The 113,369-nt window shown below is 65.4% G+C and carries 99 protein-coding genes (2 of these 99 running past the window's edge); 45 read left to right on the top strand and 54 right to left on the bottom strand.

The window, feature by feature from the left end; all coding sequences use genetic code 11:
• From CXZ05_RS02495 to CXZ05_RS02515, 5 genes are all read right to left on the bottom strand, one after another.
• On the bottom strand, nt 1-1,662 hold the 5' portion of the coding sequence (locus tag CXZ05_RS02495; protein WP_102971047.1) for a glycosyltransferase. Its footprint begins 192 nt before the window's first position; 1,662 of the gene's 1,854 nt are visible here — the first part of the coding sequence; it begins with the start codon at nt 1,660-1,662; its stop codon lies beyond the left edge, outside the window.
• On the bottom strand, nt 1,659-2,942 hold the full coding sequence (locus tag CXZ05_RS02500; RefSeq protein WP_102971048.1) for a lipopolysaccharide biosynthesis protein: 1,284 nt from the start codon (nt 2,940-2,942) through the stop codon (nt 1,659-1,661). Before CXZ05_RS02500 ends, CXZ05_RS02495 begins: the two co-directional genes overlap by 4 nt.
• On the bottom strand, nt 2,939-3,751 hold the full coding sequence (locus CXZ05_RS02505; protein WP_102971049.1) for a glycosyltransferase: 813 nt from the start codon (nt 3,749-3,751) through the stop codon (nt 2,939-2,941). Before CXZ05_RS02505 ends, CXZ05_RS02500 begins: the two co-directional genes overlap by 4 nt.
• A gap of 10 nt (nt 3,752-3,761) precedes the next feature.
• On the bottom strand, nt 3,762-4,853 hold the full coding sequence (locus CXZ05_RS02510) for a hypothetical protein (protein ID WP_102971050.1): 1,092 nt from the start codon (nt 4,851-4,853) through the stop codon (nt 3,762-3,764).
• Between the two features lie 94 nt (nt 4,854-4,947).
• Nucleotides 4,948-7,140: an Ig-like domain-containing protein gene (locus tag CXZ05_RS02515; RefSeq protein ID WP_258006412.1), complete on the bottom strand. Its 2,193-nt coding sequence runs from the start codon at nt 7,138-7,140 to the stop codon at nt 4,948-4,950.
• A gap of 253 nt (nt 7,141-7,393) precedes the next feature.
• Here CXZ05_RS02515 and CXZ05_RS23640 point away from each other — a divergent pair, with 253 nt between their 5' ends.
• Nucleotides 7,394-7,645: a transposase gene (locus tag CXZ05_RS23640; RefSeq protein WP_102971051.1), complete on the top strand. Its 252-nt coding sequence runs from the start codon at nt 7,394-7,396 to the stop codon at nt 7,643-7,645.
• Nucleotides 7,646-7,994: 349 nt separating this feature from the next.
• On the opposite strand, the gene CXZ05_RS02525 is transcribed toward CXZ05_RS23640, so the two are convergent.
• Entirely contained in the window at nt 7,995-8,855 is an 861-nt protein-coding gene (locus tag CXZ05_RS02525) for an NAD-dependent epimerase/dehydratase family protein (protein ID WP_102971052.1), read from the bottom strand.
• Between the two features lie 10 nt (nt 8,856-8,865).
• Complete coding sequence (locus tag CXZ05_RS02530) at nt 8,866-9,837, bottom strand: MSMEG_6728 family protein (protein ID WP_102971053.1); 972 nt, start codon at nt 9,835-9,837, stop codon at nt 8,866-8,868.
• A 166-nt stretch (nt 9,838-10,003) separates the two neighbouring features.
• On the opposite strand from CXZ05_RS02530, the gene CXZ05_RS02535 reads away from it, so the two are divergent.
• Nucleotides 10,004-10,630 carry a hypothetical protein gene (locus CXZ05_RS02535; protein WP_102971054.1) on the top strand — a complete coding sequence of 209 codons (627 nt, stop codon included), beginning with the start codon at nt 10,004-10,006 and terminating at the stop codon, nt 10,628-10,630.
• Nucleotides 10,631-10,819: 189 nt separating this feature from the next.
• Here CXZ05_RS02535 and CXZ05_RS02540 read toward each other — a convergent pair whose 3' ends face one another.
• Nucleotides 10,820-11,515 (bottom strand): transglycosylase family protein, encoded by a 696-nt coding sequence (locus CXZ05_RS02540; protein WP_102971055.1) that lies wholly within the window; start codon nt 11,513-11,515, stop codon nt 10,820-10,822.
• Nucleotides 11,516-11,816: 301 nt separating this feature from the next.
• Entirely contained in the window at nt 11,817-14,435 is a 2,619-nt protein-coding gene (locus CXZ05_RS02545) for an excinuclease ABC subunit UvrA (RefSeq protein ID WP_102971056.1), read from the bottom strand.
• 149 nt (nt 14,436-14,584) lie between these two features.
• On the opposite strand from CXZ05_RS02545, the gene CXZ05_RS02550 reads away from it, so the two are divergent.
• Nucleotides 14,585-15,553 carry an adenosine deaminase gene (locus CXZ05_RS02550; RefSeq protein ID WP_102971255.1) on the top strand — a complete coding sequence of 323 codons (969 nt, stop codon included), beginning with the start codon at nt 14,585-14,587 and terminating at the stop codon, nt 15,551-15,553.
• Here the strand turns inward: CXZ05_RS02550 and CXZ05_RS02555 are convergent.
• Together CXZ05_RS02555 and CXZ05_RS02560 are read right to left on the bottom strand one after the other, a co-directional pair.
• Nucleotides 15,550-16,212 carry a hypothetical protein gene (locus CXZ05_RS02555; RefSeq protein WP_102971057.1) on the bottom strand — a complete coding sequence of 221 codons (663 nt, stop codon included), beginning with the start codon at nt 16,210-16,212 and terminating at the stop codon, nt 15,550-15,552. The genes CXZ05_RS02550 and CXZ05_RS02555 overlap by 4 nt on opposite strands.
• A gap of 86 nt (nt 16,213-16,298) precedes the next feature.
• Nucleotides 16,299-17,120 carry a CPBP family intramembrane glutamic endopeptidase gene (locus CXZ05_RS02560; protein ID WP_102971058.1) on the bottom strand — a complete coding sequence of 274 codons (822 nt, stop codon included), beginning with the start codon at nt 17,118-17,120 and terminating at the stop codon, nt 16,299-16,301.
• 207 nt (nt 17,121-17,327) lie between these two features.
• Here CXZ05_RS02560 and CXZ05_RS02565 point away from each other — a divergent pair, with 207 nt between their 5' ends.
• Nucleotides 17,328-19,631: an FdhF/YdeP family oxidoreductase gene (locus CXZ05_RS02565; RefSeq protein WP_102971059.1), complete on the top strand. Its 2,304-nt coding sequence runs from the start codon at nt 17,328-17,330 to the stop codon at nt 19,629-19,631.
• Between the two features lie 83 nt (nt 19,632-19,714).
• Here the strand turns inward: CXZ05_RS02565 and CXZ05_RS02570 are convergent, their stop codons facing one another.
• The 3 genes from CXZ05_RS02570 to CXZ05_RS02580 form a co-directional block, all read right to left on the bottom strand.
• The gene (locus CXZ05_RS02570; protein ID WP_102971060.1) at nt 19,715-20,056 is read right to left on the bottom strand and encodes a DUF6457 domain-containing protein; all 342 of its coding nucleotides are present in this window, start codon (nt 20,054-20,056) and stop codon (nt 19,715-19,717) included.
• A 60-nt stretch (nt 20,057-20,116) separates the two neighbouring features.
• Complete coding sequence (locus CXZ05_RS02575; protein ID WP_102971061.1) at nt 20,117-21,091, bottom strand: aldo/keto reductase; 975 nt, start codon at nt 21,089-21,091, stop codon at nt 20,117-20,119.
• 226 nt (nt 21,092-21,317) lie between these two features.
• Nucleotides 21,318-22,211, bottom strand: coding sequence for a glucose 1-dehydrogenase (locus CXZ05_RS02580; RefSeq protein WP_102971062.1), 894 nt, complete (start codon nt 22,209-22,211; stop codon nt 21,318-21,320).
• Between the two features lie 313 nt (nt 22,212-22,524).
• Between CXZ05_RS02580 and CXZ05_RS02585 the strand changes: the two genes are divergently transcribed.
• A complete protein-coding gene (locus tag CXZ05_RS02585) occupies nt 22,525-22,824 on the top strand; it encodes a DUF2630 family protein (RefSeq protein ID WP_102971063.1) in 300 nt (99 codons plus the stop codon).
• Nucleotides 22,825-22,955: 131 nt separating this feature from the next.
• On the opposite strand, the gene CXZ05_RS02590 is transcribed toward CXZ05_RS02585, so the two are convergent.
• Nucleotides 22,956-23,255 carry a hypothetical protein gene (locus tag CXZ05_RS02590; protein WP_102971064.1) on the bottom strand — a complete coding sequence of 100 codons (300 nt, stop codon included), beginning with the start codon at nt 23,253-23,255 and terminating at the stop codon, nt 22,956-22,958.
• 233 nt (nt 23,256-23,488) lie between these two features.
• Between CXZ05_RS02590 and CXZ05_RS02595 the strand changes: the two genes are divergently transcribed.
• The 3 genes from CXZ05_RS02595 to CXZ05_RS02605 all read left to right on the top strand — a co-directional run bounded on the left by CXZ05_RS02595 (nt 23,489) and on the right by CXZ05_RS02605 (nt 25,779).
• Nucleotides 23,489-24,352, top strand: a complete 864-nt coding sequence (locus CXZ05_RS02595) for a glycosidase (protein ID WP_102971065.1) — start codon at nt 23,489-23,491, stop codon at nt 24,350-24,352.
• A gap of 408 nt (nt 24,353-24,760) precedes the next feature.
• The gene (locus CXZ05_RS02600; RefSeq protein WP_258006413.1) at nt 24,761-25,351 is read left to right on the top strand and encodes a hypothetical protein; all 591 of its coding nucleotides are present in this window, start codon (nt 24,761-24,763) and stop codon (nt 25,349-25,351) included.
• Between the two features lie 125 nt (nt 25,352-25,476).
• Nucleotides 25,477-25,779, top strand: coding sequence for an acylphosphatase (locus CXZ05_RS02605; RefSeq protein ID WP_102971066.1), 303 nt, complete (start codon nt 25,477-25,479; stop codon nt 25,777-25,779).
• Here CXZ05_RS02605 and CXZ05_RS02610 read toward each other — a convergent pair.
• Both CXZ05_RS02610 and CXZ05_RS02615 read right to left on the bottom strand, forming a co-directional pair.
• Nucleotides 25,772-29,602: a TM0106 family RecB-like putative nuclease gene (locus CXZ05_RS02610; RefSeq protein ID WP_180987235.1), complete on the bottom strand. Its 3,831-nt coding sequence runs from the start codon at nt 29,600-29,602 to the stop codon at nt 25,772-25,774. The two genes, CXZ05_RS02605 and CXZ05_RS02610, sit on opposite strands and share 8 nt — an antisense overlap.
• 133 nt (nt 29,603-29,735) lie before the next feature.
• A complete protein-coding gene (locus CXZ05_RS02615) occupies nt 29,736-30,038 on the bottom strand; it encodes a DUF1540 domain-containing protein (protein ID WP_102971067.1) in 303 nt (100 codons plus the stop codon).
• Nucleotides 30,039-30,337: 299 nt separating this feature from the next.
• On the opposite strand from CXZ05_RS02615, the gene fdhA reads away from it, so the two are divergent.
• Together fdhA and CXZ05_RS02625 are read left to right on the top strand one after the other, a co-directional pair.
• Nucleotides 30,338-31,549 carry a formaldehyde dehydrogenase, glutathione-independent gene (gene fdhA / locus CXZ05_RS02620; RefSeq protein WP_102971068.1) on the top strand — a complete coding sequence of 404 codons (1,212 nt, stop codon included), beginning with the start codon at nt 30,338-30,340 and terminating at the stop codon, nt 31,547-31,549.
• Between the two features lie 131 nt (nt 31,550-31,680).
• Complete coding sequence (locus CXZ05_RS02625) at nt 31,681-31,977, top strand: hypothetical protein (protein WP_102971069.1); 297 nt, start codon at nt 31,681-31,683, stop codon at nt 31,975-31,977.
• 43 nt (nt 31,978-32,020) lie between these two features.
• Here the strand turns inward: CXZ05_RS02625 and CXZ05_RS02630 are convergent, their stop codons facing one another.
• Nucleotides 32,021-32,794: an HNH endonuclease family protein gene (locus CXZ05_RS02630; RefSeq protein WP_258006414.1), complete on the bottom strand. Its 774-nt coding sequence runs from the start codon at nt 32,792-32,794 to the stop codon at nt 32,021-32,023.
• A 326-nt stretch (nt 32,795-33,120) separates the two neighbouring features.
• Between CXZ05_RS02630 and CXZ05_RS02635 the strand changes: the two genes are divergently transcribed.
• Nucleotides 33,121-33,666, top strand: a complete 546-nt coding sequence (locus CXZ05_RS02635) for a YceI family protein (RefSeq protein ID WP_102971071.1) — start codon at nt 33,121-33,123, stop codon at nt 33,664-33,666.
• 137 nt (nt 33,667-33,803) lie between these two features.
• On the opposite strand, the gene CXZ05_RS02640 is transcribed toward CXZ05_RS02635, so the two are convergent.
• Nucleotides 33,804-34,535: a GntR family transcriptional regulator gene (locus CXZ05_RS02640; protein WP_102971072.1), complete on the bottom strand. Its 732-nt coding sequence runs from the start codon at nt 34,533-34,535 to the stop codon at nt 33,804-33,806.
• Nucleotides 34,536-34,692: 157 nt separating this feature from the next.
• Here CXZ05_RS02640 and CXZ05_RS02645 point away from each other — a divergent pair, with 157 nt between their 5' ends.
• The 8 genes from CXZ05_RS02645 (at nt 34,693) to CXZ05_RS02680 (ending at nt 42,876) form a co-directional block, all read left to right on the top strand.
• Nucleotides 34,693-36,111 carry an MFS transporter gene (locus tag CXZ05_RS02645; RefSeq protein WP_102971073.1) on the top strand — a complete coding sequence of 473 codons (1,419 nt, stop codon included), beginning with the start codon at nt 34,693-34,695 and terminating at the stop codon, nt 36,109-36,111.
• Complete coding sequence (locus tag CXZ05_RS02650) at nt 36,108-37,133, top strand: L-idonate 5-dehydrogenase (RefSeq protein ID WP_102971074.1); 1,026 nt, start codon at nt 36,108-36,110, stop codon at nt 37,131-37,133. Before CXZ05_RS02645 ends, CXZ05_RS02650 begins: the two co-directional genes overlap by 4 nt.
• 93 nt (nt 37,134-37,226) lie before the next feature.
• Nucleotides 37,227-38,438 (top strand): D-mannonate dehydratase ManD, encoded by a 1,212-nt coding sequence (gene manD / locus CXZ05_RS02655; RefSeq protein WP_102971075.1) that lies wholly within the window; start codon nt 37,227-37,229, stop codon nt 38,436-38,438.
• A gap of 38 nt (nt 38,439-38,476) precedes the next feature.
• A complete protein-coding gene (locus CXZ05_RS02660; protein ID WP_102971076.1) occupies nt 38,477-39,433 on the top strand; it encodes a PfkB family carbohydrate kinase in 957 nt (318 codons plus the stop codon).
• Between the two features lie 101 nt (nt 39,434-39,534).
• On the top strand, nt 39,535-40,920 hold the full coding sequence (locus CXZ05_RS02665) for a mannitol dehydrogenase family protein (RefSeq protein WP_102971258.1): 1,386 nt from the start codon (nt 39,535-39,537) through the stop codon (nt 40,918-40,920).
• Entirely contained in the window at nt 40,913-41,536 is a 624-nt protein-coding gene (eda, locus tag CXZ05_RS02670) for a bifunctional 4-hydroxy-2-oxoglutarate aldolase/2-dehydro-3-deoxy-phosphogluconate aldolase (protein WP_102971077.1), read from the top strand. The genes CXZ05_RS02665 and eda overlap by 8 nt, the downstream gene beginning before the upstream one ends.
• Before the next feature lie 132 nt (nt 41,537-41,668).
• Nucleotides 41,669-41,854, top strand: a complete 186-nt coding sequence (locus CXZ05_RS02675) for a hypothetical protein (protein ID WP_102971078.1) — start codon at nt 41,669-41,671, stop codon at nt 41,852-41,854.
• Between the two features lie 92 nt (nt 41,855-41,946).
• A complete protein-coding gene (locus tag CXZ05_RS02680; RefSeq protein ID WP_258006416.1) occupies nt 41,947-42,876 on the top strand; it encodes a serine hydrolase in 930 nt (309 codons plus the stop codon).
• An 84-nt stretch (nt 42,877-42,960) separates the two neighbouring features.
• On the opposite strand, the gene CXZ05_RS02685 is transcribed toward CXZ05_RS02680, so the two are convergent.
• From CXZ05_RS02685 to CXZ05_RS02705, 5 genes are all read right to left on the bottom strand, one after another.
• Nucleotides 42,961-44,160, bottom strand: a complete 1,200-nt coding sequence (locus tag CXZ05_RS02685; RefSeq protein ID WP_102971080.1) for a TerC family protein — start codon at nt 44,158-44,160, stop codon at nt 42,961-42,963.
• An 86-nt stretch (nt 44,161-44,246) separates the two neighbouring features.
• Nucleotides 44,247-45,002, bottom strand: a complete 756-nt coding sequence (locus tag CXZ05_RS02690; protein WP_102971259.1) for an SRPBCC domain-containing protein — start codon at nt 45,000-45,002, stop codon at nt 44,247-44,249.
• A gap of 107 nt (nt 45,003-45,109) precedes the next feature.
• A complete protein-coding gene (locus CXZ05_RS02695; protein WP_102971081.1) occupies nt 45,110-46,846 on the bottom strand; it encodes an ATP-dependent DNA helicase RecQ in 1,737 nt (578 codons plus the stop codon).
• A 144-nt stretch (nt 46,847-46,990) separates the two neighbouring features.
• A complete protein-coding gene (locus CXZ05_RS02700; protein ID WP_102971082.1) occupies nt 46,991-47,281 on the bottom strand; it encodes a YegP family protein in 291 nt (96 codons plus the stop codon).
• A gap of 220 nt (nt 47,282-47,501) precedes the next feature.
• Nucleotides 47,502-49,064 carry an amino acid permease gene (locus CXZ05_RS02705; protein ID WP_102971083.1) on the bottom strand — a complete coding sequence of 521 codons (1,563 nt, stop codon included), beginning with the start codon at nt 49,062-49,064 and terminating at the stop codon, nt 47,502-47,504.
• 721 nt (nt 49,065-49,785) lie between these two features.
• Here CXZ05_RS02705 and CXZ05_RS02710 point away from each other — a divergent pair.
• From CXZ05_RS02710 to CXZ05_RS02730, 5 genes are all read left to right on the top strand, one after another.
• Nucleotides 49,786-51,189 carry a DUF6421 family protein gene (locus CXZ05_RS02710; RefSeq protein WP_102971084.1) on the top strand — a complete coding sequence of 468 codons (1,404 nt, stop codon included), beginning with the start codon at nt 49,786-49,788 and terminating at the stop codon, nt 51,187-51,189.
• Nucleotides 51,186-51,944 carry an SDR family NAD(P)-dependent oxidoreductase gene (locus CXZ05_RS02715; protein WP_102971085.1) on the top strand — a complete coding sequence of 253 codons (759 nt, stop codon included), beginning with the start codon at nt 51,186-51,188 and terminating at the stop codon, nt 51,942-51,944. The genes CXZ05_RS02710 and CXZ05_RS02715 overlap by 4 nt, the downstream gene beginning before the upstream one ends.
• A complete protein-coding gene (locus CXZ05_RS02720) occupies nt 51,941-53,056 on the top strand; it encodes a low specificity L-threonine aldolase (protein WP_102971086.1) in 1,116 nt (371 codons plus the stop codon). The genes CXZ05_RS02715 and CXZ05_RS02720 overlap by 4 nt, the downstream gene beginning before the upstream one ends.
• Nucleotides 53,057-53,187: 131 nt before the next feature.
• A complete protein-coding gene (locus CXZ05_RS02725; RefSeq protein ID WP_180987236.1) occupies nt 53,188-53,604 on the top strand; it encodes an ester cyclase in 417 nt (138 codons plus the stop codon).
• A gap of 416 nt (nt 53,605-54,020) precedes the next feature.
• Nucleotides 54,021-55,103 (top strand): TM2 domain-containing protein, encoded by a 1,083-nt coding sequence (locus tag CXZ05_RS02730; protein WP_102971088.1) that lies wholly within the window; start codon nt 54,021-54,023, stop codon nt 55,101-55,103.
• Between the two features lie 150 nt (nt 55,104-55,253).
• Here the strand turns inward: CXZ05_RS02730 and CXZ05_RS02735 are convergent, their stop codons facing one another.
• The gene (locus tag CXZ05_RS02735; RefSeq protein WP_102971089.1) at nt 55,254-56,129 is read right to left on the bottom strand and encodes a potassium channel family protein; all 876 of its coding nucleotides are present in this window, start codon (nt 56,127-56,129) and stop codon (nt 55,254-55,256) included.
• A gap of 142 nt (nt 56,130-56,271) precedes the next feature.
• Here CXZ05_RS02735 and CXZ05_RS02740 point away from each other — a divergent pair, with 142 nt between their 5' ends.
• Nucleotides 56,272-59,379 carry an FAD-binding and (Fe-S)-binding domain-containing protein gene (locus CXZ05_RS02740; protein WP_102971090.1) on the top strand — a complete coding sequence of 1,036 codons (3,108 nt, stop codon included), beginning with the start codon at nt 56,272-56,274 and terminating at the stop codon, nt 59,377-59,379.
• 87 nt (nt 59,380-59,466) lie between these two features.
• Nucleotides 59,467-60,054 (top strand): GNAT family N-acetyltransferase, encoded by a 588-nt coding sequence (locus CXZ05_RS02745; protein WP_180987237.1) that lies wholly within the window; start codon nt 59,467-59,469, stop codon nt 60,052-60,054.
• Nucleotides 60,055-60,130: 76 nt separating this feature from the next.
• Here CXZ05_RS02745 and CXZ05_RS02750 read toward each other — a convergent pair whose 3' ends face one another.
• On the bottom strand, nt 60,131-61,219 hold the full coding sequence (locus CXZ05_RS02750) for a glycerophosphodiester phosphodiesterase family protein (RefSeq protein WP_102971091.1): 1,089 nt from the start codon (nt 61,217-61,219) through the stop codon (nt 60,131-60,133).
• Between the two features lie 189 nt (nt 61,220-61,408).
• Between CXZ05_RS02750 and CXZ05_RS02755 the strand changes: the two genes are divergently transcribed.
• Entirely contained in the window at nt 61,409-61,954 is a 546-nt protein-coding gene (locus tag CXZ05_RS02755) for a flavodoxin domain-containing protein (RefSeq protein ID WP_102971092.1), read from the top strand.
• A gap of 48 nt (nt 61,955-62,002) precedes the next feature.
• On the opposite strand, the gene CXZ05_RS02760 is transcribed toward CXZ05_RS02755, so the two are convergent.
• The 3 genes from CXZ05_RS02760 to CXZ05_RS02765 form a co-directional block, all read right to left on the bottom strand.
• Nucleotides 62,003-62,950, bottom strand: coding sequence for an SAM-dependent methyltransferase (locus CXZ05_RS02760; protein ID WP_102971093.1), 948 nt, complete (start codon nt 62,948-62,950; stop codon nt 62,003-62,005).
• 57 nt (nt 62,951-63,007) lie between these two features.
• Entirely contained in the window at nt 63,008-63,157 is a 150-nt protein-coding gene (locus tag CXZ05_RS22950; protein WP_180987238.1) for a hypothetical protein, read from the bottom strand.
• A gap of 112 nt (nt 63,158-63,269) precedes the next feature.
• Nucleotides 63,270-64,001, bottom strand: coding sequence for an HAD hydrolase-like protein (locus CXZ05_RS02765; protein ID WP_180987239.1), 732 nt, complete (start codon nt 63,999-64,001; stop codon nt 63,270-63,272).
• Nucleotides 64,002-64,076: 75 nt separating this feature from the next.
• Between CXZ05_RS02765 and CXZ05_RS02770 the strand changes: the two genes are divergently transcribed.
• Nucleotides 64,077-64,544: an Lrp/AsnC family transcriptional regulator gene (locus CXZ05_RS02770; protein WP_056635630.1), complete on the top strand. Its 468-nt coding sequence runs from the start codon at nt 64,077-64,079 to the stop codon at nt 64,542-64,544.
• Between the two features lie 5 nt (nt 64,545-64,549).
• Here the strand turns inward: CXZ05_RS02770 and CXZ05_RS02775 are convergent, their stop codons facing one another.
• Together CXZ05_RS02775 and CXZ05_RS02780 are read right to left on the bottom strand one after the other, a co-directional pair.
• On the bottom strand, nt 64,550-65,962 hold the full coding sequence (locus CXZ05_RS02775) for an aldehyde dehydrogenase family protein (RefSeq protein ID WP_102971094.1): 1,413 nt from the start codon (nt 65,960-65,962) through the stop codon (nt 64,550-64,552).
• Nucleotides 65,955-67,007 carry a homoserine dehydrogenase gene (locus CXZ05_RS02780; protein WP_102971095.1) on the bottom strand — a complete coding sequence of 351 codons (1,053 nt, stop codon included), beginning with the start codon at nt 67,005-67,007 and terminating at the stop codon, nt 65,955-65,957. The genes CXZ05_RS02775 and CXZ05_RS02780 overlap by 8 nt, the downstream gene beginning before the upstream one ends.
• 297 nt (nt 67,008-67,304) lie before the next feature.
• Between CXZ05_RS02780 and CXZ05_RS02785 the strand changes: the two genes are divergently transcribed.
• Nucleotides 67,305-68,744 carry an amino acid permease gene (locus CXZ05_RS02785; RefSeq protein ID WP_102971096.1) on the top strand — a complete coding sequence of 480 codons (1,440 nt, stop codon included), beginning with the start codon at nt 67,305-67,307 and terminating at the stop codon, nt 68,742-68,744.
• A 125-nt stretch (nt 68,745-68,869) separates the two neighbouring features.
• Nucleotides 68,870-69,670: an IclR family transcriptional regulator gene (locus CXZ05_RS02790; RefSeq protein WP_102971097.1), complete on the top strand. Its 801-nt coding sequence runs from the start codon at nt 68,870-68,872 to the stop codon at nt 69,668-69,670.
• Here the strand turns inward: CXZ05_RS02790 and CXZ05_RS02795 are convergent.
• The 3 genes from CXZ05_RS02795 to CXZ05_RS02805 are packed head-to-tail and all read right to left on the bottom strand — an operon-like array spanning nt 69,667 to nt 71,674.
• Entirely contained in the window at nt 69,667-70,443 is a 777-nt protein-coding gene (locus CXZ05_RS02795) for an IclR family transcriptional regulator (RefSeq protein ID WP_102971098.1), read from the bottom strand. The two genes, CXZ05_RS02790 and CXZ05_RS02795, sit on opposite strands and share 4 nt — an antisense overlap.
• Before the next feature lie 32 nt (nt 70,444-70,475).
• Nucleotides 70,476-71,228 (bottom strand): cyclase family protein, encoded by a 753-nt coding sequence (locus CXZ05_RS02800; RefSeq protein WP_102971099.1) that lies wholly within the window; start codon nt 71,226-71,228, stop codon nt 70,476-70,478.
• Entirely contained in the window at nt 71,225-71,674 is a 450-nt protein-coding gene (locus CXZ05_RS02805) for a hypothetical protein (RefSeq protein ID WP_102971100.1), read from the bottom strand. The genes CXZ05_RS02800 and CXZ05_RS02805 overlap by 4 nt, the downstream gene beginning before the upstream one ends.
• Before the next feature lie 170 nt (nt 71,675-71,844).
• On the opposite strand from CXZ05_RS02805, the gene mmuM reads away from it, so the two are divergent.
• Nucleotides 71,845-72,804, top strand: a complete 960-nt coding sequence (gene mmuM, locus CXZ05_RS02810) for a homocysteine S-methyltransferase (RefSeq protein WP_102971261.1) — start codon at nt 71,845-71,847, stop codon at nt 72,802-72,804.
• A 92-nt stretch (nt 72,805-72,896) separates the two neighbouring features.
• Here mmuM and CXZ05_RS02815 read toward each other — a convergent pair whose 3' ends face one another.
• Together CXZ05_RS02815 and CXZ05_RS02820 are read right to left on the bottom strand one after the other, a co-directional pair.
• Nucleotides 72,897-75,758 (bottom strand): FAD-binding and (Fe-S)-binding domain-containing protein, encoded by a 2,862-nt coding sequence (locus CXZ05_RS02815; RefSeq protein WP_102971101.1) that lies wholly within the window; start codon nt 75,756-75,758, stop codon nt 72,897-72,899.
• Nucleotides 75,758-77,497, bottom strand: a complete 1,740-nt coding sequence (locus tag CXZ05_RS02820; protein ID WP_102971102.1) for an L-lactate permease — start codon at nt 77,495-77,497, stop codon at nt 75,758-75,760. Before CXZ05_RS02820 ends, CXZ05_RS02815 begins: the two co-directional genes overlap by 1 nt.
• 158 nt (nt 77,498-77,655) lie before the next feature.
• Here CXZ05_RS02820 and CXZ05_RS02825 point away from each other — a divergent pair, with 158 nt between their 5' ends.
• Entirely contained in the window at nt 77,656-78,342 is a 687-nt protein-coding gene (locus CXZ05_RS02825) for a GntR family transcriptional regulator (protein ID WP_102971103.1), read from the top strand.
• A gap of 898 nt (nt 78,343-79,240) precedes the next feature.
• Here the strand turns inward: CXZ05_RS02825 and CXZ05_RS02835 are convergent.
• Nucleotides 79,241-80,320, bottom strand: coding sequence for a DUF1524 domain-containing protein (locus tag CXZ05_RS02835; protein ID WP_180987240.1), 1,080 nt, complete (start codon nt 80,318-80,320; stop codon nt 79,241-79,243).
• 289 nt (nt 80,321-80,609) lie between these two features.
• Here CXZ05_RS02835 and CXZ05_RS02840 point away from each other — a divergent pair, with 289 nt between their 5' ends.
• Entirely contained in the window at nt 80,610-80,930 is a 321-nt protein-coding gene (locus tag CXZ05_RS02840; RefSeq protein ID WP_102971105.1) for a GYD domain-containing protein, read from the top strand.
• 94 nt (nt 80,931-81,024) lie between these two features.
• Here the strand turns inward: CXZ05_RS02840 and CXZ05_RS02845 are convergent, their stop codons facing one another.
• The 3 genes from CXZ05_RS02845 to CXZ05_RS02855 all read right to left on the bottom strand — a co-directional run bounded on the left by CXZ05_RS02845 (nt 81,025) and on the right by CXZ05_RS02855 (nt 84,590).
• Nucleotides 81,025-81,522 (bottom strand): DinB family protein, encoded by a 498-nt coding sequence (locus CXZ05_RS02845; RefSeq protein ID WP_102971106.1) that lies wholly within the window; start codon nt 81,520-81,522, stop codon nt 81,025-81,027.
• Nucleotides 81,523-81,996: 474 nt separating this feature from the next.
• On the bottom strand, nt 81,997-83,442 hold the full coding sequence (locus CXZ05_RS02850; protein ID WP_102971107.1) for an SLC13 family permease: 1,446 nt from the start codon (nt 83,440-83,442) through the stop codon (nt 81,997-81,999).
• A 29-nt stretch (nt 83,443-83,471) separates the two neighbouring features.
• A complete protein-coding gene (locus CXZ05_RS02855) occupies nt 83,472-84,590 on the bottom strand; it encodes a PrpF domain-containing protein (protein WP_102971108.1) in 1,119 nt (372 codons plus the stop codon).
• Between the two features lie 221 nt (nt 84,591-84,811).
• Here CXZ05_RS02855 and CXZ05_RS02860 point away from each other — a divergent pair, with 221 nt between their 5' ends.
• Nucleotides 84,812-85,771, top strand: a complete 960-nt coding sequence (locus CXZ05_RS02860; RefSeq protein WP_374754616.1) for a LysR substrate-binding domain-containing protein — start codon at nt 84,812-84,814, stop codon at nt 85,769-85,771.
• 12 nt (nt 85,772-85,783) lie between these two features.
• Here CXZ05_RS02860 and CXZ05_RS02865 read toward each other — a convergent pair whose 3' ends face one another.
• Nucleotides 85,784-86,290 carry a hypothetical protein gene (locus tag CXZ05_RS02865; RefSeq protein ID WP_258006417.1) on the bottom strand — a complete coding sequence of 169 codons (507 nt, stop codon included), beginning with the start codon at nt 86,288-86,290 and terminating at the stop codon, nt 85,784-85,786.
• Nucleotides 86,291-86,490: 200 nt separating this feature from the next.
• On the bottom strand, nt 86,491-86,967 hold the full coding sequence (locus CXZ05_RS02870; RefSeq protein ID WP_102971110.1) for a DUF4383 domain-containing protein: 477 nt from the start codon (nt 86,965-86,967) through the stop codon (nt 86,491-86,493).
• Between the two features lie 396 nt (nt 86,968-87,363).
• Here CXZ05_RS02870 and CXZ05_RS02875 point away from each other — a divergent pair, with 396 nt between their 5' ends.
• The gene (locus CXZ05_RS02875) at nt 87,364-89,646 is read left to right on the top strand and encodes a phytase (RefSeq protein ID WP_180987241.1); all 2,283 of its coding nucleotides are present in this window, start codon (nt 87,364-87,366) and stop codon (nt 89,644-89,646) included.
• A gap of 10 nt (nt 89,647-89,656) precedes the next feature.
• Here the strand turns inward: CXZ05_RS02875 and CXZ05_RS02880 are convergent, their stop codons facing one another.
• Nucleotides 89,657-90,439: a FadR/GntR family transcriptional regulator gene (locus CXZ05_RS02880; protein ID WP_102971112.1), complete on the bottom strand. Its 783-nt coding sequence runs from the start codon at nt 90,437-90,439 to the stop codon at nt 89,657-89,659.
• Between the two features lie 96 nt (nt 90,440-90,535).
• Here CXZ05_RS02880 and CXZ05_RS02885 point away from each other — a divergent pair, with 96 nt between their 5' ends.
• The 3 genes from CXZ05_RS02885 to CXZ05_RS02895 are packed head-to-tail and all read left to right on the top strand — an operon-like array spanning nt 90,536 to nt 93,595.
• Entirely contained in the window at nt 90,536-91,414 is an 879-nt protein-coding gene (locus tag CXZ05_RS02885) for a carbon-nitrogen hydrolase family protein (RefSeq protein ID WP_102971113.1), read from the top strand.
• Between the two features lie 10 nt (nt 91,415-91,424).
• On the top strand, nt 91,425-92,777 hold the full coding sequence (locus CXZ05_RS02890) for an APC family permease (RefSeq protein WP_102971114.1): 1,353 nt from the start codon (nt 91,425-91,427) through the stop codon (nt 92,775-92,777).
• A gap of 35 nt (nt 92,778-92,812) precedes the next feature.
• Nucleotides 92,813-93,595 carry a carbon-nitrogen hydrolase family protein gene (locus CXZ05_RS02895; protein WP_102971115.1) on the top strand — a complete coding sequence of 261 codons (783 nt, stop codon included), beginning with the start codon at nt 92,813-92,815 and terminating at the stop codon, nt 93,593-93,595.
• Between the two features lie 126 nt (nt 93,596-93,721).
• Here CXZ05_RS02895 and CXZ05_RS02900 read toward each other — a convergent pair whose 3' ends face one another.
• The 3 genes from CXZ05_RS02900 to CXZ05_RS02910 are packed head-to-tail and all read right to left on the bottom strand — an operon-like array spanning nt 93,722 to nt 96,854.
• The gene (locus tag CXZ05_RS02900; RefSeq protein ID WP_102971116.1) at nt 93,722-95,230 is read right to left on the bottom strand and encodes a tripartite tricarboxylate transporter permease; all 1,509 of its coding nucleotides are present in this window, start codon (nt 95,228-95,230) and stop codon (nt 93,722-93,724) included.
• Complete coding sequence (locus CXZ05_RS02905; protein WP_102971117.1) at nt 95,230-95,877, bottom strand: tripartite tricarboxylate transporter TctB family protein; 648 nt, start codon at nt 95,875-95,877, stop codon at nt 95,230-95,232. Before CXZ05_RS02905 ends, CXZ05_RS02900 begins: the two co-directional genes overlap by 1 nt.
• The gene (locus tag CXZ05_RS02910) at nt 95,874-96,854 is read right to left on the bottom strand and encodes a tripartite tricarboxylate transporter substrate binding protein (RefSeq protein WP_102971118.1); all 981 of its coding nucleotides are present in this window, start codon (nt 96,852-96,854) and stop codon (nt 95,874-95,876) included. The genes CXZ05_RS02905 and CXZ05_RS02910 overlap by 4 nt, the downstream gene beginning before the upstream one ends.
• A 241-nt stretch (nt 96,855-97,095) precedes the next feature.
• Between CXZ05_RS02910 and tcuA the strand changes: the two genes are divergently transcribed.
• Both tcuA and CXZ05_RS02920 read left to right on the top strand, forming a co-directional pair.
• A complete protein-coding gene (tcuA, locus tag CXZ05_RS02915) occupies nt 97,096-98,589 on the top strand; it encodes an FAD-dependent tricarballylate dehydrogenase TcuA (RefSeq protein WP_102971119.1) in 1,494 nt (497 codons plus the stop codon).
• A gap of 38 nt (nt 98,590-98,627) precedes the next feature.
• On the top strand, nt 98,628-99,353 hold the full coding sequence (locus CXZ05_RS02920) for a GntR family transcriptional regulator (protein WP_180987242.1): 726 nt from the start codon (nt 98,628-98,630) through the stop codon (nt 99,351-99,353).
• 352 nt (nt 99,354-99,705) lie between these two features.
• Here the strand turns inward: CXZ05_RS02920 and CXZ05_RS02925 are convergent, their stop codons facing one another.
• The 3 genes from CXZ05_RS02925 to CXZ05_RS02940 all read right to left on the bottom strand — a co-directional run bounded on the left by CXZ05_RS02925 (nt 99,706) and on the right by CXZ05_RS02940 (nt 102,872).
• Nucleotides 99,706-100,521 (bottom strand): slipin family protein, encoded by an 816-nt coding sequence (locus tag CXZ05_RS02925; protein ID WP_102971121.1) that lies wholly within the window; start codon nt 100,519-100,521, stop codon nt 99,706-99,708.
• An 881-nt stretch (nt 100,522-101,402) separates the two neighbouring features.
• The gene (locus CXZ05_RS02935) at nt 101,403-101,963 is read right to left on the bottom strand and encodes a hypothetical protein (protein ID WP_102971123.1); all 561 of its coding nucleotides are present in this window, start codon (nt 101,961-101,963) and stop codon (nt 101,403-101,405) included.
• Nucleotides 101,964-102,200: 237 nt separating this feature from the next.
• Nucleotides 102,201-102,872, bottom strand: a complete 672-nt coding sequence (locus tag CXZ05_RS02940) for a hypothetical protein (protein ID WP_102971124.1) — start codon at nt 102,870-102,872, stop codon at nt 102,201-102,203.
• Between the two features lie 95 nt (nt 102,873-102,967).
• Between CXZ05_RS02940 and CXZ05_RS02945 the strand changes: the two genes are divergently transcribed.
• Nucleotides 102,968-104,353, top strand: a complete 1,386-nt coding sequence (locus CXZ05_RS02945) for an MFS transporter (protein WP_102971263.1) — start codon at nt 102,968-102,970, stop codon at nt 104,351-104,353.
• 19 nt (nt 104,354-104,372) lie between these two features.
• Here CXZ05_RS02945 and CXZ05_RS02950 read toward each other — a convergent pair whose 3' ends face one another.
• From CXZ05_RS02950 to CXZ05_RS02960, 3 genes are all read right to left on the bottom strand, one after another.
• Entirely contained in the window at nt 104,373-105,011 is a 639-nt protein-coding gene (locus tag CXZ05_RS02950) for a hypothetical protein (protein ID WP_146033033.1), read from the bottom strand.
• Nucleotides 105,012-105,645: 634 nt separating this feature from the next.
• Nucleotides 105,646-106,638, bottom strand: coding sequence for a PASTA domain-containing protein (locus CXZ05_RS22955; protein WP_180987243.1), 993 nt, complete (start codon nt 106,636-106,638; stop codon nt 105,646-105,648).
• Between the two features lie 363 nt (nt 106,639-107,001).
• Complete coding sequence (locus CXZ05_RS02960; RefSeq protein ID WP_102971126.1) at nt 107,002-107,547, bottom strand: hypothetical protein; 546 nt, start codon at nt 107,545-107,547, stop codon at nt 107,002-107,004.
• Nucleotides 107,548-107,843: 296 nt separating this feature from the next.
• Between CXZ05_RS02960 and CXZ05_RS02965 the strand changes: the two genes are divergently transcribed.
• From CXZ05_RS02965 to CXZ05_RS02980, 4 genes are all read left to right on the top strand, one after another.
• Nucleotides 107,844-108,266, top strand: a complete 423-nt coding sequence (locus tag CXZ05_RS02965) for a hypothetical protein (RefSeq protein WP_146033034.1) — start codon at nt 107,844-107,846, stop codon at nt 108,264-108,266.
• A gap of 213 nt (nt 108,267-108,479) precedes the next feature.
• Nucleotides 108,480-109,046: a hypothetical protein gene (locus CXZ05_RS02970; RefSeq protein WP_146033035.1), complete on the top strand. Its 567-nt coding sequence runs from the start codon at nt 108,480-108,482 to the stop codon at nt 109,044-109,046.
• A 776-nt stretch (nt 109,047-109,822) separates the two neighbouring features.
• The gene (locus tag CXZ05_RS02975; protein ID WP_374754617.1) at nt 109,823-111,115 is read left to right on the top strand and encodes a DUF1524 domain-containing protein; all 1,293 of its coding nucleotides are present in this window, start codon (nt 109,823-109,825) and stop codon (nt 111,113-111,115) included.
• Nucleotides 111,116-111,160: 45 nt separating this feature from the next.
• Complete coding sequence (locus CXZ05_RS02980) at nt 111,161-111,880, top strand: excalibur calcium-binding domain-containing protein (RefSeq protein WP_102971129.1); 720 nt, start codon at nt 111,161-111,163, stop codon at nt 111,878-111,880.
• Nucleotides 111,881-112,008: 128 nt separating this feature from the next.
• Here CXZ05_RS02980 and CXZ05_RS02985 read toward each other — a convergent pair whose 3' ends face one another.
• Both CXZ05_RS02985 and CXZ05_RS02990 read right to left on the bottom strand, forming a co-directional pair.
• Nucleotides 112,009-113,010, bottom strand: coding sequence for a TDT family transporter (locus CXZ05_RS02985; RefSeq protein WP_258006418.1), 1,002 nt, complete (start codon nt 113,008-113,010; stop codon nt 112,009-112,011).
• Nucleotides 113,007-113,369, bottom strand: the 3' portion of a protein-coding gene (locus CXZ05_RS02990; protein ID WP_102971130.1) for a PaaI family thioesterase. Its footprint extends 162 nt past the window's final position; the window shows 363 of its 525 coding nt (coding positions 163-525); the start codon falls outside the window, past its right edge; its stop codon occupies nt 113,007-113,009. The genes CXZ05_RS02985 and CXZ05_RS02990 overlap by 4 nt, the downstream gene beginning before the upstream one ends.

The raw sequence follows: 113,369 nt of genomic DNA on the forward strand, positions 1-113,369 counted from the left end.
AACGAGTGGGCCGCATCTCGCCGTCGACAAGTCGGACCGGCACAGGTCGTCAATCGTCCGGGACCGGTGATCGAGGTAGTTCTCACTCCGCCACGGGGTCGGGTGGGCAGCCGAGATGATCGCCGAGCCGGGGGGTGCGAGACGCTGCATGGCGGCGACGGCGTCGATCTCATCATGAGTGAACACGTCATACCGGGCGTTTCCGAACCGGCCCGTCACAGTCATCGCGGCCAGCAGGACGCAGGTGAGCGCGAGGCCTCCCGCGGCAAGGTAGGAGCGGCGTTTGCTGCCGACGGCGGGAAGGTAGGAGCGGCGTTTGCTGCCGGCGGCGGGAAGTCTGCTGCCGTCCGTAGAAAGTTTGCTGCCGTCCGTGGGAAGCAGGATCGAGCACGCCTGCAGCGCGATGAAGGGCAGCGCGAACAGTGAGACGCGGATGAGCATCTCCCCGCCGTACACCTGGGCGGGGAAGAGCAGCAGTGGGGAGACGGCGAGCAGTACTACCCGGATATCGAGACGCCCTCTGCGCCAGTCGCGCCAGGCACCGGCGGCGGCGAGCCCCCAGAGCACAAGGGTGAGAACGGCCCGGATCTGCACCACGAGCACGTGCCCGTCGGTCCCGCGCACGCGGTCGAGGACGTTCGCCTCGGTCGCCGCCTCCAGCCCAGCGTCGGCCAGGGGTGGGTGCCCGGAAAGGTATGCACTCGCGGGGTAGGCGAGCCACAGCGACAGGATGACTATGGTGATCAGAGGCAGCCTGCTGGGCCACACACGTCCGCTCAGGGTGAGAGCGGTGACACCGATGAGCAGCATGAACGGCGTCAGCTGATGGCTCGCGCCGATGACAATGATGAGCAAGAGGGCTATCACGAGGGCGCCCACCCGGTACCCCGGCCGGGGTTCGGCGGGCGACCGGCCTCGCCACCACGCCGCCAGGTCCGCGCGCCGGAAGCCGCGGAATTGGGGGGCCCGCGCGGCCAACGGGCCGAGGAGCAGCGCGATCACGACGAGGTGCAGGAAGAAGCCGAAGGCCTGGGGAGACAGGTAGTCCTGGTCCTGCCAGTTGCCGAGGCAGAAGAGCCAGAGCGCGAGCCAGCGCCGTCGCGGATCCCGCGTCAGGTAGCCCGTCAGCACGGCCAGGGCAGCGAGCCACAGACCCATGTTGAGCACCGGCGCCCACAGGGCAAGGGCCACGGGGTCGAGACCGGTCGCCTGGAGCACCGTGGCCAGGAGGGCGAAGAAACCCGGCCAGTTGAAGTACCCGTCGATGTCCGGGTCGATCCCCTGGGTGTGCGAGAGGGCGTCGGCGATGCCGAGATGACGGAACGCGATCTCACCCCGCGGCACATCCGTCGCGAAGGCGGCGGTCCCGAAGAGCACCAGCACGAGCACAACGGTGAGCCAAATCATGACCGGGCGGCGCGCCGGGCCTGCGGCATCCCCCCGCAGCGCCACGACGAAGGCGACGTTCAGAAGCACGACCCCAACCCAGAACGGAAAGGGCAGCACGGCGACGAGCCCCAGGTCGCTGTTCACGGGCACGGCCACCGTGGAGGCGGCCCCCGCGGCAAGCGCCAGCGACACGGCACCTGCCAGACCGCACCACACGTCACGGGACTTCCAGCGTTCCTTGGTACGGGTGGTCGCTTCGAGTGTGCCAGTCATCGTATGTCCTTCCTAATGTGCCGGAGCACGGCGAGCAGCCGGAGGCCGACGGCCGCGGCCCCAATGGAGAGCACCACCAGCCACGCAAGGGCCATGGCGCTGGCGCCTCTCTCAGCGGCCGAGAGCGCTGAAACGCAAAGAGCGATTCCCAGCGTCATGCCGACCACGATCGCCTCCGCGTAGCGGCCACGGGCCCGGCAAACGGCGTTATAGGCCTGCAGAACCGCATAGGGCACCAGGCCGGCGGCCAACCACCGCAGAGCGCCCGCGGACGACTCGGCGTACCGCTCCCCCAGAAGGCTGAGCAGCGGGTGGGCGAAGACGACGAGGACGACGGCAGCCAGACCTCCTACGGCGAGCGACAAGCGGAGACTCGCCCACGTCGTCGACTTAAGGCGGTCCGCGTCGCGGACGCTCTCGGAGAACTGCACGATGCCCATCAGCATCGGAGCGGAGTAGGCGGCCCAGGCCATCATCCATGCGGGATACCAGTAGGCGGCGGCCTCCGGCGCCACCATGTGTGCGAGCAGGAGCGGCAGCACCAGTCCCGGAGTGCGTTCGGTGAGAGTGAGGAGCTGGTTCGGAAAGCCCAGCGCCAGCAGCGACCGGCCCCGCGCCAGGCGGAGGGAAGGCCGCGGCCGGTAGCCGACCAGTTTTCGCAGCTGGACCGCCCCGACGACGCACGCCACAGCAGACCCCAGGGTCCAGCAGGCCAGCAGCACGTCGTCGGGGGCGCCGTGCGCCCACAGGGCCACTGTCCCTGCGGCCGCGAGTGAGACCGTTCCGCCCAGAACGTACCTTGAGGTCGCGCTGGCACCGCGTCCCAACGCTACGAGTGCCTGGTCCAGCACAATGACCAGGGTGCCGGTGACGGCAGCCACGATGAAGGTGAGCCAGAAGAGAACCGATACGGATGCGGTGTCCGGCGCCACGGCCGACTGCAGTGCGAGGTAGCCGATGGACAGAATGGTGCCGGCTACCCCCACGATGGCGAACGCGGCATCCAGAACCCGCGCCGGAGCCTCCCCTCGGCCTACCGCGACGATCACGGCCGACCCGGCGCCCAGCACCGCGAGCTGCGTGCAGATCATCACGGCCGAGACCGCGGCAGTAGTCAGCCCGACTTCACGGTCGGACGTCGCGCGCGCGGCCACGATCCAGAAGGCGAAGCCCGCTCCGGTCTGGGCGGCCTTGCCCGCGACGAGACCGAGCGAGCTGCGCAGGGCGGAGTGCCGGACGGGCGTGGCATCCGTGACAGCGGCCCCCGCCTTGGCCCTCACGACGAGAGACCTCTCGCCAGGCCCACATAGTTGCACCAGCAGAAGGCAGCGTAATAGCGCAGCCACCGGGGCTGGCCCTTGGCGAGGCTCAAGGCGCTTCCCCGCACTGCCGCGGCGGCGGGCAGCAGCGCCAACCTCGCACCGCGCCAGCCGTGCTTGCGGATCATCCGTCCCAGTCCCGTTCCATCCATGAGGAACTGGTCTAGCGCGAAATCAAAGTCGTCGGCGGCGAAACGATGTTCGACGACGACCCGGCGTGAGACCGCCGTACGCATTCCTGACTGGCGCATCCGCCAGCGCAGCTCGATGTCCTCACCCGATTTGAACGAGTCGTCGAAACCCACGCCCAGCATCAGGTCCCGGTCGACGACAGTCGCCACGAGCCCGAACCAGTTGCGGCTGCGGCCCGTGCGATGGTGATGCGCCAGCGCCTGCCCCCAGTAGCCTGGTCCACCGACACTCTCCAGACCGGCCTGAAGGGCGTCATAGCCGTCTTCGACCAGCTCCGTGAGCAGGTCGGCGACCCCCGTGGGCCCGAACACGACGTCGGTGTCGACGAGCAGGACCCAGCGGGTGCTGCTGTTCCGTACACCGAGCGTTCGAGCCCATGGCAGACCGCGGCCCTCGTCACTCAGGACCCGGGCACCGAACTCGTGGGCGAGGGCGACGGTGCGGTCGGTGGAGCAGCCGTCCACCACGATGATTTCGGCAACACCCGATTGGCGCAGGGCCTCCAGACAGCGCGGGAGCATGCGCTCCGCATTGCGGGCCGGAACGACAGCGGTGACATCGGCAGTGCTGTGATCCACGGTGCCCTCCTCAGGCTAGCTCGTCGAGGACCGACGGCAGCAGCTCCTCGAGATGCCGCACGATGTCGTCCGATGCCTCATCTGCCGAGTACGCGGCGGGTACCTGCAGCAGGTGGCAGGGCCGTCCGTCGAGCGCCTTGCTCAGCACCAGCCCCTTCGCCGCGAAGTGCTCGCGCCACGGCACGACGGACGTGGCTGCCAGGCCGGTTACGACCTGTTGCGAGAAGCCAGCCATCTCGATGTGGAAGTTGCCGAGCATGCGGTCGACCATCCACTCGCTCGTCCGCTCGACGATCCGAGACCGGGCGCCCTCGAAGCGCTCGACGTAGATGGCGGCCGCGAGCGGGGCCGAGGTGGTCACTTGTCGCCCCGGGAACGCGGTCGCCGGCTTGACCATGCGGTGCTCCGGCGACCATCGCCGGGCGAAGTCCGCGAGGCGCGGATAGCGGATCACGTATGGGTGCACCACCGTGGTCAGCCGGCCGACGCTCTTCGAGAGCCGCGACGGGATAAGGGGTTTCCGGACACCTTCGAACAGGTGCGGGTAGATTGTCCGATGATGCGGCTTGATGAACATGGGCTTCGCGTAGCCGAGCAGAGTGGCGTCCTCGGCGAGGAAGGCCCAGTCGTCGCCCATGAACGACCACCCCTCGCGCCGCATCAGCTTGGCGACGGTGCTCGTCTTACCGGTCCCTCCGGCCGCGGGAAGCGCGATCGCATGACCCCGGTACGCCATCGTTGCCGCGTGGATCATGCCGGCTCCTCGACCGACCATGGCGGCATCGAGAACTGGGACCACAGACGTCAACAGCTCGCCCGGCCCATGAATGCGCCACTGCTCTCCGTCCCTCACAACCTGGACCCCATCGTCTTGAAAACGCACGCTGCTCTCGGTGTACGCGAGCTCGTGCTCAAGCAGACCTGCATCCGGCATCGGCTCCAGCCGGTCATTGACGATTATGTCGGCCGGCCGTTCGGTGTCGCTGGCGAAACAGGCCAACATGCTCTGGAGCTGGGCCGCTGCCGGGGCCTTTGCGTCGACGCGGATCGTGACGCGGCCGTGGATGTCGAAGTGCAGTGCCTTGCTCTGCAAGGTGCGCATGATCGTCCCCTGTCTGGGTGGTGTCGGGCGGGTGATGTCGAGCGGATGGTGTTGCTGGTGCGGACGGTGCCGGCCGTGCCGACACCGTCCCCTGCTAGCCCAGGGTGAGCACCAGCTTGGGTGCCGCAGTGGTGCTGACCTCCTTTGAATTGAGGTCCAGGCCGTCGCTGCTGCTGGAGTTGATGCCCAGAGAGAGCTGTTGTCCGAGGTCGCCGGCCACGGCGGTGGCCGTCAGCGGAATGTTGTAGTTGGTGTTGGTCGTTGTCGGGCCGAGTGTCCCTATGCTGGTGGTGCCGAGCGCCGGCTTGTTGCCGTTCGTGATCCCGGTTTCGCTCCAGGTGTCATTGGCGACGACTCTCACGTTCTGCGTCCCCGTCGACCCGCTTCCCGCGCTGCGCAGCTGCAGCGTCGCACTCTGCAGCGTCCTGCCCGCATACGGGGTTAGGTCGAACTTCAAGTACGTGGCCTCCACCGGACTGTTGTCCACGCCCAGCAGGGTGCTCGTGCCGAAGTTCGCCGTCGGCGACGCGCTGGTCACATAGCTGTCAGCAGTGGCGGTCAGCGTGACGGTCTGCGGCGTCGTGCCGCCGCCCGCGGCAGCCGTGGTGAACTGCCAGGTCTTGTCCGCCGCCATCGCGTTACCGGCAGCATCCTTCACCCCGCTGGCACCGCCCTTGATCGTCGCCGTGTACGTCGTATTCGCAGCCAGATCCGCAGTGGGGTCCAACGTCGCAACCCCGCCGCTGTACGTCACAGCGGCCCCCACCGTCGTCGCACCCGACGTCAACGTGAACGTGGACGGCGTGACCGTCGACGAAGTCATCGCCTCCGAGAACGTTCCCGTCACATTCGTCGTCACCGCCGCACCAGTAGCCGGGGACGTAGCCGTCACCGTCGGGGCCGTCGTATCCGCAGTACCGCCACCGCCGCCGGTGGAGTCGTAGTAGTGCCAGTACCGGCTTGTTGCGTTCACATCGGCGAGCACCAGGAGGCCGCTGTTGGCCGTGCCCGAGGCGTTGCTGTTGAGGTTCTGCTTCGTCGACGTTACGTTGTGGACATACTGGTCGTCGTCCACGATACGGGCCGTCTTCGTGGTGGTGAAGTTGATGGTGCTCAGCGACGTGGACTTCTCGTAGACCGCACCTCCCGAGCTGGTGCAAACACCGGCGTTCGTCGTGCCACTCGGCTTCGGATAGGTAGCGAAGGTACGCAGCTTCTGCGCAAACTCGTCGATCATGACGATCACCCGGTTCGGGCACTCCGACACGGTCGCAATCGTGTGCGCCGACCATGTTGATGTCGTGTTACTCAGAACCAACAGCTGGATCAGCGGCAGGGACGCCGACGTGTTCGAGGTCTTAGTTGCGGCGAAGACCCGGCCACCCGATGAGTCCAGCCACTTCAGGTTCATATGGTCATCACCGCTGCGCAGCCCCTTCACCGCCGCCACAGGAGTGGTCCAGGTGGTTTTCGACGCCCCATCAACGTGGTGGCTCCAGTACATGCCGTCGGTGGCGTCACCGACCTGCCGGCTCCACATCACACCCACCTTGTTTGATCCGAACGCGATCACAGCCGACGTGTCATCCACAGACACGTTGCTCAACGACGCAGGATGCGCGAACGGCGTCCCCCACGTTATGCCATCCGTGCCAGTGACGTTCAGATAAATCCGGTTCCCCTGCTGCCAGGTGGCCCACACCCGACCAGTCGAGTCCTTGTCGATGGACATGGTCTCAACCTTGTTGTTGTGGATTCTTTCAGAACTCAGCAGCGTGTACGTCTTCGTACTCGAGTTGTAGCTGTAACGCCGCATCGTCGACGGGAAGTTCGGCTCAAACGGCAGGCCGTCATTGACGAACCGATAGCTCGCCACAAACAACGTCTTCCCGTCCCACAACACGTCATGATGAGTGTTCGCCCGCGTCTCCGTCGCCACACCCGTATTGACCCACGAGCTCGTCGCGGCATTGAACCGGAAGATATGGAAATCCGAGCTGGCAGTGTCCCACAGGTTCCCCCACCAGACCCCGTCGTTGAACCACAACGCATTCGTCTGCCGCTTCGTGCCCGTTGGCGTCCCCGTCCCCGTATGCGAGGGACCCTCAACCCCAACATCACCCACAGCAGCGGTCGCCGAAATCGGCACCACGAGGGCACCCAGCGCAAGCAACAGCGCTGTCAGCAGTGCGCTGAGGCCCAGATTCCGCGACCCACGTCGATAAAATGCATAGTCCAGCAACGTTGCTTCCCGGAGTTGAACGTCGGCCTGTATAGGGATGGTCATTAGCCTCACCACTCATCGAAGTTGTCTGCCTATGCCAGTCCCGAGAAACCTTCCCGGCTGGATACGAGAAACCGAAGCGCCTGCTGCACCGGTCCTGACGACTCGCGTGCATTCCCCCTCGAAACATGTTCGCCCGAGCAACTTGTAAGAAGCTTGGGATTTTCTTGAACCGGCCCCAGTTTAAGAATTCGGCCCGGCGGGGGACAAACACATCTAATTCGCGACGTTCACTAGAAACCGCCGCGTCTACCCCGTGGTGTTCATCGACGCCATCCAGGTCAAGGTCCGCGACGGGCAGGTGCGCAACAAGCCCTTCTACGTCGTCCTGGGCGTCACCGTGAGTAGCGCCAGGGACGCCCTCAGATCACAAGTTGCCAGGCTCGGGACGCCAGCTCAGCGGGTGCCGTGCCAGCTGACCCCGGGCCGTTCGTTTCCGGACGCGGAGTTAGAGCCAGAGCCAGCTGCAGAGCCGGCGGCAGCATCGCCGTCGGACGTGCCCTTATAGGGGATCTGGGCAAGTCAGGAAGGGGAGCCGTGGGTTCGCTGTGAAGCCCGCGGCCGCGCAACAGAGCAGCCGCGCTGAAGCCGGCGACGTCTGTCCTGGCTGAGCTATCCGCTCCGTGCTCTCCAAGTAATGATGGAATTGGCTTGTGCCGCCGGTGTGGCTCTGGTTCCGACTGACGCCTTGCGAAGGGTTGTCGCGAAAATGATCTGTCTACCGCCAGCACGGGCTGCAGTAAACGCGGCGGCCAGGTGGACATACCTCATAGGAGCCTGCTCGAAGAATCCCAGTACTGTCTTGTCTGTTGGACCCCGCCCATACCGGCCACGCCTCACCACGGCGATGCATTAAATCAGGGGTGGCGCACGCCCACCCCGGCGAGAATGTCGCGGTAGCCCTCACGGAAAGTTGGGTACTTGAACGAGAACCCTGTTTCCCGAAGCAGCGCATTGCTGCACCGCTTGTTGCCACCGCGTGCGTCACCCGCGTCACCCGTCGGCGGAACGTCCAACCTCAGCTCAGCCGCCAGAAAACGCAGGACGTCGCCCAAGTCGGCCGGGTCGTTGTCCACGCCGAGATAGACCGGCGACGGCACAGCACTCATGGTGCACAACTGCACGATGGCACCGGCCGCGTCGTCCCGGTGGATGCGGTTAGTGAAGCGCGGCTGGTCCGGGATGATGGCCGAGCCTGTTCGGACCTGGTCGATGAGCCTGGTGCGGCCCGGACCATAGATGCCGCCCAGCCTGAGCACGACAGCTGAGGTTCCGGTTCCATCGAGCCGTTTCAGCAGGAGCTGCTCTGCCTCACGCATGATGCGGCCGGAGAATCCCCCAGGGTTCGGCGTCGTGTTTTCATCGATCCAGGCGCCTCCAGCGTCGCCATGCACGGCCGTGGACGAGACGAAAAGGACGCGTTCGGGCGTCACACGGTCGCGCTTAAGAGCGTCGAGCACATGCGCCACGCCGTCCACGTACGCACTTCCGTATGCCTCTTCCGTAGGCGCGTTCGCTGCCACCGCAATGACGACGGCGGCGGTGTCCGCCGGGACAGGCGGCAGTTCGGCGGTGCTTAGGTTGGCAGCGGCGCCCTCGATCTCAGCCGGCAGCTTGTCCGGTGAACGGCGCCAGCCCACCACCCGGTGGCCAGCCGAGGCGAACCGCAGGCCCGCCTCGGTGCCGAGGTCGCCGCAGCCGGCGAGGAGGATAGTCATAGCCGGACGCTCAGAGGGCCGGAACGGGGAAGAAGACGCGCGGGTCCTGCAGCAGCGCCGGGTAGTCGAACTCCGAGCGGTCGATGATGTCGGTGACCTGGAAATTGCGGCCGAAGCGCCCGTCGTCGAGCGTGATCGGCCGGCCTACGACCATTCCGACGGCGAACCTGCTGCCGCCGTCGAACGGGACGGCCACCGGCGATTTTCCGGGAAGCGTCGAGAAGGCTGCCTCCTGGCGCTGCCGCTTACGGGACGGCTTCTTGACCAGCGGCTTGGCCGGAGCCTTCTTGGCCACCTTGGCTGGCCGGCGCGAAGTCTCATCCGCATAGACGAACTGGTAGTCGTCGTCGGACTCCCCGGTAGCGCCCGAACCAGCGCCGGAAGCATCGGAACCATCACCGGAGGCCGAAGCGGCGCCAGCAGCGGAAGCCGCCCGTCCGACGGCAGGTAGCCCAACCTTGGTTAGCCGCTCAGGGTCGCCGTGGCCGACGTGCTCGCGAAGGATCCAGAGAACGTCGCCCTCGGGATCTTCCGGCAGGAACTCGTGCCTGGGTTCCGGCCAGACGTACTCCAGGCCGTGCTCGGTGCCGGGGAAGACCTCTTCGTAGAACCGCGGATCCTTGCGGATCAGGTTGGAACGGTGGCTCATGTGCAACTCAGGGTCGCCGAGCCACGGCGGAAGCAGAATCTTGGCGGCGTAGTCCGGGTGCGCAGCCTGCGGGGCGAATTCGCGGATGTTGTCCCGGGTGTTGTCGGCGAAACCGCGCTTGGTCCACTCGTCCACCATGGCCAGGCCATACATAGTGAGCGCGGGAACGTGCCCCATCCACATCCGAATGGCGGGGTGTGACTGCCATCCGTATTCCGGGATGACCAGCGCGCGGAGTGTCTGCAGCGCTTCTACGCGCTGTTTGCCCAGCCGGGGGGTGTCCAGCGCGGCCGCGCTTTGCCGGAAATCGGGATAGGGAAGGAAGGTTTGCATCCCTTCAGTCTGCCGTCCTTGGGGCCCTGTGCCAATTGAAGTGCCGGACGGCACATCAAGCCGTCAAAATGGACAGACAGGTGTTCACATTGTGGACCCATGCATACGGAAGGTTGATTTATCCACTAAGATATCCGAAACCTCACCAGCGTCTGGAAGCCAACTCATGACTCTTACCTCCCCCGCGCCCCTGTCCTCCGCCCCCGCGGAAGCGAATTCACATGCGTCACAGGAGCCTCAGCTGTTCGTTCCGAAGTATGGCCAAATGCTGGGCGCCGACGCGAACGGGATCCTCGTTCTTGACGAGTTTACGCTGGACCCGGCTGCTGCGCGCAAGGACCAGCACCGTTTCCGCGCGGCGCTTGCTTCCGTTGCATTGACCCTGCGCCGGCTCGTCGCCCTGCGCGTTTTCATCGCGGTGGTGGCCGTCGCCAACCTGCCGCTCTTCCTGATGTCGACGGGTTGGTGGATCTACGCCGTCTCGCTGGCTCTGGTAATCGGTGTTCATGCCGCCGTGAACTGGCTGAACAAGCACGAGCCGCGCCTCAAGCAGCGCCATGAGCTCGAGCTGCACCTGCACCGCGAACGCAGCGACAACTACCGCAAGGTGCGCGACGCCGTGAAATTCGTCGTCGACAGCCCTGCCCGCGTCAACGAGCATCTCTACCTTGAGCTGCTGCACGCCAAGCGGGTTGCCCTGCACCTCGCGTCGGGTACTGTCGCCCTCCTCGACACCAGCGACGATGCCGCCTGGAAGGTGCGCATCGTCCGGGAACTCCCCGCCGCGGCCTAAGGCGGCGCGCGGACGGCGTCCAGCCGTCACGCTGTAGGCAATTAATTACGACGCCGGGCGTCCCCACTCGGGGGAGCGCCCGGCGTCGTCGTTGGTGGAACCGTGCAAAACGAAAACGGGCGGCCCCTGGAAAGGGGCCGCCCGGCGTCGAGCTACATGCAGTGCCGCTGCGCGGCCTGACCAGCCAGATTAGGCAGGCAGTTGCAGGACCTGGCCCACAAACACCAGGTTCGGGTCGCTGATGGTGTCGGTGTTGGCGTCAGCGAGCTGCTGCCAGCCGCCCTGGATGCCGAGCTTCTGGGCGATCTTGCTCAGAGTGTCGCCTTCCTGGACCGTGTAGGTCTGGCCGCTCACGGCGATGGCGGCAGCATGGCGGGCCTCGGCCGGTGCCTGGACCGGAACTTCGGCGGCCACCGGGGCCTGTGCCACGGGAGCCGTCTGAACGGAAGCCGTCTGAACCGGAGCCTGGACAGGTGCGGCCTGCACCGGCGCGCTCTGGGGCAGGATCTGCGGTGCAGGAGCGCCACCGCCGCCGTTCAGGCCCAGCTTGGCGGAGCAGGCGGGCCATGCGCCCCAGCCCTGGCTGGCCTGAACCTTTTCGGCCACGGCGATCTGCTGCGCGCGGGAGGCGCCCTGGGGGGAGCCGGTTCCGCCGAAGGCAGCCCAGGTCTGCGGGGTGAACTGCAGGCCGCCGGAGAAGCCGTTGCCGGTGTTGGTGGACCAGTTGCCGCCACTCTCACACTGGGCGAGGGCGTCCCAGGTGGAGGCGCTGGCGGTAGGCGTGGCCGCGTTGGCGGCCGTGGCGGAGAGTGCCAGGGTTGCTGCGGAAACGGCGGCCAGGGTGACTCCACGGCGCGCGGCAGTACTGAATGTCGACTTTTTCATTATTGGGATGCTCCTGAGGCCACCCGCGCTCGGTCCGTCCCCGGACGTTGTCGCGCTACTGCCCGCCCCCTGACGAACTAGAGGTCATTTCGGTATCCGCCGGCCGGGCAGTAACTGGTGGTGGCGGCACCGGGCATTCATGGGCCCGCGTCGCGCGGGCATGTGTCCCACCCTAAAGGTGTTGCGCGTCGTTATCAAATCGAGATCTTTATTGACAGTCAAGCAGTTTAAGGGCACGCCAACCCGGCAGCGCGGAGGGCCCAGGCCCATTGGAACCGGGGAGGCGGAAGCAGCCGCGCTGTTAGCTCGCGGACAGGGAATTCAGGGCGGAAGCCAGGTACGGCGCCGTCCGGCTGTCCGGTGAACCGGCGACGGCGTCGGGCGTTCCCGAGGCAACGATCTCTCCGCCGGCGTCCCCGCCGGCCGGCCCGAGGTCGATCACCCAGTCCGCTTCAGACACCACGTCCATGTCGTGCTCCACCACGACCACCGTGTTGCCCGCGTCCACAAGGCGCTGCAGCTGGGCAATGAGGAGCCGGACGTCCGCCGGATGCAACCCGGTGGTGGGCTCATCCAGCAGGTACAGCGTGTGGCCGCGGCGTGCGCGCTGCAGTTCGGTGGCGAGTTTGATGCGCTGGGCCTCTCCGCCGGACAGTTCGGTGGCAGGCTGCCCGAGCCGAAGGTAGCCCAACCCGACTTCCCGGAGCGTCTTCAAGCTGCGGGCCGCCGAGGGAACGTCCTGCAGGAATTCGGCGGCGGCGTCCACGGTCATGCCCAGGACGTCGGCCACGTTCTTGCCGCGGTAGGTGATTTCAAGGGTTTCGGGGTTGTAGCGTGAGCCGTCGCATTCGGGGCAGGGGCCGTAGCTGCCGGGCAGGAAGAGCAGTTCGACGGCGACGAATCCCTCGCCCTGGCAGGTCTCGCACCGCCCGCCCGCCACGTTGAAGGAGAATCGTCCGGCCCCGTAGCCGCGCACCCGGGCTTCGTCCGTGGCTGCGAACTCCTTGCGCACCGCGTCGAAGAGCCCGGTGTAGGTGGCCAGGTTGGACCGGGGCGTGCGGCCGATCGGTTTCTGGTCGACCGTCACCAGCCGGTCCACGTGGTGCAGGCCGGTCACGGTTCCGACGCTCAGCGGGGCGCCGGGGTCGCCGTCCACCCTGGGCTGGTCGTCCGTGGTGTCCCCGGAATCCGTGCCGCCCGAGCCCTCATCACCGTGCAGTTCGGACCCGGCCACTCCGGCCAGGACGTGGCTGACCAGCGTCGACTTGCCCGACCCGGAGACTCCTGTGACGGCGGTCAGGACCTGCAGCGGGAACGCTGCGTCGAGGCCGCGGAGGTTGTGGCGGGAGATGTCGTTCAGTTCCAGCCAAGCAGCAGGCTCCCGACGGCGGCCGGTACGGACGCTGCTGTCAGGCGTGCCACCGTCGTCGGCACCGCCCCTGGAACCGTCCGGAACGAGGAACGGGCGCGTTACGGAAGCCTCGACGGCCGCGAGGCCGGCCACCGGGCCGCTGTACAGAACTTCGCCGCCGCCCTCTCCTGCCCTCGGACCAACGTCCACGAGCCAGTCGGCGCGGCGCACAATGTCCATGTTGTGCTCCACGACGAACACGGAATTTCCCGACGACTTGAGCTGCTCCAGCACAGCGAGCAGGGGCTCGGCGTCGGCGGGGTGCAGCCCGGCAGACGGTTCGTCCAGCACATAGACGACGCCGAACAGCCCGGAGCGGAGCTGCGTGGCGATCCGGAGTCGCTGCATCTCGCCCGGGGAAAGGGTGGGCGTCGACCGGCCCAGGGCGAGGTAGCCGAGCCCCAGATCCAGCAGGACCGTGATCCGCTGCAGGAGGTCGCGCGTGATGGCCACGGCCACCTCGTTGCCTTCGCCTGAGGACAGCTTGCGGGAGGCGGTTCCGGCGTCCTTCAGCTCGGTGGTCGGGCGGATGATGTCCGCCAGTTCCGCCATCGGGACCGCGTTGAGTTCGGCGATGGTCCTGCCGGCGAAGGTCACGGCCAGGGCCTCGGGTGTGAGTCCGCTGCCGCTGCACCGCCGGCAGGGGCCGGTTTCCATGAAACGGAGCACCCGATCCCGCATTGTGCTGCTCTTGGAGTCAGCCAGGGTATGCAGCACGTGGCTCTTGGCGCTCCAGAACTTGCCCTTGTAAGGCTTGGCCACCCGGTCGCGCTGCGGCGTGATTTCCACGACCGGCTGCTCCTCGGTGAAAAGGATCCAGTCGCGGTCCTTTCTGGGCAGGTCCCGCCAGGGGGTGTCGACGTCGTAGCCCAGGTGGGTGAGGATGTCGCGCAGGTTCTTGCCTTGCCACGCAGTCGGCCACGCGGCGATGGCTCCCTCCCGGATGCTCAGCGACGGGTCCGGGACCATGGAGGCTTCGGTGACGGTGTGCGCCACGCCGAGGCCGTGGCACTCGGGGCATGCCCCCGCGGCCGTGTTGGGCGAGAAGGCGTCCGAGTCCAGCGTGCTGGCTCCGGCCGGATAACTGCCGGCACGCGAGAAAAGCATGCGGAGTGAGTTGGACAGTGTGGTCACCGTCCCCACCGTGGAACGGCTGCTGGGAGTGCCGCGGCGCTGTTGGAGCGCGACGGCGGGAGGCAGCCCGGTGATCATTTCCACCTTGGGATTGTGGCCCTGCTGGATGAGGCGGCGGGCGTACGGCGCCACGGACTCAAAGTACCGGCGCTGGGCTTCGGCGTAGATCGTGCCGAACGCCAGCGAGGACTTGCCCGACCCCGAGACGCCGGTGAAGGCGACGATCGCGTCGCGCGGGACGGCCACGTCCACGTTGCGAAGGTTGTTCTCACGGGCTCCACGCACCCGGACAAAGCCGTCCGCAGAATGATGGGCACCGGTCTCCGGGCTCCAGTCCAGATCGGCCAAGGGGTCAGCATACTCTTCAGTCCGCATCTGTTCGACTCTACGGGCACAGCCGGTCCGGGGACTATTCTGTCGGGGTGAACACTTACGACGCCGCCGCCGAACCGGTCGATCCCACTGCTCTTTCAGATCAAACTGCCCTTTCAGGTGAAGAGGAGCTGGTGGCGGCCCCGCCGCAGATGCCTTTGGCGGAGCTCCACCTGCACATCGAGGGGACGCTCGAGCCGGAACTGATCTTTGCGCTCGCGGAGCGGAACGGGATCGAGCTGCCGTATGCGGACCTGGACGAGCTGCGGAGCCGGTATGAGTTCACGGACCTGCAGTCGTTCCTCGACCTGTACTACGCCAACATGGCCGTGCTGCGGACCGAGCAGGACTTCGCGGACATGACGCGGGGCTACCTTGAGCGGGCTGCGGCGGCAGGGGTGCGGCACGCGGAAATCATGATGGATCCGCAGGCGCACCTCTCACGCGGTGTGTCCCTGGAGACGTGCGTCAACGGCGTGACCTCCGTGCTCGCCACATCGGAGGAGGAGTTCGGCATCTCGACGCTGCTGATTGCCGCCTTCCTGCGGGACCTGTCCGAGGACTCGGCGCTCGAGGTCCTGGAGGGGCTTCTGGCGATGAACGCGCCGATCGCCGGCATCGGCCTGGATTCCGCAGAGGTGGGCAACCCGCCGTCGAAATTCACGCGGCTGTTTGCCCGGGCCGGCGAAGCAGGCCTGCGGAAGATTGCGCACGCGGGGGAGGAGGGCCCGCCGTCGTACATTGTGGAGGCGCTGGACGTCCTGGCCGTGGAGCGGATCGACCACGGGATCCGGTGCATGGAGGATCCCGAGCTCGTAGAGCGGCTGGTCAATGACCGCGTGCCGCTGACGGTCTGTCCGCTGTCGAACGTCCGGCTCCGCGCCGTGGACATGCTGGCTGCGCATCCGCTGCCCGCGATGCTCGCCGCCGGGCTCAACGTCAGCGTGAACTCGGACGATCCGGCGTACTTCGGCGGTTACGTGGACAGCAACTTCGCCCAGCTGGAATCGGTCCTGGGCCTGTCCGAATTCGACCGGGTCAGGCTTGCCGCGAACTCGATCAGGTCGTCCTTCGCCAGTGAGGAGCGGAAGCACGAGCTGCTGGCGGAGCTGTCGGGCTAGGAATCGGGCGGGGATGCCTCGGGCGGGGCACTCGCCGTCTGGCCGTCGATTGCCGGGTCACTGGCAGCCGCTGCCGGGGCGCCCGTCCGAATGATCCACCAGCCCAGCGCCGCCATGACCAGCCCGATGGGGATTCCGTAAGGCGGCAGCCCCGCGTTGTAACCGAGGAAACCGGCGACCACGAATGCCACGCCGATCCACATGGGGAACATGCCTGAGCGCCAGCCGGCGATGCCAAAAAACATCCAGCCCAGTGCGAAGAGTATGTAGCTGGACAGCGCGCCGACAGCCAGCATCCCGGACCCTCCGGCGAGGATCGCGCCCGGGGCGACGTCGGTAATCCAGGGGCCGGCGAAGCCGTCGAACCACATGTTGCCGGCCATGTCCAGGGTGCCCGCCAGTGCGAAGCAGAAGCCGACGGCGCCCAGTCCGCCGGCCCGGTCAGCGAACCTGAAGTAGACGGATACCAGCGCGAGGGTGAGCCCGATGAAGACCAGCCAGTACAGGGCGTTCGTGACCTGGAAGGGCGTCTGCCTCATCATCTCGATCCGCTCGAGGCTCCTGTCGGCAGCGAGCAGGCGGGCCACGTCAACAGCCGCGAAGACGAGGCCGGACACGAGGGCGATGGGTCCCGCGGCTCTTGCTAGCGGTGAGGACATTATTTCCTCCTGATGCGGGTGGGAATGGCGGGTCCTAATTTGGGGCACCACGGCGCCGTTCGCCGGTGCCGGCCACCCGCCGTCGTTCACATGGGACGCATGCCAAGCGGGAAACGCCCGACGGCGGCGGCCGAGCGGGGTGCCTTTCGCCAGGCCCGGCGGTCCAGCATCACGGTGGCCAGCACCGCGAGTACGACGACGAGGAAGTAGATCAACTCGGCGCGGCCGGCGTCGGCGGCGGTGAAGCCGAAGGAACCCACGGTGAAAGTGCCCTGGCTGTTGTGGAACAGAAGTGTCAGGAGGACGCTGCCGCCGGTGCGGTTGAAAAGCCACACGTAGAGAAATGTGATGGCGAAAGTCGTCGGCAGGCCGATGGGGTTCAAACCATTGAAGAGGACCAGCGGCAGGTGCCACAGCGTCACGAGCAAGCCGAGGATCGCCGCGGACAGCAGCGGCGGACGGGATGCCTGGAGCAGGGGAAGGGCGTAGCCGCGGAAGCCGGGCTCCTCGCCGAGTGCCCCGTCCAGCGGATTCACCAGCCGCACGGCGAACACGGCAAGCAGGCCGGTCCACGTCAGCTGCGCGAGGCCCGGGGCCGCGGCGCCGAGCGCCATGGTGATGAATCCCGTGACGAGGACGAGGACCACAGGGAGCAGAAGAGCGACGGCATACCAGACCCACCCGACGCGCCACCGGATCAGCCGTCGGCCCCACGCACGGAAGCCAGGGCTTCCCTCGGCCAGTGCGATGACGATGACTGCCGCGGCAAGCGGACCCACCGAGAGGAACTCCATGCGTGGCATCAGCCCGGCCGCGTAGACAGGCCACGAGGACCAGGAGATTGCGTAGGCCAGGACAAAGAATGCCAGAAGCCTGTGGTGTTTTAGCCAGCCCATCCGACGGCGCATGTCGGCTCCAAACAGTTCTGCAGGTGCACCAATTGTCCGCCCCTTCTGCGCTGGCGCGCTAGCCGGCGTTGCATCGCTGCTGCGCGCAGCGGGCCGAATGCTTGCAGGCACCTTCCATAACTGCTAGTCCTGTGAGGGAGGCAAGACCGCGGCGATGGCGCCGGGGTCAGCAGTACCGGGACGATGCAGAGTCAAGGAGTGTGCAGCATGCCGCGCAAGAACCCAGACGTGGAAGAGACAGACGACAAGGACCTGGAAGTCGGCAAGCCGAAGGAGTGGGCCGCCGGCATCCCCGGCGTCCTCCACTCCATGCAGCCAGCCATCAAGCACATGGGCCTGAGCAGGACGGAGAAGACGCTGCTGGCCCTGAACCAGAAGCACGGCTTCGACTGCATGAGCTGCGCCTGGCCGGACCCGGACCACCGCAAGACGTTTGAGTTCTGCGAGAACGGAGCCAAGGCCGTCACCTGGGAAGCCACGCCCGTGGTCATCGAATCGGAGTTCTGGGCGGAGCATCCCGTCAGCGAACTGCGCCAGAGGACTGAGTACTGGCTCGGGATGCAGGGCCGCCTTACGGAGCCGGTCTACAAGCCGGCGGGCGAGGACCACTACCGGCCCGTGAGCTGGGATGAAGCCTTCGGGATTCTGGGGCGGAAGCTCAACGGCCTGGCAAGTCCCGACGAGGCCGCCTTCTACACCAGCGGCCGGACGTCGAACGAGGCCGCCTTCATCTACCAGCTGTTCGTGCGGGCCTTCGGCACCAACAACCTGCCGGACTGTTCAAACATGTGCCACGAATCGTCCGGCTGGGCGATGGGCCAGACCATTGGCATCGGCAAGGCCACCATCAGCTACGACGACTTCGCCAAGTCGCAGCTCATCGTCATCCTGGGCCAGAACCCGGGCACCAACCACCCGCGCATGCTGACCGCGCTGGAGGAAGCCAAGGAGGCGGGCGCCGAGATTGTGGCCGTCAACCCGCTGCCGGAAGCCGGGCTGCTGCGGTATAAGAACCCGCAAAAGGTCAAGGGCATCATTGGCCATGGCACCGATCTTGCTGACCAGTTTCTGCAGATCCGGCTGGGCGGCGATATGGCGTTGCTGCAGGCCATCTCGAAGCGGGTCCTCGACGCCGAGGCGAAGAAGCCTGGGACCGTGCTGGACCACCAGTTCCTTGAGGAACACTGCGAAGGCCTGGAGGAGCTCAGGGCGCACCTTGACGGGCTGGACGAGGAAGCGGTCCTCGCAGCGACCGGGCTCCGCAGTGACGAAATCGACGAGCTGGCCGCCCGGTATCTGAAGGCGGACCGGGTGATCATCACGTGGGCCATGGGGATCACTCAGCAGAAGAAGGCTGTGGCCACCATCAAGGAGATCATCAACCTGCTCCTGCTGCGCGGAAACATCGGCAAACCCGGCGCCGGCGCCTCGCCGATCCGCGGGCACAGCAACGTCCAGGGGGACCGGACCATGGGCATCTGGGAGCAGATGCCGCCCGCTTTCCTAGATGCCCTCGGCAAGGAGTTCAGCTTTGACCCGCCGCGCGAGCACGGCGCGGACGCCGTGGAAACGATCCGCAGAATGCGCGACGGCGGGATCAAGGTTTTCGTGGCACTGGGAGGAAACCTGGTGGCCGCCATTTCGGACACCCACGCCGCCGAAGCGGCCATGGAGAACACCGACCTCACCGTTCAAATTTCCACGAAGCTGAACCGCTCGCACACGGTGACGGGCAAGGAAGCCCTCATCCTGCCCACCATGGGGCGCACGGAGATCGACTTGCAGGAGTCTGGTCCGCAGTTCGTCTCCGTGGAGGATACTGTTTGCGCCGTGCACCCCTCGGCGGGAAGGGTCGAGCCTGTGGCGCCGAACCTGCTGTCTGAGGTGGCCATCGTCTGCCGGATCGCGCGGGAGACGGTGGAGGGGAAGTCCAGCGCGGACTGGGCCGGGTTCGAGAAAAACTACGACCTCATCCGGGAGCACATTTCCCATGTGGTGGCGGGCTGCGAGGACTACAACAGCAAGATCCGGCAGGAAGGCGGCTTCGTCCTGCCCAACGGCCCGAGGGATTCGCGCACCTTCACCACGCCCACCGGCAAGGCCATGCTGACGGTCAACCACCTGGAGAGCATCGAGCGGCCTGCAGGCACGCTGATCCTGCAGTCTGTCCGCTCGCACGACCAGTTCAACACCACCATCTACGGGCACAATGACCGTTACCGCGGGATCAAAAAGGGCCGGGACGTGGTGTTTGTCAGCCCCGAGGACATCGCCGAGCTGGGCCTCAGCGACGGCCAATTCGTGGACATCCACGGCGTGTACGAGGACAACGTGGAGCGGGTGATGAGGAAGCTGCGCGTCGTTTCGTATCCCACGGCCAGCGGCTGCGCGGCCACCTACTACCCGGAAGCCAACGTTTTGGTGCCCCTGGAGAGCGTCGCGGAGGGGAGCAATACGCCGGCGTCCAAGGCTGTGCTCGTGCGGCTGGAGCCCACCGCGGAGCCCGCGTAGCGCCCGGCGCGCCGCAGGGGGCTCCTGCGGGTCCAGCCCCGCCCAGTAGCTGCCGTCCGGTAGCTCCCGTCCAAGAACTGGGGCTACTGGGCGGTGCTTGACCAGCCCTCGCTGTCGGGGCCGCCGTCTGTTCCGTGCTCGCAGAGCCGCAGTGCGACGTCGGCCGCCGACTGCACCGCCTCCTGTGGCGTCGCGCTGCCGCCCTTCGCCGCCAGCCCGGCGGCGTAGCCAACCAAAAGCGCGCTGACGGGTCCGGCCTGCTCGTTAACCGCGCGGGAAGACTCGCCGGCGAGGCGTGCCACCAGCTGCTGGTCCACCTTGAGATCCAGGATCTGCAGCGCCTGAATGAGCCGTTGGCTCCACTGGGCGAGGTCCTGGTCGGATGAGGAGGCGGCGCCGTCGTCGCCCTCTGTAATGCCTGTCATTGGACTCCCTTTCGCTTGGCCATTGGTGCCGGTGCCCCGCCGGACGCGCCGGCCGGGATTCTAGGTATCTATCGAGTTCATGTGCGGATAGCGCGCCCCTGCGGCAGCGCCCGCCGGGGCAAGTTCATCAAGGCGACCAAGGTCCTCCGCTGAAAGCTCGACGGCGGCCGCGCCCAGGTTCTCGGCCAGGCGTTCGCGCTTCTTGGTGCCGGGAATGGGCACGATGTGCTCGCCCTGCGCGAGCAGCCAGGCCAGGGCGAGCTGCGCCGGACTGCACTGCTTCTCATCTGCGAGTTCCTTGACCCTGTCCACAAGTTGCAGGTTGCGGGTGAAATTTTCGCCCTGGAAGCGGGGAGAGTGCCGCCGGAAATCATCGGCAGCAAAGTCGTCGTGGCTGCGCAACTGGCCGGTGAGGAAGCCCCGGCCGAGGGGGCTGTAGGGCACGAAGCCGATCCCCAGTTCCGCCAGCACGGGGAAGACCTTCGTCTCCGGCTCCCGCTCCCAGAGTGAATACTCGGTCTGCAGCGCCGTGATCGGATGGACGGCGTGCGCCCTGCGGATGGTCTCAGCGCTCGCTTCGGACAGGCCCAGATGGCGGACTTTTCCGGCTTCGACGAGCTCTGCCATCGCTCCGACGGTGTCCTCGATCGGGACCGCCTTGTCCACCCGGTGCTGGTAGTAGAGGTCGATGTGGTCCACTCCGAGTCGCTGCAGGCTGGCGTCGCAGGCGGAGCGGACGTACTCGGGACGGCCGTTGATGCCCACCCAGGAACCGTCGTCCCGCCGCTCGTTGCCGAACTTCGTGGCCAGGACCACATCGGAGCGCCGCCCCGCGATGGCCCTGCCGACCAGCTTTTCGTTGGTGAACGGGCCGTACATGTCCGCGGTGTCCAGCAGGGTTCCACCGGCGTCCAGGAAGGCGTGGATGGTGGCGATCGACTCGCTGTCGTCGCCGGTTCCGTAGAACTCGCTCATGCCCATGCAGCCGAGGCCGAGACTGGAGACGGAAAGTGAACCAAGTGTGCGGGATTCCATGGGGCTCTCCTCGGGTAGGTTGCGGGAGTGGCTCAGGGAGGTGCGGTGTAGTCGCAACTATAAGTCGACTTGCGGCATTTTTGCTCAACTTTCGCGGCGCCGAAACGCCGCCGGCCCGGGTCTCCCGCATGCTGACGCGGTTTTCCCGGTGACCGGCGGCGGTGTTGCTTCCGAAAGCGGTGCAGAAATGCGCGGTCCAGACCCACAACGGGGTCGGGAACAACAGCTACGGCGTGGGGCTGCCGCCGTTGACGTTCAGGGTCTCGCCGACCACGAAGCTCGACTCCGCCGAGGCCAGGAACACGTAGGCGGGGGCAAGTTCGGCAGGCTGTCCGGCCCGGCCCAGGGGAGTGTCCTTGCCGAACTCGGGCAGGGCTTCCTTGGGCTGGCCGCTGCTGACCTGCAGGGGTGTCCAGATCGGCCCGGGAGCCACGGCGTTCACCCGGATACCCTTCGGCGCCAGCTGCTGTGCCAGTCCCTTGGTGAAGTTGTTGATGCTCGCCTTCGTGGTGGCGTAGTCAAGGAGGGTGGGCGACGGGTTGTAGGCCTGGATTGACGTCGTGTTGATGATGGTGGAGCCGGCGGGAAGGTGCGGCACGGCGGCCCTGGTGAGCCAGAACATGGCGTACACGTTGGTCTTCTGCGTGTGATCGAACTGTTCGTCGGTGATGTCGCCGATGTCCTCCTGCGCCACCTGCTTGCCCGCGTTGTTCACGAGGAGGTCCAGTCCGCCCAGTTCCTGCAGCGCGGTGTCCACCAGCTTCTGGCAGGTAGCCGGGTCCTTGAGGTCGCCGGGGACTTTCACGGCCTTGCGGCCGGCCTTCTCGATCAGGTTCGCGATCTTCGCGGCGTCTTCCTCCTCCTCAGGAAGGTAGGACAGTACGACGTCGGCCCCTTCCCGGGCGAAGGCGATCGCCGTCGCTGCGCCGATGCCGGAGTCCGCACCCGTGACGATTGCCTTCCTGCCATCGAGGCGGCCCGTGCCGCGGTAGGTGTCCTCGCCCAGATCGGCCTTGGGTTCAAGCTTGGCGTCCAGGCCGGGCTCGGGCTGGTGCTGCTTCGGCGGCTCGATGTGCTCGTAAGCGGTGACAGGGTTCTTGAAGGTGTACTGGTCGGTCATGGTTCTCCTCCGTGGTGGTGTTGAACGCGGACAGGAACATCAAGGTCCGGGCAATGTTGGCATCGCGGGAATGCTAAGCATGCTTACCGTCTACCCTAACGAGACTGTGGCGGTGCCGCCAGTGGTGCCGTAAATCGGATTGCAAGGCACAGGCTTCTGACGCCGAAGGGCGGGCCGCGGTGATGGGTTGACGGCCACCCCTTCCGCGTACTGCATCGCCTGAATAGGCTGGCAGTCCCAGCCCGGCGCGCCGCGATTCCTGGCGGCCCTTCCGCCAGGCAATCCAGGACGCGGTAATGAAGGAGTGTAGGCGATGGACAACCAGGACATTCTGCAGCGCATCCAGGCGCTGGTTGACGAAGAGCATCAGCTCCGCGATCCTGCGGCGTCGGCCGCGGCCACCGGCTCCGGCGGGGGTGGCTCCGGAGAAGATGCTTCCGACGAGGGTGCAGCTGAGCGGGATGAGCGTCGGACCCGGCTGCGGCAGGTGGAAGAGGCTCTGGACCAGTGCTGGGATTTGCTGCGCCAGCGCCGGGCAAAGGTGAAGGCGGGCGAGGACCCCCATGATGCGGACGCCCGTCCTGTCAATGAGGTGGAAGGCTATGTGCAGTAAGAGTCGGCCTGTGCAGTAAGAGTCGGCCAGGGCAGTATGCGCCGGCCAGTGCGGTAACGGGCGGCCGCCGTCGGTAGCCGCCCTTCCACATCTGTGGCGCGTTATTGCCGGTGGGTTGTTACCGCGGGTGGTTACTGTTCCTGGCCGCTGTGCAGCCCGTCGTCGCTGCTGTCTGCGGACGCCGCGTCGCCGGTGTCGTCGGAGAGGTCCATGTTGCCGCGGGCTTCCTCCATGGTCGGACCGCCGGACGGGACGCTGTAGCGCTCCGGGCGAATGCCGTGCGACTGTTCCTCGATGAGCGCCTGCTCCTCGCTAAAGCGGATAACGTTGGCGTCATCACCGGCGTCGCCGGGAACGTCATCGCGGAGCTTTGAAGGGTCCGGAACGATAAAGCCGTCTGCCTTGCTGCTGTGTTCACTCACTGAACTCATCCCTTCCGTTTGGTGCCTCGATCTACATGGTAAGCCTACTTTCTATTGTTGATGCCGTGAAATGACCCAGGGAAGTAGCTCCCGCGGCCAGGAAAAAGCGTGATTTCCGCCTCAGTTCGGGTGTAATCCTCGTCATAGTCGGTCACGACACACAATGTTTACCGAGCAAAGTCGCCATAATTGCCCAGCTCTTGGCAAACTACTGGGGGAACAATCGCTCTGTAAGGGGAACCATGCGCAAGACTGCCGCCGAAAACACCAACATCCGCCTCAAGGCCGTGCTGGACGTTCTGGCAGAGGGGGTGTTGTCCGGTGACTCGCAGAACGCCGGCGCCGTGCTGGCTGAAGCGCTCGTACGGGTGCCGCTGAACGCCTACGAAGCTGAGCTTCTCAGCGGCGGGATTCCCCGCGGCCACAAGTCACTGACCACTGCCACGGCCAAGCTGGTCAAGGCTGGCTGGCTCGTCAAGGGACGCTCCGGCTGGACCATCACGGAGGACGGGCAGCGCGCGACGGTCGCCTTCCCGGACGCGGCCAGCTTCTCGGCAGCGCTCGACGCCGGTACTCCGGTCCCTGCCGACACGCCCCTTCCGGTGGCCGCACCTGCCAAGCCGGCAGCCACGAAGGCAGCCCCGGCAGAGGCCGAGAAGACTCCGTCCAAGGCGGCGAAGGTCGTCGACAAGGCGGCCAAGCTGATCGAGGACGCAGTAGCTCCCGTAGCCAAGGCTGTGCGCAAGAAGGCAGAGGCCGACGCCGAAGCACAGGCTCCCGCCGTCGAAAATTCCGCAGAAATCATCGACCAGCCCGCCGCGGTGGCCGTGGCCGGCGACTTCAACACCCTGCTCGGAGCCCCGGAGAACTGGGCGCCCCAGTACGACGAATCGCAGATGAAGCTGGACGAGCTGGATCAGCTGTGGAAGATTTCGGCTGAAATCCCGGCCGGCTACTACACCTTCAAGATCGCCCTCAACCGCTCCTGGGATGAAAACTACGGCGCGTTCGGCGCATTCGATGGTGCCAACCACGAACTGCACCACTCCGGCGGCCAGCTCACCATCCGCTACAACCACCGGACGCGGGACATCACCGTCAACTGATCCCGCCCGGCCGAAGCCCCGCTGCAGCACACGCTGCGGCGGGGCTTTTCCGTTGGGAGGGTCTATGCCTTCGGACCCGGTTCGTTAGCGATGGCAACACTTTGGATGCGATGCTCTCCGGTCTCTTTCCCGGTCGATGGATGAAAGCCCAGAATGGGGAGCACGTTCGCAACTCAAGGAGGAGCTTTGCGATATTCAGGGACATGGCGCTGTTCAGGGACATTGCGCCGTTCAGGGACATTGCGCCGTTCAGAAACTTTGTTCGGGGCCGCAGTCCTGGCTGCCGTCGTCGCACTCGCCGGTTGCGGGGCGCCTGTCCCGCCCGGTGGAGCGGGCTCTGGAGGACCAACAACGTCAGCCTCTTCCTCTGCTGCGGCCTCCGCAACGGGAAGTGGAACAGCGACGGCAATGGACAGCCCCGCGTTTGCCACCGCGACGCCGTCCGCAACGCCGCCTGAGGACTGGAAGACGTTTACGACGTCGGACGGCAAGTTGGCCTTCGACCTTCCGTCCGTGTGGGCCATCGAGGACCCTGCCGGACAGACGCCGCAGGGCGGCGGCGTGTTCGTGGAGGTCCGTAACCCTGCAGGCAAGACGATGGCCACGCTGCGCACCAACATGGTGGTGGGCGCGGAATGCACAATGAAGCAGCCGTACGGCATGTACGACTCCGAACCGCTACCGGCACTGAAGCAGTCCGGCAGCACGCCAAGGTTCACGTTCGAGTCGCGGCAGGACGATACCGCCACCGACCCCGCCAAAATGACGATCCTGGCCTACGGCATCACCTCGGCGCCGGAACCGACCGGGCCCACGGCCTGCCCGATAGCCCATTTCTTCACGTGGCCGCCAAGCGGGGCGATGTTCGGAGGGGTCTATAACCCGTTCGACACCACCCCGGGAAACCCGCCGAACGTGGACACGCCTGAGGCGTACATGGAAACCCCCGAATACAAGAACATCCGCGCCATGATCACCTCGCTCCGCCCGGCGGTGTAGACCGGCGAGATAGCGCCGCCTGTCGAGCCCGTTCTGGTCGAGCCCGTCCTGGTCGAGCCCGTCCTGGTCGAGCCCGTTTTGGTCGAGCCTGTCGAGACCCAGGCCGCCGGCGCTACATTGGTTCCATGACCGACTCGAACGCAGCCGACCCGGACATCGTCCGCCTCACCGCGCGGGTCACAGGCATGGTCCAGGGCGTCGGCTTCAGGTACTGGACCGCGCGCAAGGCCGATGAACTGGGGCTGACCGGTTCAGTCAGGAACGACGACGACGGTTCGGTCGCCGTCGTCGCCGAAGGCCCGCAGCCGGATATCGTCGAATTCAGGCGCTGGCTCGGATCATCGCACGCGCCAGGGAGGGTGGCGCACGTCGACGAGAAGGTCTCCCCGGCTGAGGGCGGATTCGGGAGCTTTCAGGTTGTCAGCTGAATCTCCCAGGGCTGAGCCCCAGGAAGGCCCCGAGTTCCTCGAGCGCGAAGGGCCGTGACGGCATGTAGTTCGTGAGCTCGGGGGAGCGGACGATCACGGCCCGCCACTGGCCGCGGGACACCGCCACGTTGATCCGGTTGCGGTTGAGCAGGAACTCGGCTCCGCGCGGTGCCTCGGCAATGGCCGAACACGCCATTGACACGAGCACCACGGGAGCCTCCTGGCCCTGGAACTTGTCCACCGTGCCCACCCGCACGTCCGGCAGGCCCTCGTGGTCCAGGGCATGCCGGATGGCCTGCACCTGGGCGTTGTATGCAGCCACCACGAGGATGTCCTTGGCTTCCAGCCGCCGGATCGGCTCGTCCTTGCCCGGCGTCCACTTGAGCCCGATATGCTCGCGTGCCAGTCCGACGATCTCGGCAGCCTCTTCGGCCGAACTCGTGGTGTTGCCGGCATGCGGCACGAGGACGGTTTCCATGCCCGGAGGCACGCCGTCGAGATGGCGCAGGGATGCCGCCGGCGCGGACTCCAGCCTGCCGTCGTAACTGAGCACCGACACCCTGCGGCACAGCTCGGGATGCATCCGCCAGGAATCGGCGAGGAAGTAGCCCAGCTCGGCAGGCATCGTGGCATGCCCCGCCGACAGCCAGCCGAGTGCCGACTCATCGACCGGCTCCGGATGGGAGCCCTGAGTGACCTGCGGAAGCTGCTGCGGGTCGCCGAGCAGCAGGAGCCGCTTCGCGGAGCGGGCCACCGCCAGGGTGTTGGCCAGCGAATACTGGCCGGCCTCGTCAATGACCAGCAGATCCAGTGACCCTGCGGGCACGCACTTGCCCGTCATGGTCCAGGCCGTTCCGCCAACCAGGCAACCGCCGTCGGCGTCCAAAAGCCTCACGATGTCCTCATCGGCGACGCAGGTCCAGGGAACGTCGTGCGGTTGCGCCAGTCTTTTGGCCACAACTGCAGGGTCCACCCCGGCCTTCGCAATGGCTGTGCAGAGCATGTTCTCGACGACGGCGTGCGACTGAGCGACCACGCCCACCTTCCAGCCGGCCTGCACCAGCCGGGCGATGACGTGGGAGCCGACGAACGTCTTGCCCGTTCCCGGAGGACCTTGCACCGCGACGTAGGACCAGTCAACGTGTTCCAGCGACTGGGTAATCGCAGACACGTAGTCGGCGTTGCCCTCCGCACCGTTGCTGACTGCAAGCAGATTCGGGAGGCCGGCCAGCCTGGGTGCTGTCCGGCGCAGGATGTCCACGCCGGGATGCTTGGGAAGTTCTGGCAGCGAGGAGCCGACGAGCTGCGCGAGTTCCGCCAGCGCGGCCTCGATGCTGGCGGTGGGAATGGGACGGTCGTCCGTCAGCGCCATGGGCAGCTGGAAGTACGGCGGTACCTTTCCCGTGGACTTCTCCGTGATGGTGATGACGGTCCGGCCGGGCTGATCGGGATGGTCCTCGACGGCTTCCACGCGCGTGCCGAAAATGCCGTCCCGGGAGGGCGGCATGGTGGCTTCGAGGCGTGCTTCAGCAGCGCCTGCCGACGACTCCGCAGCGCCCGTACCCGCACGCGCCGGCCCCGTGCCCGCGCCCTCCGACCCCCTTGCCGCACCCGCAGGCTGGCCCGCGCCCCGCCTCGGGGTCCGTCCGCCGTCGACCTCCCCGAGGCCGTCGGGCAGGGGGTCCTCGAACATCCTGAACCAGGTGGAACCCGGCTTGAACTCAGAGCCCTCGCTCATGATCCCGGTAAGCCGCAGGGTGCGGGACTCCGTCCGGGCACGTGCCGTGGCCGACGCCCAGTCCGAGGCGACCTCGGCTGCTTCGACAATGAACACGTTGCGCTGGTCCCGCCACCTGTCGACCTCGGATTCGAGGCGGTCGAAGTGCTCCCACCAGAACTGCTTGCGTTCCCGTCGGTGGTAGCCGGTGGCCGCGGCGACCATGGCCACGGACTGCTCGTCCGGCGTCAGCTCGCGGTGTTCCGGAATGGCGTCCAGGAAGGCACGCAGACTTGCTTCCTCCTGCGACGGTTCAGCGTCCGGGACTACATCCGACGGCGTTTGGGAACCGGAAGCTTCCGGGACGCCGACAGGCTCAGGAGCGCCGGCCCCCGTCAAAGCCGCAGGAGCGCCACCAGCACGCAGCTGCAGCAGCCAGTCGCGGAGGCGCAGCGTGGAAAGACAGTCGTACTGGTTGTAGTCGGAAATGGACGCCAGGATGGCCGCCGCCTCGGCCTGCGTTTCGGGTCCGGCGTCGCGCGCTTCGCAGTAGGCGGCGTAGGCCACCACGGAAGCGCCGGCGTCCTTGACGTCCCCGGAGCGCAGGTTGTCTCCCATGTACAGGGGCTCGAGCTTCTTGATGGAGTACGAGGCCTCCGAGATGCGGAGTGAGTGCCGGACCGTGGCGTACAGGTCCACGAGGAGGCCGTCCCGCAGCCACGAATCCACCACGTCCTCGCCGGCGACGTGGTTCAGCGAGAGGTTGCGCAGGGCCGTTTTTTCGTAGGGCGCATAGTGGTAGACGTGCATGTCCGGATACCGGGCCCGGCGTTCCTCCACGTAGGCGAGGAAGTCCAGGAACGCCTGCCGTTCATCCGCTCGCGAGTGGGCCCAGAACGGCCGGAACACCGGTTCCTGGCCCGGCGGATCAGTGGGCCGCGGGGCCTCAACCACGCCGAAGAGGTACTCCAGGCCCCATTGGCCCGCGGGATCCTGCCAGAGCGGGTCGCCCTCGAAGTCGAAGAAGATGTCGCCGTCACTCGGGGCAGGAATGCCGGCCAGCGCGTTGTCTGCCAGCACCTTGTACGTGACGGTGTGCGGCTTGCCCTCCTTCATGAAGGTGCGCGAACCGTCCTCGGCCTCACGGCCGGTCTGCATCCTGGCCTGGTCGCGCAGGCGCCGCCGCGAACCTGCGGCCAGCTGCAGCGGCAGGTCGGCGAGGGCGTCGATGGTGGTGATGCCGTCCGCAACCAGCTTTTTCCGCTGGACGGAGGTCATGCCTGCCACCATCAGCAGGTCGCGGTGCTGCGTCACCTGCTCGGCGCAGTAGTCGCACCTGCCGCAGTAGCTGACCCCGGGCTGCTGCCACGCCACGGGGGCCTCCGTGCAGCGGTGAGCAGCGGTGAGCTCACGGAATCGCGCCCGGCGTTCCCGGTACACGGGCAGCAGATCCGCCAGCGAGTGAAAGCTGCGCTCCATGTTGCCCAGCACCAGGGTGACGCGCGGGGCGGGTTCAAGGCCGAGCTTGATCAGCTGGTCGCCATACGCAGCGAGCTGCAGCAGCGCCCCCACCTTGGCGTGCCGTGCCAGCTTGGTGTCCCAGACCGCGTAGCGCGGGGCACCACCGCCGCCACCGGGCAGGTCAGAACCAGGCCGGCCAAAGCCAAAGTCAGAACCAGGCGAGTCAGCTTCCTCCCGCACCAGGAAGTCGGCGTAGCCGAGGAATTCGCCGTCGAAGAAGGTGGCTTGGAAGACGACGTCGGCGCCGGTGCGGAGGGCTGCGGCGGTTTCCCGGGCTTTGTCCGCCAGGTCGGCCCGGTCCGTGGTTCCGCGGTCTACGCAGTGGACCCCGGTGGCGCGCGCCCGATCCCAGGTGCCGTGCTCTTCGATAAGGGCAGCCAGCACCTTGTGCTCGTGGAGGTCGCCGAGTTTGCCAGCCCACGCCTGCATCTCGTCGGCGGGGAAATCGGCCTTGGGGGAGCGGCCCAGCTTCTCGTCCAGGACCCGAAGCGTGCGGTACTCGCATTCGCTGGCGGCCACGAGGTCGCTGGCTGAGAACACCAGATCAGCCGGTGCTCCCGGCGTGGCTGGGTCGAGCAGGAACATGGGGCCTCCCCATTGGCAGCCTCGCTCCGGGACGGTTCCCGGTGCGCTGATTTGAATCTAGCAAGAGGCTGTGACAATCACGCCGCACCGGATGGGAGCTGCGCCAATGGGGGACCCTATATGCCTGCGCAGGTTAGGTGACGGGCTGCTTGCCGTTGTGCGAGTAGGTGAGGCAGTCGGCGTTGTCCGGGCCGGGGCCAACGTGGACTTCCGATGCGTTGCACATGAGGTGGTCGTTATGGACGCATTCCGCCCGCTGGCACGCTCCAACACCGGCGAGGACCTTGGGCAGGCCGCCGTGTATGCCGGTGTCGATGAACGTGGCGCAGGAGGCGTGGTCTGTGGTGCCGCCAACCGTGATGGCCTCGGCGTTGCATTCTGAGTGGTCGTTGAAGGAGCAGTTGGTGACGCTGCAATCGGCTACGTGCGTGCTCATTGGGTTCCTCAAGGATTCCGGACGCCCCGGCTGGGCGGCTCGCTGTTCCCAACGTAGGCCCGATGGGCCGGATCAAAAAGACCCAGTTGTGTTGCGTAATTGACGTAATTGCGGAAGCCCGCCCCGCCGGAGCCCATGGACCCTTTGAGGTACCAGTTCTAGACTGGCAGGACCCTCCACCTTTAGGCCCGACGGCGTCGTCAAGCCTTTCAACGGAATGCCCTGGAGGGCGCATCACATCACTCATGATTCACCGCCGACCCTTCACGGGAAGGGTCCGTGACGCCAGGAGGAAAGAGATGGAAGGGAACAAAGCCGTTGCCTACAAGGGACCCGGCAAGGTGGAAGTCATCGATATCGACTACCCCACTTTTGAACTTAAGGACGGTCCGGGCGTAAACCCGGCCAACGTGGGGCGCCAGGTGCCCCACGGCGCAATTCTCAAGACGGTGGCCACCAATATCTGCGGCTCGGACCAGCACATGGTCCGAGGGCGGACCACGGCGCCGCCGGACCTGGTGCTGGGCCACGAAATCACCGGTGAAGTGGTGGAGGTGGGGGCCGGCGTCGAATTCATCAAGGTCGGGGACATCTGTTCGGTGCCCTTCAATATCTCCTGCGGCCGGTGCCGGAACTGCAAGGAGCGCAAGACCGGCATCTGCCTCAACGTGAACCCGGACAGGCCAGGCTCCGCTTACGGTTATGTGGACATGGGCGGCTGGGTGGGCGGCCAGGCCAACTATGTCCTGGTGCCGTATGCGGACTGGAACCTGCTCAAGTTCCCGGACAAGGACAGGGCCATGGAGAAGATCCTGGACCTCGCCATGCTCTCGGACATCTTCCCCACCGGCTATCACGGCGCCGTATCGGCGGGAGTCGGCGTCGGCTCCACGGTTTACGTCGCGGGGGCGGGTCCTGTTGGGCTCGCAGCGGCGACGAGCGCGCATCTGTTGGGTGCCGCCGTCGTCATTGTGGGCGACATGAACAGTGACCGTCTGACGCAGGCCCGCAGCTTCGGCTGCGAAACCGTGGACCTGACCAAGGGCGGTCCGGTTGAGCAGATCGAGCAGATCCTCGGGGTCCCCGAGGTGGACTGCGCCGTGGACGCTGTGGGGTTTGAGGCGAAAGGCCATGGCGAGGGTGCCAAGGAGGCGCCGGCCACCGTGTTGAATTCGCTGATGGACATCACTGCCGCCGGCGGTGCGCTGGGCATTCCTGGACTGTATGTCACAGGTGACCCGGGCGGCATCGACGAGGCCGCCAAGAAGGGATCCCTGAGCCTGAGCCTCGGGACGGGCTGGGCGAAGTCGCTGAGCTTCACCACAGGACAATGTCCGGTGATGAAGTACAACCGGCAGCTGATGATGGCCATCCTGCACGACCGCGTGCAGATCGCCAAGAACGTCAATGCCAAGCCGATCCTGCTAGAGGACGCACCGAAGGGCTACGCCGAATTCGACGCCGGCGCCGCCACGAAGTACGTGCTGAACCCGAACGGATACCTCAGCTGACGAAAGGGGCAGTGATGCGGGGCCGCAGGCAGTTTTCCACTTAAGGGTGGACAGCATGCGGCCCCCATTGCCGTCGTCGTGGAGTAGGGCCAGACTCGTGGAACGACCAAACGAGCCGCAGGAGGAGATCCATGAACAGCCAGCCGGACGAAACACCCCTCGAAGTCCCGGAAGTCGATGCGTTTGAGCAGCGCCAGCCGGTTGGCGGGGAGTCGGGGGACGAGGAACCGCGGCCGTTGCCCGAAGACGTTCCGGAAGCGGACGCCCTCGAGCAGCGGACTCCGCTGAGGTCCAACGGACCGGCGGCCGCCCCGGATCTCTCAGCGGAGGAAGCAGCCGAGGCCGACGCCATTGAGCAGGCCTCAGGCACGCCCGGCAGCGACGAGGACGACTACCCGTTCGCGGGCGAGGTGAAAGAGCAGGACTGAGGAGCGGCCCGTCCGTCCGGCTTCGGGGCGGCGGTGGGCCTGGTTACTTGGTTCCAGCTACAGTGCCGCCGCACTGGGCCAGGACGGAGGCCATCGCGGTGCGCTCGGCCTGGGTCACCCACAGCTTGTACTTCGCCTTGACCGAAATCTGCCGCGCGACGTACGGGCAGCGGTAGGCCTTGCTGCTCGGCAGCCAAGTGGCGGCGTCGCCGTCTGACTTTTGCTGGTTGGCGGGGCCGGACGCCGCCAGCAGGTTGAGGGGATCGTTGGCGAAGGCGGTCCGCTGTGCCTTGCTGAGGCGCTGGGCACCCTTCTGCCACGCGTCGCTCAGGGCAACGACGTGGTCGATCTGGACTGCGCTGCTGGTTTTGCTGCCGCGCGTGAAGGCGATGGTGGTGGCCGTGTACGGATCTGCCAAGGAGCCGGTCAGGACGATGCAGTTCTTCGTTCCGGGCTTGAAGGTTGTGGCTTTGAGGTCCCGGGCGAGGATGTCGTTGCGGGTGTCGCACCCGTTGTGGTCCGTGTCCGACCACGCCGGCCCGAACTCTTCCCGGTCGTAGCCGGTTTTTGGTGCACGGCCCTTGACGGGCAGGGTGGCGAGGAGATCGGCTGCTTTGACAGCGTAGCCGGGCGCGTTGCCCGCTGACCCGCCGGGAACAGCGTCCGACGACGGCTGCCGGCTTGCGCTGATAGCCCCGCCGCAGGCGGTGGTGGCCAGGATGACGGTGGCAAGGGCGCCGGCTGCAAACCAGTTCCTTCGGCGGGGCGGTGCTTGGTGCAAGGCGGTGTACTCCCGGGGCGCTGGTTGTCGATTCAACGATCGATCGTACTGGCCGGCCGGGCGGAGCTGGCGGTGCCACGCGGATGACGTACTGAAACGCAGAGAGCCCCGCACTGCCTGACGGCTTTGCGGGGCTTCTCCTAGCGGCAGGACCACCTCGGATGGGGGATACGCGGTGGGCCTGCTCCTAGGCTAGAGAAGTTTCCTGAAAATTGGCTAGGAATGTGCGGGATTTCTTGTTGACCCGTTTTGGGTGCCCGCGTGGCCTCCGGCGAAGCTACAGGTCCTTGACTTCACCGCCGGGCTAAACCAGTGTTGAAACCGCACTGACCAGCAGGTTTTTCCTTCAAAGGAGATGCGTCATGACTCTTCCCGCAGGCCTGACTCCCGGCATTTGGACACTCGACATGTCCCACAGTGAGATCGGCTTCAGCGTGCGGCACGCCGGGATCAGCAAGGTCCGCGGGCGGTTCCGGGAAGCTACGGGCGAAGCTCACGTGCGGGACTCCCTGGCCGACTCGTCGCTGCATGCCACCGTCAGCACCGCCAGCTTCGATTCCGGTGACACCAACCGTGACGCCCACGTACAGGGGGCGGACTTCTTCGACGTCGCGGAATTCCCGGAGATGACTTTCAAGGGCACGCAGATCGACGGCGACGGCGAGGATTACACCTTGACGGGCGACCTCACCATCAAGGGCATCACCAAGCCGGTCGAGCTTGAGGTCGAGTTCACCGGCGTCGCCGTCGACCCCTTCGGCGCCACGCGTGCAGGCTTCTCCGCAGAGGCCGACATCAGCCGCAAGGAGTTCGGCCTGACCTGGAACGCGGCCCTGGAAGCCGGCGGGCTCCTGGTCAGCGACAAGGTGAAGATCAACCTCGAGGCTGCGCTGGTTAAGCAGCAGTAGCACCCGGCCCGTCGGGGCCGCCATCCTCCGCGTGCTCGGTCGCGTAGACGCCCGCTGAGCGGACGTGACGCTCCCGGATGGGCCCACGCCGTCAGGGTTCCCTGGCCGAGCTTGCGAGGTTAGGGAGACGGTGGGGACTAGGAAAGCCGGGCGATGCTGCGCCTTACGGGGCGGGATACTGTGCCGTCCGAGAAGAGTTCGGGTGATGACGCCTGGATGCGCTTGACGTCCTCGAAGACGCCGCGCAGGTGCACTCGCAGCGAGCTGTCTGCTTCCGTGCGGTTGTTGGCCTCGAGCGCGTCCACCACGGCGGTGTGCTGTTCGATCAGCGTGGACACGGGCCGGGCGTCGATCAGGCTGAGCCGGCGGGCGCGGTCCAGGTGGGCCTTGGCCGAGTTGACCGCGGTCCAGGCCGACTCGTGCCCTGCCAGGCGAAGGAGGTCGCGGTGGAAGTCCTCGTCGAGCCGGAAGAACTCCTCGACGTCGCCGGCGGCCTCTGCATTGCGCTGTGCGGCCAGGATCTCCCGCAGTCCGGCGAGTCCGGCGGCGTCGACCACCGCATCCTTCAGGGAGGCGCATTCGATGGCCTCGCGGACGAACTGGGCCTCGGCAACACGGCCCAGATCCACCAGCGAGACGAAGGAACCGATCTGCGGGAAGACCTGCACCAGCCCCTCTTCGCGCAGCAGGATGAGGCTTTCGCGCACGGGCGTCCGGCTGACACCGAGTTCCTGGGCGAGCTCGTTCTCGGACAGCGGCTCACCGGGAGGGAGCTGCAGGGAGATGATGCGACGCCGGAGCGTATCCAGTGTCTGGTCCCGCACGGAAAGCCGCGGGGACTGCCCTTTTTCGGGTTTGCCGGTTGCCATGCATCCAGTGTAGCGACCGTTGACAAACTAGAATGGTAGCGCTTGTATGGTAGTCAGCAAGCGGCCAAAGGACGGCTCTCCTGTCCGCCGAACTGGCCACATTTCACAGGCATATCTCTCCACCTCCCCTTCTTCATCGCCTGCAAAGGAGCAACAGATGACCGAGAGCATCGCACCGCCCACCGCCCAGACCGAAACAAGGACCACCCGCGACCTTGCGAAGGTTGCGGTCTCCGGCTGGCTCGGAACGGCCATGGAATTCATGGACTTCCAGCTCTACTCGCTGGCTGCGGCCATCGTCTTCAACAAGATCTTCTTCCCGGACGTGAGTCCGGTCATCGGCCTCATCGCCGCGATGGCAACCTACGGCGTCGGCTATGTGGCCCGCCTGGTCGGTGCCGTGTACTTCGGCCGCATGGGCGACAGGATCGGCCGCAAGAAGGTCCTCTTCATCACCATCGCGCTGATGGGTGCGTCCACCACGCTCATCGGTGTCCTGCCCACGTACGCCATGGTCGGCATCTGGGCGCCCATCCTCCTCGTGGCACTGCGACTGATCCAGGGCTTCGGTGCGGGCGCGGAAATCGCCGGCGCCACCGTGATGCTCGCGGAATACGCCCCGGCCCGCCGCCGCGGCCTGATCTCCTCGCTCGTCTGCCTCGGCACCAACTCCGGCACCCTCGCCGCCTCCGCGCTTTGGGCCATCCTGGTGGCGGTACTTTCCGAGGACCAGCTGCTGACCTGGGGCTGGCGCCTGCCGTTCCTGGCCAGCTTCCTGCTGATGATCTTCGCCGTCTGGATCCGCCGCTCCCTCAAGGAGAGCCCCGTTTTCGAACAGCGTGAGGACGTCGTCGACGGCGTCGCACTTGCCAAGCGTGACCTCGCCGCCGAGGCGGGCACCGCAGCAAACGAAGCAGACCAGCCCAAGCACAAGACGCAGTCCACCAGCACGATCGAAGCCGCGCTGCACCAGCGCAAGGGCAAGTCCTTCCTGATCGCCCTCGGCCTCCGCTTCGGACAGGCGGGCAACTCGGGCCTCATCCAGACCTTCCTCATCGGCTACCTCGCCACGGTCCTGCTCATGAACAAGTCCGTGGGCACCACGGCCATCATGATCGGCTCGATCATCGGCTTTGCCACCATCCCCTTGATCGGCATCCTGGGCGACCGCTTCGGCCGCCGGCCCCTGTACATCATCCTGAGCGCCCTCACCGCCCTGTTCGCGATCCCCATGATGCTCATGGTCACCAGCGGCAACCCGACGCTTGTCACCATCGCCATCGTGGCCGGCCTGAACCTCGGCGTGCTGAGCCTCTTCTCGATGGAAAGCGTCACCATGGCCGAGTTCTTCGGAGCCCGCACCCGCTTCACCCAGCTGGCCCTGGCCAAGGAGATCGGCGGCATCCTCGCCACGGCCATCGGCCCGCTCCTCGCCGCCACGCTGACTGCCGTCACCGGGCACTGGTGGCCGCTGGCCGCCATGCTCATCGGCTACTCGCTGATCACGCTGGTCTCCGCAGTTGTTGGGCCCGAGGTCCGCGGCCGCGACATGGTCCGCCTGGAAGACGCCGCATGAAAGCAGTAGTCGTCCACGGCGCCAACGACCTCCGCATCGACGAACGCCCCGAGCCCGTCGCCGGGCCGGGGGAGGTTGTCCTCGACGTCGAGTGGGGCGGGATCTGCGGATCCGACCTTTCCTACTGGCGCCATGGCGCCTCCGGAACCGCGCAGCTGAAGTCCCCGCTCGTTTTGGGCCACGAGGTGGCCGGCCGGATCGCCCAGCTGGGCGACGGCGTCGAACACCTCGACGTCGGCCAGCCGGTCACGGTCCACCCCGCGGAACTCGTGGGGGACGGGATCATGCCGGAGCGGCTCAGCGGCCGGACCAACCTGTACCCGCAGATCCGCTACTTCGGATCGGCAGCCTTCGACCCGCACACCGACGGCGGCTTCAGCGAACGCAAGCTGGTCCGCGCGTCGCAGGTCCGTCCGCTTCCCGACGGCGTGGACACCCTCCGCGGGGCACTTGCTGAACCGCTCGCCGTCGCCCTCCACGCGGTGGGCCGCGCTGGTGACCTTGCCGGCCGCGACGTGCTGGTCAACGGCGCCGGGCCGATCGGATCCCTGGTGATCGCGGCCGCCAAGTACGCCGGCGCACGGACCGTCATCGCCACGGACATCAATGACGCCTCGTTGAAGATCGCAAAGGCCATGGGCGCGGACGAGGTCCGCAACCTTTCCGACGGCGGATCGCTGCCGGAAGACGTGGAGCTTGTGTTCGAGGCCACCGGGATCCCCGCTGTACTGGGCGGCATCCTCCGGGCAACCGCCCGGGGCGGGACCATCGTCCAGGTGGGCAACCTGCCCGGCGCACCGGCCCCGGCTGCCCTCGGGGATCTCGTGACGCGGGAAATCACGTGGATCGGCTCCTACCGGTTCGCGGACGAGATCACCGACGCGCTCAAGGCCATGTCCGACGGCCTGGACGTCTCACCCGTCATCACCCACAAGTTCGGCATCGACCAGGCCGCGGAAGCCATGCGGGTCTCCGCGGACCCGGCCGCCGGCAGCAGCAAGGTCATGCTCCGCCTCTCCTGACCCAACTAAGTAGCAGCAGATGGCGTTCTGAGGGCTCAAAACGCCATCTGCTGCGACCTACTTGCAATACTCGACACACAAAAGGACCCACCAGTGAAGATCACCGACGCACGAGTAGTGGTTTCGTCGCCAGGACGGAATTACGTCACGCTCGTTATCGAAACCGAGGACGGGATCACCGGCATCGGCGACGCCACCCTCAACGGACGTGAACTGGCCGTGGCGTCCTACCTGTCCGAGCACCTCTGCCCGCTGCTGATCGGCCGCGACGCCCGCCGCATCGAGGACGCCTGGCAGTACTTCTACAAGGGCGCCTACTGGCGTCGCGGGCCGGTGACCATGACCGCGATCGCCGCGATCGACGTCGCACTCTGGGACATCAAGGGCAAGGCCGCCGGCATGCCGGTCTACGAGCTGCTGGGCGGCGCGGCCCGCGAGGGCGTCATGGTCTACGGCCACGCCAGCGGCTCCTCGCTGGAGGACCTCAGCGCCGACTTCCAGCACCACCTGGACCTCGGCTACAAGGCGATCCGCGCGCAGGCCGCCGCGCCGGGGCTGGAGAAGACCTACGGGATCGCGCCGGTGGACGGCAAGACCTACGAGCCCGCCAGCGGCAACATCCCGCAGGAGGACCTGTGGGAGACGACGGCATACCTGGACTTTGCGCCGAAGATGATGGCGCACGTGCGGGAACAGTTCGGCTACGGCGTGCACGTCCTGCACGACGTCCACCACCGGCTGACGCCGATCGAGGCCGGCCGGCTGGGTGCCTCGCTGGAGCCGTTCCGCCCGTTCTGGATCGAGGACCCGACGCCGGCGGAGGACCAGTCGGCATTCCGCCTCATCCGCCAGCACACCACGACGCCGATCGCCGTCGGCGAGGTGTTCAACTCGATCTGGGACTGCCAGCAGCTAATCACCGAACGCCTGATCGACTACATCCGCACGTCCGTTTCACACGCCGGCGGCATCACGCACCTGCGCCGCATCTTCTCGCTGGCGGACCTGTACGGCGTCCGCTCGGGCTCACACGGCGCGGGCGACCTTTCGCCGGTGTCCTTCGCCGCGGCGCTGCACGTGGACATGAGCATCCCCAACTTCGGCGTCCAGGAATACATGGGCCACCGCGACCCCGCCAACGAGGTGTTCAAGACCTCCTACACCTTCACCGACGGCTACATGCACCCGGGCGACGCTCCCGGCATCGGCGTGGAGTTCGACGAGGAGGCCGCCGCCAAGTTCGCGTTCGACCCGAAGTACCTGCCCATCAACCGCCGCCTCGACGGGTCGGTGCATGACTGGTGAGTAACCCGACTGAAGTACAGCCGTTCGACGTCGTCGCCATGGGGGAGATCCTCCTCGAAGTGGCCACCGACGTCCCGTTCGGGCACGGTGTTCCGGCGCAGCTGGGCATCTCCGGCGACGCGCTGAACGTCGCGGCGGCTGCCGCGGCGGCCGGTGCCCGGACCGCGCTGCTGGCAGTACTGCCCGACGACGATCTAGGCCAGGCGGTCGCCGCCAGAATCGCTGAACTCGGCATTTCCACAGACCTGCTTAAGTTCCGTCCGGGCCAGCAGGGCGTCTACCTGGTGCACTGCGACCCCGACGGGCAGCGCGAGTTCTCCTACGCGCGCAGCGGCAGCGTCGGCTCCACGCTAGGGCCGGACGACGTTGACCCGGACGTGTTGGCCGCGGCCGGCGCCGTGATCGCCGGCGGCATCGCCTGCGCGATCTCGGCCACGTCCCGCGCCGCCGTTTACCGTGCCGCCGAGGTGTCGCGCCGCTTTGTCTTTGACCCCAACTACCGGCCGCGGCTCACCTCCGTGGAGGACGCGACGGCGGCAGTTACCGAGCTTTCGCCGAAGGCCTTCCTGGTGACGCCGTCCTTCCCGGGTGAGACGTCGGCGCTGCTGGGCACGTCCTCGCCTGCCGAAGCGGCAGCCAAGCTGCGCTCGCTGGGCACCGCCAACGTCGCGGTCACCTGCGGCGCCGAGGGCATCCAGCTGGAGAGCGACACCGAGTCGGCCTGGATCGAAGCCATTCCCGCACCTGCCGTGGTGGACCAGACCGGAGCGGGCGACGCCTTCGTGGGGACGCTGACCGCGCGGTTGGTGCTCGGCGACAGCCTTCCCGACGCCGCACGGTACGGGGCTGCTGCGGCCTCGCTGGTGGTGGGCGGCAAGGGCGGCACGGGCCTCATCCCGAGCTTCGAGCAGACCCGAGCGCACGCCCTGGGGGCGGCGACCCCGGCGGCGCTGACCGTGGAGACACCAGAAGGAGAGCTGTCATCGCACGCTTGAACAGTGCCACCGTCAGCAATGCCAACCTGGGCACTAACCCGGGAACGGTGCCCGGGTTCCCCGGCGCCGCGCTCCGGGCCAACGGCCTGAAGCCCGGCATCGTGCACCTGGGCCTGGGCGCGTTCGCCCGCGCCCACACCGCGGTCTTCACCGAGAACGCCATGCTGGCCACCGGGGAATCCGGCTGGGGGATCACAGGCGTCACCCAGCGCTCGGACACAGTGGCCCGGCAGCTCGCGCCGCAGGACGGGCTCTTCACCGTGGCCGAACGGGGTGAGGGAGCCGCGCCGCTCCGCGTGGTGTCCAGCATCGTTGACGCCATCTCGGGGCGGGACAACCCGGCCGCCGTGGTGGACCTGATCGCAGCGCCGGAGACCCTGGTGGTCACGCTGACCATCACGGAGAAGGGCTACCGGATCGACCCGCAGACCGGCTCGCTTAACCTGGAGGATGAGGAGGTCCGGGCGGACCTCGGCGGGCGTGCACCGCTCATGGCTATCGGCCAGATCGCCCGTGGCCTGCAGCAGCGTTCCCGTACCGGAGCCGGGGCGCTCACCGTGGTCTCGTGTGACAACCTGCCCGGGAACGGCGAACTGACTGAGAAGCTGGTCCGCGCCTTCGTCGCCGCCCTTCCGGCCGGTGAGGCAGAACCGGTCACCGCCTGGCTGGACATGCACGTCACGTTCCCCAGCACCATGGTGGACCGGATGGTGCCGGCCACGACGGCGGGTGACCTGGACGCCGTCGAACGCGAACTTGGGCTGCGGGACGAGGCCGCCGTGGTGGCCGAGCCGTTCATGCAATGGATCATCGAGGACAACTTCGCCGCGGCACGTCCGCGGTGGGAGGGGGCCGGAGCCCTGTTCAGCAGCGACGTCCCGGCCTGGGAAGCGGCGAAGCTGCGGCTGCTGAATGCGAGCCACTCGCTGCTGGCCTATCTCGGCCTCGCCGCGGGAAAGACAACCATCAGCGACGCCGTGGCCGAGGAGGCGTTCTTCACCGCGGCGCGGCGCATGATGACAGAGGACGTCCTGCCCACCATCACGCTTCCGGAGGGGCTCGACGCGGACGAGTACTGCGCCCAGGTGCTGACCCGCTTCGCCAACCCCGCACTCGGCCACACCACGGCGAAGGTGGGCAGCGACGGTTCGCAGAAGATCGGCCTCCGCCTGCTCAGCACCGTGCGGGGAAACCTCGACGCCGGCCGCGAACCCCGGTGGGCTGCGCTCGCCGTCGCTGCGTGGATGAGGCACGTGGCCGCCACGCCGGCGGAGAAGCTGGACGATCCGCTGGCCGCCGAACTCCAAGCCGTGCTGCCGGTTTCACGGTCCGCGGCCGATGTGGTCACTGCGCTGCTGGGCTGCCGCAGCATCTTCGATAGCGAACTTGCGGCGCATCCAGGGTTCGCCGACCTCCTCATCCACTGGTACAGCATCATCGACACGCACGGGCTGGACGGCCTGAGAAAAGAGATCACCCATGGCTGACGCCACCAGCGTTCTGAACGTCTCCCCGGTCATCCCCGTGGTGACCATCGAGGACCCGCAGCATGCGGTTCCGGTTGCCCGTGCCCTGGCCGACGGCGGCGTCCGGATTATCGAGCTCACCCTCCGGACGGACACGGCGCTCACTTCGCTGAAGGCCATCGCCAACGAAGTGCCGGACATTCTGGTGGGAGCCGGCACCATCCTCACGCCCGCGCAGGCGGACGCCGCCGTGGCCGCGGGCGCGCAGTTCCTGGTCAGCCCCGGCGTGACGCCGTCTCTGCTGGACCACATGCTCTCCCTCGAGGTGCCGGTGCTTCCGGGCGTGGCCACGGTGGGCGAGGTGTTGGCCGTGCTGGAGCGCGGGCTGGACACCATGAAGTTCTTCCCGGCCGGCCCTGCCGGCGGCCCGTCGTACCTGGCGGCCATCGGGGCGCCCCTCCCGCAGGTGACGTTCTGCCCGACCGGCGGCATCAGCCTGGCCACCGCGTCGGACTACCTGAAGCTGGCCAACGTCAGCTGCGTCGGAGGCAGCTGGCTGACGCCGCGCGCCGCCGTCGAAAGCGGGGACTGGCAGCAGATCACCGAACTGGCACGGGAAGCGGCAGCGCTGGGCTGAGGGCGGAAGCTGACGAAAGTTGTCCCAGATCTACTAGACCGTAGATCTGCCTCCGGGACGCGCGTAAAGTCGGGAAAGACCGGTCCTAAACCGGTCGGAGCCTGAACAGACGCACAACCTAAGGAGTTCATCATGAACTTGGGCAACATGATCAGGAATGCCGCAGGACGTATCTCCGGACGGACCACGCACGGAACCACCGGCGGATACACGCGGGGCACCAGGCCCTCCACCACGGGACGGACCCCTTCCATGGGCCGCGGCCGCACCGCCGGAGGAATCGGCGACAAGATTCGCCACATGCTCCACAGGCACTGACGCTGAGGCACACCAGTCCGGACCCTGAGGTCCATGGCGACCCGGGACTGGCACAACGCTTACAGGAGGCGTTTGGCCGCAGCCATCAAGTGGTGGCTGCGGCCACTGTTTCCGCAGGGGAGGTTGCCGTGGCGAGCCGCGGTGCCTCCCTTGCTGCTGATTTCGAGATTGGGTCGGTCTCCAAGGGCCTCACCGGGCTGCTCTATGCCGACGCCCTAAGCCGGGGCGAGCTCAGCCCGGGCACCACTCTGGGGGAGCGGCTGCCGCTCGGCAGCTGCCCCGCGGCCGGGGTGACACTGGTTTCATTAAGCCGGCATGCTTCGGGCCTGCCGCGGCTGCCGCGGCAGGCGGGTACCCTGCGGCGCACCCTTGCCCTTCTTTTGCAAGGCACCAACCCCTACGGCGAAACCCTGGCGCAGCTGCTGGACCAGGCCCGCGCCGCGCGCCTGCCCGCCGGACATTCCGCCCCGCGCCCGCGCTACTCCAACTTCGGCTTCGAACTTTTAGGCCATGCCGTCGCCGCGGGCATAGGCCTGAGCTTCCAGGACCTGCTCCGCGAGCGGCTCGCCGTTCCGCTCGGGCTAGGTTCTGTTTGCGCGCCAGCCACTCCCGCTGAGGTGCGTCCGACGGCGGTCACCGGCCGGAGTCGCTCTGGCCGGGTGATGCGGCCGTGGACGGGCGAGGCGCTTGCCCCGGCCGGCGGGATCCGTGCCTCGATCGGCGACATGGCCCGGCTGGTGCAGGCCCTGCTGGACGGGTCAGCCCCGGGCCTGGCCGCGCTGGATCCCGTGGCGAACTTCGCCGGATCGGCGGCCCGCATCGGTGCAGGCTGGATGGCCCTGGAGGTGAAAGGCCGCGCAATCACGTGGCACAACGGCGGCACCGGCGGTTTCCGCTCCTGGGTGGGGCTGGACCGGAAGGCGGGGACCGCCGTCGTACTTCTGACCGCGACGGCGGCGCCCGTGGACCGGCGCGGCTTCCGGCTCCTGGCGGAACTGGCAGCGGGAACCTCGGGAACCTGACGGGAAACAGCAACGCGGGGTCACTTACCGCCCAATAAATCGACCGAATTGGGCGGTAAGTGACCCCGCGTTGCTGTTGGAGCGCTATCTCTCGCTTGCGCGCTCCAGTGCCTGGTCGTGCTCGGCATGGGCCTGGCGGATCAGGTTCATGAACTGGGTTTCGTTCCGGATGAGGCGCTTGTACTTCTCCGGGAGCTTCTTCAGTTCCTGCTCCTCATGGACCAGCTTGTCGAAGATCCGCTCGCGTTCGGCCATGTCCGTCTCGTAGTTGAGGTCCACGTACGTGGTGGCGTGCCGCTTGGCGCCGGAGACCATGGCCTTGGCCTTGCCCTTGGGGCTGAGGACCGAGCCCACGATGGTGACGGCGAGTACGCCGAGGATCACGCTGAGCGAGGTGCCGGTGCTGATTTCGACGACGTTCACGTGTTCGCCGTCGTTGATGAACGGCAGGTTGTTCTCGTGCAGGGCGTGCAGGATCAGCTTCACGCCGATGAAGCCGAGGATGGCGGCGAGGCCGTAGGAGAGGTAGATGAGCCGGTCGAGGAGCTCGTCGATGAGGAAGAACAGCTGCCGCAGGCCCATGAGCGAGAACGCCGTGGCGGTGAACACGATGAACACATTCTGCGTCAGGCCGAAGATGGCCGGGATGGAGTCCAGCGCGAAGAGAATGTCCGTGGCGCCGATGGCCACCATCACCAGGAGCATCGGCGTGAGGACCTTCTTGCCGTCAACCTGGGTGAAGAGTTTGTCGCCGTCGAAATGTTCAGAGGCCGGCAGGAATTTCTTGGCGAGCCGGACCACGAGGGTTTCGCTGTCGTCGTCGTCGTGGTTGTCCGGCTTGAGCAGGTTGCCGGCGGTGACCAGCAGGATCAGCCCGAAGATGTAGAACACCCACGCGAAGCTATTGATCAGCGCGGCGCCGAGGAAGATGAAGCCGGTCCGGGCGAGCAGCGAGAAGACGATGCCGAACAGGAGCACCTTCTGCTGGTCGGCGCGCGGCACCTTGAAGCTGGACATGATGATCAGGAAGACGAAGAGGTTGTCCACGGACAGTGCCTTCTCGGTCACGTAGCCGGCGAAATACTCGGTTCCCATCTTCGAGCCGCCGAAGAACAAGACGCCGAGGCCGAACACCAGGGCCAAGCCCACGTAGATGGCGGACCACGTGCCGGATTCCTTCAGCGTTGGGGTGTGGGCCTTGCGGACGTGGAAGAAGAAGTCGAAAACCAGGAGCGCAACGATCCCGGCAATCGTGAGGGTCCAGACGATAGAGGGAACTTCCATGCTGCCTCTTTCCTGAGCGTTTCGGGCGGGGCGTGCAAGATAACCCTACCCAGAGCGCTCTGCCCGCCCGCAAGGCGCCGCCGCGCTCAGCCGTACATCAGCGAGCCCGGCGTGGTGAGCTTTTCCCCGGTCTCGAGCCAGGTCTTCAGGCCGGAGAGGATCATCGGCCAGCCGCCATAGAGCTGATCGTTGGCGCCTTCGCGGAGCTGGTCGTGCGTGACGGTGAGGTGGCAGGAGTCGTCACCGACCGGCTCGATTTCCCAGGTGACGCGGGAGGTGCCCTCGGCCTTGACGTCCTCGCCCCAGAGCGCGCGCATGGTCTGCACCAGCCGGCGCGGGGGATCGACCTCGAGGTTCTCGCCCTCGCCCAGCACTGCCCCGGCTTTGGGGTTGCCCATTTCGAAACGGGAGCCCGGCGTCCAGTCCGACTTCAGTGTGTTCCCGAACTGGTACTTGCTGCGGATGTCGCTGTCCGTGATGGCTTCCCAGAGCCGTTCCGGAGTGGTCTTGATATAGATTTCGAAGATCTTTTCCATGGGACTTTCCAATCGGGATTTGAGGTCGCTGAGCGCAGCGGCCCATGGTTCTGCGTATTTGCTCACCCAGCGGTCATGGACGAGCCTGATGGGCACCGGATTAAGGAAGTGCAGTTTCTCGCGGCCGCGGCGCCGAGTCACCACGAGGCCCGCCTCTTCCAGGATTTTCAGGTGCTTCATGACGCCGAAGCGGGTGATCTCGAACCGGGCCTCCAGCGCGCTGAGGGTCTGGCCGTCCTCGCGGAAGAGCGCGTCCAGCAGGTCCCTGCGGATGGGGTCGGCGAGGGCCTTGAATACGGCGTCCACACGGCCAGAATAGGTGACCATTTGGTCACATGTCAACGGTCCCAAGGGTCTCTGGTTTCCGCAACTAACTCACAGTAGGGGGCAGTGCAGTTGCGGGAACGACGGCGTCAGCCCGCCAGCGTCAGGAGCTTCCCCTTGGTCACGGCCTGGCGGGAGAGGGTCTTGTAGCCCTCCTGTTCGAAGAGCACGGTGATCACGTCCTCCTCGTGCCGCATCACGATGCCCGAGCCCCACTCCTTGTGCACCACTGCGGCCTGGAGCGGGAAGGCTTCCCCGCCGGCGGCGGCCGCGGCGCCGTCGTCGTAATCCTCCTCGTAGGCAGAGCCGTCGGCGCAGTTGTCGCAGTTGCCGCAGGGTTCGGGCAGGTCCTCGCCGAAATAGCCCAGCAGGAACTGGCGCCGGCAGGCGTCCGTCTCCGCATAGCCGCGCGCCATCTCGATGCGCGAGCGGTCCACGCGCTGGCGTGCTTCGGCGAGTTCGACGGCGTGTTCCACCACCTTGGGCAGCTTGGCGTCGGTTTCCAGCCGGATGCCCCGTTTGAGGGCCTTAACGGAGCGGGTCTCCTGCAGCTCGTTGAGCAGGCCGGTCAGCCGGCGGGTTGGAATCCCGGTCTGCTCCGCGAGCGCCTTCTGGGTGACCGGGCCGTCGGCGGCGCGGAGGGCGGTGAGGACACCGAGCAGCGCGTCCTCGTCCGGCTTGTGGGTGCCGAAGAACTTGCGCAGGCCGAGATCCTCGGACCGGTAGTGCAGGACGGCGGAGGCAGGGTCTCCGTCACGTCCGGAGCGCCCGATCTCCTGGTAATAGGCGTCGAGGGACTCGGGGATGTCGGCGTGGATCACAAAGCGGACGTTGGGCTTGTCGATGCCCATGCCGAACGCGGTGGTCGCCACGACGACGTCGAGTTCGTCGTCGAGGAACTGCTCGTGGACCTGGTCGCGCTCGCTCTGCTTCCGGCCGGCGTGATACGCCTCGGCACGCAGCCCGCGCTCCGTGAGTTCCGCCGCGTAGGTTTCAGTGTCCTTGCGGGTGGCGGCGTACAGCAGGCCGGGACCCTTGAGGTCGGCCACCTGCTCGACGACGGCGCGCCGCTTGTCCCGGTCCTCAAGGTGGCGGACGACGTCGAGCCGGATGTTGGGCCGGTCGAAGCCGTGGACCAGCACCAGCGGGTCCAACATGTGCAGGCGCTGCTGGATCTCGTCACGCACCGGGGGAGAGGCGGTGGCGGTGAGCGCGGCGACCGGTGGGTTGCCGAGCTGGGCGCGGACCTCGCCGAGGCGCAGGTAATCGGGGCGGAAATCGTGCCCCCAGGAGGAGACGCAGTGGGCCTCGTCCACCACGAACAGCGAAACGTTCAGGGCGGCGAGCCGCTTCACCGTCTCGGTCTTGGCCAGCTGCTCGGGGGCCAGGAAGAGGAATGCCGCCTCGCCCCGCTCGGCGGCCTCCCACGCGTCCTGCACCTCCGAATCCTTCCGGCCGGAGTTGATGGCGACGGCGGACTCCCCGCCCAGGTCCTCCAGCAGGCCGTCCAGCTGGTCCTCCTGGAGGGCAATCAACGGGGAAACGACGACGGCGGGACCGCGCCGTGCGCTGTGGGCGGCGGTGTCGTCGGGGTGCTTGGCTTCGTGGCCACCGTGGATGAACAGGGCGGCCACCTGGTAGATGGCCGACTTGCCGTAGCCTGTGGGCATGACGGCGAGGACGTCGCGGCCCTGGACGAGGGCGCTCATCCCGGCGAGCTGGCCGTCGCGGAGGTGGGGGAGGCCGAGCCTGTCGGCGGCGATGCGGCGGAGTGTGGACTCGTCGGCTTTATCGGTGGCGGCTGTGTCTGCGGCGGCGTCGGTCATGGTGGCAGCTCCATAGGGGGCGTTCCAGGGGCCGGGTGTCTTCAGCCGTGAATCCACCCTAGTCCCAGGCCCGCCCCGACGTCATGCTGCTCGACGGGTCAGTCGGCCCAGCTCGCTGGGTCAGCCCGGGTCACGCTCGACAGGTCAGCGGGAATGGGCCTGTCGATCCGCGGCCGGAAACCGTGTGTGCGAGTGGATTCTTACGGTTGCGTGGCCGTGCCTGGACTTGGGGATGATGATTTCCCCGTGGCCGCCACGGCTCATGTCGCGGATGAGGCCTGTTCCTGCGATTTCCCTGGTATAGGAAATCCCGGCAACGGCAGCCTGCTTGGTGGGGTACGGGACTGAGGTCGCCACCAGGGTTCCTGTGCCATCCAGCAGCCTGACGCGGAAGCCGCCGTCCGGAGCGTCGATGATTTCAAAGTGTCCGGCCATGATAATTCCCTCCGTTCGTGCTGCGTTTCCTGGCATGTCCCCTAGGTACATTTTGGACCTTTCCTGCCCGGAAGGAAGGCGAATGGCCCGGGAGAAGAGCGAAGCCGGGCGCGATTTTCACCCGGCTTCCCTCTTTTCTGGTCTAGATCCCGCGTTCTAGCCCTTCTGTCCCTCGGCTACCGCGGGCCCCCGCAATGCGTGGGGTAGCAGAGCAGCATGGTTACTGGGTGCTGCCCCTAGGTGCGTCTTCGAGGTCCTTAGGTGCCGTGAGATCCATCTCGAGCAACGGCACCACTTTGGACTTGGTGATGAAGCGGTGAGCCAGCCATAGAACGATGAAGACTGGCAACCCGATGTAGGAGGAAAGCACCTCCATGGTCCGTCCGGCAAGCACAGCCTCGTAGTTCTGTCCCGCGATCACCAGTATCAGCAGGGCAAATGCCAGCAGTGGGCCAATGGGGAACAGGGATGCTTTGTACGGCAGGTCGCTGACGTTGTTTCCCTGGGCGAGGAAGCCGCGCCTGAAACGGTAGTGGGAGACCGCGATGCCCGCCCACACGATGAAGCCGCAGAGGCCTGACATGTTGAGCAGCCAGGAGTAGGCTGCGCCCTGGCCGACGATCGCGGAGAGGAACCCGAAGAGTCCCACGGACGCGGTTGCCAGCAGCGCCGCGATCGGCACACCACGCGCATTGGTTCGGCCGAAGATCTTCGGGGCCATGCCGTCGTGGGCCATGGCGTAAAGCATCCGGGTGGAGGCATATAGTCCGGAGTTGCCCGCGGACAGGATTGCGGTCAGGATCACGGCGTTCATCAAGGCCGCTGCGAAGGCGATTCCGGCGCGCGAGAAGACCAGGGCAAACGGCGATGCTGCGACATCGGACTCGCCGGAGGCCAGCAGGCTCGGATCGGTGAACGGGATCAGGCAGCCGATGATAAAGATGGCACCAATGTAGAAAAGCATGATGCGCCAGAAGACAGTGCGGATAGCCTTCGGCACTTCGCGACGCGGGTTCTTGGCTTCGCCTGCGGCGACTCCCACGAGCTCGGTGCCCTGGAACGAGAACCCGGCAACCATGAAGACCGAGATGATCGAGACCCAACCCCCGTGGAAAACGTCATCGCGGTTTTCCCAGTTGCTCAGCCCCGGAGAGTCATCCCCGAGGATGCCGAAAATCATCAGCACGCCGGCGACCAGGAAGAGCACCACTGCGCTGACCTTGATCAGGGAGAGCCAGAACTCCGACTCACCAAAGGACTTCGCCGAGAGGGCATTGAGGCCGGTCAACACCAGCAGGAAGATCCCGGCCCACACCCAACCTGGGACTCCCGGGAACCAGAAGTCCATGATGATTCCGGCCGCGACCAGCTCAGCGGCCACCGTGATGGCCCAATTAAACCAATAGTTCCAGCCGATCGCGAAACCAAAGGACGGGGAGACGAAACGGGTGGCAAAGGACTGGAAAGAACCGGCGACCGGAATTTTGGCCGACATCTCGCCCAGTGACTGCATCAGCAGAAATACCATCAGCCCGACCAGCGCGTAGGCGGCCAACGCACCGCCGGGACCCGCCTGGGCAATGGTGCTGCCCGAGGCCACGAACAGCCCGGTGCCGATCGCACCGCCGATAGCGATCATCTGCAGGTGGCGGTTGTTCAGCCCGCGCTTGAGGTCGTTGGTGGTTTCGCCGGAAGCGCGATCTGCCCGTATCGCGAGGGCGGACGCCTGTTGTGCTGTTTCATCGGGTTTGATGTCTGTGGAAGTTGCGCTCGTTGGTGTCATGCAACACCACCAAGGGGTATCAATGCGAGCCGGGTCGGGTTCCCGGTGCCACCAGCGGCTCGACATGTGCAGGCTTCTGCGACTGCTGTGTCGAGCGGGTAGGCCATAACGTTCCCGTGCGGTCCTGCCTGCGCGGTGGTGGACCCCGAGCTAAGAAACAGTCCTGAACCGGAGCAAAGGCCGGTTTCAGGGGTGCCGGGAGCAATAGCCCGGTCACTTATTTGCGTGTGGGAGCCAAGTCCCATGGTGCCTCCGAAAAGGTAGCTGCGGTGGATTTGAGCCTTCCGGAGCCCCCGGTCCGGGAAGGATGGTGATCAAGCTAACACACGTGAAGGAAGTGACCTTTGGCGCGGTGAATGTTGCAGGTCCGACGGGTCAAGTCCTTACGAGTAGGCATGGGTTACCCGATCTGAGCCTAAGATTTGCTGATTTGAGGTCGTCCGGTGAGTAAGCAGATCTGAGCATCTGCTATGGCGGGAGGCCCGCGTTGAGCGAATGGTGTCGAGGGGAGAGATGGGCCGTCCCGATACTGCGGCTTACTCAATCGTGGTGTGCCCCTTATGGGATGTCTTAAAGCCGCCCACATTAAGGTCGGGCGCAGGCATCGCCGTCAGAAGGCGGACTTTAGCAAAAGCATTTCTTATGAATTGAGCAAGAATGCTTCACGCATGCTTACGCACTGCTAGCTTCTTCAGGAATCCCCTCAACGGAAGGAACGAGCATGTCTGTAATCGCAAACCCGGAAGTGACAATCACCCGGGCGGAAGACCTCAAGGAACTCCCGGCATGGCAGGCCCTGAAGGCAGCCGTCATCGGGCTGCAGCAGCTTCAAGTGCAGGACGGTTCCGTCCCGGAACCCGCTGACCATGACCAGGCCCGCCAGAATGTCGGCATCATTACTGACTCAATCAACGAACTGCGCCCCTACCTCCCCCACGACACGGACTACCTTGAACTGCTCGTGAAGGACTTCAGGCGGTGGGCGTCCGCGGGCTTCGTCGTACCGGATTTCCTCGACTCTTTGGTAGCCTTCCACCCCGAGCAGTGGCGCATCGATGGGCTGCCGCACCTGGTTGTGTTCCCCATGTACACGCAGAACGGGAGCACCAACCGCTACTTCGAGGCCGTCCTCATCGAGGTTATTTGGCCTTCTTTCGTCGCTGAACTCGAGGCGGCAAACTACTCCAACAAGCTGTTCGTCCCCATCAGCTTCGTCGATTTCACGCCCGGCTATGACACGAACTCCGCAGTTCTCTTCCCCGAGAGCGTGGCGGTCCGGAGCACCCCGTCCTTCACGTGGGGAGGCATTTTCGCGGACCGCGAAGCTGCCCGGTTCCGCCGCGTCCTAAAAGCTGCTGCCGACATCACTTCCCTGGACCTGCCGGCTGACGCCGCGGAATTCATTGACGACCAGCACCTCACGGAGAAGACCTTCGTGATGTGGGATCTGATCCATGACCGGACGCACATGCGCGGTGACCTGCCCTTTGACCCGTTCATGATCAAGCAGCGGATGCCGTATTTCCTGTACTCCCTGGAGGAGCTCCGCTGTGACCTGACCGCCTTCCGCGAATCAGTCCTCATCGAGCGGGACGAAACGGCTTCCGAGGACGCCCGCAAGCACGCCAAGCTGGTCCAGTACGCCGTGATCTTCGACCGCATTTTCCGCTTCGCGATTACCGGGAACCGGGTCCGTAACTACGACGCCGTGGGCGGCCAGTTGCTGTTCGCCTGGATGCACCAGCACCGGGTCCTGCACTGGACCGATGGAAAGTTGAGCATCGACTGGAAGGACGTCGCCGGCGTGGTCGTTGAGCTGGGTCTCCGCATCGAGGAACTCTACTGGCGGTCAATCGACCGGCCCAAGACCGCGCACTGGCTGGCTGCCTACGAGCTCGTCTCGGAAACCCTCACCCCCCACCCGGCCTCCGTATGGGCCAAGGGACCGGAGGCCCTTCCGCTCGATGGCCCTCCCCGCGGTCTGACGGACCAGATCCTTGATGACGAATTCCCCCTGTCGATGTTCTACGAGGCACTGGAGAAGAAGATGTCCTCGGTCATTGAATCAACAGCCGGGATCACCGGTAAGAGCCCTGTGAAGACTGAGGGCGAGGCGGGCGCATGAGCCAGGACCTCTTGGGGCGTACGGTCGTCGTCGCCGGTTCGACAAGCGCTGCCGGCATCGCGGTAGTCCGCACCCTCTCGCAAGCAGGGGCACGCGTGGCCGCCGTGGACATTCTTGAGGACCGAGTGCAGGAGCTCTCGATAGCGCATGACAACGTCACGGGCTATGTCTGCAACCTCGCGGACCTGCAAGCCGTTGAGGACTTGGCGGCGTCTGTCCGGAAAGATCTGGGTCCCGTGGACGGCCTTATCCATCTTGTAGGAGGGTGGCGGGGCGGTACCGGCATTAAAGGCCAGACGGATGAAGACTGGGACTTCCTGCACACAAGTGTTCTCACCACCCTGAGGAACACCAGCCGCGCGTTTTACGATGACTTGGCTACCTCCCCGGTGGGTCGCTTGGCCATCGTTTCCGCACAGTCCGCTTCCTCGCCGACAGCGGACGCCGCCGCATATGCCGCCGTCAAGTCCGCCGCCGAGGCATGGACCCTTGCCGTGGCCGACGGATTCCGGCACCTGCAGGGAGGAAACGAAAGCCCCCTCTCCGCTCAGCACTCAGCCGCCCTGGTCTTCGTCGTCAAGGCTCTGGTCGATGACCGGATGCACGCAGCCCAGCCGGAACGGAAATTTCCGGGCTTCACCGATGTCAGTGTCCTCGCCGACGCTGTACAGCGGATCTTCGGCCTGGACGCAGAACAGATCAACGGGCAGCGCTTGCCCCTCACGGCCGGCCACCTCGTGGGAGCACCGGCATGAGCGTCAGCGTTGATACCAAAGCAGGCGCCCCGCAGGTACTGACGGGGCGCCTGCACGACCCGGCATACCGGGGCTTCGCCTCGGATAACTACGCCGGGGCTCACCCCGAAATCATCGAAGCAGTTCAGGCGGCCAACGAAGGCCACGTCACCGCGTACGGCGAAGATGTCTACTCAGCAGCGCTTCAAGAGGTCATCCAGTCCCACTTCGGGACGACTGCTACCGCATATCCGGTCTTCAACGGAACAGGGGCCAACGTCCTTGCCCTGCAGGCCCTGCTCCCGCGCTGGGGCGCTGTCATCTGCGCAGCAACAGCGCATATCAATACCGACGAAAACGGCGCCCCGGAACGGATTGGCGGCATAAAGCTCCTCCCGATCCCCACACCGGATGGCAAACTCACCCCGGAATTGATCGACGCCGAAGCCTGGGGGTGGGGAGACGAGCACCGGGCGCAACCACTGGCCGTATCGATCACCCAGCCCACGGAACTCGGCACCTGCTACACGCCGGAAGAAATCCAACGGATCGCTGAACACGTCCATGCGAAGGGAATGAAACTGCACCTGGACGGAGCACGGCTGGCCAACGCTGCAGCACATCTCGGGCTTCCTTTTCAGGCATTCACCACCGACGTCGGTGTCGACGTCCTGTCTTTTGGCGGCACCAAAAACGGGCTGCTGTTCGGTGAAGCCGTTATCTGGCTCAACCCACAGTCCGACCCAGGCATGAGCTACCTGCGCAAGATGAACATGCAGCTTGCCTCAAAGATGCGTTTCGTCTCCGCGCAACTGGTCGCCCTGTTAACGGATGGGTTGTGGCTGCGGTCCGCCGGACACGCCAACGAGATGGCTCAACGTCTCAGCGAAGGAATCGCGGCCATTAGCGGCGTCTCGCTGACGCAGGCAACACAGTCCAATGGCGTCTTTGCTGTGCTCCCACCCGGGGCAGCCGCCAAAGTCCGGGAATCCTTCCGCTTCTATGACTGGGATCAGGCACGCGGGGAAGTCCGGTGGATGTGCTCCTGGGACACCACCGAAACCGACGTCCAATCTCTCCTGGCTGCAGTCGAGGCTGCCGTAGGCTCCCCAGCTTCACAACGAAACGTCTGAACAAAAGAGCCCATTTACCGCCGCGATTCACGACCGTCGGATTCGGGGAATGCATTTGACCGTTGAAGCGGCATCCGGGCGGGAGGACAATGCAACTGCCATACACAGCCACGAGCACTAAGGAGCACGAGATGGCTGGCGGACAAGGATTGATCAAGCGGTTTTACAACGAGGTGCTGACGGGCGGCAATCTGTCGCTTATCGACGAGATGGTGACGGACGACGTCGTCGACCACGAGGAGGGCTTCCCCGGCCAGCCCCCGGGCAAGGAAGGGGTGAAGTTCTATGTGAACGCCATCCGGACCGCGTTTCCGGACCTCGCGGTGAAGACATCCGAGCCGGCGCTCGCCGACGGGAACCTGGAGGCCGTCCACACCGTCCTCACGGGAACGCACCAGGGCGACTTCGCGGGCGTGCCGGCCACCGGCAAGTCGGTGGAATTCTCGGGCATCGACATCATCCGGGTGCAGGACGGCAAAGTTGCCGAACACTGGGGATCGACGGACACCATGAGCCTGATGCAGCAGATTGGAGCCGTGCCAAAGTAGGGCCGGATTAGCTACCCATACAGAACAAGAAGTACGACGACGGCGAGCGACGCGCGCCGTCGTCGTCGTGCGTCTCTTACGGCGCGTCGTCCGGGACGCGCCGTGGCCTCCCCGAGTGCCAACCCGATGCCCTGTATCATCCCTTCAGGGGGCGGTGACGCCGAAGTGTCAACCTGGGGGACAGCAGCAGATGTGCAAGCCATAAAGCCTTAAGAAAACGGGCTTTTTGAAGCCATGTGCCCGCCGTCCAGCCACGTATTATCCACGACAGGGCCCCGCTTACGCGGTGTTCCTGTCACAGGTGGTTTCCTGCTCGGCCCACCCTACTGCACCACCCCCCTTTCGCACCGCCCACCCTTCTTCCTCACTCCGCCACCTCGGCGACCCCTGCCGTCGCCTGCCCTGAAAGGACCGCAATGAGCCACCCCGGCCCAACCCTGCCACCGCCGCCTTCCGACTACACCACCTACGGTGCGCCGCAGTATGCGAACGGGCAGTTGTTGGACGGGCAGAACGCTGGGCAGGCTTATCCGGGGCAGTACGGGGCCTTCGCGGGGCAGTACGGGGCGGAACCGCAGAAGTCCTTCCTGGTCACGTGGCTTTTCTCGCTGCTCCTCGGTGTACTGGGCGTGGACCGGTTCTATCTCGGCAAGATCGGCACGGGCATCGCCAAGCTGCTGACGCTGGGCGGACTGGGCTGGTGGGCGCTCGTGGACCTGGTCATCACGCTGGCCGGGAAGCAGACGGACAAGACCGGCCGGCCGCTGGCAGGGTATGCACAGCACAAGAAGGTGGCTGTTGTGGTCACGGTTGTCTTTTTGGTGGTCAACCTGGTGATTGGTGTGTTCAGCGGGATTGCTGCCGCCGCTATTGTCCGGCAGGCCTCCACTCCGCCAATTGTCACCGCCGCTCCTGTGACGTCTGAGAGCGCCGCCTCGGATCCCTCGGCGGATCCGGCGGCCACCGGCGAAGCAGCTACAGGGGAAGACCGTCCGCACCTGGCGGCGCAGACGCTGACGGGCACCGGCGACGCCGTCAAGACGGTGGACCTCAAGGGCGTCCCCGCCGTGGTGACGTTCACGTGCAAGGCCTGCAGCGGCAACACGGTCCTGGAAACCAACGGACATGAGATGCTCCTGGTCAACGCCGTTGGGGCGTACGCAGGCTCGCACCTCGTGGACACCAGCACCGCGGCCACCACCGAGCTGGCTATCAGCGCCGATTCCGCCTGGACGCTGAAGATCGAGGACATCGACAGCGTTCCCACCTCAACGGACAAGGCGAGCGGCCACGGCGACATGGTTCTCTACTGGGACGCGTTTAGCGATAAGGCTGCGGTCACCAACAAGGGCGAAGGCAACTTCGTGGTGCAGGGCTTCGGCAGCGAGGTTCCCGAGCTGGCCGTCAACAAGATCGGCGATTACAACGGCACCGTGAAGCTCACCCCCGGCTTCGTCCAGGTCAACTCCGACGGCGACTGGACCATCGCGGCGAAGTAGCAGCGCCGTTCCCACCCAAAGGCCCCGCAGGACCCCGGCACTTGTGTCTGGTCTGCGGGGCCTTTTGCGTCCGTAGGTTGAGCTTGCCGGGGTGCTTCGCGTGCCAAATCAGATAAGAATTTCCGCTCAAATGAGAAATTGTTCTTGTTTCTACTGCTGGCGGTGTTTGTGGTGCAGGGCGTAGCTGTCAAAGACCGCTGAAGTGGTGTCGCCCGGGTGGCCGAACTTGCCGCGGAGGACTGCCGCCAGCTCCTCCAACGATGCATCGAGCATTCGTCCGGCAAATAGGAGCTCGGTGTTCGGGCTTTGTTGAGCCTCGGCAGCCAACTGCTGCGCATAGGAGATGGTGTCCGGCAGGGAACCCCGTTGTTCAACCTCGCGAAAATAGTAGCTCTCGCGGAAGGACAGCAAATCGATGCTGACCGTAGCAACGTCTATGGCTACGGATTCCAGCAGCGCAGCGGCGTGCAAGGGTTCCAGTCCTGCAATGCCGCTTGGTTCCACTGATTCCCTGATCAGGTTCAGATGGTGGGCAAGGGCGCGGCGGCGGTTGAGCGCCGGGAACAGCTGGAGAAACCACGAGACTGTGGCTGTGAGCAGCCCGAACCCCGTGATCGCCTGGAGTCCTGTCAGCAGCCGGATGATCGGCGAGCCGGCGACCACTTCTCCGAACCCCACTGTTGAGAGGCTCACCATCGATATGTAGGCTGCTTCGGCGAAATCCCCCTGCTGTGGCACGCCGTCCCCGTACACGAAACCTTCCGGGAGGTGCGGCAGGTAAAGCAGCGCCCACCCCGCAATCGCCAGCCCTGCCCATGCGGCAATGACGGCGGCCATCGCCACAGGAGCGGCCAGTGTGCCGGGGCGCCCTTTCAACTTTCGCGAGAGGAACCAGAAGACGCGCATTATTGTTCTGCACACAGGTCCGGAACCGTGCGGGTAAAGGAGTGTATGGAAGACGTCCGCGAGCATCAGAAGAATCAGCCCGGCTCCCAGTACCGTCAAGAGCGTGTCCTCGAAGCGCATGTCTTATCCTACGGGCGGACGGTGATGCGCACTCCTGGCGTGGCCTGCGGCGCACAGGGTGGACCACGAAACTCCAGCCGACGGGCCTCCCGCCGTGTCCGGTGATCGGCCGCGGCGGCGACCGCGGACTACGCTGGCCAACATGAAGCAGACTGACCTTGCCTCCGCTACGGAGGCCGCCGCCGTCGAACCTTCCGCTGAAGAGTCCGGCAAAGCGCGCAACGCCGCACAGCAGAAGGTGCTGGAGAAACTGACCGCGGCCGGAATTAGCGCCGACAGCTCGCCGCGCCGGCTGGCCGAATACGCGTACGACGCCTCCAACTACCGGGTGCCGCCGCTGGCCGTGGTGTTTCCGCGGTCCGCGGATGACGTGGTGGCAGCGCTCGCGGTGTGCCGGGCGACCGGAACGCCGCTGATCAGCCGCGGCGGCGGCACGTCAATGGCGGGCAACGCCATCGGGCCTGGCGTGGTGCTGGACTTCTCCCGGCACATGAACCGGATCCACGGGATCGACGAGGCGGCGGGCACCGTGGCGGTGGACCCGGGCGTGGTGCTCGCCGTGCTCTCGCGCGAGGTGGAGCAGGCAACCGGAAACCGCTTCACCTTCGCCCCGGACCCGTCGTCGAAGAACCGCGCCACCGTGGGCGGCTCGCTGGGCAACGACGCGTGCGGCAACCATTCTGTCCGCTACGGCCGCACGTCTGACCACGTGGTGGAGCTCGACGTCGTCACCTCCGATGGTGCCCGGCTCACCGCCACGGCCACGGGGCTGCGCGCCACGCACCCGGAGGACAAACAGGCGGAGGCGCGTGCCGCAGCCCTGACAGATGAGCTCAAGGAACTGGCCCACAACAACCTGGCCGACTTCCGCGTGGAGCTGGGCCGGATCCAGCGGCAGGTCTCGGGGTACCACCTGGACAACCTGCTGCCGGAGAAGGGTTTCAACGTGGCCCGGGCCCTGGTGGGGTCCGAGGGTACGTGCGCGATCGTCACCGGAGCCCGGATGAAGCTGGTGCCCAAACCGGCGAGCGCTTTGCTCGTGTGCCTCGGCTACGCGGACGTGGTGGACGCGGCGCGGGACATCGAAACCATCCTCGAGTTCTCCCCGGCTGCGGTGGAAGGCATCGACGAGGCGATCGTGGATACGATGCGCTTCCGCCGCGGCGAGGGCGCCGTAGTTGGTCTTCCGGAGGGCAAGGCCTGGCTGTATGTGGATCTCGACGGTGACGATCCCGCCGAAGTCGAGTCCGAGGCCAACCGGTTGCTGGTTCGCCTCCAAGAGAACGGGCGCCTCGTCGCGGGCCGGCCGGTGCCCGACCCGGTGGAGCGGGCCTCGCTGTGGCGGGTACGCGAGGACGGGGCCGGGCTTTCGTCGCGCCTGTCCACGGGCGGCGAGTCCTGGCCGGGGTGGGAGGATTCCGCCGTCGCACCGGAGAACCTGGCCGATTACCTGGCGGACTTCCGCGGGTTGCTGGACAGCTACGGCCTGCAGGGTGTCATGTACGGGCACTTCGGTGCCGGCTGCATGCACATCCGCATTACCTACGACCTTCGCACGGAGGAGGGCCGGGACGTGTTCCGCCGGTTCTCGGCCGACGCCGCGCGGCTGGTCGTGCGGCACGGCGGCTCGCTCTCCGGCGAGCACGGCGACGGCCGGGCCAGGTCGCAGCTGCTGCCGCTGATGTATTCGCCGCGCATGCTGGAGGCCTTCGCCGCCTTCCGCAGGCTGTGGGACCCGGCCGGCATCCTGAACCCGGGCTCGCTCACGAATCCGGACCCGATGGATGAGAACCTGGCGCTGGACGGGGTGCCGCAGCGCGAGTGGCGCACCAGCTTCGACCTCCGCCCGCTGCACTCCGGCGGGGGATCCACGGCGGAGACGGACAATCCGGCACACGCGGGCGGAAGCGGGATAGACCCGTGGGTCCACGCGGTCCAGGGCTGCATAGGCGTGGGCCGCTGTCGCACCGATGCCGGAGGCGTGATGTGCCCCAGCTACCGGGCAACCCGCGACGAGAAGGATTCCACCCGAGGCCGTGCCCGCGTGCTGCAGGACATGGTCCGAGGCGCGCGCACGGTGGAGGAGGGCTGGAAGTCCGAGGAGGTCCGGGAGGTGCTGGACCTCTGCCTGTCCTGCAAGGCGTGCTCCAGCGACTGCCCCACGGGCGTGGACATGGCCAGCTACAAGTCGGAGTTCTTCGACCACTACTACCGGGGCCGGAGGCGTCCGCTTTCGCACTTCTCCCTGGGCTGGCTGCCGCGCTGGCTGAAGGTGACCGGCCGCGTGGCGCCGCTGGTCAACGCTGTGCTGGCCACGCCGCTGGCCAAAGTAGCGGCCATGCTGGGCGGGCTCACGACCGAGCGCTCGATGCCCCGGTTCGCGGGCGGCAGCGAATGGTGCAAGGAGGTTGCCGCGGCCGGCGTGGCGATGCCGGGGAGGAACGGCAGGAAGCACGACGGCGGGACTCGGCTGAGTGCCGGTGGTACCGCTGCCTTGGGTACTGAAAGTGCGGGTGCCGTAGCTTCAAACGACGGCGTAGTGCTGTTCGTGGACACGTTCACCAGGGGCTTCCGACCCGAGGTGGCCGGCGCCGCCGCCCGCGTCCTTGCAGGGTCGGGGGAGCGGACCGAATGCGCGGCCGATGCCTGCTGCGGGCTGACCTGGATTTCGACCGGCCAGCTGGACACCGCGAAGAAGCTGCTGGCCAACGCGGCCGAAGTTCTGGACGACGGCACAGACCGCCCCATCGTGGTGGTGGAGCCCAGCTGCGCGGCCGCGCTGCGGAAGGACCTGCCGGAGCTGGTCCACACGGACCAGGCGAAGCGGGTGGCGGCACGGGTGCGTAGCTTCGCCTCACATGTGGATCAGCTGGCGCGTGCAGGCTGGTCGCCGGCCCCGGCCGCACCGCTGCCGGAGCGTGTGGTGCTGCAGACGCACTGCCACGAGTACTCGGTGTTTGGTGCCGGAACGCAGCGTGCCGCGCTGGCCGCCGTCGGCATCACCGACGTGGTGGATGCCGCCGGGTGCTGCGGTGTGGCGGGCAACTTCGGCTTTGAGAAGGAGCACTACGAGGTGAGCATGCAGGTGGCCGAACAGGCACTCGCACCGGCGCTGCGGAGCGCCGGCCCGGAGTCCGTGATACTGACAGACGGCTTCTCCTGCGCCATGCAGGTCAGGCAGCTGGACGCCGAGCGGCCCGGACGCCACCTCGCCCAGCTTCTCGATCCCGGGTCGGGCACCGCTGGCTAAGCCCGTCCAAACCCGTCGGTCGAGCTGGCCGAAACCCGCTGCCAGCTGAACCCGCCACCCTCGAGCCTTCAGGAGAGAGAAGACCCGATGAGAGTCACCACCACCACCCTTGAGATGCTTGCCGCGCCCGCACAGGAGGCGCCAGCCTTTCCCGAGGGGGTCCGGTTGGACCGCGCGACTGCCGTTTCACCCGAGTATGCGCGGTTCCTCTACGGACTGGTCGGGGGTCCCTGGCATTGGACCGACCGCCTCGGCTGGTCCAGGGAGCAATGGGCCGACGAGCTCACCGTCCCCGGCGCTGAGTTCTGGATCCTCTACGGCGAAGGCGTTCCCCTGGGCTACGTGCACCTGCACCCCACGCCCGCCGACACCGGCACGGACGTCGAGATCCGCTACTTCGGGCTGACGGAACAAGCCATCGGCCGCGGCCTCGGCGGACGCCTCCTCGAACGAGGCATCCTGGCAGCCTGGTCACTGCCGGAGCGGTTCGGGCTTCCACCGGTCACCCGCGTCTGGGTCCACACCTGCACGCTCGACGGACCCGCGGCTCTGGCCAACTACCAGGCCAGGGGCTTCGTTGTCGTCGGCGCGGAAGACGAAGAACAGGACGTCGCCGGGCAGCCTCTTGGTGCCTGGATCTCAACGGGAGGACCTGTCAGCGCCGACCAACACTGACGTGGCCCCGCCGCCCAAAGGGGCGGCCGTCCCCGAAAAGGGGACGGCCCGCCGTCGTACGTCTTAGCCTGAGGCTTTAACTCAGTCCGTACGCCTTCGGCAGCTTCAGTCCGCGCTGGTCCATGAGGGTGCGCAGGCGGGTGGGGTAGTCGGTGATGATGCCGTCCACGCCGAGGTCCATCAGGCGGGCCATGTCGGCGGTGGTGTTCACGGTCCACGGGATGACGGGCAGGCCGAACTCGTGGGCGTCGGCGATCATCTGCGGGGTGACGGACGCGAAGGCGGGGGAGATGACGTCGTAGCCCAGGGCCTTGGCGGCCTTGGCGAGGGAGCCGTCGTAGTCGTCAATGTCGATGCCGCCCAGCTCCGGTGCGGCGCCGGGCTTGCCCACCTGCAGCCACGCGTCGCCGCTGGAGAGCGCCACGACGGGCAGCTGCGGGGCGATCTTCCGGGTGTAGTTCAGCGTGGACCAGTCGAACGACTGCACGGTGGTGCGGCCGGACATGCCCGCCATGTAGATCTCGGTGACCACCGCCTTGGTGAGCGCCACGGAGCCTCCGCCGCCGGCCTGGCCGTCCTCCACCTTGGTCTCCACGTTGAAGCGGACCTTCTTGGCGCCGAAGTCACGCACCAGCTGGAACACATCTTTCAGCTCGGCGATGCGGTTGCCCTCGATCACCTGCTGCTCCGGGTAGCCGGCCAGCTGCTTGTAGCCGCAGTTGAGCGTCTTAATCTGCGCGAGGGAAAGATCCGCCACGCGGTCGCCCGCATAGGGGAACTCGGGGTCGTTCGGCGTAACCGGCGCGGTGTCGGCGCACTTGTTGGCCTGCATCGTGTCGTCGTGCCAGACGACCACCTTGCCGTCCTCGGTCAGGTGGGTGTCCAGCTCGAGCGTGCTCACGCCCAGCTTGAGCGAGTTCGTGAACGCGGCCAGCGATTCCTCGGTCCACTCGCCGCGGCCGCCGCGGTGCGACTGAAGGTCGAAGGAGCCGTTGCGCTCGTTCGTCGTGATGGCCGTTGATTTCGCCGTTGGCGAGGTGCCGGAAGCGTTCGACGACGGCGTCACGGCGTCCGCCGCCGGGGCAGCGACGGCGGGTCCCGCCGTCGAGCCAATGGCAGCGGTGAAAAGCGCGACGGCGGCCGCTGCGGTCAGGACTTTGCGCATGGTTTTGTTCCTCCCGGATGACGGTGGCCGGCGCTGAGCCGCCGACCCGTTCACCCTAGGGAGGCCAGGTGGCGAACGGCATGCGGGCAGGTGGCGGTGAGGTTAACGGCAGTGCCGGGACGTGATGGCAGGTTCCAGCCGGCACATCTTCCATCAGAATGTAGAAAGGAAAAGACAGGAGGCTCAACCATGACTGTCCTCGTTGCCTATGCGAGCGCGCTGGGTTCCACCCGGGAAATAGCTCAACACGTGGCCTCACGAATGGCGGTGGCCCTGGGCGAGGTCGAGTGCCGGTCCGTGGAGGAGGTCGAATCTGTCGCCGGCTACGAGGCTGTGGTGACCGGCAGCGCCATCCACAATCAGGCGTGGCTGCCCCCGGCTTTAGCGTTCCTCACACAGTATGGCCCCGAGCTGGCCGGACGGCCTGTCTGGGCCTTCAGCGTGGGGATGTCCGACGGCCTGCCAAAGCTGTTCCGCGAGCGCGGTGCGGCACTGCAACAGCAACGACTGGAGGAAACGCAGTTCCAGGAAGTCCAGCTTCGCGGCCACGCTGCCTTCTCCGGCGTTTACCAGGCCACCCAGTTGTCGGCTCCGCTCCGGGCATTGTTCCGCATCGCCGGCGGCCGCTTCGGAGATTTGCGCGACTGGGCGGCCGTCGACGCCTGGACGGATCAGATAACAGCCGAACTCGCGAAGCCTGCTTCGTCGGCATCGTCCGACACGGACCCGGCATAGTTTCTCTAGGCCCGGCATAGTATCGCTTGGGGTGGGCGCCGGAGCCGCCTACGGCCGCAAGGCGGTGACGAAGCCGCCCCGGGACTGGTCGGGGGTCGGCTGCTGCTCCAGAGCCGGCCCGCCGGGTGCTGGCCCGCCGGGTCCTGCCGCGTCGGGTGCGGCCAGCGACAGGACGCGGCCATACATCGAACACAGCTCCTCAACGGTGTGTCCTGTGCAGCGCCAGCCTGCTGCGTCGAGCAGTTCCGCCGGGTCCGGCGGATCGGCCCGCGCCAGCAGCTCGCTCATGGGCAGGCCCGTCTGCTCGCTGAACTCACGCAGCTTGGCCTCGATGTCGTCAGTCTTGGGCAGGGCAACTGCCCGCTCAATCACCGCACGGGATCCCTGCGCCGACAGTGCCGCGACTTCCTCCAGCACCGCACCCTGGGCGGCGGCATCGAGGTATGGCAGCAGGCCTTCGAGGACCCAGGTCGTAGGCCGCGCCGGGTCAAAACCGGCGGCCAGGAGCCCCTCCCGCCACGGCAGGGACAGGTCTGCAGGCAGGGGAATTAGTTCGCACCGAGGCTCCGCCGAGAGCCGGCTCAGCACATGGGCCTTGAACTCCAGGACGTTGGCGCTGTCGATTTCAAAGACCTTGGCGCCGGCCGGCCACGGCAGCCGGAAGGCACGGGTGTCGAGCCCCGCGCCGAGAACCACTGTCTGCGTGGCGGGAGGGCCGGACTGCAGGAAGTCGTCGATGAACCTGGTCCGCATACCGATGTAAATGGACGCAAGCAGGAGCGGCTGCTGCAGGGGAGGAGCCTCCGCCGGTTCAGCCGGCCACACCGTCGGCAGGTCCAGGTGGGAGCGGGCAGCCACCACCAGAGCGGAGGCGAAAGGATCCGCCACGAGCGCGTCGGCCCGCGACGTCTCGACGGCACGGCCCGCCGCCACGGCCAGGGCCGTCTGCGGTAGCCCCTGGTCCTCAAGTTCGGGACTGCGTCCTTGCTCTGTCACGCCTTACCCTCCCGTTCGCTGCTTCCCTTTCGGTGAGCCTACTCCCGGTGATGCCTGTCAGAGCTGCGCGGCGCTGTCCCACCAGCCTTCCCAAGCCGCGGACGTGAGCTGGCCCTGGGGAAAATCGGTATTCGACACGGCCTCTCCGAATTGGGAGTTCCCGTCAGCGCGCGTGGTGAAGAACAGATTCAAGGTATTCCAAAGCATGGCTATTTCCTTTCAATCGAGGGTGCGGACGACCCTCTTTCAGGTAGGAATTAGCGTAGCCACGGTATGTTTCAGCGCATCGATTCAACGTTTCGTTCTTGTATCCGTGTGCTCACCTAGCGGCGCAGGACCTCTTCGCGGAACTGTCCGACGGGCGGCGGTTGGCCACGATCAGTGGCAGCAGGTCTCCGGGGGACGTGACAACGGCGGCCGCCTGCGACGCTTCCCCGGCGTCCCCGTAGCCCCAGAGCGCGAATATTGTCGGGATTCCGTGTTGGGCGGCTCCGGCGACGTCGTAGCTCCGGTCTCCGATCATTACGGGACTGGAGATGTCTACGCCTTCGGATTGAAGGCGGAGCAGCAATTCGGCGACGACCTCTGCCTTGCTCGCTCTTCCGTCGCGGTCGGACGCCCCGCAGATGTTGATGAAATGGCCTTCGATTCCAAACCTTCGTGCGAGTCTTACCGCTTGATCTTCCACCTTGGATGTGGCGACAGCCATCGGCATGCCGGCCGAGTGCAGGTGGTCAAGCAGTTCGATGATCCCGTCGTACGGGCTGGACTGTTCAGCGCCGTGGTCGGCGTATGCCTTGCGGTAGTGTTGGAGGGCCCTTTGGGCGGTTACGTCGTCCAACTGTGAGACTGTTCTGAAGGACTCGATCATCGGCGGGCCGACGAATTGGCGCAGTTTGTCCATCGCGGGGACCGGCGCGCCTACGGCTGCCAGGGCTCGGGCAGCACTTGCCGTGACGCCGGGTGCTGAATCCAGCAGCGTTCCGTCCATGTCGAACAGGACGCAGCTAATGCCGGTGAGAGGCGGACGGTCTTGCTGCAGAAATGTCATTTTTTCGGGTGCTTTCGGTCGTGGAATTGGTTCGGTTCCGGGTGTGCCGGGGAAATTTTGGTGTGAAGGGTAGGCATGGATCGAGTGAGTCTTGATCAGATTGACCAGAGGATTCTTGCGGAGCTAACGAAGAACGCTCGGATGAGCCACGCGGAGCTGGCGACCAAAGTCCTGCTGTCGAGGAATGCCGTGCGCCAACGGATTGAACGGATGGAACGGCAAGGGTATATCCAGGGGTACACCATTGTTGCCGGCCCGCCGGGGCAGGGGCCGGTGTCCGCCTTCCTGATGGTTTACAGGAAGGACCGGGTGCGGGGGTCGGACGTCATCACCGTACTGCGGTCGATTCCGGAAGTGGTTTTGTGTGATGTCGTGAGCGGTGACTTTGATCTGTTGGTGAGGGTCGAGGCCCGGTCGCTGGAGAGGGTTCAAGAGATCTGGGAGCAGATTGCGGCCATTCCCGGCGTCACGGACACGGTGACGGCCATGACGCTGTCCAGTTACATCAGGCGGGGCCCCGGAGGTGCCCGCGCCACCGAGTGAAGCCGTCAGTTCCTGATGCAGATGACCTTTGGCTGGGTCATCTCCTCATACGCGAAATGGACGCCCTCCCTGCCCATGCTTCCGTACTTGGCCCCGCCGAACGGCATGCCGTCGAAGCGGTAATCAGAGGAGTCGTTGATCATGACGCCGCCTGCTTCGAGCAGTTGGGCTGCGTCCATGGCCCTGGCCAGGGAGTCGGTGAAGATGCCCGCATGAAGACTGAACTCGATGGCGTTGGCGACTTCGATGGCCTCTTCGAACGTACTGAACTGGCGGAACATGACCACGGGCCCGAAAACCTCCTGCTTCCACAGCCGGCTGTCCGTCGGGACTGCTTCCAGGACGGTCGGGTGAAGCACATTGCCGTCCGTGACATTGCCTGAAAGAAGGACAGCGCCGGCGCCGAGGGCCTCGTCCAGCTTGGTCTGGAGCTCGTGCAGCGCAGCCGGGCTGATCATGGGCCCGACGTCCGTCCGTTCATCTGATGGATCTCCGGAAACCAACCTGGCCGTCGCCTCCAGGAAGCGCCGGCGGAACGCGCCGTACACCGGGGCGGCTATGAGAATCCGTTGCACCCCCACGCAGTTCTGGCCGGCCGCCCAAAATGCTCCGGAGACGCAGGATTCCACTGCTTTTTCGATGTCGGCATCGTCCAGGACGATCACAGGTGCGTTTCCGCCGAGATCCATGGACAGCTTCTTCAAGCCCGCCGCGCGGGCGATGCTTTCACCCGTGGAGAAGCCCCCGGTGAAGGACACCATTCGTATGTCCCGGGACCTGATAATTGTTTCGGCCACTTCCCGGCCGCCGTGGACAACCGTGAGGGCCTCCGGCGGGAGCCCGGAGCTCACGAGGGCGTCCGCGAGCAGCTGGGCTGACAGCGGCGTCAGCGCAGAGGGTTTGAGAATCACGGCGTTTCCTCCGGCGATTGCCGGGCCGATCTTGTGCGCCACCAGGTTGAGGGGGTCGTTGAACGGGGTGATCGCGGCAATGATGCCCAGTGGTTCGCGCGAGTACCACCCGGTGCGGTCCTCTGAGCCTTCGTAGGAGTCGAAGGGGATGACTTCGCCTGCGTTCCGGCGCGCTTCGGCGGCGGACAGGCGGAGTGTGTTGACCGCTCGCAGCACTTCCTTCCGTGCCTGGCGGATCGTTTTCCCGGCCTCGGACACTATCGTTAGTGCGAACTCCTCGCAGCGCTGCTCGATCTCCGTTGCGGCGCCGTCCAGGATCTTCCCGCGCGCGGCGCGGGACAGGACCCGTGCCTTCCGGGCGCCGACGCGGGCCGTTTCGATCACGGACTTGGCGGCGGTGGCTTCGGTCAGCGAAACCGCGCCGACCACCCTGCCGTCGTAGGGGCTCGTCACGTCACGGAACTGTGGCAGCGCGGTTTTTGTCGAACACAGCATGGATTCAGGCATTTGCGGATACCTCCGTCCTGGCTGCGTGCATCGCGATGATGTCAGAGAGCAGCGCGTAGGCGGTCTCCACGCGCCCGGCTCCAGGTCCGGAGATGGTTACAGCGCCCAGAAGATCGGTCTCGAAGGATACGGCATTGGTTGCGCCGGAAACCCCGGCCAGCCCATGATCAAGGGGGAGCGCTACAGGGGATACGCCTGCAGTCACGGACCCGTCTGGATTCCGCCGTGCCGCGCCGACGAGCTTCCAGCGGTGCCCCTCGCGGGCTGCCTTCCGAATATCTTCCGGGGCCACGGTCGAAATCCCCTGCCGATGAACGTCCTTGAGCTCTATGCCGGCGCCCAGCAGTTCGTTGGCGAGGATGAGGACCTTGAGCTGAACGTCGTGGCCCTCGATGTCGGCTGCGGGGTTTGCTTCGGCGTAGCCGAGTTCCTGCGCCTCCCTGATGGCCGCGTCGAAGTCCAGACCGGCTTCCATCCGCCCGAGCACGTAGTTACTGGTGCCGTTGAGAATGCCTTCGAAGCCATCCAGTTTCAGCCCGGCGAACATCTTCTTGGCCAGGCGGATGACGGGAGTGCCGCTCATGACGGCGCCCTCGAACTCGAAGTGCACGCCGTTCTGTTCGGCAAGGGAGCTCAGCTCGGCGCCGCGGAGGGCAACCGGGCCCTTGTTTGTGGTGCAGACGCTCTTGGCGGATTCGAGTGCCCAGCGCACATGTGAAACTGCCGGCTCGCCGTCTTCGGGATTAGTGAAGGTGGCCTCGCAGACAATGTCCGCTGTGCAGTTGCGGATCACGGATTCGTTGTTGGTGTCGGCGGATCCGCCGTACGCTGCGAAGGTTTCATTGTCGCCGCCCAGTTTGAGGGCAACGGAGAGGTCCACGCCTTCAGGCTGGACCAGGGATCCGAGCCGCAGGTCGGTGATGGCCACCACCCGCAGGCCGAAGCCCAGGTCGGAACGAAGTCTCTCACCACGGGTATTGATCAGTTCGGCCAGCGTCCTGTTGACGCCGCCGAAGCCGATCAGCGCAATGTCGTAGGTGGTCATGGTGCTCCTTCAATCAGTTACATCGGTCCTCCAATGCTGGCCGCATTCCCTGTCCGTCGGCGCATGTGATTGTGACCGAAAAGCAGGTCGAACTGACCATCCGCCTGCCGATTCGCCATGTACCCCGCAACGTAACCTGCGTTCAACATAGACATGTAGAGATGTTCTTAATGACCAAAATGGCCTTTTCGTGTTACTTTCATCACTGTCGCTACTGCGCAGCTCGAGTCGGCTTGACCCACGCCGGGCCACATGCGCATCCTCCGCAGCAGACCCGCCACTCACCTGGGAGAAACCATGGAACCGTCATCACCTGTCCAGCTGGAGCCTCAGCCCACCATTCCGCCGTCGACCGATTCGGGGCTCCGGCGGTCCATGGGGGCACGGCATCTGGTCATGATCGCCATGGGCGGGGTGATCGGCTCCGGGCTTTTCCTGAGCTCGGGGTACACCATTTCCCAGGCCGGGCCGCTCGGGGCAGTCATCGCGTATCTCATCGGCGCCTTTGTTGTGTACCTCGTGATGGCCTGCCTCGGTGAACTCGCCATCGCTTATCCGGTCTCAGGGGCCTTCCATATCTACGCGGCGAGGTCGATCGGGCCGGCCACAGGGTTCACCACCGCCTGGCTCTACTGGCTCTGCTGGGCGGTGGCCATCGGATCGGAGTTCACGGCTTCCGGTCTCCTGATGCAGCGCTGGTTCCCGGGTGTTGACGTCTGGGTCTGGTGCGTTATCTTCGCCTCGGTCCTCTTCGGCTTCAATGCGGTTTCTTCGAAATTCTTCGGCGAGTCCGAGTTCTGGTTTGCCATCGTCAAGGTCGGCGCCATCGTGGTTCTCATCGTTTTCGGCGGCGCGGCGCTGTTCGGCTTCCACCCGCTCAGCGAGGCGGCCAACCATGCCGCTATGTTTGAAAACTTCAACACTTCCGGCGGCCTCTTCCCCAACGGCTTCACCGGTGTCCTGGTCACTGCGCTTGCTGTGTTCTACGCCTTCTCCGGTTCAGAGCTCATCGGTGTGGCGGCGGGCGAAACCACTGACCCGGCCACCAGCATCCCCAAAGCGATGCGCAGCACCGTCATCCGTCTCCTGATCTTCTTCGTCGGGGCAATCGCTGTCATCGCCGCCACCATCCCCTTCGAGCAGGTCGGGCTGGATGAAAGCCCGTTCGTGACGGTCTTCTCATCCATCGGCATTCCTTACGCCGCCGACATCATGAACTTCGTCATCATCACCGCACTCCTTTCAGCCGGTAACAGCGGTCTCTTCTCCTGCGCACGGATGCTCTACTCCCTTGCCGACGAGGGGCACGCGCCCCGGGCGCTGAAGAAGCTGACCCGACGCGGTATCCCCATGACTGCACTCTCCGTCAGCATGCTCGGCGGCCTGGCATCCCTCATCAGCAGCGTCGTTGCACCTGAAACCGTATATCTGGCTCTCGTATCGGTGGCGGGTTTCGCCGTCGTCGGGGTCTGGATGTCCATCACCGCCTCGCATTTCTTCCACAGGAGATCCTTCGTCAAAAACGGCGGTGATGTCGCTGCGCTTCCCTACGCGGCCCCGCTGTTCCCGCTGGTGCCGATCCTGGCCTTCTCCCTCTGCCTCATCTCGCTCATCGGCATCGCCTATGACCCGAACCAGGTAGCAGCGCTCTATTTCGGAGTCACTTTCGTTGGCGCCTGCTACGCCTTCTTCTACTTCAAGTACGGACGCAAGGCGCGCCCAAACCAGCCCTCCTGACGCCGTCACCATCTATCGTCCACGTGGCTTGGTGGCGGGGGACTTTCGTCCCCCGCCACCAGGCCCGGCGTTCTGTGGGGACGTGTGAGAATAGGCGTAGTTGTCAGGCGGAAGGAGCACGGAGCATGGATTCTTCCTCGGAAGCGTCATCCATGGCCCAAGGCCTTCGGATAGTCCGGCTGGTCGCGGACCGGGAGAAGCGGGGAAGGCGGCTACTCGGCGTTTCCCAGATCGCATCTGAGCTGGAGATGGACCAAAGCCGGGTCTCCCGGTTGACTCAGGAATTGTGCGAGCTGGGACTGCTGGAACGCGTCGAACGCGGGCCATTCCGGACCGGTCCACGTTTTTTCAGCCTGGCTGCCGCCTTGAACACGGGTTGGGTACGCGAATCAAGAACCGAACTTGAGGCTTTGGTGGCCTCGTTCGGCCTGAGATCCAGACTTTCCGTCCGGGAGGGCTTCCGCGTCATTCTCCTGCGGACCTCCAGCAATGACGCGGTTCCCGGCGGCTTCGTAAAACCCGGCATGGTGACACCCGTGTGGTGCACCGGGTCCGGCCGGGCCCTCCTGTGGGACGAGGAGCAGCCAGCCGTTGAGGCCCTCCTTGCGGACGTCAACTTCATTGGCGTAGGCGGCCCGGGGGCGGCCCATTCGCCGCAGGAAGTCGTCGAATTGATGGACCGGGACCGGGCGCGGGGCTTTATTGTCGCGGAGGAAGAGTTCGAGCATGGAGTCTACGAACTGGCGGTTCCCGTCCGCACCGCCGACGGTTCCGTTCTTGCGGCGCTCAGCGTCCTGGGCAGTCGGGCCGAGATCACGTCCGGCGCAGAAGACGTTGCACAGGCCCTGTGGGAAGCAGCCCAGCGGCTGGGGTCCTGCCAGGGCGGCACGCGGAACAACGCTGGCCGGAAGGGTCTTGCCAGCTAAGGCACGTTCTGCGGCAGGGCATGACCCAGCGTTGACTCAAGCCACGTTCCCCAGGACACGAGGGCCGTGGCGCAGGCCTCCAGCCTCGGTTGCAGGCGAGTCTTGGCGCCTACGACCTGAAGCGCTGCCACCACGTCGCCCTTGAAGTCCCGAATCGGGACGGCCAGGGAATACAGCCCGGGTTCGGCTTCCTCGTCGACGATGGAGTATCCGCGCGCCCGGGCCGCGCGTAGTCGTGACAGGAAGTCCTCTGCGTCAAGGGGTGTATTGGGGCCATGACGCACGAAAGCGACGCCGGAGAAAAGGGTCCGGACCTCGTCGTCGGACGCTTCCCACAGCACTGCCTGGCCGGCATCGCTGCAGTACGCTGGGTAGGGCCGGCCCAGCCATGAGCCGATCATGTTGCTGCTTGCCGGAACATGCTCGCCGATGGTGACGGTGCTGTCTCCGCTCAGAATGCTGAGGAAGCATCCTTCGTCAGTTTCACGGGCCAAGCCTGCCAAGGCGGTGGCGCCGTCAGTCTGCAGGCGTTGTTCGGTCAGCAGTTGCGCGTCCGTCAGGAGCGACCAGTCGACGGCGTAGGTCCGGTGGTCTTTGCGGACCAGAAACCCCTCCTGCTGCGCCGTCCGCAGGCTGCGCGCTACCTGGCTGCGGTCCTTGCCCAGGTCGGTTGCTATATCAGCGACCGTTCCGCCGGGCAGGCCTTCTGCGTTGCGGGAGCCCACCGCTAGGACAGCCATAATTCCCCGGCCCATGCTGGATGTCTTAGACATGGGTCCGATTCTAGTCACTGGAGGAACGCCTCCTAGTGGATGGCGAAGACCCGGGCAGGAAAACCGCTGCCCCGCAAAGGCTTGGGCCAAGTGGCAATGAGGGCAGCGCCCGCTTCCGGAAGTCCGTCCAGGTTCGCCATCAGCTCGATCTGCCACCGGTTCTGCGCCAGGACGTAGGTCTCCAGGGTGAAATCCTGGCGGGATGTGGCCAGTCCCGGGTCGGTGTCGGTCTGCTCATGACCGACGGCGGTAACGGACCGCTCCTCAATCAGGAAGGAGAGGACTTCCTGCGACCAGCCTGGTGTGTGGCTGGCACCGTGATCGTCCCTGTTTGCCATGGCGGCAGCGTCAGGCCAACGGTCACTCCAGCCTGTCCGCAATGCCACGAAGGCCCCGGGTGGGATGGTGCCATTGCGGTGTTCCCAGGCCTGGACGTCCTCCATCTGGGGAGTGGCGTCCGCGTTGGCGATGACGCGCTCGGTGATGTCCAGGACGACCAGCGGAAGGACCATCTCCTCCACGGGAATCTGGTCCAGGGTCCTTCCTCCTGAGATGAAATGCGAGGGAGGATCAACGTGTGTTCCCCATTGTCCGATGATCGAGTAGCGGTGAGCGGTGAAACCGTCACCTTTCTCCAGATCGAAGACGGGCTCCCTGATTTCGTCGGGGAATGCCGGGAAGTGTGGCTGGCCGGGGTGGAAGGCGTGGGTCAGGTCAGTGAATGATCTGCCGGCCAACAGCGTCTGCAGGCCGTCCCAGAGTGCGGTTGTAGTGACTGGAGTCATGACGTGGCCTGGCTTTCAACCAACGCCGGAAGGGCAGTGTTGGAAACGCTGATTGGCCCTGTTAGCTCAATGACGGGTACCTCCCAGGGGTGGATATCCACAATGTGCTGCAGGAAGCGTTCCACGGCGTCGTCGTCGAGCGCGGCATCGAAATACGTCGTCAGGACCAGGGTCGGCGAAATTGTCTGCTGACCAACCTGCCCCAACGTGGGATTGGCGCCTTCAGCGCAGGTGAACCCCTCAAAACCCAAACCGGATTCGAAGACATGCCGGTAGTTGCCAAAGTCCCCGAGGTCAGGAGATCCCGCGACAGCGTCGAGCAGGGCCGCAATGCCCGCTTCGTCTTTGAATGCTTCGGCGTCGCCGCTGGCGAGGCGCGAGAAAGTTTCCGCAGCTACGGGCCAATGCACACGCAGCTTGCGTACTGCTTTCATTTCAATCTTCAAGGGATGCCTCCTGATGGTTCGTAACGTGTTTGCATGCCATCGTGGCACGGTGTGGTGATCATTACAAGCATTGAAAAATGCTTATTATGATCACAGCCATTGCATACCGCGTGGACCCGGTGCCTCGTGCCGGACAGGCATGGATGAACGAACCGCTTGGAGCCCAAACGATGCCCAGTAACACCAATCTCTCCCGCATGCTTGATGCCGGAGCGAACCCGACCGTGGACGGCGCGCTGGCCACCGAGCTGGAAGCGCACGGCTGCAATCTGGACGACCCTTTGTGGTCGGCTAAGGTCCTCCTGGAAGAGCCGGAGCTCGTCAAACGTGTGCACCTCGATTACTTCCGCGCCGGGGCAACAGTCGCCATCACCGCGAGCTATCAGGCGACACCCCTGGGATTTGCGCGGCGCGGCATTGGCGAAGAGGAGGCCCTGGAACTGGTGGCATTGAGTGTGCGCCTGGCCGACGAGGCCCGCCGCGAGCACCTGGCCGAAAATCCGGATGCAGGCCCCCTGCTGATTGCCGGATCGGTCGGTCCGTACGGCGCATACCTGGCTGATGGGTCCGAATACCGTGGAGACTACGTCCTCAGCCGAAACGAGTTTTTGGAGTTCCACCGGCCGCGAATCGCGGCGCTGGTGGAGGCTGGCGTGGACTTGCTTGCCTGCGAGACGCTGCCGTCCCTGCCGGAAGCCGAGGCCCTGGTGGCGCTCATGGAAGAGTTCGACGTCGAAGGCTGGCTCTCCTTTACGCTACGGGACGGAGGGCACATCAGCGACGGCACGCCGCTGGCTCAGGTGGCAAAGCTCAGCAGGGCGCAGCCGTCCGTTGTGGCCATTGGCGTCAACTGTGTGCCGCTGGAGCTGGTTGCCCCATCCCTGGGCGCTCTGGGCAAAGCCACGGACACGCCCCTGATCGCGTATCCAAATTCCGGCGAAAGCTATGACGCCGTCAGTAAAACATGGCGGCCAGCCACGGCCATTGCGGGACCGGGAAGTGAGCACGCCGCAAGCCTTGCGGAAGGAACCGCCATCTGGCGTGAACTTGGCGCCCGGCTCATCGGCGGGTGCTGCCGAACCACCCCGGAGGATATAGCCGCCGCGGCCAGGCTGACAGAAAACCCCTAACGGCCGGACCCAATGCTTAGCGCCCAGGAACTAATCGGTGCCCGTCCCGCTGGGCCGGCGATGCCTGTGGTGCCTGGAATAGTGCTCGAACGTCAGCTCCGCGTCATTTCCTCCAGCAGTTCCAACACGTGCCGGTAGTCCCTGCCGGTGGCCCGGGTCATGCCCAGTTCGCAGGTGCGGTTGCAGGACGCATGCGCCGACGCCCCCATCTCATCAATCTCCCTGCCCTGCTTCTCGGTGGCGGAGGCGGTGAGCTCGGGATGCAGCATGCCGCGGTCCCCGGCGAAGGCGCAGCAGCCCCAGCTGTCCGGAACTTCCACCCGCTCGGCCACAGCCTGGGCAACGGCAGTCAGCGAACCGTTGATGCCCATGCGGGTGGAGGAGCAGGTGGGGTGCAGCGCCAGCGAATCGAGCTTCTCGTGCTCCGGCAGCTTGGGAAGGATGTGCTCGGCGGCGAAGTCCACGGCGTCCACGATCCTCAGCTCGCGCTGCCCGGGCAGCGGAGCGTCGGTTTCCACCGCCTGCCGCAACCCTTCGGTGCACGAGGATGCGTCGCAGATGATCGGGAGTTCCCCGTCGCGGGTGGCCTGCCGCAGTGCCTCCAGTGTTTTCTCCCGCATGGTGGCCTGCCCGGCCGCCATGCCCTTGGAGGACCAGGGCGTTCCGCAGCACAGCCCGTCGATGCCGTCCGGCACCAGCAGCGTCACTCCGGCCCGCTCGCAGAGCTGCTCAAAGCTGTACTGGACGCCCCGGCCCGCGCCGTCGCCACCGGAACCGCCGCCATTGCCATCCGAGGTGCCGCTCGAACCGGCCGGGCCGAACATCGTCCCCACACACGCCGGGAAGTAGACAGCGTCCGGTGCGCCATCCGGCGTTGGCCGCTTTCGGGCGGAACCGCCGCCCGGCAGTTCCGCCGAGTACAGCGGAACGGTGTCCGTCCCGAGGACCGCGCGGGCTGCCTTGTTGGGCGGAACCACCGCCGCGGCCGGAAGCTTGTTCACCACCGTCAGCGCCAGGGATGCCCCGCGCGTGACTCCGCCCCAGTGCTTCGCCGCGGCGTTCCACACACCGTTTTCCGCCTGACCGGCCTCGGACCGCCGGATCCGCTTCACCAGCAGGCCGGTGTTGATCTCCACGGGACACGCCGTCTGGCACATGCCGTCCACCGCGCAGGTCTGCACCGATTCGTAGTCGTAGTCCTTCTCGAGCTGCTTAACCAGCGCGTCGTCTCCCGCCAGCCGTGCCGACTCGATGGCCCGCAGCGTGACAATGCGCTGGCGCGGTGTCAGGGTCAGGTCCTTGCTGGGGCACACCGGCTCGCAGTAGCCGCAGGAGACGCAGCGGTCCACCTCCTCGGCCACCGGCGGCGCCGTCTTGATGTGCCGCAGGTGCGCCTGCGGGTCGTCGTCCATCAGGACGCCCGGGTTGAGCATCCCCGACGGGTCGAACAGCTGCTTGATCCTGCGCATCACCGCGTACAGCTCGTCGCCGTACTGCCTCCGCACATAGGGCGCCATGACCCGGCCGGTGCCGTGTTCGGCCTTGAGTGAGCCGCCTTCAGCCAGGACCAGGTCCACCATGTCCTCCGTGAACGAGCTGTAGCGGTCCAGCTCCTGCTGGGTGGTGAAGCCGTCGGTGAGCATGAAGTGGACGTTGCCGTCCTTCGCATGGCCGAAGATGACGCTGTTGCTGTAGCTGTATTTGTCGAACAGCCCCACCAGTTCCCGGCAGGTGCGGCCCAGCACGGGAACCGGAACCACGATGTCCTCCAGCAGGGCCGTTGTTCCCGTCGGACGGGCTCCGGCCACCGACGCGTACAGGCCCTTGCGCAGGTGCCACAGCCCGGCCCGGGCCGAGGCGTCCCCGGTGAACTGCGCCGGGGCGGAAAGCCCCAGATTCTCGAGCATGCCCTCGCCCCGCCGCTGCAGCTCAGCCAGCTGGTCGGGCTGTTCGGCCGAGTATTCCACCAGCAGTGCGGCGTGGTCCCGGACCGCCAGATCCTGGACGACGGCGGGAGTCCCCTTGAGCGTCTGGCCCACCTTGAGCGACAGCGCATCCATCAGCTCCACCGTCGCCGCCCCGGTTTCCACCAGGGCGGGAAGTGCTTCGTTGGCTGTCTGCAGGTCGGGGAACACCAACAGCCCGGTAGCCGCGTGCGTCAGCCGCGGAATGGTCCGGAAGACGGCTTCGGCCACGAAACCGAGCGTGCCTTCGCTGCCCACAATCAGGTGGGCCATCATCTCCACCGGGCTGTCGTAGTCCAGCAGGGAGTTCAGGCCGTAGCCCATGGTGTTCTTCATGGAGAACTGCTGCCGGATCCTGCCCGCGGAATCGCTGTTGCCGCGCACCCGCCGGGCCAGCTCCGCCAGGCCCGCGTACAGTTCCGGTTCCAGCGTGCGCAGCTTGTGGTCCGCATCCGGCGCGCCTGTATCGATCACGGTGCCGGAGGGCAGCACCACGGTGAGGGACTCGAGCGTGCGGTAGGCGTTGTCCACTGTGCCGCAGTTCATGCCCGAGGAGTTGTTGGCCACCACCCCGCCCACGGTGCAGGCCGATTCGCTGGCGGGATCCGGGCCGAACTTGCGCCCGTAGGGTGCCAGCCGGGCGTTCAGCGCACGGACCGTGACGCCGGGCTGGACGCGGACCCGGGCGCCGCCGTCGAGCACCTCAACGTTCCGGAAGTTGCGGCGCACGTCCACCAGGACGCCGTCGCTGACTGCCTGTCCGCTGAGGCTGGTACCGCCGGAGCGGAAGGTCAGCGGAACGCCCTGGGCGGCGCTGGCGCGGAGTAGGCGGCCCACCTCTTCCGCGTTCCCGGCCATCACCACTGCCTGCGGGATGAGCAGGAAGTGGGAGGCGTCATGCGCGTTGGCGTGGAGGTCGATGGGCCGGGTTTTCACCTGGGCGGGATCGGCCACGGCCTCGCGGAGCCCGGCAAGTTGCAGTGTTGTCATCAGGGAACCATCCAGCCAAGTACGGGGGTGGACTGCAGGAGGATCAGGATGGTGATGAGGGCCAGCAGCCCAACGCTCCATCCGATCAGTTTACGGAACAGGGTCCCTTCGGAGCCGTCCAGCCCGACGGCGGCGGAGGCCACCGCGAGGTTCTGCAGTGAGAGCATCTTGCCCATGACGCCGGCGGAGGAGTTGGATGCCGCCATGAGGACCGGGGACAGCCCGGTCTGCTGGGCGGCGGTGGCCTGCATCTGCCCGAACAGCGAGTTGGAAGAGGTGTCGGAACCGGTCAGGGCGACGCCGATCCAGCCGATCAGCGGGGAGAGCACGGCGAAGAATCCGCCGGCGGAGGCCAGGGCAAACCCCAGCGTGGTGGTCTGGCCGGACAGGTTCATCACGAAGGACAGGGCCAGGACGGAGGTCACGGTGACGATGGTCCAGCGAAGCTGAACGAGCGTCTCGCGGTAGATCCGCCAGGCCTGGCCGGCCGTGATCTTGTAGAGGGCCATGGTGATCAGGCCGGAGAACAGCAGCAGCGTGCCGGTGGCCTTGAGGTGGTCGAGCTTGAACTTGGTGGCCGCCACCGGCTTGCCGGCGGAGTCGGCGACGTCCAGGCCCGGCCAGTGGAACGTCACCGTTCCCACCTGGTTCAGCCAGGACTTGATGGCCGGGATCTGTGCAATGGAGAACACCGTGATGATGATCAGGTAGGGGGCAATGGCCATCCAGATGTGGCGCGGTTCCGGCCGGGTGCTGTCCGCGGGCGCGGTGCTTCCGGCAGGGCCTGCGGAACGGCGGGAGACCGCCGTCGTCCCTTCTTGGGAGCCAACAGCGCCGCGGGAGGCGTTCGCCCCGATGGGTGCGGCCCCGGCCGCAACAGACTGCACGGCGTCGGACGCCACCCCGCCTGCCATGCCGATGGTTTCCTTCGGCTTCCAGAACCGCAGCATCACCAAGACCGCGGCGACAGTGACGACGGCGGCAACGACGTCGGTCAGTTCCACGGCGAAGTAGTTGGAGGTGACGAACTGGGACATGGCGAAGGCAACGCCGGCCACCAGTGCCACGGGCCAGGCCTGCTTCACGCCCCGGCGCCCGTCCACGATGAACACGAGCAGGAGCGGCACGATCAGCGCGATGAAGGGGGTTTGCCGCCCGGCCATCGATGACAGGTCGTGGAGCGGCAAGCCGGTGACACCGTTGAGCGCAATGATCGGGGCCGCCATGGCGCCGAAGGCGACGGGCGCCGTGTTGGCCAGCAGGGAGACGATCGCGGACTTCAGCGGTTTCATCCCGGCGGCCATCAGCATGGCCGCCGAAATTGCGACTGGGGCGCCGAAGCCGGCCAGGGATTCCAGCAGGGCCCCGAAGCAGAAGGCGATCAGGATCGACAGGATACGCAGGTCGTCCGAGATGGAGCGGATGGTGCGGCCCAGGGCCTCGAACCATGGGGTGGCGACGGTGAGCTTGTAGATCCACAGGGCGTTGACCAGGATCCAGAGGATGGGGAAGAGGCCGTAGAAGATGCCGGCCGCCGTGGCGCTGAGGGCCTGGTTGAGGGGCATCTGCCAGCCCGCGACTGCCAGGATCAGTGACACTGCGAGGCTGGCGATGGCGGCCTTGGGTGCCTTGACCCGGAAGACGCCCAGGAGAACAAAGAGCAGGACGAGCGGAAGTGCGGCGCAGAGGGCCGAGAGCATGAGTGACCCGGCGATGGGGTCAAGGATCTGCTGAAACATGAGATCTCCAGGATGTGTGAGGCGTCACAGCTTCGTGGCGCCCTACGATTGTCTAACAAGTACACACGTCGGTCAAGACTACTTTGATGGCTTGTCTGGCAAAATGAAGGGACCAGCCCCTCAAGCGACGTGTAGAAGACGTGGAGAAGCGGAGAGCCGTGAGCCGTGTTTCAGCTGTATCGATCGTCGAGGCGATCGCCTCGGACATCCGGGCCCGGGTCTTTTCGGGCGAGCTGCCGGCACTGCATGCGCTGACGGAGACCGAGGTCGCATCCTCCTACGACGTTGCCCGGCCCACGGCCAAGGCCGCGATCGAGAAGCTTGTGGCGGAAGGGCTGCTGGTCAGGGGAGTGCACAAGACCGCCCGCGTGGCCGACCTCGGTCCGGAGTCCGTGCGCGACATCTACCTTGCCCGGGCTTATCTGGAGAGCGAAGTGCTCCGGCGGCTGGCATCCAGCCGGACCGTGCCGGACGAAGCCGTGCGGGCCAACAACGACATCGCTGCCCTGAAGACAGGCGCGCCCCTGGACGTGGTGGAACCGGACATGCGGTTCCACACCAGCCTGGTGGACGCCCTGGGCAACCAGCGCATCAGCAAGATGTACCTGTCGCTGGTGGGGGAAGTCCGCCTCTGCATGTCCCGGGTGCAGTCACTGCACCTGCTCGACACAACCCTCATCCAGGCGGAGCACCAGAAGCTCCTCGAACTGATTGCGGCGGGGAAAGGCGACGCCGCGGCGCAGCTCCTGGACGAACACCTCGGACGGGCCCGGGAACGGCTGGTCGCCACCATGGGTGGCGAAGCTGGCCCGGAAGCGGAGCTGCCGTCAAAGCTGACGGGGTAGAGCACCGGGAGCCCGGGCGTCCGGCCCCGAGCGCGCCGGACCCCACGAGCTGAGGAGGGCCAGGCCCGCGGCCATCGCCGCGCTGAGTACCACCGCGCCCAGCCAGGCCGATCATCACCACGGGCAGCCAGGCTGCGGCCACCACCAGCAGGGTGACGATCCCGCGGGCCGGGCGCCGGGCGGCGGAGAGCGTGAAGAGGAACGGGGCGATGATCAGCGCTGTGGTCAGCAGGTAGCTCGCCAGGGTGACGACTACCGGCATCTCCGATTGGTTGCGTCCGGGGCTGCCGAACGGCGTCGGGGTGAACAGGGCCGTCGGTCCCGGCCGCACGAAGGCGGAGACGTAAATGAGGAAGAACGCTCCCAGCCCGGTCATGAGGACGACGGCGAACAGCGCCGCCGGCGTCCACGCAAAGTTTCCGGCGTGGCCGGGTGAGCGGCTGCCCGCGCGGGCGCTGCGGACCGCGGTGCCCAGGATGAGGAAGAGGCTGAAGCCGAGCAGCAGGTGCGTGGGGCTGACCAGGGCGTCCAGCGAGACTTCGATGCCCAGCAGTTCGTGCCACAGCAGGTCCAGGCCGCCGGCGGTGGCGAACAGAACCACACCCACCGCGGTCCCGCGGTAGCCGGGCGGAACGGTCCGCAGCAGCGGCTGTCCGGGCGTCCGGTTACGCCAGATCACGACGGCGGTCCACGCCGCCGTCGCCAGCATGCCGGAGTAGAGGGCCGCGTGCCAGGGGGTGAAGAACGTTTCCAGGCTGGGCAGGTTGATGTGCGCCCACCCGTCGAGGAAGACGGCCAGCACCAGCCACAGGCCGAGGAGTTCGGTGACCAGGTCGCGTCGTGCGTCAGTTCGAGTGTTGCGCGCAGTTTCGAGCATCGTTGTCCACCTCCACGGAATCTATCCGGTTACCGCCGGCGCCGGTGGTGCTGAAGGTGCCGAACCGGGCGCGGCGACCATTGCCACCGTTATGCCGCTGGCGATGCTCCCGGCCTTCAGCGTGATCACTTCGGGCGGGCCGCCCGGCAGGTCGCTGTACCACTGGTCCGATGTGCCGCTGCTGCCGCCGAGGAACTTCACCGTGTACTTGCCCGGCGGCAGCCCTGTCAGTTCGTAATTCCCCTCGACTCGAACGCGGGTTTCCCGGACCAGTGCATGGTTTGCGTCGTAGGCCTGCACACTTACCAGGCTGTACGGCGTGCCGGATGGCGTGAAGATGCCTCCGATAATGGATGCCGGACCCCGGCCAGGGCTCAGGCCGAGGGGTGGAACGTAGACGGGCTTGTCGCGGCAGTTGATTGTTTCCATTTCGTCGAGCTGGGTCATGAGTGCCGCGTATTCGGCAGGATCGACGCTCAGGTTCCAGCGCGTCTTAACCCACACCCATTCCGCGGCGTAGCCGCAGTGGGCTCCGGAGTATGGCGGCCACCAGTGGCCCGGGTCCGACGATCCACGCTCCGCGTTCGTAGCGGCTGTCAGGACTCTCAAAGAAATGCTGTTGGACAGGTCATTGGCGAAGTCGCGGCGCTGCTTCGCGGTCCATGCCCACGCTCCGGAGTACCAGGCCTCTTCCAGCGGGACCATGTGGGCAACATCCACCTCGGCCGGGTCCACCAAAACGGTGACATCCCAGACGGACACCCACTGCGGATAGAGCACGGTGCAGGGCGAGCCGAGAGTATGCTCGCTTGCGCCGCCGATTATTACCCTTTCGCGGGTGGTGCACCCGTCAGGCCCGACCATCGGGTATTCGAAGGCGGACTCATCGAATTCGGGACCTGCCGGTGCCTGCCGGACCAGGCTATTCAGCAGCGCCTTGCCCGTGGTCTGGCCTTCGAAAGGGTACCGGTTCGGCAGGACCACGCTTTGACTGCCGGCCGCAACCGGGAACTGCCCGGCTGGATTGGAAGCCCCGCTGCCGCAGAGCGCCAGAAGACTGGCGGCTACCACTGTTGTGCAGTGCTTCACAGCTTGCTTCATCGCAGTGCCCGACCCTTTGCACGTCATGGTTGTGCCCGGATCCTACTCCGCCACAGCAGGCTGCAACAGACCGCAATTATGGACGCATGGCACGAATTTCACGGAATTTTCACGGCCGTCAATCCCGGCCATCTGCTGACTTTCCGCGGGCCGTTGTCAGTGCATGGAAGTGGGCCTACGCTGTGCGCACGGCCCCCGTTCGGGGGGACCGTTCCAGGACCTGCAGGCGAGGGTGCCAGGCGCGCCCGCGGGTGCCCGTGTCCTGGACATCGCGGAACAGGAAAAGACAATGACCAAGTATTTGTTTGAAGCCAATTACGTGGGTGAGGGAATCAAGGGCCTCATGCGCGAGGGCGGCACGGCGCGGCGTGCCGCGCTGACCGACGCGCTCAATTCCGTGGGCGGCTCACTCGAGAGTTTCTACTACGCCTTCGGGGACACTGACGTCTTGGGCGTCTTCGATGTTCCGGACACTGCCGGCGCCGCAGCCCTGTCACTGATGATCAATTCGTCGGGCAACGTGAACGTGCGGCTGAAGCCGCTCCTGACGCCGGAAGAGATCGACGAAGCGGCTAAGAAGACGCCGTCATACCGGGCGCCTGGTCAGTAAGGCCAGGCCAGTAGGGCCTGCGGCCGGCCCGCCCTATTAGGTGGAAAGCACGACGGCGGAAGGCCGGCGGCGTGGGCAGGTCCTGGACCCGCTGTCAGCGGTTGAGGATCTGCTCGCGCAGGATGTCTGCGTGCCCGCAGTGCTGGGAGAGTTCCCGCAGCATGTGCAGGTACACCCAGCGCAGCGGGAGCGGGCCGCGGCGGTTGCCGCTGACCACGTCGTCGAGCTCCAGCCGCGACGCCGCCCGGCGCGATGCCTCGCAGGCGTCGCGGTGGGCTTCCTGAATGCTGGCGATCGTGTCCCGGTCCTCGAGGATGAACGACTCATCCGGTGTGGCCGGGATGCCGATCTCCGCGCGCGAACGGCACGTGATCGCTTCATCGAACCAGACCTTTTCCACGAAGGTTGCATGCTTGACCAGGCCCAGCAGCGTTGTCCGGGACGGCACCAAGGAGCGGCGTGCCTGCTCCTCGGTCAGCCCGTCGAGGCAGGCGTTGAGCAGGGCGCGGTGCTCGTCGAGGAAGGCGTCGAACTGGGCTCGGAGCGGCTGGCTGAAGACGTCCGGGACGAACGTTGCGGGGAGGGAAGGCATGCAGGCAGTATTCCAAGGGCGAAGTGCGGGAGCAACGACGGCGCGCGGACAATGACCGCGCGCAGCCTCACGCCGCCTCGCGCAGCTCGCCGACGGCCACGGGCTGGACCGCGACCTCCATCGCGACTCAGTGCGCGACGGCGGAGGCGACGTCAGGCGGAAGGCCTGGCCGTGCGCTCGGGGCCGGTCCGCCGTCGTGCTTTTAACCCGCAGCCGTGCTTTTTAGCTGTGCTCTTGAGTTGACGACGGCGGCAGCTGGGCCTGGGGCGTCGCTTTCTGGCACGCCAAAGACAGGGCGGCTGAGCCGCCCTGCCTTTGGTGCGTACGGGTTCATTCCTGCGCCCGGCTTTCGGGCTACCTGTTGCGATGGAGTGCAGGGCCGTCCCGTCCGCTTGCCGGATGTGCATCCGGCAGTCCTGCCTGCCGGTGGTCACCGACGGGCAGCAACCCTTGGGTGTTCCAACCGGGGGTGGATCACATGATGCCGGTGGGTACCAGCAGGGCCCAGGCCAGGGCCGGAGCTGCCAGGACCACGCCGCCGGCGTACATCATGAGCTGCTTGTACACGCGCTGGCGGTCGTTGTCGCGGGCGTTGGCGACGACCAGCGCGCCGTCGGTGGAGAACGGCGAGACGTCCACGACGGTGGCCGCGATGGCGAGTGCCGCGACGGTTCCGGAGGCGCTCAGCGAACTGGTGGCCAGCAGCGGACCGGCCATGGGGATGAACGCTGTGAGCAGAGCGGTAGAGGAGGCGAAGGCGGATCCGACGCCGATGACGTAGCAAAGGACGAGGGCGATCAGGAGCGGGGCGCCAAGTGCGAGGGCCTGCTCGGCGAGGGTGTCGATGACGCCGACGTGCTGGAGCAGGGAGACGTAGGTGATCATGCCTGCCACCAGCAGGACGGTGGACCAGGAGATGCCGCTGATGAAGGTTTTGTGTTCCTTGATGTTCACGAAGGCCAGGAGGAGTCCGGCGGAGAGGGCGACGAACCCGATGGGCATGTGGAAGCCGAGGGTGCAGACGAGAATCGCGGCGATCAGTGCCAGCGTGAAGATCTGCTGGCCGTGCGGACGTCCGGTGCGGGGCGTATCGAGGCCTGCGTATTCGTTGGCGTGCTTGTCGCGCAGCTTGCCGAGGAGGGCGAACAGCACGATGGTCAGGGCCGAAAGGATGAGGTTGAGGGCGAAGCTTGCCGTGAACAGCGCGCCCTGCTCGATGGGGAAGCCGTTTTTCACGGAGATGTCGTGCACCAGCACGCCGGCGACGGACAGCGGGGAGAAGCCGCCGGCGTGGGCTCCGTTGATGACGAATGCGCCCATGAGGACCGGGTGGATGCGTGACTCGTAGGCGAGTCCGAGGGCTGCCGGTGCCAGCAGTGCGACGGCGGCGGGGGAGAAGGTGCCCAGTGCCGTCAGTGCGGCAGCCAGGAGGAAGAACACCCACGGCAGGAGCATTGTCTTGCCCCTGACCAGGCGGACGCAGGTCTGGACGATGATGTCGATGGACCCGTTCCGCTGGGCCATGCTGAAGAAGTAGGTGACGCCGATGATCGTCAGGACGATGCTGGCCGGGAAGTCCTCAAGGATCTCCTTATCGCTCATGCCGAGTATGAAATACCCGACGCCGAAGGAGGCAACCAGCCCCATCACACCGATGTTCAGCGGCCATTTGGTGGCGACGACGAACATCACGACGAGGATGACGAGCGGGATGATCTGGGTGGCTGTCATGGTCGGCTCCGATTCCGAGGCGGCCGCGGGGTTGAACATGACACCCCCGAACAGGAGGGCGGCCAGACCCAGAATAGCGGTGGCGACTACCGTCATCAGCAGGATACGGCGGCGACGGTTGGGACGCTGGGAGCGGTCCTCGCGGGTGTCGGTGTCCAGGAGTGCTGTTTGTTCTTCAGTCTTAATCATGATGCTCTCTCCTCGTTGAGTGGCGCTGGTCAGTTGGTGGCGCTGGCGAAGGAGGCGTCGACGGCGCTGCCGAGGGCCTCGGGGAGGTGGATGGTGGTGGTCGCAATGGTGCGGGCGGTCCGGTCGACGCCGACGAGCAGCGATCCGTCCCGTTCCTCGCTCCAGGTTTCGATCACGCCGGCAGGCGTCCGCAGCCGGAGCGTGGGGCGAACGGTGCTGCCCGTGATGTCGTTAAGCACGGTGCCCGGGGTGCGGGCGGCGAGGGTCAGTGCGATGCTGCCGGTGATGGCGAGCGCCGGGTGGGGCTTGCCCATCGAGAGCATCATGACGCTGACGTCGCTTTCCGAGTCTGCCTGGGCCGGTGAAGCTGCGATTGCCACCTTGGGGACGGCCCGGGCCGCTTCGCTGGTGGTCGCTGCGAGCCCCATGCGCACTGCTGCCTGACGACGGATGTGTTCCAGCGTCTCCAGCTGCAGCTCTACCCCGGCGGACCAGCTGTCGTAGCGCTCCGGGTCAAGGCCCAGGTCCTCGGCGCGGAGAATGACTACCGGTGCTCCGGCGTCGACCATGGAGACCGTCCAGCGGGTTCCGCCGGCGGTGATCGTGTCGGTCGCTGCACCGGTGGGCAGGAGACTTCCGGTGGTCTTGCCGGCAGGGTCCTGGAAGCCGAGGCCCACCCGGTATCCGGGGAACGGTACACCCGGCATCTGCGCCTGCGGGACGATTGGCAGGGCACCGGACGGCGTGGAAACCCGCTGGATGATGATCTGGCCGGTGTTGGTGTTGCGGGTGACGATCCGCGTGACGTCGCCGGTGGGCACGACCCAGCCCTTTTCGATGGCGTAAAGGCCGACCACTGCTGAGCAGTTGCCGCAGTTGCTGCCCCAGTCAACGGCGGCCTCTTCGATGCCCACCTGGGCGAAGGTGAACTCGACATCAACGTCATCGTCTGCGGGGCGGTGAAGGATCATCGCTTTGCTGGTGGTGGAGGTCGCCCCTCCAACGCCGTCGATCTGCCGGTGGTCCGGGCTGCCGAACAGCCGGGGAAGCAGCACATCCGGGCTGGTTCCCGTCTCGCCCAGCTGTCCGGTTTCGAAGACCCAGCACTTGCTGGTGCCTCCGCGCATCCACTCCGCTTCGATCTTCATGATCCCGTTCCTTGCTTCTCTACCGCCCCGAAGTGTTCGGAGCCTTGATTTGAGATTGAGCCAGATCACAAATGAAGACAATGTTGGATTTCTGTTGGTCCATGTACTGTTCCTTCATTCATTGAGTTCCCGAGGCTGGAGACTCAGTGAAAACGCCCTTTGGTGGCCTGACTGAGCCCCCAGTTCCGGCGAAACAAGGGCGGGCTGCATAGAATGAACCATTGGAGGAGAAGGGTGAAGAAGTGGTTAACGATGAAGCCCAAGATTTATTCGACATCCGGCGGCTGGCCCTGCTGGTGGAGGTCGTCGAGCAGGGATCGATCACTGCTGCGGCCGAGCTGATGCTGTACACGCCCTCAGCGGTCTCCCAGCAGCTGCGGAAGCTTGAGCAGGAAGTGGGGCAGCCTCTGCTTAACCGCCGTTCCCGTGGGGTGGTCCCCACGGAGGCGGGCCAGGTGCTCGCCGGCCACGCCCGCAAGATCGTCGGGCAGATGCGGGCCGCCCAGTCCGACCTGGACCAAATCGCCGGACTCAAACGCGGTTCCCTGACCGTGGGAACGTTTCCGACTCTCGCCGGCTCATTCATGCCGGTTGTCATCCGGGCCTTCAAGAAGAGGTACCCGGCGATTGGCCTCTCCCTGCGAAGCGCGCGCTTCGAGGAGCTTGTTGCTGACCTGCAGTCGGGAGTCACCGGGCTGTGCCTGCTTTGGGACTACCCCTGGAACCGCTTTCATGATGATTCCATCCGGATCACGGAGGTCTTCCAGGAAAGCACCGTGCTTCTGGTGTCCCGCGGGCACCCTCTCGCCGACCGGGAAGAGATCCGCATGGAAGAGCTCCGGAAGGAATCGTGGATCGTGCGGGCCGAGGCCCATCCCGTGGTAGAGGTGCTGCAGCGCTCAGCCCATGCCGCGGGGTTCGAGCCAACCATTGGCTTCCTGGCCAACGACTACCAGGAGGCCCAGGCGATGGTGAGCGTCGGGATGGGCGTGGCCATGGTGCCCAAGACCGCTGTGGCCCTGCAGCACCCTGACGTCCGGGTCATCAGTTTGGGCTCGGCGGCACCCCTGCGGCGGGTACTGCTGGCCCAGCGCCAGGACAAGGTCTACGCCCCGGCCGAGGTTGCTTTCCACTCCACTCTGCTCGAAATCGCGCGCGAACATGCCGGGGACTATCTGTAGCGGCGACGGCGGTCAGCTCAGCTGCCGCTTGAGTTGCTCAAGCTCATCCCTAAGCTGGTCCACGGTGGCGGTGTATCTCTCGAACTCAGCCCTCCGGCGCCTGGCCGTGGCGTAACTGATGCCGGCGGCGAGAATGGCGAGCGGGAACGCCACCAACAGCGCCCACCCGGATGTGGCAAGGAAGTCCAGCGCTACGGGAAGTGCCTGCTTGAAGGCGAGGAAGTCGTTGACCCCGCCGACCACTCCGTTTAGGGCGGAATCCAGCGGGCCCAGAAACTGGCCCACCATGGGCGTGCCGGAGAAGGACGGAGCGGTGAGCGGTGGCTGGCCCCCGGTGGACCAGCGCGGATCAGAGAAGTGACTGAGGACGTAGATCCCGAAACCCGCATTGATGGTGGCGAATAGCAAGACGGAACCAAGCGCAGTCCAGTGAAGACGGCGGGGACGCCAGAGGCCGGCTACAAGCGCGAAGATGCCGCCGGCAACCCAGGAAAAGGTGCGGAGGTCGTCGCGGCTCATGCTGCCCAGTAGATCCAGGGGAATCGCCGCCTCTTACAGTTGGGCCATGCTTGTTCAGGTCGCAAGCGAGCCTATCTCAACCTCCGGCATGCCGCGGTGCCGCCGTTGATGCCCACAGAAAAAGAGGAGACCGCCCCCAAGGGCAGGTTTCCTGCCTAAGGGGACGGCCGCCGTCGTTAGTTTTCTAACCGTAAGTGGCGCTACGGAGTGGCGCTTCGCCTCGTAGTCCTATCCATCACATCCCGGCCGAGCCACAAGCCCAAGCCGATCATGGCGACGCCGAGGATCAGGTGCAGCCAGTTATCGGCGGTGTTGAACGGGACAAAGTTTGCTGCCCCTTGCATGTCGATGACCAGGCCGTAGATCCACAGCAGCACGTACACGATGCCGCCGCCAAGCAGGAAGTTCCGGGCCATCCGGTCCGAGCGGGCCATTGCAATGCCCGCCACGCCGAACAGCAGATGGACGATGTTGTGCAGCACCGACACCTGGAACACGCCAAGCAGCATGGCACCGGAGTCATGCCCGGCAAAACTCATGGCGCCGTAGTTTGTGGTGATGCCCGGGATGAACCCGAGGACGCCAACCAGCAGAAATACCGCACCCAGAGCCATGGCGGTGTTGTGAAGGGACAACCCCATAGCGTGGTGGTGGGTGGGGTGTGAAGCGGTAGTCATTAGTCTCCCTTTCACGCTGGGTACCGGCTCTTCAGGTGGAGAACCGGCCTCGCGGCAGGAGTCGCAGGAAACCTGCCGACGTCCACAGCCTACTCCTGAAACCGCGCGTGGGCAGGCTTCCCTCACCCCCATCCTTGGGGTGAGCCACGCAGGTACTTCAAGGTTTTTCCAAGGGCGCATGGAAGAATCCTTTATCTCCCGGTGGCCCCGCGGTCATCGCACTCCTTGAACTGTGGCGGTGCCTTGTTCTCCGCCAGGTGCATTCGCATCCGTCTGCACCTCATGCGACTCTCGCGCCATCCTCGCCGCCACTCTGGTTTGCTGACCGCGCTGCACAGTTCCACACCACACCGTCGTCGCCGCCGGAATGCGGCATCAAGAAAATTGGGGCCAGACATGACACTGAAATCGAGGTTTGCTGCCGTGCTGACGGCGGCCGGACTGCTTGCCGGGCTACTTGTGGGGCTCGCCGCTCCGGTGGCGAATGCGGCGGTAGTGCCGGTGAGCGCAACGGTCGAGACTGCCCCCATACACGGATCTGGGGATGCCGCGGACGACCCCGCCATCTGGATCCACCCCACCGACCCGTCGAGGAGCACCATCATCGGCACGGACAAGAGCACGGACGGGCGCGGTCTTGTTGTCTACGACCTGTCGGGACGGGAGCTGTTCTATTACCCCGACGGACGGATGAACAATGTCGATGTCCGCTACAACTTCCCCCTCGGCAGCAGCCGCGTCGGCCTGGTCGGTGTCACGAACCGGGTCCGCAGCCTCGACTTCTACAAAGTCAACGAGTCGGACCGCTCGCTGACGAAGGTCGGCAGCTTCGCCCCCACTGCCAACATCGCCACGCCGCGCGGGTTCTCCTTCTACCACTCCCCGGACACCGGCAAGTACTTCGCCTATGTCACCGACATCGGCAAGGTCGAACAGTGGGAACTTGACGGCTCCACCGGATCAGTGACCGGCCGGCTCGTGCGCAGCTGGACGGTGAGCGGCCCGGCCCACACCGAGGGCCTGGTGGCCGACGACGAGATGAAGCGGCTCTACATTGCGCAGGAGGATATCGGCGGAATCTGGCGCTACGGCGCCGAGCCCGGGGACTCGACCGTCGGGACGAAAGTCGTCAGCACAACCGAGGTTGGCGGCGACATCGTCCAGGACATCAAGGGCATCAGCATCTACTACGGCAGCGGTGGAGCCGGTTACCTGCTGGCCGCAAGCCAGGGCTCCAACCGCTTCCACGTCTATACCCGCGACGACAACCGGCCGCTGGGAGCTTTCAACATCCCGGCCGGGAACGGGATCGATGCTGTCACCGGCATGGACGGGATAGATGTGACCAACTTCGGCGTCGGCGGGCCCTTCCCCCAGGGCTTCTTCGTCACGCAGGACACCGCCAACGACACCGGGAGGCAAAACTTCAAGGCGGTGCCGTGGCAGTCCATCGCTGGCGCCTACGCACCGGCTTTGCTCGTCGATGCGGCCTATGACCCGCGCAAGATCGGGGCGGGGCCCGGTACCCCGGCTCCGCCTGAAACCACGATCACAAGCCAGCCGGCCAACCCGACGACCTCGACATCGGCCCAGTTCACCTTCACCTCGACGTCAGCCAGTGCGACCTTCGCGTGCTCGCTCGACTCGGCAGCATTCGTCAGCTGCACGAGTCCGGCGTCGTACACGGGACTGTCCGCCGGCGCGCACACCTTCCAAGTTCGTGCCTCCGACCAGAACGGCGTTGACCCGACCCCCGCCAGCTTCACATGGACCGTGGACACGACGCCCCCGGGCGGGGACACCACGCCTCCGGACACGACCATCACGTCGGGACCGGCACCGACGACGACGTCGACCACAGCCTCGTTCGCATTCACCTCAAACGAAGCCAATTCGACGTTCCAGTGCAGCCTGGACGGTGCGGCGCGCGCCGCCTGCACCTCGCCTCAGACCTACACCGGGCTGGCGGCCGGATCCCACACATTTTCCGTCTGGGCCACCGACGCGGCCGGCAACACGGATGCGACAGCGGCGACGCGGACCTGGAGTATCAGCACCGGCGGCACAGGCAGCACCATCGTCCGGGAGTCGGTAAGCCAAGCCACGAACACGACGGCGGGCACCACGCTCACGATCCCCAAACCGGCCAATGTGGTCCAAGGCGACCTGCTGGTCAGCTGCGTTGCCCTGAACGGCGGCACCATCGGCACGACAGGTGCCCCGGCCGGTTGGACGCGGCTGGCGGCAGTGACTACCATCGCAAACCCGAAAGTCTACGGCTTCTACAAGGTGGCCACCGCGTCCGAACCGGCGAGCTATGCCTGGACGACAACCTCGACGACGAGCGGAGGCGGCATCGGCAGGTACTCCGGAGCTTCGGGGCTGGACGCCGCCGCCACATCCGCGACGGGCGCGGCAGCCTCCGCGGGTACCGTACCCGCGGTGACCACCACCACCGCGAACGCGATGCTCATCGGCTGCATGAGCGTCAACTCCAGCTCGGCCACCCTTACTTCGCCGGCCGGGATGGCGCAGGCAGTCGAGACCGGCGCACGCCGCTTCGAGCTTGCCGACGGAATCCAGGCGGCCGCGGGACCAAGCGGGGCGAAGAGGTGGACCTTCAGCTCCGCCCGCGAGTGGGCCGGCTGGCTGGTTGCGCTTCGGCCGAAGACCCCGTAAGCCGGCAGGATCAGCCGGCGGCAGCACCGCCGTCGGCCAGGCCCATGAACATGGTCCGGTGCAGGACATCCACGTGCTTGCGGGAGATCTCGACGGCGTCCTGAACGTCGCCCGCCCGCAGGGCCGCCACCAGGGCGACGTGGTCGCAGTTCGACTTGTGCAACAACTCGATGGGGTACGGGATGAAGTAGGCGTAGAGCTCGGCCAGTGTCTCGTGATAAATCCCGACGGCGCTCCCCAGGCCTGACGCTGTGCCCACCAGCTGGTGGAACTGCTCGTCTGCCTGGTGGTACGCAGACCAGTCCGTGGAGGCGGCCATGTTCCGGGTCAGCCGCTCGAGCTCGTCGAGCTGTTCGGCCGTGGCGTTGACGGCCGCGTAGTGTGTCACCGCGCATTCAAAGAGCAGCCGCCGGTCCACCAGCCGGTTCACGGCCTGGGACTCTGCCGGTGATGCAGTCAATTCGGCCAGAACCTGACGGGGCGGCTCGTCCGCCACGAAGGTCCCGCCGGCCCGGCCGCGACGGCGGACCACCACACCCTGGTCCGCAAGGCTCGCCAGCGCCCGGCGGGCAGTGATTGGGCTGACGGACAGGCCAAGCGCCACGTCCTCCTGGTCCGGCAGGCGCTCGCCGGGCTTCAGCAGCCCCAGTGAAATGGCCATGCCGATGCGCAGCCGCACGGCGTCGATGGCGCTGCGGCGGTCGATGCCGGCCAGCGCTCCGGCACCGATGCGCGAGGCGCCGGTACTCGAGGCGCCGGCGGGAGAGGCGGTGTCCTCCAACTGACGGGTCATATCCGCTACTTTACGGCCCATCCGCAGCCCCTTCCCATTATTGGATCATTCTGATCTAATATAGTGCAGATCACACCCCAACGCGGAGACAAACCCATGCAACGCATCCTTCCCCTCATTGCCGCCCAGGCCGCGCCCCGGCTCATCGGCGACCCCGTTTCGGCCTTCGCGGACGAGGTCAAAGCCGCCCTCGAAACCAAACCGGACAGCAAACTCGTGGTCTTCCCGGAGCTCCACCTCTTCGGCGATGGGAGCCCGGACCGGCAGCGCACCGAGGCCCTGCAGGACTCCGCCGAGCCGCTGGACGGGTCCCGCGTCAAGGAACTGAAGCAGCTCGCCGCGGACCTGGGCATCTGGCTGGTGCCGGGCAGCGTCTGCGAGCGCGGCCCGGAAGGCCAGCTGTTCAACACGCAGCTGGTGCTGTCCCCGGAGGGGGAGCTGGCCGGCTACTACCGGAAGATCTTCCCCTGGCGGCCGTTCGAGCCATACGACCCCGGCGACCGGTTCACCACCGTGGACCTGGCCGGCATCGGCCGGGTGGGCCTGAACATCTGCTACGACGCCTGGTACCCCGAGGTCTCCCGCCAGCTGGCCTGGATGGGCGCCGAGGTGATCCTCAACGTCGTCAAGACCACCACACCGGACCGCCGGCAGGAATTGGTGCTGGCCAAGGCGAATGCCATCGTGAACCAGGTGTTCGTGGTCAGCGTCAACTGCGCCGGCCCCGCCGGTCAGGGAAAGAGCATCATCGTCGACCCCGAGGGCAACACCATCGCAGAAGCCGGGGACGACGCCCCGGTGCTGCTGGCAGCGGACCTGGACCTGGCCGCCGTCGGGCACGTCCGGACCCACGGCACGGAGAACCTCAACCGTCCCTGGTCCCAGTTCCGGGACGGCGAGGCCGCCGTCGAACTGCCCGTCTACCAGGGCCGGATCAATCCGCTGACCTGGACGCCCCCGTCCTTCAATGCCTAAGGAAAACCACATGACCACACCAACCCTGACCCGCACGCTGAAGCTGCCCTCGCTGGTGCTGTTCGGCCTGGCGTACCTGACCCCGCTGATCGTCCTGGCCATCTTCGGCCTCATCGCCGAGACCACGGGCGGGGCGGCGCCGTCGGCCTACCTCGTGGCGATGGTGGCCATGCTGTTCACGGCGCACAGCTACGGGCGGATGGCGGTCGCCTATCCGGTGGCCGGCTCCGCGTACACGTACGTGCGCCGGTCCATCGATCCCCGGGTGGGCTTCCTGGTGGGCTGGGCGATCCTGCTGGACTACCTGTTCCTGCCTATGGTCATCTGGCTGATCGGCTCCTCCTACCTGAGCGCGCAGTTCCCGAGCGTCCCGATGTGGCTGTGGATTGTGGGGTTCATCCTCATCACCACGGTCCTGAACATCCTGGGCATCAAGGTGGCGGACAAGGCGAACTATGTGCTGATGGCGTTCCAGCTGCTGGTGATCGTGTTCTTCGTGGTGCTGGCCGTCGGCAACGTGGTGTCCGCTTCCGGCGCCGGCGGCCTCGCCAGCACGGAGCCGTTCTTCAACGGCACGTCCAGCTTCGCCACCATCTCCGCGGGCGCGGCCATCGCGGCGTACTCGTTCCTCGGGTTCGACGCCGTCACCACCCTCACCGAGGAGACCGTGGACCCGCGCCGGAACGTGCCCCGCGCCATCATGCTCATCGCACTGATCGGCGGCGGCATCTTCGTGGCCGTCTCCTACGTCACCCAGCTGGTGCACCCGGGCGGCGTGTTCGAGGACTCGGCCTCCGCGGCCAGCGCCATCGCGCTGCAGATCGGCGGGCAGGTCTTCGGGGCGGTGTTCCTCGCCGGGCTGGTGGTGGCGCAGTTCGCCTCCGGGCTCGCCGCGCAGGCCAGCGCCTCCCGGCTGATCTACGCCATGGGCCGCGACTCGGTGCTGCCCAAGGCGGTGTTCGGCCGGCTCAGCGCGAAGTTCCACACGCCCGTGGTGAACCTGGTGGTCACCGGCATCGTCGGCCTGATTGCGATCTTCCTGGACGTGGCCACCTCGACGTCGTTCATCAACTTCGGTGCGTTCACCGCCTTCACGCTGGTCAATGCCTCCGTGGTGTTCCACTACGTGCGCCGGCGCCGTGCGGGGGAGCAGCTGAACGCGATCTCGTATGTGGTGGTCCCGGCGGTGGGCGCCATCGTCTGCGCCTACCTGCTCTCCCAGCTGGACAGCAACGCCATTACGCTGGGATTGTCCTGGCTGGCGCTCGGCATCGTGGTCCTGGCGCTGATCACGCGCGGCTTCCGCGCCGCGCCGCCGGAAATGACGACGACGGAGAAGGCCACCGTGGAGGCCGCCGCCTAGGTTCTCTGCTGGATTACGGGACGGAAGGAACGGGAGTGAGGATAGCGCTCGGGCAGCTGGAGTCCGGCACGGACATCGCGGCGAACCTGGCCGCCATCGACCGGTTCGCCGCGGCGGCGGCAGGCGACGGCGCCACGCTGGTGGCCTTCCCGGAGTACGCCACGTACGAGAAGAAGATCGTGGACGCGTCGTTCCCGGCGGTGGCCGAGCCGCTGGACGGCCCCGTCTGCCGGGAACTCGCGGTCACTGCGGCCCGCCACGGCATCACGCTCGTGGCGGGCGTGGTGGAAACGTCGGAGGAGCCGGGCAAGGCGTACAACACGCTGGTGGCCTTTGGCCCTTCCGGTGCACGGCTGGCCGTGTACCGGAAGCTCCACCTGTTCGACGCGCAGGGCTTCGGGGAGTCGACGTACATCAAGCCCGGCCCGTCCACCCGTCCCGTGGTGTTCGAATCCGGGGGAACGGTGTTCGGCCTGATGACCTGCTACGATCTGCGCTTCCCGGAGCTGGCCCGGTCCCTGGCCGACGCCGGCGCCCAGGTGCTGCTGGTCTGTTCGTCCTGGGTGCCCGGCACGCATAAGACGGAGCAGTGGCTGGCGCTGAACGCCGCCCGCGCCATCGAGAACAGCGTGTACGTGGCCGGCGTCTGCCAGGCCCCGCCGGTGTCGGTCGGGCGCAGCTTGCTGGTGGATCCGATGGGGTATGTCGAGGCGGATCTCGGGCTTGAGCCTGGCGTGCGGGCGGTGGATGTTTCGCTTAATACGGTGGCGCGGGTGCGGGAGCAGTTCCCCATGTTCCGGCAGCGGCGGCTTGGGTAGAGCGGACGCATGATTCCTCGGTGAACCGGCACCTAGAAACCGGTCTTGAAAAGGACCCCTGCCTTCCCGACTGCTCCTGACAGACTGTGGAAGACAGGGCCCTTTAATTGACACCTGGGGAGGGAACTAGACCTTCCGCCCGGATCGGTGGCGGAGGTGCTGGACGGCGCTGAGAACTAGGGCCGCGGCCAGGACCGCGTAGAGGGTGGCGGTGATGGGGCTGCCAACCAGGGTGCCCAAGTCCCCTTCGGAGACCGCCAGGGCGCGGCGGAGTTCGGTTTCCGCCATCGGCCCCAGGATCACTGCTATCAGTACCGGTGCCAACGGGATGTTGTAGCGGCGCATCAGGAAACCGATGAGGCCGATGCCGATTAGCAGCCACAGGTCAAGCACCGAGGAGCTCACCGCGTAGACGCCGAGCATCGAGAAGACCGTGATCCCCGCATAAAGGTAATGCTTGGGGATGCTCAACAGCTTCGCCCAGACGGAGGCAAACGGAATGTTGATCATCACCAGGATCACCAGGCCGATGAACAGTGAGGCCAGCAGCGCCCAGACCAGATTCCCGCTTCGTTCGAAGAGCAGGGGGCCCGGCTGCATGCCGTACTGCTGGAACGCGGCGAGCATGATCGCGGCCGTGGCCGACGTCGGCAGTCCCAGTGCGAGCAGGGCGCCCATTGCGGTGCCGGCGGTGGCATTGGCGGCCGCTTCGGGAGCGGCGAGACCGCGGATGGAACCTGTGGTGCCGAACTCCGGATCGTTCCGCCGCTTGGCCAGCTGCTTTTCGGTGCCGTAGGCCAGGAAAGTGGGTACTTCCGCGCCGCCGGCGGGGATGAGTCCGAACGGGGCGCCGAAGGCGGTGCCGCGGAGCCATGCGGGCAGGGCTTTTCTGAAGTCTGCGAGGTTCAGACGGGCGCGGCCCTTGGTTTCAATACGGCTGACTATCGGGTCACGATGGATGCGGGAGGCGATGTGAAAAACCTCACCGAGTGCCAGGAGCCCGACCGTGATGACGATGACGGAGATCCCGTCGAAGAGCTGGGGCATGCCCAGGGTGAAACGGGCGGTGCCGCTGGGGCCGTCAATGCCGACGAGGGCCAGGGCGAGACCGATTCCGAGGGCCGCGATGCCGCGGATCACGGATTCGGATACGACGGCGGAGATGGCGAGGAACGCGAAAACTGCCAGTGCGAAGTACTCCGCCGGGCCGAAGACGGTGGCCATCTTGACAAGTGTGGGGGCGAAGAAGACCACGAGAGTAGTGGCAATCAAGCCGCCGATGAATGCGCCGATGGCGCAAGTGGCCAGGGCCTTGGCGGCCTGGCCGCTTTTGGCCATGCGGTGGCCCTCGAATGTGGATGCGATGGCGGATGAGTGGCCTGGGGTGTTGAGCAGGATTCCGGAGGTGGAGTCACCGAAGAGGCCGCCGAAGTAGATCCCGGCGAACATGATGAACGCGGCCGTCGGCTCCAGTGAAAACGTCACGGGCAGCAACAGCGCCACCGCCATGGCGGAGCCCAGCCCTGGGACGACGCCCACGGCAGTACCCAGGAGGGCGCCGATCAGCACCCAGAGGAGGTTGATGGGGGTCAGGGCGCTGGTGAAGCCACCCATGAGGAGTTCGAGCTGTTCCATTAGAAGATCACTCCTACGAAGCCGGAGGGCAGACTGAGACCCAGTGCGGCGCCAAAGGCCAGTTGAATGACTGAGGAGAAGAGCAAGCCAACTCCGATGTTGAAGATCGGGCGGCGACTGCCGAGGGCATAGGCGACGAGCCAGAACAGCGATGCTGCGCTGATGATCCAGCCCAATGGTTCCAGCAGCGCGACGAAGGCGACGACGCCCCCCAGCAGCACGCCAACTGTCCGCCAGTCCGAGTACGTCTTCCACGTCTTGGTCGGAGTTTGGGATGGCGCATTGTCATACGCCTCGTCTTCTTCCTGCCCCAAGTGGCCGAGGTCGTGCAGCATGTCTGCCGAGAATTGCCCGTGTCCGGGGTGGATGGAGTTGTCAGGGACCTTCGGTGAGCGAATGATCTGGATGGCCAGCAAGGTGGCCACGAGGTACAGGACGATGCACACGAGGATGGGGAAGAACTGCGGCCCGGGAGCTGATTTGCCCTGCACGTTCATGGTCACGGTGCCGATAGTGAGGAAGACGGCTGCTGCATAGAGCACGGCGACGACAACGAATTCGCTGCGGCCTGTTCCGAAGTGGGGCTTCCGTTTGCCTTGCGGCCCCGTAGCGGCTCCTGCGTCTGCTTGATGCTGGGTGAGGCTCATAGGCCGAGGTCCTTTACGATTTCTTGGGCCGTTGTGACTTCGTGGGTGATGAACTGCTCGAAGTCCTCGCCGGTGGAGAAGGTGTCCGTCCAGCTGTTGCGCTTCAGGGCCTCCTGCCAGTGGGCACTGTCGCGCATCTCGGTGACGATCTTAATGAACTCCGCTTTCGTTTCGTTCGTAGTGCCGGGCGCCGCAACAAACCCCCGCCAGTTGGACATGGCCGCGTCAACACCCTGTTCTTTGAAGGTAGGAACGTCCACCCCGTCCAGTCGCTTCTCCGAAGAGATGGCCAGGGCACGCAAGGTTCCCGCTTCGATCTGGTCGCTGACCTCGTTGTAACCGGACATGCCGGCGGCCGTGGTGTGGGACAGCAGGGAGGTCAGTGCCTCGCCGCCGCCGGAGTAGGCGATGTAGTTCACGTCCTTGGGATCGATCCCGACGGTCTTTGCCACTTTCGCGCTGAGCAGATGGTCAATGGAGCCCAGAGAGCCCCCGCCGATCGACGTTGCGCCGGGGTCCTTCTTCCAGGCTTCCAGGAAGTCAGCAAGTGTTTTGAATTTGGAGTCGGCAGGGACCACAAGAGCTGCATAGTCGTCGGCCAGCCGGGCGATGGGAACAACGTCAGCCATGGACTCCGGGTTGTCGCCGAGTTCGATGGCCCCCACCATCACGCCACCGGTGACCAGGAGAGCATCTTCCCGTCCGGGGGTCTGTACGAACTGGCTCAGACCGATCGTTCCGCCGGCTCCGGGCACGTTGACCACCTGCGGGTTGTTGACGACGCCGCCGCTTTTGAGCGCCTGCTGTCCTTCGCGGGCAAATCCATCCCAGCCACCACCCGGAGCGGCCGGGGCGATCAGGGTGAGCTTGTTCCTGGCCGTACTCGTTCCACCGGCGGTGCCGGCATTGACGAGTGCCAGTGCGGCGACGACGGCCACGACCAGGCCGAATACGGCATTGCGTAGGGGTTTTTTCATGGTTCTCGTTCCGTAACGACATTGTTGGGCGGTGCGAAAGTACGCTGCTGGGCCAAAGCCTCAGTCGTAGCAGCCGTGATACCTGCTTCCGGTATCTGACAGCATACCGTTGTACACAATGAAATACAGTTATACAGGTGATGGCAGTCACCAGCAAGTCTCACTTGCTCCGGAACCTTCTTGCGGAGTTGCATACGCTTGTATACAGTTGCATTCATCAATCCAGTGAAAGGACTTACGGATGTCTATTGGTAACGAAGCCAGGCCCAGGAGCGCGGACAGCGCCGACGTGATTGTGGTGGGCGGCGGAAATGCGGGATTCACCGCAGCGCACGCAGCGGCCGTCCGTGGGCGGAAAGTCATTCTGCTTGAAAAGGGCAGCGAGGACACGGCCGGCGGGAACAGCTTCTACACGGCCGGCGCCACACGCATCGCGCACAGTGGACTCGCTGATCTAGTGGATTGGGTGGAACCGGACGAGCGGCACGGGCGCACAGAGGTCCCGCCCTACTCCGAGGCTGAGTATGCCGCTGACCTTGCCAAGGTCACGGAAGGCCGGAATGACCCGGAACTGACGAAGGTGCTGGTTGAGGAATCCCAGCCCACGCTGCGCTGGCTCAACGGCCTGGGCCTGAAGTACCGCCTGATGTACGAACGCCAAGCCTTCGAACGCCCCGACGGCTCATACCTGTTCTGGGGAGGACTCCATGTCGGGAACGTCGGCGGAGGCGAAGGTCTGATCGAGGACCACACCCGGGTAGCCGCAGAGCTTGGCATAGATGTCCGGTACAGCCACGCGGCGAAAGGCCTCATCGTCGAGGACGGCCGCGTCGTTGGCGTCGTCACGGACTCACCGTTGGGTGAACTGTCATTGCGCGCCGAATCCGTCATCCTCACCGCAGGAGGTTTCGAAGCCGATCCGCACCTGCGCAGGGAACATCTGGGCGAAGGCTGGGAAAACGCCAAGGTCAGGGGAACGCCGAACAACACCGGCGACATGATCGCCGCTGCCCTCGAAATCGGGGCAGCACGAGGAGGCGACTGGGGAACGTGCCACAGTGTTCAGTGGGACGCATTCACCGCCACTAATGAGAGCAACCGTGAACTCACGAACCGCTTGACCCGCCAGAGCTACCCGTTCGGAATCATCGTCAATACCAACGGTGAGCGGTTCCTGGATGAAGGAGCGGACTTCCGGAACTACACCTACGCCAAGTACGGCAAGGAGATCCTGAAACAGCCGGGATCAGTGGCCTACCAAATCTTTGATGCAACCCTCCGCCCCATGCTGCGCACCGAAGAGTACGACATGCCAGGCATATCTGTGGAAGTGGCGGACACTCTCGAAGAACTGGCAGTCAAGATCGGCATCGACCCCGAAAGACTGTCAAAGACTGTCAGTGACTTCAACAACTCGATCGACCGCAGCATCACCTTCGATCCCAATGTCAAAGACGGCCGCGTCGCCGCCACGGAGCCAGTGAAGAGCAACTGGGCAGCACCAATCGAAACCGGGCCGTTCTACGCCTACGGTGTCACTTGCGGGATCACCTTCACGTTCGGGGGCATCAAATCGGACACGCACGGCAGGGTTCTCGACGGCGAAGGAAAGCACATCCAGGGCCTGTATGTGGCGGGTGAAATGCTTGGCGGCCTGTTCAGCGCCAACTACCCGGGCGGTAGCGGGCTTGCTGCCGGATGCGTCTTCGGACGACGGGCAGGAACCCTGGCGTAAAGTTTGCTTCGAACCTGCCGCCCCGGCGGTACGAAACAATGCTCAGCCCCGATTTTTCAAGGACAAGTCAAGTGACGGATACAGCATCAACCCGACGAGCGGATGGCGAAAGCATCTTCCTGACATTGCGGGGCGAAATCCTGTCCGGAGTCCATCAGCCCGGAACAGCTATCCGTGAAACTTCACTTGCTGAACGCTTTGGCGTCTCCCGGACCCCAGTCCGGGAGGCGCTGTCCCGCCTCCAGCATGAGGGTCTCCTTGAGAGGGTGGCGAGAGGGCTCCAGGTCCCTCAGGTAGACCCCCAACAAGTCATCCAGATCTATGACATGCGGATCCTCCTTGAGGAAGAGGCCGCCCGGCAAGCAGCCAAATCCCGCCAATTCCCGGACCTTATGCGTCTTGAAGCGTTGTTGCAGCGCGACAGGCAACTTCAGGACCCGGATGACCACACCAGGATCACCACGAACCTGGAATTCCATGCCGCCATTTGGAGCTGCGCTCACAATACTGTTCTTCAGGACCTGCTGGACCGCCTGTCAACACACCTGATTCACGCACCCCGGTCCACCCTCTCAACAGGAAACCGCTGGGCAGAGTCCCTGGACGAGCACGAGGCCATCGTGCTTGCGATCGAAAAGCAGGACAGCGATAAGGCCGGAAAAATCGCCCGGCAACACATGGAAACAGCGCGGACCCTACGCCTGCAACTCCTCCGGGAAACAGCACTCCAACATCCGCTGACCACCAACAGTTCCCGCCGCTAGTACCTCGGTACCGCAGTCGCCTCGCCCCCTACTCCGACACCGTGCCTTTCGTCGACCGGGATTAGCGCAGCGAGGCCGCCCGAGAACTCAACCGGCACCACCGCGGGACTTCACTGACCGCCGGATCCAGTTTCGGCATGCGACAGCGCTGCCCTGCATTCCATCGCAACAGGCAACCCGAAAGACGGGCGCAGGACAGAGCTATCGCGCTGGAGGCAGGGCGGCCGGAATGCCACCCTGCCTCCTCCCACCCGCACCCGGGGCTAAGGCCGCACGCACCCAGATCGGCCAAGGCAAGGAACTGGAGCAGCAGACTAACGCTGGCTGGCAGGTGGGTGCCCCTGCCGGGAGGCTATGCCGCTTTGATGGGTGTCTTGCCGCCGGATGATGCCGCGGCCAGGTTTTCGCGGGCCAGGAACGCCCAGAGTTCACCGATGGTGCTCATCAGCGGGGCGGGGAAGACGACTGTGGTGTTCTTGTCGACGCCGATTTCGACCAGGGACTGCAGGTTCCTTAGCTGCAGGGCCAGCGGGTGGGCCATCATGGTGTCGGAGGCGTCTCCGAGGGCCGCTGCGGCGATGGCTTCGCCTTCGGCCGCGATGATCTTCGCCCTCTTTTCGCGTTCGGCTTCAGCTTGGCGGGCCATGGCGCGCTTCATGCTTTCGGGCAGCTGGATGTCCTTGAGCTCCACCAAGGTGACTTCGACGCCCCATTCGACGGTGAGCACGTCGAGGATTTCACGGATGTCGACGTTGATCCGTTCGGTCTCGGACAGGGTCTGGTCAAGGGTGTGCCGGCCGACGACTTTCCGCAGGGTCGTCTGGGCGATCTGGTCGATGGCCGCGGCCACGTTTTCGATCGCGACGACGGACTTCACCGCGTCGACCACCCGGTAGTATGCGACCGCTGAGACGTCGACGCTCACGTTGTCCTGGGTGATGATGCCCTGGGACTGGATGGGCATGGTCACGATCCGCAGGCTCACCAGCGGCAGCCGGTCGATGACAGGGATGATCAGCCGCAGGCCGGGATCCCTGACTCCGATGACCCTGCCGAGCCGGAAGAGCACGCCCTTCTCATATTGGCGCACGATCCGGATCGACATTTTCGCAACGATGAGCAGCAGTACGACGAGGACGATGACAACGACAATGGTGGTGGGGTCCATCAGGATCCCCTCCTGGTCTTTTTGAGCCGGACGTGCCGGAGCCGGGTCCGGCGCCGTGACAGTCGTCCTTGCTCTATTTTCCCATGCAAAGGGTGCAAAAGAGGCCCTTGAGTGTATCTGCCGGACGATAGCGAGCTCGTGAGGCGGGCGCCCAGGAGGGCTGACGCCACTGCTGGCCGCGTGGCCTCTCACAGCCTCTTCAAAGGGCCTCCTGTCGCTGCCCTCATGTTCATGGGAAATGATCAATCAGTGGGGCTTTGGAGAAGGGCCTTTGTGCCCGGAATAGCAGCTCTGGCAGTCATTTTCCTGAGCGGGGCCAGCGCGTCCGGCATTGAGCAGATGGCAAACGCCAAAATTCACAGTCCGACGTCGGCCACTCTGTCCGCTGTCACAGCTGACGGCCAAACCTCGCTGCATCACTTGGTCCTGCGCGGTCTTGCCAAGGGGTCGCTTCCCGGTGGCTATCCCTATGACGAACCCCGGGATGAGAGGTCGGACGAGGACTATCAGGAAACCCTGCACCGGCAACGGCCGTCGGTGAGCCCTGCGGAATAGGAAATGTCCGGGTTGAAGCAGACTTCCACACTGCACTGCCTGGTCACTAAGGCAAAATGGCGCTAATCTCAGCTTTGACCAGCCGCTCGGTCAGTTGGCCAAGGTCGAGGTTCGGGACGGCCGGCCCGCAGCATCGAAAACAGCGTCTACGTGGCGGTGTCTACCAGGCACCGCCGGTGTCCGTGGGGCGCAGCCTGCCTACTGTGACGCGTGAAGGAGCAGTTCCCTATGTTCCGGCAACGGCCGCTGGGGTAGGGCGATCCGTGCTTTAGCCCTTGCTCAAGGCAGAATGCGGTGCCCCAGGAATGACAGCACTTGCATTTATATCAGAGGAGCATTTTTTCCTTGAAGGGAGAAAGGCCTAGCTGGGAGCGTATATCCGCCAGATCTCGGGTATTGCGTTCTATCTCTTGAGCCCGCATTTTTCCGATTTTCCAGCTGATGAGGCGGGCCGCAATCATCAACGCTAACAGTAGCCATAAAGCCTGTCCCGCGGGAACAACGAAGTCGGGAATTATCAGGAACGCATTCTTGATCGAAATTGCATCGTTCAGACTGCCACTTACCTTATTGAGTACATCATTCAGAGTGTTGGTGACCGGTTCGAAAAATGATCCAGCGGACAGTTCTGGGATATCGACCATTGGGTCTTTCCCGACAGACCAGCGCGGGTCCGCAAGGTGCGCAAGGATATAAAACACTATTGCCATGTTAAGGCCGACGAACGATATTGTTGCGGCCAGTAAGACACTGACCATCCTTGAGGCAATCTCCCACCCAGAGGATACGCGACGGCCAAAGACAAATAGGCCGCCAATGATAGAGGCCCCGATCCATACGAGGATCTTAAATGTATCCACGCTGACCTGGCCCAGAACTACTTCCATTGCAGGGACTACCCCTTCTTTGCAGGATTATGAACTGCGTCCATATAACCACAGTGTGATGACGGCTATTGACTGAACACCACGCCCAACATGTCGAATTCAAGAGCTGTCCGCCGAGGAATTCAGGCCCAGCGCCGCAGGTGCGGATGCCGTCGCGTCCTAGGCCGACCGACCTCATGGCGTGGCGAAGGCCTGCCGCTGATGGCGAATGGGAATAACTAGGGTTACAAGATGGCCTCAACAGTCTCGGGCGGACAGTACTTCCTTGACTCTGTTCAGGTAGGGCCGCATTTGGGCTTCCCACCGCTCGTTCGGATCTTCGGCGAGCTCGGCGTTGACGGGAATTTCCATGACAATTCCGACGGTGAGCGCGCACCCAGCCGCTGTCGGCTCGAGTCGATACGTCGAGCGTTTAAGGGCGCCCTCCGGCGTAACGGGCCGCGCTGTCGCCCACCACGGGCTTTCCTCGCCAACAATTTCCATGATGGATACGGAGCCGTCGCGGCGGATGAAACATTGCTGTTCGCCGACGCCAGCTGGTGTTCCGGGCACTGTGAACGCGCGTTGTGCATCGTTGAGCAGCACGGCACTTTCGGCAGGCCGGATTAGTGACCAGACTGTGTGAGCATCGTGCTCGTAGTCTTCGGTGGCGTGGGCACTATACGTTTTGGTGTGTCCGGCCGCAGCGGCTGACTTCGCGATTTCGGCGGAACGCACTGCCCGCTTATGTCTGCGATTGATTACGGCAGACGCGACCACGAGTGTCACCCACATTGCGGTGGCGGTCAGGATGATGCCCAGCCCCAATTCGGGCTTGCCGTAGTAGCTGATAACGGAGGCAAGCACAGCGATGGCGAGGTAACCAGCGGCGAATAGAACGCCGTGCACGACCCTGATGAATTTGATCACCTGGCCATTATGAACTTCAGCTGGGTTAGAGGCGTACACGGCGCGGCCGTACATAAAGTTCGTCGAGGAACGGAACGGTGCGGAAGACTGTTGCTGTGAGCAACTCTCCCCGCACCGGCAACCAAACCCGCCAGCGCACCGGCCTCGCCGTGGCCGGCCTCAGCTTAGGCACGTCGTTGAACCCGCTGAACTCATCGATGATTGCCGTCGCCCTCGTGGTGCTGCGCGAGGACTTTCGGCTCGACGTCGCCACGGTCACCTGGGTGATTACAGCCTTCTACATCACCTCGGCCGCCGGGCAGCCGCTGATGGGGCGGCTCGCCGACCGCTTCGGCCCTCGACGTCTCTTCATGCTGGGCATGGCGCTGGTGGCGGTGGCCTGCGCGCTGGCGCCCTTCTCGCCCAACTTCGTGTGGGTCTGCGTCGCCCGCGCGCTCATGGCGCTGGGGACCGCGACGGCCTACCCGAGCGCCGTCGTCATGGTCGGGGAGCTGGCCAGGCAGGCTGACGTGCCGTCCACCCGGCCTCTGGGCCGGATCCAGATGGCCAACACCTCCGGGGCGGCCGTGGGCCCGGTGATCGGCGGGCTGCTGGTGAGTTTGGTGGGCTGGCAGGCGCTGTTCCTGATCAACGTGCCGCTGGCGCTGGCCGCCCTGCTCATCGTCCGCAGATACGCTCCCGCGGACGAACGGCGCGAGCACGGCAGTATCGCGACGCTGCTGCGCGACTCGGACATTCCCGGCATCCTCGCTTTCGTGGGCAGCATGGTGCTGCTGCTCATGGGACTCCTGAATGCGCTGCCCGGTTACCGCTGGTGGCTGCTCGGCGGAGCCATGGTGTTCGCCGTGCTGTTCGCCTGGCGCGAGCTGAGCTTCAACCGACCGTTCCTTGATCTGCGGCTGCTCGGCAGGAACCGGCCGCTGCTGCTGGTGTACCTCGGCTTCACGGTGTTCAGCGGCGTCTACTACTTCGCGTTCTTCGGGCTGCCCCAGCTGCTGCAGGAAGCCGCGGGCTACAACCCCGGGCTGGTGGGTGCGCTGATGCTGCCGCTGGCGGCCATGTCGGTGGTCATCACCCCGCTCGCCGTGAAGGCGATCGACAAATTTGGTGTGCGGCGGGTGCTGATTGCCGGCGTCGTACTCCTTGCGGTGGCGGCAGCGGCACTCTGGCTCCTGACCGCGTCGTTCTTCGTCCCGCTGGTGCTGGTGCTGACCGCCCTGATGGGGGTGCCGTACGGGTCCGTCAGCATCGCCTCCAACCAGGGGCTGTACATCTCCGCCGCGCCGGAGGACAGGGGAGTGGCGGCGGGGATCTTCCAGACCTGCCGGTACGTCGGCGCCATCAGCGCGACCGTAATGATCGGCATCTTCTACGGCACCGGGGTCAACCAGGAGAACTGGGGCCGGATCGTGCTGGTGATGCTGGCGCTGAGTGCCGTGACGTTCGTGGTGTCGCTGCTGTGGCGGGAGCGCAAGGTATGACGATCCGCGACCCTCATGGCTACTGTTTGGCCCAGTCGCCACAGCCGTCGGAGTCAAACGTCTGGCCTTCGACTAGCGAGACCATGGGGCGGCCGCCGGAGACTGAAAAGTCGTAGTCGATGTAGTCGCCGCCGTTGCTCCCTGTGCGCGTGATCTTCCACGAGCAGTCGCCTACGACGGTTTTCGTTGTCTTGTAGTCACCAGGCTCGATGTCCTTGCCCACGGTCCACACTCCCTGGCCGAAGGTCTTGACTGCGGCTTTGGATTCGACCGTTTGGGCAGCAGCCTCGCGGACAGCCACGGCGTCTTCGCGGGCTTTCAATTTCGCGGCAGAGTCCGCCTCCGCTTTGGCAAGAGCATCCTCGCGGGCCTTCAATTTGGCAGTTGCTGCGGCTTCCAGTTCAGCGCCCGTCGCGGGCTGAGCCCCGCTGACTATCCGTGCGTCGTGGGACGCGTCTGCGCCTGCAGCCACGCTGCCGACCAGTACTGATGCGACGCCGGCGAGGCACACGCCCATCGCGAATTTCCGGTTGGGTAGGTTTGCCCACGTCCGTCGCTCAGCGCCCATTGAAATCAACCCGGTCAGCGCGGCTGCTATGCCCAGGATGATCAGGATCGCTTCGCCTCGGCCTAGCGCAGTGTTGATCAAAACCAACACCGCAAGCAGCGTCGAGACGATCCAGAACGCAGCTCCGAACGGGCCCTTTCGGCGATGCGACAGCCCAGCGGGCGGGGGAGGTGGTGCGGGAGGGGCGAAGTGAGGATGCTGAGCATGCTGCGGCGGAGGTGTCTGGTTGGAACCGAAAGCGCCTTGCTGTGGATACTGGCCAAACTGCGGCGTCTGCCCGTACTGCTGATCTGGGCGTTGGACAGGGGGCATGTTCGGGTCATGAGTCATTGATTTCCCCCGGAAAAGTAAGGGCCGCGGCTGCGACGAAGCTAGGTTAGCACTGCGCTGGCGCCCCGCAAGGAGGATGGCTCACTGCCGATTGCAGAGGCACATCGCTTTGAGCTCGAAGCGCGCGTTCGTGAAGTTTTGGCGTTGTTGCCGGCCGAAGGTGATGCGGCCATGGTGAAGTGAAAGTCGATGATCGCCCGGGCGGGCAGCTGTTGAGGACCGGCGAAGAGCACGAAGTAGGTCAGGGGTAGCAGCGGCCAGGCGCCAGCCTTGCTAAAGCAGGCAGGTCAACCCACCTGTCGACAGAAGAAGCCGTCCCGGTCTGGGCGAATGGGCTTCGTCTGTCGACAAGTACCTGAGTCCGTGGGGGTGGTTTCACCCCCTAACGGTCTTCCTATTTGATCGTGGCGGACCAGTTGCCGTCCGCGGTGACCGAATAAAGGCCCGGCCGCCACACGAGTGTTCCCGTGTACGGTCCGATTTCATTGACAAGTAGGTCACTGTCCAGCCCATGAGTCTTCACTGCAATGTTGTGCGAACCGTCGTGGGTGAAAGTCGCTGAAGCGATCTCGCCCGTGTAATAGAAGACGTCATCCCCAAAACCAGTGATTGGTGACTTGCCGTTGAAGGACTTCACTTTCTGGAGCGGCACCAGCGTGATTGTCCACGCTCCTCCGGCCGTAATCTTCAGCTTGGATGTCTCCGTGCTTGACCAGCCGCCATCCAGGAGAACCGTGCCACTGTAGTTGCCGATCTCGTTCACCAGCAGGTCTGTGGAATCAAGAGACGAATCCAGAGAGTGGACGGCGAAGTTGCTGGGCCCCGTGTGCTGGATGGTCAGTGCTTCCGCACCTGTGTCGTGCTTGCTTATAGCCAGCACGTCGTCGCCAAAGCCCGAATAGACCTTCGGCTTAACTTTTGCTTCCTCTGCAGCCCTTTTAGCAGCTGCAGCCTTTTCCGCGGCCTTCTTTTCGGCGGCTGCCTTATGGGCTGCCGTTTTCTTGGCGGCAGCCTCTTGTGCTTTCGCGGCTGCGATCACATCAGCTTCGTTCATGTCGATATTCAGCCGGATGAGCTCTTCATCAGTGCTGGATCCGGCGGCCGGGACGGAGGACAGCACGTTTGCGTCCTCCGGATACCGGCTCTTCCATTCTTTGCCGTCCTTGCCGAAGGCGACGCCGCTTAGGCCATCGTTATTGAGCAGGTTGTTTGCGACCGGAAACGATTTTCCGGTGAGATCCGGGACGGTCTTTTTTGCATCGGACGCTGGGGAGGCCACGTTCGTGGTGTTGCCTGCAGGTGTGCCCGCGCTGCCGCATCCGGCCATTGCGGCCACCAGAACGGCGGCAGCCGAGATGCTTCGTATTCTTTTCAAGGTTTCCCTCATATTTCAATAAATCGTGCGGAGTCTTATGCCAGCAGACGGCGCCATGAGTCGGCCGCCGCGTAGTGCAGAAAGGAGTGAGGCAACGGAGCCCGGTGTTAACTGCTGCTGCACAGGAAGGGGCGGTCTTATGCCCGGCGTTTGGGCCCGCGCCGTCCGAACGGCCGTGCATGAGCGTCCTGGGAGCTCTCGCCATGGATAGCAATTGCCAGCGTCCGCTGCGGCTAGGACCCTGAATGCCGGAGGTAGGCCTAGTAGGTCGGGGGGGCAACAGGTTGTCGTCCGCTGCTTCTCGAGTAAGGCGGGAGGCCCCTCTCGCGTCAGGAATTGTTCCTGGGCAGGAGGGGCCTGACGGGCAGGAGAAGGCTACTTGACAGCGCCCTTGAAAATTGCGGGCTTGTCAGAGAACGACGGAGCCATGATCTCGACCCGAACGTCCTTGAAGCTCGCGGCCGGGATGCCGTAGCCCACCTTGGCCGTCTGCGTCTCGCCGGGAAGAACGGTGGAGAGAACCGAGCCACCGATCTTGGCTTCAAAATCGCTAGCGATCTGGGCGGCAGTTCCATCGGCACCATAGGTGACCTTGGGAACGCTCATCAGCGCAGCGTTGAGATCTTCCTTGCTGCCATTCTTGACAGTGATGTCAAAGGTTACAATCTTGCCTTCCACTGCGCCGCTGGCGTACTGCCCAGCCGTCACGACGGCGGGCTTGACCTTTACGGAGACACCGCTCGGAAAGGTAATCGTGTCGGCAAACGTGCCAGAGGTCTTCGCGGCCGGCGCCGCGGTTGTCTCGACAGCTGCTGCAGAAGAACCACCCGCAGAGGACACCGTGTTTTCGGATGATCCGCAGGCAGTGAGGGAGCCCATCGCAACGACTACGACGGCGGCGAGGGCGATTTTCTTGAACATGTTTCCCCATATTTGAGATGTTAAATTTAGTGGTGCTCGCTCAGGGTACACGCACCCGGTAGGTAGTCAAAAAAAGATCTCCAAGCCCGCTTTGTGAAGCGCTTGGGCGGCATTGAGGCGCCTCAGCGTGTGCGAACTGCCGATGAACAAGGAAGCCGGCGGGCTAGGTGTGGCCATTAGCCAAATGATCTCGTCAACCAGATAATGGTCGACGGTCGCGTTCTGAGTGGCGATCATGGAACATGGGGGACGCTCTGGCGGCCCAGAAGGAGACTTGAAAATTGAAGACTGGGTTCTTGACCCTTGCGGCTGTTTCTCTAGCTGTTTTATGTGGTTGCGCTTCAGCCGCTCCGTCAACGCCGGCAGCCGAAACCGTAACGCCGACTCCGACGCCTCCCGCGGATGGAGGAAGCTTTTCATCCCTTGCGGCGTTGCACGACGCCTATGTAGCGGCCGGCGGTGATTGCGCAAATCTGAATCAAACCAACAACGTTAAGTTGGCGGCCGAATCAGGCACGTGCAATGACCAGACTGTAATTTCGACCTACATATCAACCGCCGATGTGAGCCAACTAATTCAGAATAACAAGGCGCTCAATGAGGAACTCGACTTTCACAGCGACGGTGTCTGGCTTACTGGGCAGAACTGGGTGATCAATAGCCCGGACGCCCCTGACATGCAGGAGAAACTTGGCGGGCGGCTCGTCAGCTTCAAGTGAGGGGGAGGCTGTGGAGGCTGAATCACTCGCCGCGTTCTCGCAGCTTTCCCACAAGAATGCCCAAGTTGAGGCAGTCCTCCATCTTCCCCTGACATGATGATGAGTGGTGCTAACTGCATTTCGTCCAGACAGGCGGATGCGGCATGCTTGGCAGCGCGGAGTTGAGACTTTCGCCTATCGATGCTCATTTTGTAAGTAATTATTGGGGTAAACATGAACAAAGTTATGCGCGGGCTGGTAGCGCCCTTTCTCGCAATATCTATCGGCGTCGGAGTGGGGGCGTGTGGATCCGGCACGGCAGGGTCGGGAGGACCACTGTCCTCGGCCCCCACTCCCTCCATCGAGGCGGTTGTGCACAAGCCCGCTGAGGTAAAGAAGGTTCTGGACGCCTTCCTTGTAAATGTGTCTGACGAATCAGATGCGTACTTGAAGGACGCCATGGCGAAGGGAGCCTCGAATGCGCCCGATGAGGAGAGGGCGGCAAATTTCAGGAAGGCCTATCCGAAATCCTACGAATACTTGGAAATGGAAGACAAGAAGGCCGCCGCCCTTATCGGGATATTCGCCGTGACCGCGATGCTCACCCCCGACACCGAGATGACCGCCAATGAGTCTGGGATCAAAATTGAAGGGCAGACGGCGTTCATCAAAGGTAGCGATGTAAAAATCAAGGGCATTGAAAAATCAGGGCAGGGCGGAAGCGATGGCAAGCTTGGCAAGATCGTTTTGACCTTCAAGGGATCCGAGTGGAAAGTCACGGACCTGGAGGTGCAGCAATAAGCGTATCCTGGCGGTGACCTCCCTGCGCCGGAAGGCTGGCGGTCGGCGGCCCAAGTCACGCTGGTTTCGCTGATCAAGCGCATGCGGTCCGAGTGGGGCCATGATAATGATTGGGACATTTTCCACGGCAATGGGTGTACCAGGAGAACCGGGGCCGGGCGATGCTGGTCATGCTGGCGCTCAGCACTTTAGTGTTCGTGGTTTCGCTTTGTGGCGGGGGCGGAAGGCATACGTAGACGAACGACGCCGGCAATTGCCGTGGGTGCGCGGAGCTGGGCTGAGGCGCGCGTGCCGCTATTGGGCCCGGCGCCAGTTCCGTACCCCTGGCGCACCAGGCAACCGCTCAGTGCAGTCATAGCTTCCCAGCGGGAGCCCGTGCCGGGCTGACTGGTGTCAGGCGAAGTCTTTGAGCCGCACTGCGTTCGTCGTGGCCGTGCTTCGCGTGGTCAGGATATCGCTCTTCCGTTCCCAGCGTTAAGCAGCGACATCCCATTGCGACGAGAACCCTCAAGATTGGCTCAAGGCCGCATCAATGTTGTCCAAAGATCAACGCACTTTTCGTTTTCCCAGCACCTCGAGAAATAGGCTTCTCATTAGCAAGATTTTGGCTTTGGCAAAGGGCCCGGCGAATCGCCGGGCCCTTATTAATGGGGATGACCATGTCGAGTTACGAGAGCCTTTTCGGGCCTGGACCATCGGGCGCGGGGCCGGCCCCGAGGCCGCCGCGTAAGCCACGGGCTTCTACCTTCGTTGTTGGAGGCATCACTGCGCTCTTCATGATGATGGGGGCGTTCAGTGGCGGCATTGGGGGCGCACTGGTCTTCCTTGCCGTCACGGTCGCCCTTACCGGCCTCTACGTCCTGGCGACCGGCCGCCGTTCCTGGGCCTGGCTCCCGGCCAAGCGGAAGGCGGGGGCCATCGCCCTTGCTGTCTCCTTCGCCCTCTTTATCGGCGGTGCCGTCACATTGCCGCGGACCACCACAGGGAACCCTCAGGCCGGTTCATCGGAGCGTGCCGCCTCGCCGGCCTCCGCCGAAGCGAGCGAGACCGCCGAAGCGACCGCAACTGCCCAAGCGACACCGACGCCGTCGTCCGTCCCAACGGTGCAGGAGACGGGCGCTCCGCTGGATCCTGACAGTCCCTACCTTCTGGCGCAGGGGGCCAGTGTTACGGCTCCGGAGTCGCAGCCTGCCTTCGCCACCAAGGCAGTCGACCTGCTGGCCACCCTTCCCATCAAGGGCCGGGCACCCAAGACGGGCTATGACCGGGCGCTGTTCGGCCAGGCGTGGGCGGACGTTGACCGCAACGGCTGCGATACCCGAAATGACATGCTCAAGCGCGACCTCACCGGTATCAAATACACCAACAGCGTCCCCTGCAAGGTGCGGTCCGGAACGCTGGCGGACCCGTACACAGGCACTTCCATTAGCTTCCTGCGTGGCGCTGCGACAAGCAGCGCCGTGCAGATCGACCATGTTGTTGCCCTCAGCGACGCGTGGCAAAAGGGCGCGCAGCAGTTGACCACCGAACAGCGGACCGCCTTCGCCAATGATCCGCTGAACCTTCAGTCGACAGACGGTCCGACCAATATGAGAAAGGGCGACGGCGACGCCGCCACCTGGCTGCCGCCGAACAAGAGCTTCCGGTGCGAATACGTTGCCCGGCAGATCTCCGTGAAGGCCACGTACAGCCTGTGGGTCACCCAAGCCGAGCACGACGCGATGGCCCGGATCCTGGGGGACTGCTCGGGACAGCTCGCTCCAACGAACGAGTTGGCGCCAGTCGTTGCGGCACCTGCACCTGAGCCTGTACCCGCCGTCGTCGAGCCGGCCCCTGTTGTGGCGGCGCCGGCCCCGGCAGCGCCCGCTCCGGCTGTCGTTGCGCCAGCCCCGGTTCCTGCTGCTCCTGCACCTGTAGTGCCGGTTCCCGCCGCGCCGGCGCCGGCGGCTGCGTACTACGCCAACTGCGCGGCCGCCAAGGCCGCAGGTGCCGCGCCGCTGTACGCCGGATCGGCGGGCTACCGGCCGGCACTGGACCGGGATTCCGACGGCGTCGCCTGCGAAAGCTAGACCGCTTCCATCACTCCGCAGTTTCAAACTTTCCGAGGGGGAAAAATGAAAAAGACACTGACACTAATTGTGCTAACCGGCCTCATGCTGACGGGATGCGGTGGCAAAGAGGCGGCAACGCAGGCCCCGGAGCCGACAGCATCTACAACCGCTGTAGCTGAGGTTGTAGATACTGTCGCGGTTCCGGGCGTGCTGAGCCTGACCTTGGATGAAGCCACGGAGCAACTGGAAAATCTCGGGTTCGAGGTCGATTCCGTGGACATTCTCGACGGCAAAACGATCATCATCAAGAAGAACTGGCAGGTGATGTCCCAGGACGCTGCGGAAGGTACTCAGGAGGCAAAGGGCGCCACCGTGCACCTCGGCGTCAAGTCCCTGGAAGCGCTGGCGGCGGAAAAGGCGGCCGCCGACAAGGCTGCGGCTGACAAAGCTGCGGCGGTGAAGGTTGCGGCGGACAAAGCAGCAGCGATGAAGGCAGCGGCGGTGAAGGCTGCGGCGGACAAAGCGGCGGCTGACAAAGCTGCGGCAGCTAAGCGCGTAGCAGATGCGGCTGCTGCGAAACTGGCGGCCGAACAAGCAGCCGCACAGCAGGCAGCTGCGCAGCAGGCGCCTGCGGCTCCTGTCGCACCTGCCGCGCCGCCGGCGGCCGCTTACTACGCCAATTGCGCTGCCGCCCGAGCTGCAGGTGCCGCACCGCTGTATTCGGGGCAGGCTGGCTACAGCACCAGTCTTGACCGCGATCGCGACGGCGTGGCCTGCGAGTAGTAGTCGCTGACTTCAGAGCCGTGGATACCCTCGTTTTCGAAGGTATCCACGGCTTTCACGTTTGCCTGTGTCCCGGCCGAGAGCCTCATCAGCGTACTTCTGTGTTTCATGGCGTCCGGCTCGTCGCGCTACCTTGGGCGTGGATTTCCTGTCGGCGCGGTGCGCGCGGCAATGACCAACGTAAAGGCTGTTGCGAGGCCGAGAATCGTCCAGCCGTAAATTTCCCGGGCGGGGAGGTCCGTTGTTGCAAGCCAGCGGATGGAATAGTTCGCGGTTGCACCAACTGGAAAGGTGAATACCCAGAACATTTGCGTGAAGGGAAGCTTGCAGTACTCGGGGAGGAGCATGACCTGCATCAGCGCCATCATGACCAGCACGCCCGTTAAACCGAGCTGCACTGCCCCCTCGGGTCCTGGATGTGACACCATCCAGGCGATATTGGCCGTTGCAGGCGCAGCCAGATATGCGGACAGTCCGGTCGTAGCGGCTGGTGGCAGCGCGCCGCCGGTCATCAGGCGCACGGTGACGACGGTTCCTACGACCAGCCAGAAGAACGCGCCAACGCCAAACGCGGCCATGGCCGCATCATGGGCGCGGATGCTTGAGAATCCGATGCTGGCAACGAAGGATCCGGCCACGACGGGCAGCAGGTAGCCGGGATGGATGGATTGCATGGATACCCCGCCGGTGACCCAGTGCGCCAGGAGCTGCGCGGCGACGATGGCAAGGGCGGCAATGAAAGCCGTACACAGCCAGGCGCCCCATGGCGGCAGATACTGGCTGTAGTGGGACGAAAGCAAGATCCCCACCAGCGGGATGAAGGACGCAAAGGGCCCTGCCACCTCGTGTCTCAGGTCGTCCCTGAATGTTCCTTTTCGGCGAAGGCCCCGAAACACGTAGACGGCGGTCAGGATCAGCCACAGGGAGCCGGCCGCTCCGTAAAGGATTTCCTCCGGCCACGTCGGGGACCCCAGAGAGCTCCTCGCCGCGGACCAGCCGCCGCCGAGGCCGGCAAGCCCCAGAGGAATGCCGAAGCGGCTCAAAGCGGCCATTCCCGGATGGGTGGCCGGGGGCAAGGCGCGGCCCTGAGGGGCCGGCGTCAGGGCAACAGAGGTGCCGGTAAAAGTCATCTCGTCAGTCCGCCCGGTTGGTGGGGGAAGATGAGCAGCGTGCTGGTCGCGGTGGCGAGGAGTTCTCCGCTGGCGGTGCTGAGGCGGCCTTCGGTGAATATCACCCGCGGGCCGGATTTCACGACTGACCCCTCGGCGCGAAGAGCACCCTTCTGAAGCGTGATGGGCCGCAGGTATTTGACCGCCAGATCGATGGAGGTGTAGCCGATCCCGGCTTCCAAAGTGCTGTGTGCGGCGCATCCGAGGACCGTGTCGAGGAGCGTGCATGCCATGCCGCCGTGCACCATCCCGAGGGGGTTGTAGTGCGCTTCACCGGGCCAGCACTGGAACTCGACGTGTCCGTATTTCGCCTCGACGAG

The sequence above is a fragment of the Arthrobacter sp. AFG20 genome (genome assembly GCF_002892795.1).
Classification (GTDB): Bacteria; Actinomycetota; Actinomycetes; order Actinomycetales; family Micrococcaceae; genus Arthrobacter.

What these genes read in the sequence shown, in the direction of transcription:
- CXZ05_RS02510 (WP_102971050.1), bottom strand. Translation starts at nt 4,853, where the DNA reads ATGCGCACCTTGCAGAGCAAGGCACTGCACTTCGACATCCACGGCCGC.
- CXZ05_RS02515 (WP_258006412.1), bottom strand. Translation starts at nt 7,140, where the DNA reads ATGACCATCCCTATACAGGCCGACGTTCAACTCCGGGAAGCAACGTTG.
- CXZ05_RS02525 (WP_102971052.1), bottom strand. Translation starts at nt 8,855, where the DNA reads ATGACTATCCTCCTCGCCGGCTGCGGCGACCTCGGCACCGAGGCGGGC.
- CXZ05_RS02530 (WP_102971053.1), bottom strand. Translation starts at nt 9,837, where the DNA reads ATGCAAACCTTCCTTCCCTATCCCGATTTCCGGCAAAGCGCGGCCGCG.
- CXZ05_RS02535 (WP_102971054.1), top strand. Translation starts at nt 10,004, where the DNA reads ATGACTCTTACCTCCCCCGCGCCCCTGTCCTCCGCCCCCGCGGAAGCG.
- CXZ05_RS02540 (WP_102971055.1), bottom strand. Translation starts at nt 11,515, where the DNA reads ATGAAAAAGTCGACATTCAGTACTGCCGCGCGCCGTGGAGTCACCCTG.
- CXZ05_RS02545 (WP_102971056.1), bottom strand. Translation starts at nt 14,435, where the DNA reads ATGCGGACTGAAGAGTATGCTGACCCCTTGGCCGATCTGGACTGGAGC.
- CXZ05_RS02550 (WP_102971255.1), top strand. Translation starts at nt 14,585, where the DNA reads ATGCCTTTGGCGGAGCTCCACCTGCACATCGAGGGGACGCTCGAGCCG.
- CXZ05_RS02555 (WP_102971057.1), bottom strand. Translation starts at nt 16,212, where the DNA reads ATGTCCTCACCGCTAGCAAGAGCCGCGGGACCCATCGCCCTCGTGTCC.
- CXZ05_RS02560 (WP_102971058.1), bottom strand. Translation starts at nt 17,120, where the DNA reads ATGCGCCGTCGGATGGGCTGGCTAAAACACCACAGGCTTCTGGCATTC.
- CXZ05_RS02565 (WP_102971059.1), top strand. Translation starts at nt 17,328, where the DNA reads ATGCCGCGCAAGAACCCAGACGTGGAAGAGACAGACGACAAGGACCTG.
- CXZ05_RS02570 (WP_102971060.1), bottom strand. Translation starts at nt 20,056, where the DNA reads ATGACAGGCATTACAGAGGGCGACGACGGCGCCGCCTCCTCATCCGAC.
- CXZ05_RS02575 (WP_102971061.1), bottom strand. Translation starts at nt 21,091, where the DNA reads ATGGAATCCCGCACACTTGGTTCACTTTCCGTCTCCAGTCTCGGCCTC.
- CXZ05_RS02580 (WP_102971062.1), bottom strand. Translation starts at nt 22,211, where the DNA reads ATGACCGACCAGTACACCTTCAAGAACCCTGTCACCGCTTACGAGCAC.
- CXZ05_RS02585 (WP_102971063.1), top strand. Translation starts at nt 22,525, where the DNA reads ATGGACAACCAGGACATTCTGCAGCGCATCCAGGCGCTGGTTGACGAA.
- CXZ05_RS02590 (WP_102971064.1), bottom strand. Translation starts at nt 23,255, where the DNA reads ATGAGTTCAGTGAGTGAACACAGCAGCAAGGCAGACGGCTTTATCGTT.
- CXZ05_RS02595 (WP_102971065.1), top strand. Translation starts at nt 23,489, where the DNA reads ATGCGCAAGACTGCCGCCGAAAACACCAACATCCGCCTCAAGGCCGTG.
- CXZ05_RS02600 (WP_258006413.1), top strand. Translation starts at nt 24,761, where the DNA reads ATGGACAGCCCCGCGTTTGCCACCGCGACGCCGTCCGCAACGCCGCCT.
- CXZ05_RS02605 (WP_102971066.1), top strand. Translation starts at nt 25,477, where the DNA reads ATGACCGACTCGAACGCAGCCGACCCGGACATCGTCCGCCTCACCGCG.
- CXZ05_RS02610 (WP_180987235.1), bottom strand. Translation starts at nt 29,602, where the DNA reads ATGTTCCTGCTCGACCCAGCCACGCCGGGAGCACCGGCTGATCTGGTG.
- CXZ05_RS02615 (WP_102971067.1), bottom strand. Translation starts at nt 30,038, where the DNA reads ATGAGCACGCACGTAGCCGATTGCAGCGTCACCAACTGCTCCTTCAAC.
- fdhA (WP_102971068.1), top strand. Translation starts at nt 30,338, where the DNA reads ATGGAAGGGAACAAAGCCGTTGCCTACAAGGGACCCGGCAAGGTGGAA.
- CXZ05_RS02625 (WP_102971069.1), top strand. Translation starts at nt 31,681, where the DNA reads ATGAACAGCCAGCCGGACGAAACACCCCTCGAAGTCCCGGAAGTCGAT.
- CXZ05_RS02635 (WP_102971071.1), top strand. Translation starts at nt 33,121, where the DNA reads ATGACTCTTCCCGCAGGCCTGACTCCCGGCATTTGGACACTCGACATG.
- CXZ05_RS02640 (WP_102971072.1), bottom strand. Translation starts at nt 34,535, where the DNA reads ATGGCAACCGGCAAACCCGAAAAAGGGCAGTCCCCGCGGCTTTCCGTG.
- CXZ05_RS02645 (WP_102971073.1), top strand. Translation starts at nt 34,693, where the DNA reads ATGACCGAGAGCATCGCACCGCCCACCGCCCAGACCGAAACAAGGACC.
- CXZ05_RS02650 (WP_102971074.1), top strand. Translation starts at nt 36,108, where the DNA reads ATGAAAGCAGTAGTCGTCCACGGCGCCAACGACCTCCGCATCGACGAA.
- CXZ05_RS02660 (WP_102971076.1), top strand. Translation starts at nt 38,477, where the DNA reads ATGGGGGAGATCCTCCTCGAAGTGGCCACCGACGTCCCGTTCGGGCAC.
- eda (WP_102971077.1), top strand. Translation starts at nt 40,913, where the DNA reads ATGGCTGACGCCACCAGCGTTCTGAACGTCTCCCCGGTCATCCCCGTG.
- CXZ05_RS02675 (WP_102971078.1), top strand. Translation starts at nt 41,669, where the DNA reads ATGAACTTGGGCAACATGATCAGGAATGCCGCAGGACGTATCTCCGGA.
- CXZ05_RS02685 (WP_102971080.1), bottom strand. Translation starts at nt 44,160, where the DNA reads ATGGAAGTTCCCTCTATCGTCTGGACCCTCACGATTGCCGGGATCGTT.
- CXZ05_RS02695 (WP_102971081.1), bottom strand. Translation starts at nt 46,846, where the DNA reads ATGACCGACGCCGCCGCAGACACAGCCGCCACCGATAAAGCCGACGAG.
- CXZ05_RS02700 (WP_102971082.1), bottom strand. Translation starts at nt 47,281, where the DNA reads ATGGCCGGACACTTTGAAATCATCGACGCTCCGGACGGCGGCTTCCGC.
- CXZ05_RS02705 (WP_102971083.1), bottom strand. Translation starts at nt 49,064, where the DNA reads ATGACACCAACGAGCGCAACTTCCACAGACATCAAACCCGATGAAACA.
- CXZ05_RS02710 (WP_102971084.1), top strand. Translation starts at nt 49,786, where the DNA reads ATGTCTGTAATCGCAAACCCGGAAGTGACAATCACCCGGGCGGAAGAC.
- CXZ05_RS02715 (WP_102971085.1), top strand. Translation starts at nt 51,186, where the DNA reads ATGAGCCAGGACCTCTTGGGGCGTACGGTCGTCGTCGCCGGTTCGACA.
- CXZ05_RS02720 (WP_102971086.1), top strand. Translation starts at nt 51,941, where the DNA reads ATGAGCGTCAGCGTTGATACCAAAGCAGGCGCCCCGCAGGTACTGACG.
- CXZ05_RS02725 (WP_180987236.1), top strand. Translation starts at nt 53,188, where the DNA reads ATGGCTGGCGGACAAGGATTGATCAAGCGGTTTTACAACGAGGTGCTG.
- CXZ05_RS02730 (WP_102971088.1), top strand. Translation starts at nt 54,021, where the DNA reads ATGAGCCACCCCGGCCCAACCCTGCCACCGCCGCCTTCCGACTACACC.
- CXZ05_RS02735 (WP_102971089.1), bottom strand. Translation starts at nt 56,129, where the DNA reads ATGCGCTTCGAGGACACGCTCTTGACGGTACTGGGAGCCGGGCTGATT.
- CXZ05_RS02740 (WP_102971090.1), top strand. Translation starts at nt 56,272, where the DNA reads ATGAAGCAGACTGACCTTGCCTCCGCTACGGAGGCCGCCGCCGTCGAA.
- CXZ05_RS02745 (WP_180987237.1), top strand. Translation starts at nt 59,467, where the DNA reads ATGAGAGTCACCACCACCACCCTTGAGATGCTTGCCGCGCCCGCACAG.
- CXZ05_RS02750 (WP_102971091.1), bottom strand. Translation starts at nt 61,219, where the DNA reads ATGCGCAAAGTCCTGACCGCAGCGGCCGCCGTCGCGCTTTTCACCGCT.
- CXZ05_RS02755 (WP_102971092.1), top strand. Translation starts at nt 61,409, where the DNA reads ATGACTGTCCTCGTTGCCTATGCGAGCGCGCTGGGTTCCACCCGGGAA.
- CXZ05_RS22950 (WP_180987238.1), bottom strand. Translation starts at nt 63,157, where the DNA reads ATGCTTTGGAATACCTTGAATCTGTTCTTCACCACGCGCGCTGACGGG.
- CXZ05_RS02765 (WP_180987239.1), bottom strand. Translation starts at nt 64,001, where the DNA reads ATGACATTTCTGCAGCAAGACCGTCCGCCTCTCACCGGCATTAGCTGC.
- CXZ05_RS02770 (WP_056635630.1), top strand. Translation starts at nt 64,077, where the DNA reads ATGGATCGAGTGAGTCTTGATCAGATTGACCAGAGGATTCTTGCGGAG.
- CXZ05_RS02775 (WP_102971094.1), bottom strand. Translation starts at nt 65,962, where the DNA reads ATGCCTGAATCCATGCTGTGTTCGACAAAAACCGCGCTGCCACAGTTC.
- CXZ05_RS02780 (WP_102971095.1), bottom strand. Translation starts at nt 67,007, where the DNA reads ATGACCACCTACGACATTGCGCTGATCGGCTTCGGCGGCGTCAACAGG.
- CXZ05_RS02785 (WP_102971096.1), top strand. Translation starts at nt 67,305, where the DNA reads ATGGAACCGTCATCACCTGTCCAGCTGGAGCCTCAGCCCACCATTCCG.
- CXZ05_RS02790 (WP_102971097.1), top strand. Translation starts at nt 68,870, where the DNA reads ATGGATTCTTCCTCGGAAGCGTCATCCATGGCCCAAGGCCTTCGGATA.
- CXZ05_RS02795 (WP_102971098.1), bottom strand. Translation starts at nt 70,443, where the DNA reads ATGTCTAAGACATCCAGCATGGGCCGGGGAATTATGGCTGTCCTAGCG.
- CXZ05_RS02800 (WP_102971099.1), bottom strand. Translation starts at nt 71,228, where the DNA reads ATGACTCCAGTCACTACAACCGCACTCTGGGACGGCCTGCAGACGCTG.
- mmuM (WP_102971261.1), top strand. Translation starts at nt 71,845, where the DNA reads ATGCCCAGTAACACCAATCTCTCCCGCATGCTTGATGCCGGAGCGAAC.
- CXZ05_RS02815 (WP_102971101.1), bottom strand. Translation starts at nt 75,758, where the DNA reads ATGACAACACTGCAACTTGCCGGGCTCCGCGAGGCCGTGGCCGATCCC.
- CXZ05_RS02820 (WP_102971102.1), bottom strand. Translation starts at nt 77,497, where the DNA reads ATGTTTCAGCAGATCCTTGACCCCATCGCCGGGTCACTCATGCTCTCG.
- CXZ05_RS02835 (WP_180987240.1), bottom strand. Translation starts at nt 80,320, where the DNA reads ATGAAGCAAGCTGTGAAGCACTGCACAACAGTGGTAGCCGCCAGTCTT.
- CXZ05_RS02840 (WP_102971105.1), top strand. Translation starts at nt 80,610, where the DNA reads ATGACCAAGTATTTGTTTGAAGCCAATTACGTGGGTGAGGGAATCAAG.
- CXZ05_RS02845 (WP_102971106.1), bottom strand. Translation starts at nt 81,522, where the DNA reads ATGCCTTCCCTCCCCGCAACGTTCGTCCCGGACGTCTTCAGCCAGCCG.
- CXZ05_RS02850 (WP_102971107.1), bottom strand. Translation starts at nt 83,442, where the DNA reads ATGATTAAGACTGAAGAACAAACAGCACTCCTGGACACCGACACCCGC.
- CXZ05_RS02855 (WP_102971108.1), bottom strand. Translation starts at nt 84,590, where the DNA reads ATGAAGATCGAAGCGGAGTGGATGCGCGGAGGCACCAGCAAGTGCTGG.
- CXZ05_RS02865 (WP_258006417.1), bottom strand. Translation starts at nt 86,290, where the DNA reads ATGAGCCGCGACGACCTCCGCACCTTTTCCTGGGTTGCCGGCGGCATC.
- CXZ05_RS02870 (WP_102971110.1), bottom strand. Translation starts at nt 86,967, where the DNA reads ATGACTACCGCTTCACACCCCACCCACCACCACGCTATGGGGTTGTCC.
- CXZ05_RS02875 (WP_180987241.1), top strand. Translation starts at nt 87,364, where the DNA reads ATGACACTGAAATCGAGGTTTGCTGCCGTGCTGACGGCGGCCGGACTG.
- CXZ05_RS02880 (WP_102971112.1), bottom strand. Translation starts at nt 90,439, where the DNA reads ATGACCCGTCAGTTGGAGGACACCGCCTCTCCCGCCGGCGCCTCGAGT.
- CXZ05_RS02885 (WP_102971113.1), top strand. Translation starts at nt 90,536, where the DNA reads ATGCAACGCATCCTTCCCCTCATTGCCGCCCAGGCCGCGCCCCGGCTC.
- CXZ05_RS02890 (WP_102971114.1), top strand. Translation starts at nt 91,425, where the DNA reads ATGACCACACCAACCCTGACCCGCACGCTGAAGCTGCCCTCGCTGGTG.
- CXZ05_RS02900 (WP_102971116.1), bottom strand. Translation starts at nt 95,230, where the DNA reads ATGGAACAGCTCGAACTCCTCATGGGTGGCTTCACCAGCGCCCTGACC.
- CXZ05_RS02905 (WP_102971117.1), bottom strand. Translation starts at nt 95,877, where the DNA reads ATGAGCCTCACCCAGCATCAAGCAGACGCAGGAGCCGCTACGGGGCCG.
- CXZ05_RS02910 (WP_102971118.1), bottom strand. Translation starts at nt 96,854, where the DNA reads ATGAAAAAACCCCTACGCAATGCCGTATTCGGCCTGGTCGTGGCCGTC.
- tcuA (WP_102971119.1), top strand. Translation starts at nt 97,096, where the DNA reads ATGTCTATTGGTAACGAAGCCAGGCCCAGGAGCGCGGACAGCGCCGAC.
- CXZ05_RS02920 (WP_180987242.1), top strand. Translation starts at nt 98,628, where the DNA reads ATGCTCAGCCCCGATTTTTCAAGGACAAGTCAAGTGACGGATACAGCA.
- CXZ05_RS02925 (WP_102971121.1), bottom strand. Translation starts at nt 100,521, where the DNA reads ATGGACCCCACCACCATTGTCGTTGTCATCGTCCTCGTCGTACTGCTG.
- CXZ05_RS02935 (WP_102971123.1), bottom strand. Translation starts at nt 101,963, where the DNA reads ATGGAAGTAGTTCTGGGCCAGGTCAGCGTGGATACATTTAAGATCCTC.
- CXZ05_RS22955 (WP_180987243.1), bottom strand. Translation starts at nt 106,638, where the DNA reads ATGAGGGAAACCTTGAAAAGAATACGAAGCATCTCGGCTGCCGCCGTT.
- CXZ05_RS02960 (WP_102971126.1), bottom strand. Translation starts at nt 107,547, where the DNA reads ATGTTCAAGAAAATCGCCCTCGCCGCCGTCGTAGTCGTTGCGATGGGC.
- CXZ05_RS02970 (WP_146033035.1), top strand. Translation starts at nt 108,480, where the DNA reads ATGAACAAAGTTATGCGCGGGCTGGTAGCGCCCTTTCTCGCAATATCT.
- CXZ05_RS02975 (WP_374754617.1), top strand. Translation starts at nt 109,823, where the DNA reads ATGATGATGGGGGCGTTCAGTGGCGGCATTGGGGGCGCACTGGTCTTC.
- CXZ05_RS02980 (WP_102971129.1), top strand. Translation starts at nt 111,161, where the DNA reads ATGAAAAAGACACTGACACTAATTGTGCTAACCGGCCTCATGCTGACG.
- CXZ05_RS02985 (WP_258006418.1), bottom strand. Translation starts at nt 113,010, where the DNA reads ATGACTTTTACCGGCACCTCTGTTGCCCTGACGCCGGCCCCTCAGGGC.